At 67.9% G+C, this 109,471-nt stretch carries 92 protein-coding genes, 1 tRNA gene and 4 pseudogenes; 42 read left to right on the forward strand and 55 right to left on the reverse strand.

The genetic code is table 11. The features are described from left to right. The 5 genes and pseudogenes from GD1_RS05870 to dnaK form a co-directional block, all read right to left on the reverse strand. Window positions 1–754, reverse strand: a pseudogene (locus GD1_RS05870) (hypothetical protein); the annotation flags it as partial. Between the two features lie 185 nt (window positions 755–939). Further along, window positions 940–1,341 carry a heat shock protein transcriptional repressor HspR gene (locus tag GD1_RS05875; protein WP_059036304.1) on the reverse strand — a complete coding sequence of 134 codons (402 nt, stop codon included), beginning with the start codon at window positions 1,339–1,341 and terminating at the stop codon, window positions 940–942. Window positions 1,342–1,344: 3 nt separating this feature from the next. Next, complete coding sequence (gene dnaJ / locus GD1_RS05880; protein WP_053776289.1) at window positions 1,345–2,556, reverse strand: molecular chaperone DnaJ; 1,212 nt, start codon at window positions 2,554–2,556, stop codon at window positions 1,345–1,347. A gap of 137 nt (window positions 2,557–2,693) precedes the next feature. Further along, window positions 2,694–3,320, reverse strand: coding sequence for a nucleotide exchange factor GrpE (gene grpE, locus GD1_RS05885; protein WP_059036306.1), 627 nt, complete (start codon window positions 3,318–3,320; stop codon window positions 2,694–2,696). Continuing rightward, window positions 3,317–5,167: a molecular chaperone DnaK gene (gene dnaK / locus GD1_RS05890; protein ID WP_020790090.1), complete on the reverse strand. Its 1,851-nt coding sequence runs from the start codon at window positions 5,165–5,167 to the stop codon at window positions 3,317–3,319. The genes grpE and dnaK overlap by 4 nt, the downstream gene beginning before the upstream one ends. Window positions 5,168–5,466: 299 nt before the next feature. On the opposite strand from dnaK, the gene macS reads away from it, so the two are divergent. The 3 genes from macS (at window position 5,467) to GD1_RS05905 (ending at window position 9,349) form a co-directional block, all read left to right on the forward strand. After that, window positions 5,467–6,678, forward strand: coding sequence for a MacS family sensor histidine kinase (gene macS, locus GD1_RS05895; RefSeq protein ID WP_083533898.1), 1,212 nt, complete (start codon window positions 5,467–5,469; stop codon window positions 6,676–6,678). Between the two features lie 38 nt (window positions 6,679–6,716). Continuing rightward, window positions 6,717–7,337: a response regulator gene (locus GD1_RS05900; protein WP_059036396.1), complete on the forward strand. Its 621-nt coding sequence runs from the start codon at window positions 6,717–6,719 to the stop codon at window positions 7,335–7,337. 119 nt (window positions 7,338–7,456) lie between these two features. Further along, entirely contained in the window at window positions 7,457–9,349 is a 1,893-nt protein-coding gene (locus tag GD1_RS05905; protein WP_083533899.1) for a DUF2339 domain-containing protein, read from the forward strand. Window positions 9,350–9,581: 232 nt separating this feature from the next. Here GD1_RS05905 and GD1_RS25380 read toward each other — a convergent pair whose 3' ends face one another. The 14 genes from GD1_RS25380 to GD1_RS05975 all read right to left on the reverse strand — a co-directional run bounded on the left by GD1_RS25380 (window position 9,582) and on the right by GD1_RS05975 (window position 27,860). Beyond that, entirely contained in the window at window positions 9,582–10,082 is a 501-nt protein-coding gene (locus tag GD1_RS25380) for a hypothetical protein (RefSeq protein WP_202926773.1), read from the reverse strand. Between the two features lie 1,113 nt (window positions 10,083–11,195). Beyond that, on the reverse strand, window positions 11,196–12,194 hold the full coding sequence (locus GD1_RS05915; protein ID WP_059036397.1) for an intradiol ring-cleavage dioxygenase: 999 nt from the start codon (window positions 12,192–12,194) through the stop codon (window positions 11,196–11,198). A 151-nt stretch (window positions 12,195–12,345) separates the two neighbouring features. Next, on the reverse strand, window positions 12,346–14,700 hold the full coding sequence (gene lon / locus GD1_RS05920; protein WP_059036310.1) for an endopeptidase La: 2,355 nt from the start codon (window positions 14,698–14,700) through the stop codon (window positions 12,346–12,348). Between the two features lie 108 nt (window positions 14,701–14,808). Continuing rightward, window positions 14,809–15,711 carry a PPK2 family polyphosphate kinase gene (locus GD1_RS05925; RefSeq protein ID WP_020789503.1) on the reverse strand — a complete coding sequence of 301 codons (903 nt, stop codon included), beginning with the start codon at window positions 15,709–15,711 and terminating at the stop codon, window positions 14,809–14,811. A gap of 124 nt (window positions 15,712–15,835) precedes the next feature. Then, on the reverse strand, window positions 15,836–16,798 hold the full coding sequence (locus tag GD1_RS05930) for a hydroxymethylglutaryl-CoA lyase (RefSeq protein WP_053777411.1): 963 nt from the start codon (window positions 16,796–16,798) through the stop codon (window positions 15,836–15,838). Further along, window positions 16,795–18,069 carry a hydroxymethylglutaryl-CoA reductase, degradative gene (locus GD1_RS05935; RefSeq protein ID WP_020789501.1) on the reverse strand — a complete coding sequence of 425 codons (1,275 nt, stop codon included), beginning with the start codon at window positions 18,067–18,069 and terminating at the stop codon, window positions 16,795–16,797. The genes GD1_RS05930 and GD1_RS05935 overlap by 4 nt, the downstream gene beginning before the upstream one ends. A gap of 151 nt (window positions 18,070–18,220) precedes the next feature. Continuing rightward, the gene (locus GD1_RS05940; RefSeq protein WP_053777412.1) at window positions 18,221–20,158 is read right to left on the reverse strand and encodes a helix-turn-helix domain-containing protein; all 1,938 of its coding nucleotides are present in this window, start codon (window positions 20,156–20,158) and stop codon (window positions 18,221–18,223) included. A 36-nt stretch (window positions 20,159–20,194) separates the two neighbouring features. Then, on the reverse strand, window positions 20,195–21,100 hold the full coding sequence (locus GD1_RS05945; protein WP_059036312.1) for an SMP-30/gluconolactonase/LRE family protein: 906 nt from the start codon (window positions 21,098–21,100) through the stop codon (window positions 20,195–20,197). 44 nt (window positions 21,101–21,144) lie between these two features. After that, window positions 21,145–22,473: an MFS transporter gene (locus tag GD1_RS05950; protein WP_059036314.1), complete on the reverse strand. Its 1,329-nt coding sequence runs from the start codon at window positions 22,471–22,473 to the stop codon at window positions 21,145–21,147. Between the two features lie 167 nt (window positions 22,474–22,640). Then, a complete protein-coding gene (locus GD1_RS05955; protein WP_059036316.1) occupies window positions 22,641–23,480 on the reverse strand; it encodes an HpcH/HpaI aldolase/citrate lyase family protein in 840 nt (279 codons plus the stop codon). Further along, window positions 23,477–24,640, reverse strand: a complete 1,164-nt coding sequence (locus tag GD1_RS05960; RefSeq protein ID WP_059036318.1) for an acyl-CoA dehydrogenase family protein — start codon at window positions 24,638–24,640, stop codon at window positions 23,477–23,479. Before GD1_RS05960 ends, GD1_RS05955 begins: the two co-directional genes overlap by 4 nt. A 66-nt stretch (window positions 24,641–24,706) precedes the next feature. Next, entirely contained in the window at window positions 24,707–26,098 is a 1,392-nt protein-coding gene (locus GD1_RS05965; protein ID WP_059036321.1) for an MmgE/PrpD family protein, read from the reverse strand. Further along, complete coding sequence (locus tag GD1_RS05970; protein WP_059036323.1) at window positions 26,095–27,306, reverse strand: CaiB/BaiF CoA transferase family protein; 1,212 nt, start codon at window positions 27,304–27,306, stop codon at window positions 26,095–26,097. Before GD1_RS05970 ends, GD1_RS05965 begins: the two co-directional genes overlap by 4 nt. Continuing rightward, window positions 27,303–27,860, reverse strand: a complete 558-nt coding sequence (locus GD1_RS05975) for a MaoC family dehydratase (RefSeq protein ID WP_059036325.1) — start codon at window positions 27,858–27,860, stop codon at window positions 27,303–27,305. The genes GD1_RS05970 and GD1_RS05975 overlap by 4 nt, the downstream gene beginning before the upstream one ends. Window positions 27,861–28,131: 271 nt before the next feature. Between GD1_RS05975 and GD1_RS05980 the strand changes: the two genes are divergently transcribed. The 3 genes from GD1_RS05980 (at window position 28,132) to GD1_RS05990 (ending at window position 33,372) form a co-directional block, all read left to right on the forward strand. After that, a complete protein-coding gene (locus GD1_RS05980) occupies window positions 28,132–30,210 on the forward strand; it encodes a hydantoinase/oxoprolinase family protein (protein ID WP_059036327.1) in 2,079 nt (692 codons plus the stop codon). Window position 30,211: 1 nt separating this feature from the next. Next, window positions 30,212–32,032, forward strand: coding sequence for a hydantoinase B/oxoprolinase family protein (locus GD1_RS05985; RefSeq protein WP_059036329.1), 1,821 nt, complete (start codon window positions 30,212–30,214; stop codon window positions 32,030–32,032). Window positions 32,033–32,160: 128 nt separating this feature from the next. Next, a complete protein-coding gene (locus tag GD1_RS05990; protein WP_083533904.1) occupies window positions 32,161–33,372 on the forward strand; it encodes an amidase in 1,212 nt (403 codons plus the stop codon). A gap of 27 nt (window positions 33,373–33,399) precedes the next feature. Here the strand turns inward: GD1_RS05990 and GD1_RS05995 are convergent, their stop codons facing one another. Then, complete coding sequence (locus GD1_RS05995) at window positions 33,400–34,125, reverse strand: FadR/GntR family transcriptional regulator (protein WP_053777420.1); 726 nt, start codon at window positions 34,123–34,125, stop codon at window positions 33,400–33,402. Between the two features lie 100 nt (window positions 34,126–34,225). Between GD1_RS05995 and GD1_RS06000 the strand changes: the two genes are divergently transcribed. From GD1_RS06000 to GD1_RS06050, 11 genes and pseudogenes are all read left to right on the forward strand, one after another. Next, window positions 34,226–35,137 carry an alpha/beta hydrolase gene (locus GD1_RS06000; protein WP_059036331.1) on the forward strand — a complete coding sequence of 304 codons (912 nt, stop codon included), beginning with the start codon at window positions 34,226–34,228 and terminating at the stop codon, window positions 35,135–35,137. A gap of 70 nt (window positions 35,138–35,207) precedes the next feature. After that, a complete protein-coding gene (locus GD1_RS06005) occupies window positions 35,208–36,236 on the forward strand; it encodes a phosphotransferase family protein (protein ID WP_059036333.1) in 1,029 nt (342 codons plus the stop codon). Between the two features lie 138 nt (window positions 36,237–36,374). Next, a pseudogene (locus tag GD1_RS06010) lies at window positions 36,375–36,758 on the forward strand (fumarylacetoacetate hydrolase family protein); the annotation flags it as partial. Window positions 36,759–36,931: 173 nt separating this feature from the next. Beyond that, a pseudogene (locus tag GD1_RS06015) lies at window positions 36,932–38,190 on the forward strand (amidohydrolase). Window positions 38,191–38,339: 149 nt separating this feature from the next. Then, window positions 38,340–38,864 carry a hypothetical protein gene (locus GD1_RS06020; protein ID WP_238403539.1) on the forward strand — a complete coding sequence of 175 codons (525 nt, stop codon included), beginning with the start codon at window positions 38,340–38,342 and terminating at the stop codon, window positions 38,862–38,864. 54 nt (window positions 38,865–38,918) lie between these two features. Then, a complete protein-coding gene (locus GD1_RS06025) occupies window positions 38,919–39,248 on the forward strand; it encodes a cupin domain-containing protein (RefSeq protein WP_020793638.1) in 330 nt (109 codons plus the stop codon). Window positions 39,249–39,483: 235 nt separating this feature from the next. Then, a complete protein-coding gene (locus GD1_RS06030) occupies window positions 39,484–43,197 on the forward strand; it encodes a nitrate reductase subunit alpha (RefSeq protein WP_059036337.1) in 3,714 nt (1,237 codons plus the stop codon). Further along, window positions 43,197–44,861: a nitrate reductase subunit beta gene (gene narH / locus GD1_RS06035; protein ID WP_053777424.1), complete on the forward strand. Its 1,665-nt coding sequence runs from the start codon at window positions 43,197–43,199 to the stop codon at window positions 44,859–44,861. Before GD1_RS06030 ends, narH begins: the two co-directional genes overlap by 1 nt. Further along, complete coding sequence (narJ, locus tag GD1_RS06040) at window positions 44,858–45,469, forward strand: nitrate reductase molybdenum cofactor assembly chaperone (RefSeq protein WP_082365903.1); 612 nt, start codon at window positions 44,858–44,860, stop codon at window positions 45,467–45,469. The genes narH and narJ overlap by 4 nt, the downstream gene beginning before the upstream one ends. Further along, complete coding sequence (narI, locus tag GD1_RS06045; protein ID WP_020789880.1) at window positions 45,466–46,215, forward strand: respiratory nitrate reductase subunit gamma; 750 nt, start codon at window positions 45,466–45,468, stop codon at window positions 46,213–46,215. The genes narJ and narI overlap by 4 nt, the downstream gene beginning before the upstream one ends. After that, entirely contained in the window at window positions 46,212–47,414 is a 1,203-nt protein-coding gene (locus GD1_RS06050; protein WP_020789876.1) for an MFS transporter, read from the forward strand. The genes narI and GD1_RS06050 overlap by 4 nt, the downstream gene beginning before the upstream one ends. Here GD1_RS06050 and GD1_RS06055 read toward each other — a convergent pair. The 4 genes from GD1_RS06055 to GD1_RS06075 form a co-directional block, all read right to left on the reverse strand. Then, window positions 47,386–48,864, reverse strand: a complete 1,479-nt coding sequence (locus GD1_RS06055) for a DHA2 family efflux MFS transporter permease subunit (RefSeq protein WP_059036339.1) — start codon at window positions 48,862–48,864, stop codon at window positions 47,386–47,388. The genes GD1_RS06050 and GD1_RS06055 overlap by 29 nt on opposite strands. A 13-nt stretch (window positions 48,865–48,877) precedes the next feature. Further along, the gene (locus tag GD1_RS06060; protein ID WP_059036341.1) at window positions 48,878–50,401 is read right to left on the reverse strand and encodes a catalase; all 1,524 of its coding nucleotides are present in this window, start codon (window positions 50,399–50,401) and stop codon (window positions 48,878–48,880) included. Window positions 50,402–50,692: 291 nt separating this feature from the next. Next, window positions 50,693–51,355 (reverse strand): nitroreductase family protein, encoded by a 663-nt coding sequence (locus tag GD1_RS06065; RefSeq protein WP_059036343.1) that lies wholly within the window; start codon window positions 51,353–51,355, stop codon window positions 50,693–50,695. Window positions 51,356–51,607: 252 nt separating this feature from the next. Beyond that, entirely contained in the window at window positions 51,608–52,438 is an 831-nt protein-coding gene (locus GD1_RS06075) for a glycosyltransferase family 2 protein (protein ID WP_059036346.1), read from the reverse strand. Between the two features lie 49 nt (window positions 52,439–52,487). Here GD1_RS06075 and ppgS point away from each other — a divergent pair, with 49 nt between their 5' ends. Both ppgS and GD1_RS06085 read left to right on the forward strand, forming a co-directional pair. Then, window positions 52,488–53,192 carry a polyprenyl-phospho-N-acetylgalactosaminyl synthase PpgS gene (gene ppgS, locus GD1_RS06080; RefSeq protein ID WP_020790732.1) on the forward strand — a complete coding sequence of 235 codons (705 nt, stop codon included), beginning with the start codon at window positions 52,488–52,490 and terminating at the stop codon, window positions 53,190–53,192. A gap of 5 nt (window positions 53,193–53,197) precedes the next feature. Further along, window positions 53,198–53,599, forward strand: a complete 402-nt coding sequence (locus GD1_RS06085; RefSeq protein WP_053777492.1) for a DUF2304 domain-containing protein — start codon at window positions 53,198–53,200, stop codon at window positions 53,597–53,599. Between the two features lie 46 nt (window positions 53,600–53,645). Here GD1_RS06085 and GD1_RS06090 read toward each other — a convergent pair whose 3' ends face one another. Further along, complete coding sequence (locus GD1_RS06090; RefSeq protein ID WP_059036348.1) at window positions 53,646–54,260, reverse strand: dTDP-4-dehydrorhamnose 3,5-epimerase family protein; 615 nt, start codon at window positions 54,258–54,260, stop codon at window positions 53,646–53,648. Window positions 54,261–54,289: 29 nt separating this feature from the next. Continuing rightward, on the reverse strand, window positions 54,290–55,165 hold the full coding sequence (gene rfbA, locus GD1_RS06095) for a glucose-1-phosphate thymidylyltransferase RfbA (protein ID WP_059036350.1): 876 nt from the start codon (window positions 55,163–55,165) through the stop codon (window positions 54,290–54,292). An 89-nt stretch (window positions 55,166–55,254) separates the two neighbouring features. Here rfbA and rfbB point away from each other — a divergent pair, with 89 nt between their 5' ends. Beyond that, a complete protein-coding gene (rfbB, locus tag GD1_RS06100; protein ID WP_059036352.1) occupies window positions 55,255–56,259 on the forward strand; it encodes a dTDP-glucose 4,6-dehydratase in 1,005 nt (334 codons plus the stop codon). Between the two features lie 33 nt (window positions 56,260–56,292). Here rfbB and GD1_RS06105 read toward each other — a convergent pair whose 3' ends face one another. Further along, entirely contained in the window at window positions 56,293–57,174 is an 882-nt protein-coding gene (locus GD1_RS06105; RefSeq protein WP_059036355.1) for an alpha/beta hydrolase, read from the reverse strand. Window positions 57,175–57,298: 124 nt separating this feature from the next. On the opposite strand from GD1_RS06105, the gene galE reads away from it, so the two are divergent. Further along, window positions 57,299–58,315 (forward strand): UDP-glucose 4-epimerase GalE, encoded by a 1,017-nt coding sequence (gene galE / locus GD1_RS06110; RefSeq protein ID WP_059036357.1) that lies wholly within the window; start codon window positions 57,299–57,301, stop codon window positions 58,313–58,315. Window positions 58,316–58,354: 39 nt separating this feature from the next. Here the strand turns inward: galE and GD1_RS06115 are convergent, their stop codons facing one another. After that, the gene (locus GD1_RS06115) at window positions 58,355–60,376 is read right to left on the reverse strand and encodes a DUF6541 family protein (RefSeq protein WP_059036359.1); all 2,022 of its coding nucleotides are present in this window, start codon (window positions 60,374–60,376) and stop codon (window positions 58,355–58,357) included. A gap of 67 nt (window positions 60,377–60,443) precedes the next feature. Here GD1_RS06115 and GD1_RS06120 point away from each other — a divergent pair, with 67 nt between their 5' ends. After that, window positions 60,444–61,898, forward strand: a complete 1,455-nt coding sequence (locus GD1_RS06120) for a DHA2 family efflux MFS transporter permease subunit (protein WP_020789450.1) — start codon at window positions 60,444–60,446, stop codon at window positions 61,896–61,898. Window positions 61,899–61,911: 13 nt separating this feature from the next. On the opposite strand, the gene GD1_RS06125 is transcribed toward GD1_RS06120, so the two are convergent. Together GD1_RS06125 and GD1_RS06130 are read right to left on the reverse strand one after the other, a co-directional pair. Then, window positions 61,912–63,162: an MFS transporter gene (locus GD1_RS06125; protein WP_059036361.1), complete on the reverse strand. Its 1,251-nt coding sequence runs from the start codon at window positions 63,160–63,162 to the stop codon at window positions 61,912–61,914. Next, window positions 63,159–63,809, reverse strand: a complete 651-nt coding sequence (locus tag GD1_RS06130) for a GntR family transcriptional regulator (protein WP_059036363.1) — start codon at window positions 63,807–63,809, stop codon at window positions 63,159–63,161. The genes GD1_RS06125 and GD1_RS06130 overlap by 4 nt, the downstream gene beginning before the upstream one ends. Before the next feature lie 285 nt (window positions 63,810–64,094). Here GD1_RS06130 and GD1_RS06135 point away from each other — a divergent pair, with 285 nt between their 5' ends. Then, complete coding sequence (locus GD1_RS06135; protein WP_083533905.1) at window positions 64,095–65,312, forward strand: NAD(P)-dependent malic enzyme; 1,218 nt, start codon at window positions 64,095–64,097, stop codon at window positions 65,310–65,312. Between the two features lie 90 nt (window positions 65,313–65,402). On the opposite strand, the gene GD1_RS06140 is transcribed toward GD1_RS06135, so the two are convergent. Continuing rightward, window positions 65,403–66,086 (reverse strand): 4a-hydroxytetrahydrobiopterin dehydratase, encoded by a 684-nt coding sequence (locus tag GD1_RS06140; RefSeq protein ID WP_059036365.1) that lies wholly within the window; start codon window positions 66,084–66,086, stop codon window positions 65,403–65,405. Window positions 66,087–66,148: 62 nt separating this feature from the next. Here GD1_RS06140 and GD1_RS06145 point away from each other — a divergent pair, with 62 nt between their 5' ends. The 9 genes and pseudogenes from GD1_RS06145 (at window position 66,149) to fabG (ending at window position 74,550) form a co-directional block, all read left to right on the forward strand. Then, complete coding sequence (locus tag GD1_RS06145; RefSeq protein ID WP_059036366.1) at window positions 66,149–66,733, forward strand: ASCH domain-containing protein; 585 nt, start codon at window positions 66,149–66,151, stop codon at window positions 66,731–66,733. Window positions 66,734–66,740: 7 nt separating this feature from the next. Continuing rightward, a pseudogene (locus GD1_RS25385) lies at window positions 66,741–67,157 on the forward strand (helix-turn-helix domain-containing protein). Between the two features lie 57 nt (window positions 67,158–67,214). Next, a complete protein-coding gene (locus GD1_RS06150; protein ID WP_083533907.1) occupies window positions 67,215–67,895 on the forward strand; it encodes a TetR/AcrR family transcriptional regulator in 681 nt (226 codons plus the stop codon). 193 nt (window positions 67,896–68,088) lie between these two features. Beyond that, window positions 68,089–69,303 carry a beta-ketoacyl-[acyl-carrier-protein] synthase family protein gene (locus GD1_RS06155; protein ID WP_059036368.1) on the forward strand — a complete coding sequence of 405 codons (1,215 nt, stop codon included), beginning with the start codon at window positions 68,089–68,091 and terminating at the stop codon, window positions 69,301–69,303. Window positions 69,304–69,336: 33 nt separating this feature from the next. Beyond that, entirely contained in the window at window positions 69,337–70,911 is a 1,575-nt protein-coding gene (locus GD1_RS06160; RefSeq protein WP_059036369.1) for a class I adenylate-forming enzyme family protein, read from the forward strand. Continuing rightward, entirely contained in the window at window positions 70,908–71,723 is an 816-nt protein-coding gene (locus GD1_RS06165) for an enoyl-CoA hydratase/isomerase family protein (RefSeq protein ID WP_059036370.1), read from the forward strand. The genes GD1_RS06160 and GD1_RS06165 overlap by 4 nt, the downstream gene beginning before the upstream one ends. 54 nt (window positions 71,724–71,777) lie before the next feature. After that, the gene (locus GD1_RS06170) at window positions 71,778–72,902 is read left to right on the forward strand and encodes a CaiB/BaiF CoA transferase family protein (RefSeq protein ID WP_157079384.1); all 1,125 of its coding nucleotides are present in this window, start codon (window positions 71,778–71,780) and stop codon (window positions 72,900–72,902) included. A gap of 67 nt (window positions 72,903–72,969) precedes the next feature. Continuing rightward, the gene (locus GD1_RS06175; protein WP_059036372.1) at window positions 72,970–73,746 is read left to right on the forward strand and encodes an enoyl-CoA hydratase-related protein; all 777 of its coding nucleotides are present in this window, start codon (window positions 72,970–72,972) and stop codon (window positions 73,744–73,746) included. Between the two features lie 45 nt (window positions 73,747–73,791). Then, a complete protein-coding gene (fabG, locus tag GD1_RS06180; RefSeq protein WP_059036373.1) occupies window positions 73,792–74,550 on the forward strand; it encodes a 3-oxoacyl-ACP reductase FabG in 759 nt (252 codons plus the stop codon). Window positions 74,551–74,614: 64 nt separating this feature from the next. Here fabG and GD1_RS06185 read toward each other — a convergent pair whose 3' ends face one another. After that, window positions 74,615–75,232 (reverse strand): 4a-hydroxytetrahydrobiopterin dehydratase, encoded by a 618-nt coding sequence (locus GD1_RS06185; RefSeq protein ID WP_307190335.1) that lies wholly within the window; start codon window positions 75,230–75,232, stop codon window positions 74,615–74,617. 99 nt (window positions 75,233–75,331) lie between these two features. On the opposite strand from GD1_RS06185, the gene GD1_RS06190 reads away from it, so the two are divergent. Further along, window positions 75,332–75,407 (forward strand) — tRNA-Thr (locus GD1_RS06190). Window positions 75,408–75,532: 125 nt separating this feature from the next. Here GD1_RS06190 and GD1_RS06195 read toward each other — a convergent pair. Together GD1_RS06195 and GD1_RS06200 are read right to left on the reverse strand one after the other, a co-directional pair. After that, a complete protein-coding gene (locus GD1_RS06195) occupies window positions 75,533–75,772 on the reverse strand; it encodes a DUF1272 domain-containing protein (protein WP_059036374.1) in 240 nt (79 codons plus the stop codon). Window position 75,773: 1 nt separating this feature from the next. Beyond that, on the reverse strand, window positions 75,774–76,226 hold the full coding sequence (locus GD1_RS06200) for a PaaI family thioesterase (protein WP_059036375.1): 453 nt from the start codon (window positions 76,224–76,226) through the stop codon (window positions 75,774–75,776). A 33-nt stretch (window positions 76,227–76,259) separates the two neighbouring features. On the opposite strand from GD1_RS06200, the gene GD1_RS06205 reads away from it, so the two are divergent. From GD1_RS06205 to GD1_RS06215, 3 genes are all read left to right on the forward strand, one after another. Further along, window positions 76,260–76,847 carry a TetR/AcrR family transcriptional regulator gene (locus GD1_RS06205; RefSeq protein ID WP_059036376.1) on the forward strand — a complete coding sequence of 196 codons (588 nt, stop codon included), beginning with the start codon at window positions 76,260–76,262 and terminating at the stop codon, window positions 76,845–76,847. Window positions 76,848–77,091: 244 nt separating this feature from the next. Then, window positions 77,092–77,775 carry a phosphoribosyltransferase gene (locus GD1_RS06210; protein WP_059036377.1) on the forward strand — a complete coding sequence of 228 codons (684 nt, stop codon included), beginning with the start codon at window positions 77,092–77,094 and terminating at the stop codon, window positions 77,773–77,775. Between the two features lie 109 nt (window positions 77,776–77,884). Continuing rightward, the gene (locus GD1_RS06215; protein ID WP_053777439.1) at window positions 77,885–78,763 is read left to right on the forward strand and encodes a sulfurtransferase; all 879 of its coding nucleotides are present in this window, start codon (window positions 77,885–77,887) and stop codon (window positions 78,761–78,763) included. Window positions 78,764–78,798: 35 nt separating this feature from the next. On the opposite strand, the gene GD1_RS24960 is transcribed toward GD1_RS06215, so the two are convergent. The 6 genes from GD1_RS24960 to GD1_RS06240 all read right to left on the reverse strand — a co-directional run bounded on the left by GD1_RS24960 (window position 78,799) and on the right by GD1_RS06240 (window position 84,072). Then, a complete protein-coding gene (locus GD1_RS24960; protein WP_169798180.1) occupies window positions 78,799–78,969 on the reverse strand; it encodes a hypothetical protein in 171 nt (56 codons plus the stop codon). Between the two features lie 69 nt (window positions 78,970–79,038). After that, window positions 79,039–80,136 carry an ABC transporter substrate-binding protein gene (locus GD1_RS06220; RefSeq protein ID WP_238403541.1) on the reverse strand — a complete coding sequence of 366 codons (1,098 nt, stop codon included), beginning with the start codon at window positions 80,134–80,136 and terminating at the stop codon, window positions 79,039–79,041. Window positions 80,137–80,230: 94 nt separating this feature from the next. Beyond that, window positions 80,231–81,034, reverse strand: a complete 804-nt coding sequence (locus GD1_RS06225; RefSeq protein ID WP_059036379.1) for an ABC transporter permease — start codon at window positions 81,032–81,034, stop codon at window positions 80,231–80,233. Further along, complete coding sequence (locus GD1_RS06230) at window positions 81,031–81,873, reverse strand: ABC transporter permease (RefSeq protein ID WP_083533909.1); 843 nt, start codon at window positions 81,871–81,873, stop codon at window positions 81,031–81,033. The genes GD1_RS06225 and GD1_RS06230 overlap by 4 nt, the downstream gene beginning before the upstream one ends. Then, window positions 81,797–82,678, reverse strand: a complete 882-nt coding sequence (locus GD1_RS06235; RefSeq protein WP_059036380.1) for an ABC transporter ATP-binding protein — start codon at window positions 82,676–82,678, stop codon at window positions 81,797–81,799. The genes GD1_RS06230 and GD1_RS06235 overlap by 77 nt, the downstream gene beginning before the upstream one ends. Before the next feature lie 77 nt (window positions 82,679–82,755). Beyond that, window positions 82,756–84,072, reverse strand: a complete 1,317-nt coding sequence (locus GD1_RS06240) for a DNA polymerase III subunit delta' (protein ID WP_059036381.1) — start codon at window positions 84,070–84,072, stop codon at window positions 82,756–82,758. 172 nt (window positions 84,073–84,244) lie between these two features. Between GD1_RS06240 and GD1_RS06245 the strand changes: the two genes are divergently transcribed. Beyond that, a complete protein-coding gene (locus GD1_RS06245) occupies window positions 84,245–85,705 on the forward strand; it encodes an adenylate/guanylate cyclase domain-containing protein (RefSeq protein WP_238403545.1) in 1,461 nt (486 codons plus the stop codon). A gap of 127 nt (window positions 85,706–85,832) precedes the next feature. Here the strand turns inward: GD1_RS06245 and topA are convergent, their stop codons facing one another. The 3 genes from topA to GD1_RS06260 all read right to left on the reverse strand — a co-directional run bounded on the left by topA (window position 85,833) and on the right by GD1_RS06260 (window position 90,086). Beyond that, window positions 85,833–88,949, reverse strand: coding sequence for a type I DNA topoisomerase (gene topA / locus GD1_RS06250; protein WP_059036383.1), 3,117 nt, complete (start codon window positions 88,947–88,949; stop codon window positions 85,833–85,835). Window positions 88,950–89,192: 243 nt separating this feature from the next. Further along, window positions 89,193–89,774 (reverse strand): hypothetical protein, encoded by a 582-nt coding sequence (locus GD1_RS06255; RefSeq protein WP_053777498.1) that lies wholly within the window; start codon window positions 89,772–89,774, stop codon window positions 89,193–89,195. A 108-nt stretch (window positions 89,775–89,882) separates the two neighbouring features. Then, window positions 89,883–90,086 (reverse strand): cold-shock protein, encoded by a 204-nt coding sequence (locus GD1_RS06260; RefSeq protein ID WP_004022110.1) that lies wholly within the window; start codon window positions 90,084–90,086, stop codon window positions 89,883–89,885. 397 nt (window positions 90,087–90,483) lie between these two features. On the opposite strand from GD1_RS06260, the gene sftH reads away from it, so the two are divergent. Next, window positions 90,484–92,841, forward strand: a complete 2,358-nt coding sequence (gene sftH / locus GD1_RS06265; protein WP_059036384.1) for a DEAD/DEAH box helicase — start codon at window positions 90,484–90,486, stop codon at window positions 92,839–92,841. Window positions 92,842–92,938: 97 nt separating this feature from the next. Continuing rightward, a complete protein-coding gene (locus tag GD1_RS06270) occupies window positions 92,939–93,472 on the forward strand; it encodes a hypothetical protein (protein ID WP_053777447.1) in 534 nt (177 codons plus the stop codon). Between the two features lie 88 nt (window positions 93,473–93,560). On the opposite strand, the gene GD1_RS06275 is transcribed toward GD1_RS06270, so the two are convergent. The 6 genes from GD1_RS06275 to GD1_RS06300 are packed head-to-tail and all read right to left on the reverse strand — an operon-like array spanning window position 93,561 to window position 98,998. Next, entirely contained in the window at window positions 93,561–94,376 is an 816-nt protein-coding gene (locus GD1_RS06275; RefSeq protein ID WP_059036385.1) for a metallophosphoesterase, read from the reverse strand. After that, window positions 94,373–95,113 carry an HAD family hydrolase gene (locus GD1_RS06280; protein WP_059036386.1) on the reverse strand — a complete coding sequence of 247 codons (741 nt, stop codon included), beginning with the start codon at window positions 95,111–95,113 and terminating at the stop codon, window positions 94,373–94,375. The genes GD1_RS06275 and GD1_RS06280 overlap by 4 nt, the downstream gene beginning before the upstream one ends. Further along, complete coding sequence (locus tag GD1_RS06285) at window positions 95,110–96,201, reverse strand: ABC transporter ATP-binding protein (protein WP_157079380.1); 1,092 nt, start codon at window positions 96,199–96,201, stop codon at window positions 95,110–95,112. The genes GD1_RS06280 and GD1_RS06285 overlap by 4 nt, the downstream gene beginning before the upstream one ends. After that, window positions 96,198–97,073 (reverse strand): ABC transporter permease, encoded by an 876-nt coding sequence (locus GD1_RS06290; protein ID WP_053777448.1) that lies wholly within the window; start codon window positions 97,071–97,073, stop codon window positions 96,198–96,200. The genes GD1_RS06285 and GD1_RS06290 overlap by 4 nt, the downstream gene beginning before the upstream one ends. Next, entirely contained in the window at window positions 97,070–97,942 is an 873-nt protein-coding gene (locus GD1_RS06295; protein WP_083533912.1) for an ABC transporter permease, read from the reverse strand. Before GD1_RS06295 ends, GD1_RS06290 begins: the two co-directional genes overlap by 4 nt. 3 nt (window positions 97,943–97,945) lie before the next feature. Continuing rightward, the gene (locus tag GD1_RS06300) at window positions 97,946–98,998 is read right to left on the reverse strand and encodes an extracellular solute-binding protein (RefSeq protein WP_157079381.1); all 1,053 of its coding nucleotides are present in this window, start codon (window positions 98,996–98,998) and stop codon (window positions 97,946–97,948) included. Window positions 98,999–99,330: 332 nt separating this feature from the next. On the opposite strand from GD1_RS06300, the gene GD1_RS06305 reads away from it, so the two are divergent. Next, on the forward strand, window positions 99,331–100,122 hold the full coding sequence (locus GD1_RS06305) for a DeoR/GlpR family DNA-binding transcription regulator (RefSeq protein WP_152972758.1): 792 nt from the start codon (window positions 99,331–99,333) through the stop codon (window positions 100,120–100,122). Between the two features lie 42 nt (window positions 100,123–100,164). Here the strand turns inward: GD1_RS06305 and GD1_RS06310 are convergent, their stop codons facing one another. Continuing rightward, window positions 100,165–100,722, reverse strand: coding sequence for a hypothetical protein (locus GD1_RS06310; protein ID WP_059036390.1), 558 nt, complete (start codon window positions 100,720–100,722; stop codon window positions 100,165–100,167). Window positions 100,723–100,923: 201 nt separating this feature from the next. Here GD1_RS06310 and GD1_RS06315 point away from each other — a divergent pair, with 201 nt between their 5' ends. Beyond that, window positions 100,924–103,245, forward strand: a complete 2,322-nt coding sequence (locus tag GD1_RS06315; protein ID WP_059036391.1) for a LuxR C-terminal-related transcriptional regulator — start codon at window positions 100,924–100,926, stop codon at window positions 103,243–103,245. Here GD1_RS06315 and GD1_RS06320 read toward each other — a convergent pair. From GD1_RS06320 to GD1_RS06340, 5 genes are all read right to left on the reverse strand, one after another. Next, complete coding sequence (locus tag GD1_RS06320; RefSeq protein WP_157079382.1) at window positions 103,178–105,958, reverse strand: helix-turn-helix transcriptional regulator; 2,781 nt, start codon at window positions 105,956–105,958, stop codon at window positions 103,178–103,180. The two genes, GD1_RS06315 and GD1_RS06320, sit on opposite strands and share 68 nt — an antisense overlap. A gap of 88 nt (window positions 105,959–106,046) precedes the next feature. Next, window positions 106,047–107,384, reverse strand: coding sequence for a superantigen-like protein SSL4 (locus GD1_RS06325; protein WP_059036393.1), 1,338 nt, complete (start codon window positions 107,382–107,384; stop codon window positions 106,047–106,049). A 176-nt stretch (window positions 107,385–107,560) separates the two neighbouring features. Further along, window positions 107,561–107,932, reverse strand: a complete 372-nt coding sequence (locus GD1_RS06330; protein WP_059036394.1) for an Rv3654c family TadE-like protein — start codon at window positions 107,930–107,932, stop codon at window positions 107,561–107,563. Next, window positions 107,929–108,273, reverse strand: a complete 345-nt coding sequence (locus GD1_RS06335) for a TadE family type IV pilus minor pilin (protein WP_053777499.1) — start codon at window positions 108,271–108,273, stop codon at window positions 107,929–107,931. The genes GD1_RS06330 and GD1_RS06335 overlap by 4 nt, the downstream gene beginning before the upstream one ends. 32 nt (window positions 108,274–108,305) lie before the next feature. Further along, window positions 108,306–108,527, reverse strand: coding sequence for a DUF4244 domain-containing protein (locus GD1_RS06340; RefSeq protein ID WP_020790376.1), 222 nt, complete (start codon window positions 108,525–108,527; stop codon window positions 108,306–108,308). A 471-nt stretch (window positions 108,528–108,998) separates the two neighbouring features. Here GD1_RS06340 and GD1_RS06345 point away from each other — a divergent pair, with 471 nt between their 5' ends. Beyond that, window positions 108,999–109,346, forward strand: a complete 348-nt coding sequence (locus GD1_RS06345) for a hypothetical protein (RefSeq protein WP_059036395.1) — start codon at window positions 108,999–109,001, stop codon at window positions 109,344–109,346. Window positions 109,347–109,471 lie beyond the last annotated feature (125 nt).

The raw sequence follows: 109,471 nt of genomic DNA on the forward strand, positions 1-109,471 counted from the left end.
CACCGGGCGGTACGGCGGCAGCAACCGCGGCGACCGGGACGGGTGCGGCGGCGCCGACAGCGGGCGTGCTCCGGTGGGTCGTGGTGGCCAGGAGCTGGGTGGTTCCCTGCGCCAGGGCGAAGACCGGTGCCGGGACCACGGTGACCCGTACACCGGCGGACTCGATCGCGCCCACCACGCCGGGGGTGTCGGCGCCGGAGCCGACACACACCACACGCGGCACCGACGATGCGGCGAGATAGTCGGCGAGCGGCTGCAGGCCCTCCGGGTATGTCACCGGGACCTGTTGTCCGACAGGAACTTCCAGAGCCTCGACCGCGGTCCCGTGCGAGGCGTCGACCAGGGCGATGGTCCGGCCCGCGGCCACCGCACCGGAGCCGTCGAGGGCCACGGCGACCACCACACCGTCGGCTTCGCGGCGCGCGGCCTGGGCGAGCACCGAGGGCAGGTCGACAAAGCCCACCGACGACGCCCAGGCGGGCGCAGACGGTCCGTGCATCACCGATTCGAGGTGGGCGCGGACGTCGTCGCGGGCGCAGGCGATCACGATGTCGGCGACCCGGAACGGCGCGGACTCGACCAGATCGGCGAAGGCCGCGGCCGCCGAGGCCGGGGCACCATCGGTGAGTTCGACGAGATTGCTGGCCACGATGTCGCCGGTGGCGTCACGCACCACCATCGCGATCTCCTCGCCGAGCACCGACACGCCCAACACGGCCGGTTCGGCGACGGAGAACTCCGTAGGCTGGCTCACCCGTCTTCTCCTCTCCCGGCCGCGCTTGCCCACGACCTCTCGTCAACGCCACAGGTTAACGCGAGATCCTCAGGCGGCGACAGGCCACCTGAGGATCGGATCTGCTGTGAACGTGCTTGGGGCCGGCCGGGTCGGGCCGGCGTGTGGGCCGGCGTGTGGGCCGGCGACCGTGGGGTCGGCCCGCCTCACTCCGTCCCGCGCCGGCGGCGTGGCTGCCACACCACCAGCGCATTGGTCCGCGGCACCGGGACGAGCTCGCCCCCGCGCCGTGACCGATGCGCCTCCACCTCGCCCTGCAGCTCACGGACGCGCTGCTGCAGGGCGTCGACCTGATTGGTCAGGTCGATGATGCGTCTGATGCCGGCGAGGTTGACGCCCTCCTCCTGGGAGAGACGCTGGATCTCGCGCAGCACCTCGACGTCGCGCGAGGAGTACCGTCGCCCGCCGCCGCTGGTGCGTTGTGGGGTGACCAGCCCCAGCCGGTCATACGTGCGCAGGGTCTGCGCATGCATGCCGGCCAGTTCGGCCGCCACCGAGATCATGAAGGTGGCGTTGGGGTCATTCGGGTTCTTGCGTACTGCGGCCATGGTTCATCGCCCCCAGCCCGCCCGTGGATCGAATCCGCCGGCCCGCTCGGCCTCGGCGTAGGCCTTCATGGCCTCCACCGCGGCGTCGTCGAGCTTGCGGGGAACCTCCACCTTGACGGTCACCAGCAGGTCACCGGCACCGCCGGCCCGCTTGGGCACACCGCGCCCGCGGACCCGGAGGGTACGGCCGTCGGTGGTGTTGGGCGGGATCTTGACGCCCACCGAGCCGTCGAGCGTCGGCACCGACACCGTCGCGCCGAGCACCAGCTCGGAGATCGAGACGGGCAGCTGGACGCGCAGATCGTGACCATTGCGGGTGAACACCCGGTCCGGGGTCACATGGACGACGACGTACAGGTCGCCCGACGGTGCGCCGCGGCGTCCGGCCTCGCCCTGACCGGCCAGCCGGATACGCTGGCCGTCCTCGACACCGGCCGGGATACGGACGTTGATGGTGCGGGCGCGGACCTTGACGCCGCTGCCGTCGCAGTCGCTACACGGATCGTCGATCCGCGAGCCGGTGCCCTGGCAGTCCTGGCAGGGTTCGCTGAACCCGAAGGCGCCCTGGTTGCGGCTGACGAATCCCGAACCGTTGCAGTTGGGGCAGACCCGCGGGCTGGTGCCCGGCTTGGCACCGCTGCCGTGGCAGGTGGTGCAGGGGGCCGGACTGGTCACCCGCAGTGGGACGGTCGTACCCAATGCCGCATCGGTGAAGGTCAGCGTGGTCTCGGTCTCGAGATCGTTGCCACGCCGGGGGCGGGTCGCCGTGGAGGTACCCCGGCCACCGCCGGCACCGCCGCGGTTGAACAGGCCCTCGAACAGGTCACCGAAACCGCCTGCGGACTCGCCGCCACCGCCGCCGAAGAGATCGCCGATGTTGAAGTCGGCACCGCTGTCGGTGGAGTACCGGGTTCCGCCGCCCCCGCCGGGGAAGCCACCGGGAAAACCGTTGCCGCCCCCGCGGAATCGGCCGCCGGCGAACATCGCGCGGGTCTCGTCGTACTCCTTGCGCTTGTCGGCATCGGAGAGCACGCTGTGCGCTTCGGACACCCGCTTGAATCGTTCTTCGGCTTTCGTGTCCCCGGGATTGGCGTCCGGGTGCAGCTCGCGGGCGAGCTTGCGGTAAGCCTTCTTGATCTCTTCAGACGAAGCGTCAGAAGCAACGCCCAGATCCTTGTAAAAATCCCGCTCGAGCCATTCTCGTTGCGGAGCCACCAGACGTCACCTCCTTCGATATGAACGTGTCTGGATGAAGTTGTGTCTGTTGTCGTGCCGGTCTTCGGTTGTACCGGTTTCGGTGGTGCGCGCGCCGGGGTCGGCGTCAGCGCACCACCGAAAGGGTGTGCAGGTGATTATGCACCACTGCCTGCGGCGTCACCGACTGCCGGGACCGGATCGGTGACGGTCACCATGGCGGTCCGGATAACCTTGTCCGCCAATCGGTATCCGCTGCGGTAGACCGAACCGATCACCGGCTCGGCGCCGCTGCCGTCGTGCTGGACGGCCTCGTGCAGATCCGGATCGAACTCGTCGCCCGACTCACCGAACTTGACCAGGCCCTCGGAGTCGAGGGTGCCGACCAGTTTGTCGGCGACCGCGCGCAGCGGTCCGGTCTCGAGATCGCCGTGCTCGCGGGCACGGTCGAGATCGTCGAGGATCGGCAGCAGCTTCTCGATCAGCACCTGCTTGCCGTAGGCCACCCGGCCCTGCTTCTCCTCCTCCGAACGCCGCTTGAAGTTGGCGAACTGCGCACGCTCGCGCTGGAGTGCCGCGGTGAGCTCGGCGACCTCGTCGGACGCCGCGGTGGCGGACTCTTCCGGGGCAGGGGCCGCCCCGGCGGCGGGAGCCGAATCGCTCCCGTCCGCCGGGGTGGACTCACCCTGGCCGCGGACCTCACCCGTTTCCGGGTCGACCCGTCGGTTGTCGGTCACGGTGATCGGTTCGTCACCGGCCGGACCGTGCGGGTCCGCCTGCGTCACTTGTTGTCTCCGGTCGGCTCGTCGACGACCTCGGCGTCCACGACGTCGCTGTCGGCGGAACCGGAGGCGTCACCTGCGGCTGCACCGTCGCCACCCTCGGCGGCCGATGCGGCGTAGATGGCCTGACCCATCTCCTGCGACTCGGCCGACAGCTTCTCGATGGCCGACTTGATCGCGGTGATGTCGGTGCCCTTGAGGGCCTCGTTGGCCTCGGCGATCGACGCCTCGACCTTGGTCTTGACCTCGGCCGGGACCTTGTCCTCGTTGTCCTTGAGGAACTTCTCGGTGTGGTTGACCAGCGACTCCGCCTGGTTGCGGGTCTCGGCCTCCTCACGACGCTTGCGGTCTTCCTCGGCGTGCGCCTCGGCGTCCTTGATCATCCGGTCGATCTCGTCCTTGGACAGGCCCGAGCCCTCCTGGATGCGGATCGAGTTCTCCTTGCCGGTGCCCTTGTCCTTGGCGGTGACGTGCACGATGCCGTTGGCGTCGATGTCGAAGGTCACCTCGATCTGCGGGACACCCTGCGGGGCCGGTGCGATACCGCCGAGCTCGAAGCTGCCGAGCAGCTTGTTGTGCGAGGCGATCTCACGCTCACCCTGGTACACCTGGATCTGCACCGACGGCTGGTTGTCCTCGGCCGTGGTGTAGGTCTCCGAGCGCTTGGTGGGGATGGTGGTGTTGCGCTCGATCAGCTTGTGCATCACACCGCCCTTGGTCTCGATACCGAGACTCAGCGGGGTGACGTCGAGCAGCAGCACGTCCTTGACCTCACCGCGCAGCACGCCGGCCTGCAGAGCGGCGCCCACGGCGACGACCTCGTCGGGGTTGACGCCCTTGTTGGGCTCCTGACCGCCGGTCAGTTCCTTCACCAGGTCGGTGACGGCGGGCATACGGGTCGAACCGCCGACGAGCACGACGTGGTCGATGTCGCCGACGGAGATGCCGGCGTCCTTGATCACCGCGGTGAACGGCGCACGGGTGCGCTCGAGCAGGTCCGAGGTGATCTTCTGGAACTCGCTGCGCGACAGCTGCTCGTCGAGGAAGAGCGGGTTCTTGTCGGCGTCGACGGTGATGTAGGGCAGGTTGATCGAGGTCGACTGCGATGCCGACAGTTCGATCTTGGCCTTCTCGGCAGCCTCACGGAGACGCTGCATGGCCATCTTGTCCTTGGTCAGGTCGATGCCGCTGGTGCTCTTGAACTTCTCGACCAGCCAGTCGACGACGCGCTGATCCCAGTCGTCACCACCGAGGTTGTTGTCACCGGAGGTCGCACGGACCTCGACGACACCGTCGCCGATCTCGAGCAGCGAGACGTCGAAGGTACCGCCACCGAGGTCGAAGACCAGGATGGTCTGTTCCTTCTCACCCTTGTCCAGGCCGTACGCCAGTGCCGCGGCGGTGGGCTCGTTGACGATGCGGAGCACGTTGAGGCCGGCGATCTGACCGGCTTCCTTGGTGGCCTGACGCTGCGAGTCGTTGAAGTATGCCGGCACGGTGATGACCGCGTCGGTGACGTCCTCACCCAGGTAGGCCTCGGCGTCGCGCTTCAGCTTCATCAGCGTGCGGGCGCTGATCTCCTGCGGGGTGTACTTCTTGTCGTCGATGGCGACCGTCCAGTCACCCTCACCCATGTGGCGCTTGACCGAACGGATGGTCCGGTCGACGTTGGTGACCGCCTGGTTCTTGGCCGGCTGCCCGACGAGCACCTCGCCGTTGCGCGCGAACGCGACAACCGACGGGGTGGTCCGGGAGCCCTCGGCGTTGGCGATGACGGTGGCCTCGCCACCTTCGAGGACGGCGACCACGGAGTTGGTGGTGCCGAGGTCGATTCCGACAGCACGAGACATCTTTGCGATTCCTCCTATGTATCCGGGTATGCACCCAAGTCATGGCCCCGGGTCGAGCTGGTGCACCACCGCGGGGAGTGGTCTGTGCAAACCTGGGCCAAGGACTCGACTTCAGTGCGTCCGACTCAATGTCCTACCGGGTCGAGTCGGTGCGGTCAACTCAAGTTGAGTCTTGATGACTCAGGTTTCTCGAAGGGTTCAACCGGTGTCCTGCGCGGATCATTCCCGATTCTCGAAAAAAGTTGAGCGAAGTTCACTCATGTCTGAAACACGCTGGTCAGCGGACCGGATGAGAGAGGATGGGAGATGTGAACGACGATCGCGATCCGGTCGCCCCGCTGTGGCGGGCCGCGCAGATCTTCCGGCTGGTGTCGTTCGTCTACGCCCTCGGGTTCCTCATCGCGATCGACGCCGACCTCACCCGTCCGGGCCTGACGTGGGCGCTCTTCGGTCTGCTCACCGCCGCCAACGTGTGGTGGGCGACGGGCTATCTCGTCGGCTTCGGACGACGCTGGTGGTTCGTGGCCATCGAGTTGTCGGTGTTCGTGGTGATGATGCTGTCGACGTCGTACGTCGCCGACGACGCCTGGGTCACCGGCAACCAGACCTGGCCCACCACCCTGTTCTGCGCCAACGGCATGCTGTCGGCGGCGCTGCTCGGCGGCCCGTGGTGGGGTGTGGCCGGCGGCCTGGTGATCGGGCTCACCAACTTCTATGTCAAGGGTGAGCTGATGCTGAACTTCGGCCGCAATGCCACCATCCTGCTGATCGTCGCCGCCGGACTCGCCGTCGGGATGGCCGCCACCCGTGCCCGGGTGTCGGCGGAGAAGCTCACCGCCGCGGTGCGTGTGGCCGCCGCGGCCGCCGAACGCGAACGGCTCGCCCGCGAGGTGCACGACGGCGTGCTGCAGGTGCTGGCGCTGATCACCCGCCGCGGCCGGGAGATCGGCGGACCGAGTGCCGAACTCGCCGATCTCGCCGCCGAGCAGGAACGACGACTCCGGCGACTGATCGCCGACAGCCCGGCCATCCCGGCGACCGACACGGCCCTCCCCGCGCCGACGGCGGACGTCGACCTGACGGCGGCACTGCGCGGACTCGTCACCGAGTCGGTGTCGGTGAGCGCGCCGCCCGACCCGGTGCCGCTCGCCGCATCGTCGGTCGCCCAGATCGTCGCCGCGGTCCGCAACATCCTCGACAACGCCGACCGGCACGCCGGCGCCGGTACCAGGGTGTTCATGCTGCTCGAGGACCTCGACGACGAGATCGTGCTGTCGGTGCGCGACGACGGCGTCGGCATTCCCGACGGCCGCCTCGACGCCGCCGTCGCCGAGGGCCGGATGGGGATCTCGCGATCCATCGTCGGACGGATCGAACAGCTCGGTGGCACCGCACACCTGGAAACGGCACCCGGTGCGGGCACAGAATGGGAGCTGACCATCCCGATCGCGACGCAGACGACCCCGACCCGAACGAACTCTCCCCGAACGAACAAGGACGGTGCACCGTGACCGAACCGGAGACCGCAGCGCCCGCCCCGATCCGGGTGATGGTGGTCGACGACCACCCGATGTGGCGCGACGGCGTCGCCCGGGACCTCGCCGACGAGGGCTTCGAGGTGGTCGCCACCGCCGACAGCGTCGACCGCGCGACCCGCCTGGCCCCCGCCAGCCGACCGGATGTGGTGCTGATGGACATGCACCTACCCGACGGCACGGGCGCGGTGGCCACCGGCGCGGTGATCGCGGGCAGCCCCGGCGCCCGGGTGCTGATCCTGTCGGCGTCGGACGAGCGGGACGACGTCCTCGAGGCGATCAAGGCCGGTGCCACCGGGTATCTGGTCAAGAGCGCCCAGAAGTCGGAGCTGATCGCGGCGGTGCGGGCCACCGCCGACGGACAACCGGTGTTCACCCCGGGGCTGGCCGGGCTGGTGCTCGGTGAGTACCGTCGGATGGCGCGCTCCCCCGAGCCCGACGCCCCGGCCCTGACCGAGCGCGAGACCGAGGTGCTGCGGCATGTGGCCAAGGGCCTCTCGTCGCGGCAGGTGGCCGAACGGCTGTCGATCAGCCCCCGGACCGTGGAGAACCACATCGGCGCCACCCTGCGGAAGCTCCAGCTGGGCAACCGGGTCGAACTGGCCCGCTATGCCATGGAGCACGGCCTGTCCTGACCGCTGTCTGCCCTGGTCGCTGTTTGCCCTGGTCCCCGGGTCCCCGACGGTCAAGTACTCAGGTGATCTGAGTAGTTTCACGCATCCGCGAGGCGGCGGTGGCCGCGAGGCTGGAACGCATGACCACTGCTTCCCCCGGTACTCCTTCCCCCGATCCCGCCACCCCGCACCCGGCCGGGCCTCGCCCCCTCGTCCCGCCGCGCGTCACCGCACCGATGCCGCCGATGGCCCCGCCCTATCCGCCGCCCGGGCCCCGCCCGCCGGTTCCGCCGATCACCCACATCCCGCCGGTCACCCCGTTCGGCCCACAGATGGCCCCGTTCGGCCCGCAGATGGCCCCCTATCCCGGTCCCGGACAGCATCCCGGCGTCCCGCTGCCGCCGCGACAGCCCTCGATCCCGCTGCGCGACCGGATCGCCGCCGCCGCCGAGCGCGGCACCATCGGCAAGGTCCTCGCCTTCGTCGGTGTCGCGATCACCCTGATCGGCGTCATCCTGCTGCTGGTGGCCGCCGCCCAGGCGGGGTGGCTGCGGCCCGAACTCCGGGTGGCCGGCGGCGCCGTCCTCGCCGCGGTCCTGTTCGGGGCCGGCGTCGTCATCGGCCGCACACCGGAGAAACGCACCGGGGCACTCGGTCTGGTGGCCACCGGCACCGCGACCGCCTGGTTCACCATCCTCGCCGCCACCTCGCTCTATCACTGGATTCCGGGCACCGCCGGGCTGATCGCGGCCGGTGCTGTCGCCGCCGCCGGACTCGGCATCGCCCGCTGGTGGGATTCTCAGCCCCTCGGTGTGACACTCGCGGTGGCACTGTTGATCCTGGCGCCGTTCCTCACCGGCGGCGTGGATCTGACGCTCGTGGTCTTCCTGCTCGTCTACGCCACCGCATCGCTGGGTGTGCAACTCGGCCGCGACTGGACCGCGATGTACATACTGAACACGGTCGCCGCGGTGATCCCGCCGGCGCTGCTCCTCGTCGCCCCCGGCGACACCACCGTCGTCCAGTTCGTCCTGGTCGCCTCCGCCGCCTTCCTGTTGACCCTCGGTTCGGCGGTCTGCCTGTTGCGCACCACCTCTCACCCGATGCTGCTCGCCCTGATCGCACCGGTCGGTGTGCTGCCGATCATCGGCGCCACCGATCTGCTCGGCCACCCGATCGCCGCGATCATGCTGGCGAGCGCCGGCATCCTGCTCGTCGTCCTCGCCTTCACCGCACAACTGATCACCACCGCACCGCTGCAGATCCGCACCGTCTGGTTGTCGGCGGGTGCGGCGTCCGGTGCCATCGCGATCGGACTCGCAGCAGGAGCGCAGGGCGCCACCCTCGGATTGTTCGGCGTCGCACTGGCCATGGGACTCAGCGTCCGCTACGCCGGTGAGCTCGCCACCGCCCTCCGTGTGATCGGCACCGTCCTCGGCAGTTTCGGCCTGCTCGTGATGCTCGGCCAGGGTGCGCTCGACCAGGTCCTCACCGCCGACGCCGTCGCCGAACCGCTCCGGATCACCCTCGCCGTCGGTGCCGCACTCGCCGTCGCCGCCGTCACCGTGCTGGCCTACTGCTGGATGCGTGTGTCGGACAAGAACACCCAGGGTTCGATCGTCATGCTCGCCGGATTGATCAGCCTGGGCCTGCTGACCATCCTGTGTGTGTCGCTGGGCGCATGGGTCAGCGACGGCACCGACGGCGGCTTCCGCGCCGGACACATGGCGGCCACCATCGTCTGGGCGTCGACCGCGGTGATCGCGCTGCTGTGGGCGCGCCGCCTGCACGGAACCCCGAAGACCCTCGCGATGACCGGTGGCCTCGGCGTCATCGGCGCCGCGGTGGCCAAGCTGTTCCTGTTCGATCTGACCGCACTCGACGGCCTGTTCCGGGCCATCGCCTTCATCGTCGTCGGACTGCTGCTGCTCTCCCTCGGTGTGGCCTACGCACAGTCGTTGACCGGCCGATCCGACGACACCGACCGCCTCACCCCCAACGGCCCACCCACCATGCCGATGCATATCGGCTGAGCCACTGCGGTTTTCGGATCTTCACCCGGTTGAGGTCCCGAAACCCGGGGAAGGTCCGAAACCCGGGGAAGCACCGAAACCAGGGCGGCGTGCCGAAACTAGGGGAAGCACCAAAACCAGGGCGGCGTGCCGAAACTAGGGGAAGGTCACCTTCCCCTAGTTTCTCCATCTTCCCCTGGTTGCAACACGGGGAAGGTTGCGAAAGTAGGGGAAGGATCTCCTTCCCCTACTTTCAGTCGAGCTCGGTGAGCAGCCCGGCACGACGAAGCGCGGTCAGAATCTTCTCCCGGAATCGCCGCGGATTGCGTAGGTCGTCCCACGTCCATCGGACGACGATGATCCCGCAGTCGCGAATGGCGTCTTCGCGCAGCTTCTCGTCGTAGATGACGTCCTCGGCCAGACGCCCACCACTCGCCGCGGATTCTCGGTGGTATTTGAATCGGCCGTCGAACTCGCCGACGACGCACAGCCGACCCTCCGCGTCACGCCAGCCGAAGTCGCCGAATTTGGTACTGCCGTCCGCAAGCTCCACCAAAACTTGTAATTCGGGCACCGGAACCCCCTCCTCGAGCATGATGGCCCGGCTCAGTGATTCGCCGACACTCCCCGATACCTCCACCGAGTGCTCGATCGCCAAACGTACGGTGGGCATTCCGTGGAGGCCGGTCATGCGGCCGACGACACCGTCGAGATCGAGGTCTTCCTCCTGCTGCAGCCATCGCCCGGCCGGCATCGACGACGCAGATCGCCTGGCGCAGTGTGCCAGAACGGGCGACGTCGCACACGGTACGACCGAGCGATGTCAGCGTTGTGCCCGTGATGGTGATGAGGTCGGATTCGGTGATCCGTGCTTGGTGAACGATCAGACCGGGCGATGTACGACCGGACTTCACCGCGGTGAAGTTCACCGTCGTCAGGTCGGGGTTCAGCATCGGCAGTCCGTGCACGACCGCCGCGGACTGATGACTGAGAAACCTTCGGTCCGTTCCGGTCTCGACAGCAGCCCGGATCATCTCGCGGTATCGATACATCTGGATCTCATGAGAGTCGACGCCCGTTCGCGTCTCGACCGGCAGATACGCTCCCCAGCGAATCCGGCCGATCGCGTTGTCGTTCACGGCACGTCGGAGATCTTGATCGGTCGCACCGGTCCGGATCACGTTCCGGCGAAGGATCGCCGGTCGTCAGAACTCTCTCGAGTACGAAAGTCGAAGCCGTCGATGTCGGTCATCCGCCGATGCTCGCAGCCGAATCGAGACCATTCGGACAACAATTCACAGGTTGTGGATAAACCTGGGGATATCGCAGACTGTGGATAGCGCGTCGTCGGTCCGGCTACCGCCGCTACGTCACCCACCCGCCCGAAAGTGGGGGAAAGTGACGCTCCCCCACTTTCGCCACCTTCCCCGTGTTGCAGTTAGGGGAACATTGGATAACCAAGGGAAGACGAGCTTCCCCTGGTTTCGGTGTGTGGGGTATGGGCCCGGGGCAGGAAACCTGGCGAGCAGTGGTTCCACACACCGGGACATGCCTTCGACGAAGCGGGCCCATTCTGGTTTCGGAGCCCAGCCGAACCGTTGTTACCCGAAAGTAGGGAAAGCGCACCTTCCCCTGGTTTCGACTCCTTCCCCGGGTTGCAACACGGGGAAGGCAGCGAAAGTAGGGGAAGGCGACCTTCCCCTGGTTTCGGGAAGCGGGCTGGTCAGAAGGCGACCTTCCCCTGGTTTCGGGAAGCGGGCTGGTCAGAAGGCGATCTTCCCCTGGTTTCAGGGAGAGGTGGGCTGGTCAGGACACGGAGCGAGGCAGGGTGCGACGCACCGAGCCGCCGACGCCCCGTCAGTCGTGACTACGTATCCACACCCAGGTTGATTGCCGCATAGACTTTTCCGCCGGCCTGCGACGCCTGCAGCAGCCCTGTGGCGTCGAAGATGTGGTCGGTGGCGTTGGTCGTGTCGCGGTTGGTGTGGGTGTTGTACGGCGCGGTGGTGCTGTAGATCTTGTTGCTCAGCTCGTCGTCGAAGTACAGCTGGGTGGTGAGTACTTCCTTGCGGTTGATGTGTACTCGCACATGGATGTGGACGGTCCGGCTGAAGTACCAGCCGGGGAAGATCGAGGTGAAGTACACCATCCCGTTCTGGTCGGTCGGCTGGGCGCCACGGAGGTGCTTCTCGGAATCGGTTGTCTTGCTCTGCGGCTCGCCCTCGCTGTAGGAGCCGTCGGAGTCGGCGACACCGGAGTCGGGCATCTGCGGGGCGCCGCCGTCGCGGGGCTGCGGACCACCGGGCGCACCGCTCGGCGGGGCGGGCGGTGCACCGTCGCCACCGGGAGCACCCAGGCCGCCGTTCGGCTGACTCGACGTCGCCTCGAAGCCGGAGTAGATGCCGAGGGCATCGCAGTGCCAGATCTCGACGACGGCGTCGCGGATCGGGGTCCCGTCGCCGTCGGCGGTGCAGTTCTCCAGGTCCACCACGCGCAGCGCCAGTTCGAGCGGGACGCCCTGGCGATCCTCGCGGATGTCGGAGCGGATGCGGTCGACGTCGAACCAGTAGGGGCCCTCGGTGACGTCCTTGGAGAGCGGGCATGCCGGCGACTTGGCGAGCAGCCCGTCGAGGATCTCGCGGTCGGCAGCGGTCACCGAGGCCGACGCCGCGACCGACCCACTCGACGCCGACGACGACGCACTCGATGCGGAGTCGTCGTCGGATGACCCGACGCCGCACGCGGCGAGCAACCCGGCGATGCTCAGCGAACCGGTGCCGGCCAGCACGGAACGCCGGCTGGGGAATCGTCTCGTGGAGCGGGGACTGTCGGGGTTCGCGGTCACATCGCCGTGCTGGGCTGTCATGGAACCGAACATTACGGACCCGGCCTGTGAATCTGCTTCGGATTCACGACGAGTCCGCGTACAACCGGCGTGACGTGGTAGCGGTGCGGACACCGCAGAGCGGCCGGCCACCCGCGCACCCCTGTGCAGGTGGCCGGTCACTGTGCGGCCGTCAGGCCGCGGCGCTCGCCCCGTTCTGGACGGGTTCGAGTGCCTGGGCGACGATCTCGGCGACGTCGACCATCGGCTTGACCTCGAGCGCATCGAGCACCTCGGCCGGGACATCGTCGAGGTCGGGCTCGTTGCGCTGCGGGATGAAGACGGTCTTCAACCCGTTGCGTTGTGCGGCAAGCAGTTTCTGCTTGACGCCACCGATCGGCAGGACCCGGCCGTTGAGCGTGACCTCACCGGTCATGCCGACATCGGCACGGACCTTGCGGCCGGTCGCCATCGACACCAATGCGGTGACCATGGTGACACCGGCGCTCGGGCCGTCCTTGGGGACCGCCCCGGCGGGGACGTGCACGTGCACCGTGCCCTCGAGTGCGTGCGGATCGATGCCGAGTTCGCTTGCGTGCGAACGCACATAGGACAGTGCGATCTGCGCGGACTCCTTCATCACGTCACCGAGCTGACCGGTCAGCTGCAGCCTGGTGCCGCCGGCCGATTCGCCGTCGGCGCCGGTGCCACCGACCCTACCGACCTCGATGAACAGCACGTCGCCACCCATCCCGGTGACGGCGAGTCCCGTCGCGACACCCGGAACCGCGGTGCGCTCCTCGGATTCGGGGGTGAACCGAGGACGTCCCAAATAATCCTTGAGGTCGGATTCGTCGATGGTGACCGGTATCTGCGCCTTGCCGCTCTCGATGTTGGTGGCGGCCTTGCGCAGTGCCTTCGCGAGTAGCCGTTCGAACTGTCGCACACCGGGTTCGCGGGTGTAGTTCGCGGCCACCTCACGCAGCGCGTCATCGGTGACGGCGACCTCGGTGTCGGTGAGCGCCGCCCGTTCCCGCTGCCGCGGCAGCAGGTGGTCGCGGGCGATGACCACCTTGTCGTCCTCGGTGTAGCCGTCGATGGTCACCAGTTCCATCCGGTCCAGCAACGCCGACGGGATGTTCTCGACGACATTGGCGGTCGCGAGGAACAGGACGTCGGAAAGGTCCAGATCCAGATCGAGGTAGTGATCACGGAAGGTGTGGTTCTGCGCCGGGTCGAGTACCTCGAGCAGCGCAGCCGCCGGATCGCCCCGGTAGTCCGAGCCAACCTTGTCGATCTCATCCAGCAGCACAACGGGATTCATCGATCCCGCCTCGCCGATGGCACGGACGATGCGGCCGGGCAGGGCGCCGACGTAGGTTCGACGGTGACCGCGGATCTCGGCCTCGTCGCGCACACCGCCCAGGGCGACACGCACGAACTTGCGGCCGAGCGCACGGGCGACGGACTCCCCGAGCGAGGTCTTGCCGACCCCGGGCGGACCGGCGAGCACCATCACGGCACCGGAGCCGCGACCGCCCACCACCTGCAGTCCCCGATCGGCACGGCGGGCACGGACCGCGAGGTATTCGACGATACGGTCCTTCACGTCGTCGAGTCCGTGATGGTCGGCGTCGAGAATCTGACGGGCACCGGCGATGTCGGTGGAATCGGTGGTGCTGACCTGCCACGGCAGGTCGAGCACGGTGTCGAGCCAGGTGCGGATCCAGCCGGTCTCCGGGGACTGGTCGCTGGCGCGTTCAAGCTTGCCCACCTCCCGCAGCGCCGCCTCGCGGACGTTGTCGGGCAGATCGGCGGTCTCGACCCGGCCACGGTAGTCGTCGGCGCCGTCCGGCTCGTCCTCGCCGAGTTCCTTGCGGATGGCGGCGAGTTGCTGGCGCAGCAGGAACTCCTTCTGCTGCTTCTCCATTCCGTTGCGGACGTCGTCGGCGATCTTGTCGTTGACCTCGGTCTCGGCGAGATGTTCACCGGTCCAGTCGATCAGCAGGCGCAGCCGTGCGGTGACGTCGGCGGTCTCGAGCAGCTCACGCTTCTGGACGTCGGTGAGCCACGCGGTGTAGCCGGAGGTGTCGGCGAGGGCCGACGGGTCGGTCATCTTGTTGACCGCATCGATGATCTGCCAGGCCTCACGGCGTTGCAGCATCGCGAGCACGAGTTGCTTGTACTCGGCGGCGAGGGCCTTGGTCTCGTCGGTGATCGGCGCGTCGTCGACCTCGGTGATCTCCACCCACAGCGCAGTGCCGTGGCCGGGGGCACCGGTGCCGATCTGGGCACGCTTCTCGCCCTTGACGACGGCGGCCTGCTGGCCCCCGGGCATCCGCCCGACCTGGACGATCGAGGCGATCACGCCATGCGTCGGGTAGCGGTCGTCCAGCCGGGGAGCAACCAGCAGTTTTCCGGACTCACTGGCCCGGGCCGCGTCGACCGTCGCCTGCGCCGCATCGTCGAGGGGAACCGGCACCACCATGCCGGGCAGGACGACCAGGTCGGGAACGAACAGGACGGGCACTGAATATGTCTGAGACATCCAAACCTCCAAAGTTCAGTCTGACCGACTCAACTCAGGTGGCAGGATGTTTGTTCCCGGGGATATTTCGCCAGGGGTGAACACGCCGGGCCGTGTCCGAACCGACGGCTACCCCTTCTCTGCGACGAGCTGCTTGCGGATGTCCCCGAGGTGGGAGCGCGTGGCGTCGTCGAGCTCCGGATAGTGCAGGCCGAGGCCGTCGAGGGTGGTGAGCAGCACCGACAGCACGGTCAGGCGCGAGAACCACTTGTGGTCGGCGGGGATCACATGCCACGGCGCCCACTCGGTGCTGGTGTGGCTGAGCATCTGCGAGAATGCGTCCTGGTAGTCGTCCCAGTAGGCGCGCTCGGCCATGTCCGACGGGGAGACCTTCCAGTTCTTCGACGGGGTGTCGATCCGGGCCAGGAAACGCTTGCGCTGTTCTTCCTTCGACAGGTGCAGGAAGAGTTTGACGATGGTGGTGCCGTTCTCGGTGAGGCGCCGTTCCCAGTCGTTGATCTCGCGGTAGCGCTCGTCCCACATCGCGTCGGGGTCGTGTCCGTGCCGGACCACCGACGTCCTCGGCCAGAGCATCTCGGGGTGCACGCGTGTGACGATCACGTTCTCGTAATGGGAGCGGTTGAACACGGCGATGCGGCCCAGCGCGGGCACCACGAGCTGGTGGCGCCACATGAAGTCGTGTTCGCGTTCGGTCGCCGACGGCGCCTTGAAGGAGTACACGTCCACGCCGACCGGATTGAGACCGGACATGACGTGCTTGATGGTGGAGTCCTTGCCGGCGGCATCCATCGCCTGCAACACCACCAGGACGGCCCGACCCGACTGCGCGTACAGCTTCTCCTGGAGTTCGAACAGGCGCGTCTTGGCCTCCTCCAACGCCTCTGCACCCTGCGCCTTGGTCATCCCGCTCGGCTTGCGCCCCGGATCGAAGTGGGCGGTCAGGTCCACGTGCCGGCCGGGCTTCACGACACTCTTGTGTGCCAGCTTCGCGTAGTCGATTCCGGATCCCATGCGCACGCCCCTTCGTGTCCGGGCGACGCCGAGCGGTGCGCCCTCGGATACACCGGACCTTAGCGTCGGGATGTGACGAGCACACGTGCCCGACGAACCCGTGTCGCAAACTGGTCGGTACGCGTCACGCACCCGAGGTCAGCGCTGCCACCACCGGCGACACAGGTGGATGCCCCACATGCGTGCTCATCCACATCGAAGTCCGGACCAGTTCCTCCAGATCGATCCCGGTGTCGATGCCGAGCCCGTGCAGCATCCACACCAGGTCCTCGGTGGCCAGGTTCCCGGTCGCGCCCTCGGCGTACGGGCATCGTCCGAGACCGCCTGCCGAACTGTCGAACTCGGTGATCCCGTACTCGAGGGCGGACAGAACGTTGGCGAGTGCCTGACCGTAGGTGTCGTGGAAGTGCACCGCGAGCCGGTCGGCCGCTATCCCGGCCCGACCGAGTTCGTCGAGCAACGCCAGAACGTGGCCGGGTGTGGCCACGCCGATGGTGTCGCCGAGTGAGATCCCTGCACACCCCATCTCCAGGAGTTGCCGGGCAATCGCGACCACCTCACGCGGGGACACACGCCCCTCCCAAGGGTCCCCGAAGCACATCGAGATGTATCCGCGCACAGCGATTCCCGCCGCGCGGGCCCCGGCGATCACCCGACTCGCATCCGCGAGGGCTTCTGCGACGGTTGAGTTCAGATTCCGACGGGCGAATGTCTCGGTGGCAGAGACGAAGACCGCGATCTCACGCGCACCTGCGGCGATCGCCCGGGCGAGGCCGCGGGCGTTGGGCGTCAACACCACCGACCGCAGCCCGTCGGTGTCGAGCACACCCTCGGTGCGTAACCGATCGAGGAGCACCTCGGCGTCGGCGAGCTGCGGCACCCAGCGCGGGGAGACGAAGCTGGTGATCTCGAGGGTGCTGATCCCGGCCCCGATGAGCCGGCGACAGTACTCCGCCTTGATCTCGACCGGGACGGTCGTCGCCTCGGCCTGCAGACCGTCGCGCGGCCCGACCTCGTACACCGTCACACGCCGGGGCAGACCGGCACGCGGATGGACGTCGGGGAACGCGGATCCCACTGCGGTCATCGCCCCGACCGGAGCTCGGCAAGGATCTCCTGGGCGTGCTCGGCGCGGATGTTGCTGTCGTCGACAAGCCGTCGGACGACGAGATCCAGCTCGCTCGACGTCGCACCCGCAGTCGCGGCGATCGTCCGGGCGTGCAGGCTCATGTGTCCCCGCTGGATTCCCTCGGCCGCCAGGGCCCGGCAGGCACCGAGGTTCTGGGCGAGTCCGACCGCGGTGATGATCTCGGCCAGTTCGGTCGCCGTCTCGACACCGAGGATCTTGATCGTGGTGCGCGCCACGGGATGCACCTTGGTCGCCCCGCCGACGAGTCCCACCGCCATCGGGGTCTCCAACACACCCGACAGGTTGCCGTCCGGTGTCTTCTCGAAGTGTGACAGTGCGGTGTAGCGTCCATCGGAACCGACTGCATGCGAATGACATCCGGCTTCGACGGCCCGGGTGTCGTTGCCCGTGGCGAGGACCACCGCGGTGATGCCGTTCATGATGCCCTTGTTGTGGGTCGCGGCACGGTACGGGTCCGCCTCGGCGAATGCCGATGCGGCGACGATGTTGTCGACCACCTCCGCACCGCCGAGGAGATCCTTGTCGAAGACCGCTCGCGCACGGACCACACGCAGATCGGCCTTGTTGGTGAGAATCCGCAGCAGCGGCCGTCCGCCCGCGATCTCCGCCAGCCGGGGTGCCACGGACTCCGCCATGGTGTTGACCGCGTTGGCGCCCATGGCATCACGCACGTCGACGACGAGGTGCACCACGACGTGGGTTCCGGCACGGGTCGGCAGGATACGCACGGTCAGATCCCGCACTCCCCCACCGAATTCCACGAGCATCGGATCGAGGGAATCGGCGGCCGCGATGATCTCGGGTGCCGCCTCGAGGATGCGTAGCCGGGCCGCCTCCGGGTCCGCCACGTCCAACAGCTGCACCTGCGCCTGCATCACCGGACCGGTGTGGGAGGTGTGGAAACCACCGTGCACCCGCGCCATCCGTGCGGCGTTGCTGGCCGCGGCGATCACCGACGGCTCCTCGGTGGCCATCGGCACCAGGCGATCGATCCCGTTGACGGTGAAGTTGGTGGCCACTCCCACCGGTACCGCCAGCGTACCGATGACGTTCTCCACCATGTGGTTCGCGGACTCGACACCGAGACCGCCGGCCGGGTCGAACACTCCCATCTCGGCGGGGTCCACACCACTGTTGGCGGCGACGGTCTCGCGGCGTTGCGCGATGGTGCTGTCCTTGAATCCAGAGAGTCGGCTCGTGGTGCTCACTACGTTTCCTCCACAACATGTTTCATCGAGTGGCGCAGATACACCAGATCATGATCCGCGCGGGTCACCCCCCAACGCTAAGTCCCACCGCGACGACGATTCCATGTGACGATGACACATCAAACCGCCCGATCCATGTGGTGTCGACCCACTATCCGCGGCTGTCGCCGAGTCGGTGCCCACGGAGTTCCTCCAGCCGGACCGCCGCCGAGATCCGGAACAGACGTTCGTCATCACGCCAGTTGTCCCCCAGCAGTTTTCGTATCCGTTCGAGTCGCTGCAGGATGGTGTTCGGGTGATAGTTCAGCACGCGGGCGGTCTTGGTCGGCGAGCCCTCGTTGCGCACGAAGGCACGCAGCGTGGTGACCAGGTCGGTGTTGTGGGCCGCGTCGTAGTCCAGCACGGCACCGATGGCGGCGTGGACGAATCGATCCACACCATCGGGATCGTGGGCGAACAGGACCGAGAACAACTCGTAGTCCCGGGTGTCGACGGCACCGTCGACGATGCCGAGCACATCGACCAGTGCGGCGGTACGCAGCGCGGCGTCGAAGGCGCGCGGAAGACCGTCGGGCGACGCGGCCACGGGAGGTGCGATGACCAGGACCGGAGCGCCCGTCGCCGCCGACATCGACCGGTGTACGGTCTGCGCGGCCGTCACCGGATTCTCGGAGACCATCACGGCGACAACGGTTCCGTCGACCTCGGCGACCAGGAGGGGATCGGCGTCGATACCAGCGAGGTGCCGCGCCAGCAACGTACGCCGCTCGGACTCGATCCCGAACACCAGCACGGTGTTCAGCCTCGACGGATCGACACCGCGATGACGCAGTCGACGGTCGAGATCTCGCCTGCGGGCCGGCGCCGGGTCCAGCAGATCGGCCACCAGCTCGGCTCGAGTGCGTCCCTCGGCATCGTCTGCCGCATTCTGCTGCAATGTCATCAGCGAACACACCTGCGCGGCCCGCTCGATGGTGCGTCGGTCCACCGCCCCGAGCTCGAGTTCACCGTGGCTCAGCAGTACGGCTCCGTAGTGGTCGGCTCCCACCGTGATCGCCGCCAGCGCCTCGATGGACGATCCCGACGATGACTCGACCTCGCAACAATGTCCGGAGCGCCGGCTGGCCACCAGCGCAGCGCGGGCCCCGGGGCCGGTGACGTCGTCGGCGCGAAGCCGCGTCGCATCACCGGCCGATGCGATGACACGATCACCGGCGTCGACGATGGCCACTCCACGCCCCAGCGATGCGGCCAGGGTCTCGGCGACCGCGGGGAACCCCTGCCCCGACAGCACCGCCTGGATGAGTTGCTGGTGAACCACATTGGACCGGTCACGCTCCTCCACATGCTCGGTCAGCCGCGCGAAGGCCGTTCGCGCCTCGTCCTCGGATTCCCTCAGCTGCTTGAGGATTCCCGCCGTCTGCATGACCACCGACGCATGGTCCGCCAACGCCGACAGCAGGGCGATCTCCTCGGCGGTGAACACGTGCTCGTGGCGTGTCGCCGCGAACAACACGCCCAGCACCTCGTCGTCGGCGAGGAGCGGCACCCCCAGAATGGACACGATCCCCTCCGCGGTCACCGCATCGTCTATGCCCGAATCGTGTGGGTCCCCGCTGTATTCGGCATACCGTTGCGTCCATTGCGCGGTCCGTGACGCGGCGATCCCGGAGGCCAGACCCATCCCCGGTGGCACCCGCAGGCTCTGGAACTGCGGGGTCACCGCCCCGATCGTCTTGCGGACGTTCAGTTCGTCCGACGACGGGTCGAACTCGGACAGATAGGTGACATCGGTTCCCATGATCTGGTGGGCACGCGACACCAGCCGCACCAGCAACGTGTCGAGGTCTCGGGACTCGGCCAGTTCGCGGGCGCTGGAGAACAACGCCGACAGCTCGTGTTCGCGACGTCGCAGACGTGTGAGTTCGGCGCGGAGACGATCGACGGCCCGGATGACCTCGGCGCGCTCGGCGGCGGGCACGTCGAGGTGGTCCAGACCGGTGCCATGATCGGCGGTTCCGGCCTCACCGTCGACGATGTCGGTGAGCAACGCGGCGATCACGGCCGACGATGACGGGGAGTCGTGCATCCCTTCACCCTGCCCCATCGACCGCCGCGCAGGCGATCACCGTCCGCCGACGCCGACCGTGACGGTCTCCAGACGGCCGCCCCGGCGGGTGCCCGCGACGTTCGGGTTGGACGACTCGGCGGTGCAGCACACCAGCGTGCGCAGGTCGTCGCCGCAGAAGCCCACGGCGAAACACGGCTGCGAGGTCGTGACCACCTCGGTCAGCGTGCCGGTGGCGGCGTCGAACCGCAGCGCCCGGCCCGAGACCGGATCACTGACCCAGATCCCGTCCGCTGCATCCACGCAGATCCCGTCGGGGAGCACCGCGGCGCCGTCGACCCCGGCGGTCGACAGGTCCACGACGGTGCGTCGTTCCCCCAACGCGCCGTCCGCACCGACGGTGAATCCGGTCAGAGCGGCGCCCACCGTCTCGGCGATCACCAGCGTGCCGTCGGCCAGGGTCACCGTCCCGTTGGGGAAACGGAGACCGGTTGCAGCCACCTCCGCCGATCCATCCGGATCGACTCGGATGAGATCTGCCGTCGGAGGATTTGCGCCGGGACCGAAGAGCGGATCTGCCGCGGGATCGGCCTCCAGCTCGGCGTAGAAGTCGAATCCGAAGGTCCCGACCCAGGCCCGACCCGCCGTGTCGACGAGCATGTCGTTGGTCGCCCCGCGGGCGAGACCGCTCAGATCGGCGTGGCACGAGGTGGTTCCGTCGGCGGCTACGGCGAGTACCCGTTTGTCGCGCATCGACACCACCAGCTGGGTGCCATCCGGAAGCCAGCCCATGCCCGACGGCTGGCCGGGGACCTCGGCCACCACTTCGGTGGTGAAGGTGCTCGGGTCCACGGCCAGGAGCTGGTGTGCGTAGAAGTCCGAGACGTACAGGCGGCCATCGGGGCCGGTGGTCGGCGATTCGGCGAAATGCAGTCCGGTCACGGCAATCTCGGTCGAGACCATGATGTTCTCCAATCCTCGGGTACAGGGTGGGGCGGTGCGGTCGGTCAGCGGGCGATCTCTTCCAACGTGGCGCCCGGGGCCACCCGCTTCATGCCCAGAGCACAGGCGGCGGCGATCAACGGGCAGATCACCAGCCAGATGGTCAGTGTCCATGCGAACCCGATCCCGTTGAACATCCGGGGTCCGGCGAGACCCGCGGCGACGAATCCGACCCATTCCATACCGGCGACGAGGTTCGCGCCGGTGGCACGCACCCGCGTCGGGAAGACCTCGGCGGCAAAGCCTGCCGCGGCGGTGATGTGGCCGAGAGTGAAAAAGTACACCATCGAGTAGAAGATCGTCAGCGCGATCACGTCGCGGCCGGCGAATGCGAGGAGGGCACCGGACCCCGCGCCGAGGATCAGCCACAGCGCGGCGGCCTCACGTCGGCCGATACGGTCACCGACAACCGAACTAAGGTAGTAGCCGACCGCGGCGATGCCGGTGGCGATGGCCGACGACACGTACAGGTTCTCCATCGAGACGCCGTAGTGGGTGTAGACCAACGGCAGGTAGCTGAGGATGCCTGCGACGCCGAAGGCATAGACGAGATGCCAGGTCGAGGCCAGAATCGACGAGCGACGAAGGTCCGCGGCGAACAGCTGGCGGAATCGGCCCGGGGCGGGCGAGGACGTGGTGGTCACCGCCTCGGAGTGGAGCCGGAACCGCTCGGTCTCGTCGACCCCGCGACGTGCCCACAGCAACAGGAAGATTGGGATCACGCCGACGACGAACAGCCAGCGCCAGCCGAAGTTGGGAACGATCAGCCAGGACAGCAGCGAGCCGGCGAAGAACCCCAGCGGGTAACCGATCTGGGCGAATCCGATCAGTCGTCCACGGGAGCGGGCCGGCGACTCCTCGGCGACCATCACCTGGCCGGCCATCCACTCGGTGGTGGCCCCGGCCTGGGTGATCGCCCGGCCCAGCAGCAGGATCATGAAGCCACCGGCGCCCGCGGTGACGAGACTGCCCAGTGCCGCGGCGAACATGCACAGCTGGAACACCGGCTTACGCCCGAACCGGTCCATGAACGGCCCGGAGATGATGGTGGAGATTGCACCGACGGCGTAGATGATCGCGTACAGGTTGCCGATGTCGTTGTCGGAGAGACCCAGATCCTCTTGCAGCAGTGGGTAGTTGAGATTGAACAGACTGCCGTCCATGTTGACCAGCAGCCAGCCGCCGAGCGAGAGCAGGGTGATCTGCCATGCCCTTCGGTTGACGCCTCTGATCAGAAGGCCCGGTCGTCGCCGAGCGGTGGAGTCCACCGGACCCGACGGGGCCTGCCGGTCACCGGATGTCGCGGGCACGGCCGCAGGAACCTCATTCGACATGAGCTGCCCTTCTTGCTGTTCACCGCCCCAGATCAGGGGGTGCGTACTCGTCGCTCGCCAAGTGGCGGCCATCACAGGCTAAGCGGACGAACACGAACGCAATATGGGTCGAGGCCCCATCGAAGACCGATTGTTGTGGGCCCAGAACACATGCCGATCGGCGACGATCAGCCGCGGCCCCGGGCGAGCGTGCGGCGGGCGATACGGGCCACCGCCTCGTCCACGAGCCGGCCGCTGCGGTCGGTGACCGCGGCCCCGCCCGCGGCACCGAACGCGGCCAGCACCTCCCGCGCACCGGCGATCTCGTCGTCGGACGGGGCCATCCCGGCGCGGGCGGGCGGGATCTGCCGTGGATGGATGCAGGCCCGGCCGAAGAAGCCCAGACCGGTCAGGCGTCTGGTCTCGGCGGCGAACGTCTCCGGGTCGTCGATCACCGGCGACGCCGCACCCAGCGGCGGGCGGATCCGGGCGGCAGCAGAGGCTGCCACCACTTGCGAACGAGCCCAGAGTAATTCGTTCCCGACGACGGGAGACACCCCGAGATCGGCAGCGAGGTCGACCTCACCGATCTGGACGAATGTCACGCGCGCGGCCGCCGCGATCTGCACGGCGTTGCACAGCCCGGCACCGGTCTCGATCAACGGCGAGACCGGTGTTCGCGGCCGGCCCCAACGATTCTCGAGCTCGGTGAGCACCTGGTCCACGCGGTGCAGGGTCGCGGCGTCGTCACATTTCGGGAGCCAGATCCCGTCGGCACCGGACCGGACGGCCATGGCCAGGTCGTCGAGGAGTTCCGTCCCGGGGTTGACCCGCACCCACGCGCCCGCCGCCGACCGCTCACGCGACCCGAGCCACCGCCCCGCGGCTGCGCGAGCGGTGTCCTTGGCCGCCAACGGGACCGCGTCCTCGAGGTCGAGGACCACCGCGTCGCAGCCCGACACCGCTGCCTTGTCGAACCGTTCGGGACGATCGGCGGGAACGTAGAGGAAGATCAGCTCCGTGGTCATCCGACCGTCACGGTGCCGTTGACCAACGACTTGGCGATCACCGTACGCATGATGTCGTTGGTGCCCTCGCCGATCGACATCAGCGGTGCGTCACGGTAATAGCGCTCGACGTCGAACTCGGTGGAGTAGCCGTAACCGCCGTGGATGCGCATCGCCTCGAGGCTGGCGGTGATCGCGGTCTCGGAGGCGAAGTACTTCGCCATCCCGGCCTCGCCGTCCACTCGCGCCCCTGTATCGGCCTTGGCCGCAGCCCAATACGTCATCAGTCGGGCGGCCTGCAGCTGGGTGGCGATGTCGGCGAGTTTCAGCTGGATGGCCTGGAAGTCGGCGATGGGCTTGCCGAAGGCATGACGGTCGCGGGCATAGGTCAGCGCGGCGTCGTAGGACGCCTGGGCGATCCCGACGCTACGGCCGGCGATGTTGAGCCGGCCGATCTCCAGACCGGACAGGGCCTGCTGCATTCCGCGGCCCTCGACCCCGCCGAGGAGGGTGGAGGCCGGGACGCGGACCTCGTCGAGCAGGATCTCGCACGACTCGGTGCCCTTGTAGCCGAGCTTGCCGAGGTCGCGCTGCACCTCGAACCCGGGCGTGGTGGTGTCGACCAGCAGGATGGCCATCCCCTTGTGTGCCGGCGAGGCCGACGGGTCGGTCTTGACCAGCACCGGCAGCACGTTCGCATGGCGGGCGTTGGTGATCCACGTCTTGGTGCCGCGGATGACGTACTCGTCACCGTCACGGGTGGCGGTGGTGGCGATACCCTGCAGATCGGTACCCGCACCGGGCTCGGTGAGACCGATACCGGTGCGGCATTCACCGCTCGCCAGTCGCGGCAGCCACTGCTGCTTCTGCTCTTCGGTACCGTGCCGGGCGATCATCCAGCACGCCAGATTGTGACTACCGAGGATGCCGGCGACACCCATCCAGCCGCGGGCGATCTCCTCGTAGACGAGCGTGAACGACACCATGTCGAGTTCGAGACCGCCGTAGGCCTCGGGCGTGGTGATGCCGAACAACCCCATCTCCCGCATCCGGGCGACGATCTCGGTGGGATAGCGTCCGGTGCGCTCCCACTCGTTGGCGACCGGGATGATCTCCTTGTCGACGAGTTGGCGAAGCGCCGACCGGAAGTCGCGCTGCTCCTCTGTGAAGCTGAAATCCATTGCATCATCCTTGATCTGGAGACATGTCCGAAGAGCCCGCCGGCATGACCGGCAGGCGGGGGGAGGCTACGGTCGGTGACCGGCGACGACGGCGGCCGCGAGGGTGAGGATCGGATGCACCGACGGCGCATCGGCCAGGCCGGTGACCACCTCGACGAGGTTCCGTGCGGGCTCGCCGTCACCGGTGTTGGCCAGGAACTTCTCCGCAACCGCGGCATGGTCCATCGGATTGCCGGAAGTGCCACGGCTACAGTCGACCTCGCCGACGATCTCGACGCCGTCGAGCAAGGTGATCACCGCGCGGCCCTTGGCGTCGGCGGCCGGGCGGGCGTCGGGCACGGTGGAGATCTCCACCTTTCCGGCGGTGGCGGCCACCTCCGGGCGCGCGATGGAGTTCTCGTCGTAGGTGTCCACGGTGACCGCCCCGTCGTGCACGAGTGCGGCGACACTCCACGGCAGGTCGAACTTCGCGTCGTAGACGCTGCGCGGACCCCGTGTGCCGGTCCCCGGTCCGCACACGATGGCCACGCTGTCGGGATGGACGTCGACGGCGATGGACGCGATCTGTGCGGCCGAGACCGCGATCCCCGAGGTACGTGCATCGGCCAGCGCGCGGCCGACGGCGTCGAGAGTGGCATGCATCAGCTGGCAGCTGGGATACGGTTTGATACCGATACTCGCACTCTCCCAACGGGTTCCGAGTTCGCCTACCACCACGTCGGGATCCACGTCACGATCGGCGAGGGCCCGGTACAGACCGCGCCGACCCTCGAGCACGGACTCCGGGCCACTGGCACCGGCGAGCGCGAGCCGCGCGGCGAGGACACCGGCGAACCCGGCGTTGCCCGGATGCAGGGTCTTGGTGTTGGCGCCGGTGTCGAGGAACTCGAGCAGGCCGCCCGACGACGACGCGGCGATCCCGAGCGCATCGGTGAGGGCGTCGGCGTCGGCTCCGTAGAGCAGACCCGCCGCGAGGGCACCGGCCAACGGGCCGACCACCGCGGTGGCGTGCAGTCCGCGGGCATGGAATCCGTGCGGTACCGCCGCGCCGAGACGGCAGGCCACCTCGAGCCCGGCGATCAGTGCGGTGACCGCCTGCGCGCCGGTGGCGTCGACCTCCTCGGCCACCGCCAGCACGGCCGGGGCGACGACGGTCGTCGGGTGCACCAGCGCACCGGCGTGGGTGTCGTCGAAGTCGAGGGTGTGCATCAGGACGCCGTTGGCGTACGCGGCGGCCGGCGCCGAGATCGCGGTGACGTCCCCGAGCGGATGCGCTTGGGCGGGGCCACCCAGCCCCTGTGCGACGGCCAGCCCGGGACCTCCCTGGTCACGGCGTCGTGCGCCAATCCCGTTGCCCACGCCGTCGAGCAGGTGCCGCAGCGCGGCCCGACGGGTGGTCTCCGGCACGGCACCCACGTCGAGTCCGGCGGCCCACTCGGCGAGGCGGCGCGCGGTCATGCCGTCTCCTGCACGATCTTCCCGAAGGCACCCGCGTCGACCAGGCCGCGAATCTCGTCGGCACTGTAGCCCAGCATGGTCATCACCTCGTCGAAGTTCTCGTTGCGGTGCGGTGCGCGACGGTAGCGGACCGGATCGTCACCGAACCGTACCGGGGAGGTCACCTGCCGCACCTCACCCCACACCTCGTGGTCGGTGGTCGCGATGAGCCCCCGGGCCACGGTGTGTTCCTCGGTGAGCGCCTGCTCGACGTCGTTGATCGGCCCGGTCGGCACACCCGCCGCGGTCAGCAGCGACACCCAGTGATCCACCGAGTTCTCGGCAAACCGGTTCTCCAGCAACGGAAGCAGATCGTCCTTGTGCTCACCACGCGCGGTGAAGTCGACGAACCGCGGGTCGTCGAGCAGATCGGCCAGACCGATCGCCTCGACCAGGCGCACCCAGAACTTCTCTTTGGCGCATCCGACGACGAACCATCCGTCGACGGCCTCGAAGGCCTGGAACGGCACCAGCGACGGATGAGCGGAGTTCTTGGTCCGGACCGGCCGGAAGCCGGCGTTGAGATGCCAGGCCGCCGGGTAGGTGAGCATCGAGATCGCCGTGTCGTACAGCGACACATCGCAATCACCCCCGACACCGTCACGCCGCGCGGCGTGCAGGCCGGCCATCAGACTCAGTGCCGCCACGTACCCACCGCAGAAGTCCACCAGGGACAGACCGGATTTGGTCGGCGGACCGTCCGGGTCACCGGTCAGGTCCATCCAGCCGGCCAGCCCCTGCAGGATGTAGTCGTAGCCGGGCTGTCGTGACCGCGGTCCGGTCATGCCGAAACCGGTGAGACTGCAGCAGACGATGGCCGGGTTGAGGTGTTTGAGGTCGTCGTAGGTGATCCGCATCTTCGCGGGCACGTCCCCGCGGAGATTGGAGTACACCGCGTCACTCGTGGCCACCAGATCCTCGAAGACCTTGCGGCCCTCCGGGGTTCCCAGATCCAGCGACAGGCTGCGCTTGTTCCGGTTGAACGTCTCGAAGAACAGCGAGTCCTCACCGGAGTTGTACGGCGGTACATAACGCCCCACGTCGCCGCCGGACGACGGCTCCTCGATCTTGAGGACGTCGGCACCGAGATCGGCGAGGTGTACGCTGCCGAACGGGCCCGCACCGTACTGTTCGATCGCGATGATGCGGACGTCCTCGAGTGGCCTCATCGGTGCCCCTCGGCCGCGGCGGGTGCGGCGAGTTCGGTCAACGACGGCGCCTTGACCTCCGGGAAGTAGTTCTGACCGATACCGCTCTCGCGCGTGGCCACCATCACCGACCGCTTCCAGGAGACGACCACCTCGCCGTCCTGGTTGATCCCGCGGGTCACCATCGAGACGATGCCTGCATACGGCCGCGACTGCGACAGGCGCAGATCGGTGCAGATGCTCTCGGCGTAGATCGTGTCCCCCACATAGACCGGGTGGGCCAGCGTGACATCGGTGAACTGCAGGTTGGCCACCGCGTTCTGGCTCATGTCGATCACCGAGAGTCCCAGGACCAGTGCGATGGTCAGGCCCGAGTTGACGATGACCTTGCCGTCGGTGATGGGGTTCTGCCGGGCCAGGTGCTCGTTGAAGTGGTTCTGGTTGGTGTTCATCGACAGGCAGGTGATCCACGCGTTGTCGGTGTCGGTGATCGTGCGGCCCATCGGGTGCTGGTAGACGTCGCCCACGACGTAGTCCTCGAAGAAGCGCCCGAGTGTGGCGGGGTGGGTGGTCAATGGTCCTCCTGAAGGTGCGGCGTCGGAGAGCGACGCATCGCCGTGACGCGGCCCACCGTAAACCTCTGATCTTTTACGAGTCAAGGCGTGGGCGATGCAGGCAATTCTTGAAATATTCGGCTAGGGGTTGCCGTAAACCTCCGATGTATTGCAAGATTTTCGGCGAGCACATGTATGGCTCAGATCACTCCCGTCAGTGAGCACCACCCCGACCCGGGCACCACCCCGGTCCGGGTCGGGGTGTCGGCGTTGGAAGAGGAAGCGAGTTTCGATGAAGCGAATCGGCGTGGATGTGGGCGGCACGTTCACCGACCTGGTCCTGTGGGACGACGACGGGACGGTGACGGTACACAAGACGCCGTCGACCAACCACGACCCCTCGATCGGCACGATGGACGGCATCGAGGTGCTCGCCGAGCGCGCGGGAATCGACGTCGCCGACATCGAGATGTTCTTCCACGGGACCACCGTGGCCACCAACATCGTGCTCGAGCACAACGGCAGTGACGTCGGCATGATCACCACCGACGGCTTCCGCGACCTCCTCCACATCGCCCGCAAGAAGCGGCCCCTGAACTACTCCAACTACCAGGATCTGCCCTGGCAGAAGTGGCAGCTGGTCCCCCGCCGCAACCGGCGCACCGTCCCCGAGCGGATGGACGCCGCCGGCACCGTACTGACCCCGCTCGACGAGGACGCCGTCCGCCGCGAGGTGGCCCTGCTCCGCGAACGGGGGGTCGAGGCGATCGCCGTGGCCTTCCTGCACGCCTACCGCAACCCGAGCCACGAGCAGCGGGTCCGCGAGATCATCGCCGAGGAGTACCCCGGGGTGTTCGTCTCGCTCTCCAGCGACGTCGCCTCCCAGTACCGCGAATACGAACGCTTCTCCACCACCGCACTCAACGCCTTCGTCGGCCCCAAGACCTCCCGCTACATCGAGAACCTGGCCGGCAAGGCCAAGGCCGGCCGGGTCGGCGAGGACGTCCACCTGATGACCTCCGCCGGTGGCCTGGTCACCTCGCGCAGCGCGAGCGAGGTGCCGGTGTCGCTGCTGACCAGCGGCGTCGTCGCAGGTCTGCTCGGCGGCTGTTTCATCGGCAAGGCGTCGGGCTACCCCAGCGTCATCACCCTCGACGTGGGCGGCACCTCCGCCGACATCGGCGTGGCCCCCGACGGCAAGCTGCGGATGAAGCACCTGCTCGACACGCGGATCGGCGACTACCACGCCATGGTCCCGATGGCCGAGGTCGACACCATCGGTGCCGGCGGCGGCTCCATCGCGAGCATCGACGAGGGCGGGATGTTCCGCGTCGGCCCCCGCAGCGCCGGGGCCACCCCCGGACCCGCCTGCTACAACCGCGGCGGCACCGAACCGACATCGACCGACGCGATGGTCGTGATGGGCTGGCTGCGCGAGGACAGCTTCCTGTCGGGAACCATGGAGGTCAAGACCGAACTCGCCACCGAGGCGGTCCGCACCCACATCGCCGACAAGCTCGGCGCCGACCTCGAGCATGCCGCGATGGGCATCTTCCAGATCCTGGCCCACTCGATGACCGAGGCCATCTCGCTGCATTCGGTGCGCAAAGGCTATGACCCCCGCGACTTCTCGCTGGTGGCCGAGGGCGGGGCCGGCCCCCTCTACGCATGGCAGATCGCCGAGCACCTGGGTATCCCCCGGGTCATCGTCCCCGGTCATCCCGGTATCACCTCGGCAGTCGGTCTGCTGACCACCGACGTGCGTTACGAAGTGCCCACCACCGTGTGGACCTCTTCTGCCGAACCCGATCTCGACCTCCTGCGCCGGGAGATGGACCGGCTCTCCGCACAGGCCGTCGACCAACTGCGTGCCGACGGCATCGCCGACGACGACATCACCCTCGAGTACAGCGTCGACTGTCGTTATGTCGGACAGGGTTACGAGTTGCGCGTACCCGCTCCCGGCGGCGAGGTCACCGCCGACTGGGTCGAGCAGACCGCGGCCACCTTCCACGAGGTACACGGGCGCACCTACTCCCAGCGTTTCGACGACAAGCCGGTGCAGCTGGTCAACCTCCGCGTCACCGGAGTCGGTGCCGTCGAACACATCCGGATCGCCGAGATCGAGAAGGGCGGGGCCGACGCCTCCGCCGCCGTCAAGGCCACCACCCGGGCCCTGTTCTGGAAGAACGACTCCGCCGATCCCGAGTGGGTCGAGACCCCGATCTACGACCGCGCACTGTTCAAGGCGGGCAACACCTTCGAGGGTCCCGCGATCGTCCAGCAGCTCGACTCGACGACGATCGTCGGCATCGGACAGAAGGCCACGGTCGACGCCGTGGGTCACATCATCATCGAGAGGAGCGCCTGACATGGCGAAGGCCCTGATGCCCAAGGACGGCGTTTCCCTTGCCGCCGAGGCGAATCGGACGTGGAACACCGTCGAGGTCGACCCCATCACCCTGCGCGTCATCGGCGGTGCGCTCAACTCCATGGCCAAGGAGATGGCCCAGGTCTTGTACCGGATGGCCTATTCGAGCCTCATCCGCGAGTCCGAGGACCTCGGTGCGGGCATCTTCGATGTCAACGGACGTGAGCTGTGCGAGTCGGATTCGACTCCCATGCACTGCGGTTCGATCCCGGCCTACATCCGCGGCGTCAACCGGCGCCTGGCCGGCACGTACCGACCCGGCGACGTGATCCTGCACAACCATCCGTATCACGGTGCCGCACACTCCCCCGACTACGGCGTGATCATCCCCATCTTCTGGGAGGGCGAGCACATCGGATTCGCCGGGTGCACCGGACACGTCTCCGACATCGGCGGCAACTTCCCCGGTCTGTGCATGGACGTCGTCGACGTCTGGGCCGAGGGCAAGCTGATGGACTCGATGAAGATCTACGACGGCGGCGTGCGCAACGACATGCTGATCCAGCACATCCTGGACAATGTGCGTACCCCCGAGCAGAACCGCGGTGACCTCGAGGCGCTGATCGCCTGCTCGCGGATCGGCGAGAAGCGGTTCATCGAACTGCTCGAGAAGTACGGTCTCGACGTGGTGATGAGCGCCGCCGACCGCTGGATGGACTACTCCGAGGAGATGCTGCGCAGCCGGATCCGGGCGATCCCCAACGGCAGCTACGAGGCGCCGCTCGGCTATCTCGACGACGACGGCAAGAACCGCGGTGTGCCGCTGAAGGTCGCGGTGCGCGTGCAGGTGGAGGACGAGGACGTCCTGATCGACCTGACCGGTTCCAACGACCAGGTGCCGACGGCGTTCAACGTGCCCTTCGAGGGGTCGGTGTTGCCGGTCGCGGTGAGCGCGATCCGCACGATCCTGCTCGACGAGTACCTCACCGAGGAGTTCGTCCCGCAGAACGACGGCTGTTTCCGTCCCGTGCGGGCCTACGCACCCGAGGGAACGATCTTCAACCCGGACTTCCCGGCGTCGTGTTTTGCACGGTTCTCGCAGGTCAACCGGATCTTCGACTCGATCAACCTGGCGTTGGCGCCGGTGTTGCCGGAGCGGGCGATCGCCGGCTCGTCGGCGGCACTGTGCGCGATCGCCTATTCGGGTCTGGCCGAGGACGGCGAGTCGTACTGGGTCTACATCGAGATCAACGAGGGCTCCTACGGTGCGCGCAACGGCAAGGACGGGATGGATGCGGTGGACGCCCTGATGGCCAACACCCGCAACAACCCGATCGAAGAACTCGAGCTCAACCACGCCATGCGCGCCGAACGCTACGAGCTGCGTGACGAGTCGCCCGCGCCCGGCCGGTGGCGCGGCGGTATCGGCAGCGTGCGCACCTGGTACATGCAGACCGACACCTTCCTGGGCTCGGAGGCCGACAACCGGACCGACCCGCCGGCGGGCGCGCTCGGCGGCGGTGACGGAGCGTCCGGATCGTTCATACGCAATCCCGGCACGCCCGACGAGGAGGTGCTGTTCTCGAAGGTCACCCAGGAGGTCGTCCACGCCGGAGATCGCCTGGAGATCCGGATGCCGTCGGGCGGCGGATTCGGCGATCCCTTCCTGCGCGATCCGTTCGCGGTGCTCTCCGACGTGTGGGACGAGTACCTCACCGCCGAGGAGGCCCGCCGCGACTACGGTGTCGTCGTGAACACCGACGACTGGACGATCGACGCCGCTGCCACCGAGCAGGCGCGCTCGTCCCGGGTGGCGTCCTGACCCCAGGGTTCGGCGGGGCCGGCGACGGTGCCGGCCCCGCCGATCTCCCCGGTTCGGATCTCCCCGGTTCCGCCGCACCCGACGCCGGTGTCCCGCCGACCGGCGGGATCGTCGACGTCGCCGAACGGTTGAACACCGTCATCTCGTGGGTTCCGGCGTCCTCGGGTACCGACCCGGATGTGACGTCGGGACCGCTGAGCGGTGTGCGGATCGGGGTGAAGGACAACATCGCAGTGGGCGGCGTGCGCTCGACCTGCGGTTCGGCGTACTTCGCCGATCGGATCGCCGAATCCGACGCCGAGTGCGTGGGCGCGCTCAAACGGGCCGGTGCGATCATCACCTCCACCCTCAATCTCGCCGAGTTCGCCGTCGGTGTCACCAGTCAGAACTCCGCATCCGGTGGACCGGTGAACCCGTGGGACCCGGCCCGGGTCCCGGGCGGCTCCAGCGGCGGGTCCGGGGTCGCGGTGGCCGCCGGGATCGTCGACGTCGCGCTCGGCACCGACACCGGCGGGTCGATCCGCCTGCCCGCGGCCTGCTGCGGTGTGACCGGGCTACGCCCCTCGATCGGCACCCTCGACATGACCGGGATCTTTCCGGTGAGCGCCGGTTTCGACACCGTGGGACCGATCGCCCGTACCGCATCGCTGGTACACCGCACACTGTCGGCCCTGGTCGACTTCGATGTGGCACCCCGGCACGACGGGCCGTTGCGGATCGCGGTGCCGTGGCCGTTCGTGACCGCCGACGTCGACCCGGCGATCGGCGAGGCGGTCCGTACCACCACCGAGCTGCTCCGACGGCTCGGCCACACGGTGGTCGACATCCCGATCCCACACAGCGAATCGGCCCAGGACGTGGTCTACACGCTGATCTACTCCGACCTCGCACGGACACATGCACAACGGCTCGGCGACGAGCCCAGCCGGTTCCAGCCTGCGACCCGCGAGCGGATCAGCTTGGGGCTGAGCATCTCCGACGATCGCCGCGATGCCGCGCTCCGAGGGCGGGATGTGTTCCGGGCGGCGATGGTTCGGGTGTTCGCCGAGGCCGACGTGGTGCTGACGCCGGCCATGCCGGTCGATGTCCCGCCCCTCGGCGGCGATGACGCGGTGATCGCCCAGGCCCGTCGGATGGGGCAACTCACCTATCCGTGGTCGTTGCACACCGGCCCCACCCTGGCCCTGCCGATCGGGATACATCCGTCCGGCATGCCGATCGGTGGCCAGCTGACCGCCGCCGAGACCGATGAAGGACTCCTGCTCGCACTGGCCGAACAGATCCAGGACCACACCGACTGGCACCTGCGGACTCCGCCGATCCACGTCGACCGACGGTGAGGCCGCCCAGCGGGCCGACCGGCTGGTTCAGCCCTGACGTCTGAGCAGATCCATCTGCTTGTAGACGTCACCGAGGTGGTCGAGGTGGCGGCGCATGAGTGTCATCGCCGTCATCGAGTCCCGACGTTCGACCGCCTCGAGAATGGCCCGGTGGTCGGCGTCGACGCACCGCCAGAACCCCTCGGGCGCGGCATCGCGACTGAACCTGCTGCCGATCACCCGGAACACCGGGACGGTCACCAGGTCGAGCAGGGGGTTGTCGGCGGCGCGCAGCAGGATGCGGTGGAACTCCTGGTTGTTCGCATAGACCTCGGGGCCGATCTCGGCCGACGGGTCGAAGATGGTGGCGCGCAACTCTTCCAGATGCAGATCGGTGTGCCGGAAGGCGGCCGCACCGGCGGCCGGGACCTCGGTGAGCTGACGGACCTCCATCAGCTGGTCGACGGTGACCGCCTCGGCGGCGGCGAGGAGTGTCACCCCGGCCTCGAGGTGGGCGCTGAGCTGCCCGATGTCGGGCGTGGCGACGAATGTCCCGCCGGTGACACCGCGGGTGGTGTGGACCAGGTTCTCGCTGGCGAGTGAACGGATCGCCTCGCGGACGGTGCTCTGCCCGACACCGAACTCGGCGCGCAGCTCGGCGTCGGGTGGCAGTCGCGTTCCCGGGGTCAGCTCACCGGCCAGAATCCGTGTGCGAAGCGCATCGGCGACGACCTCGTACGCCGGCCGTCTACCGGACTTATTCGCCTCTGTCACAACATGTTCCGATCGTCTACGAGTTTCACCCAACCTATCAGATCCGGCGGCAGGCAACCGGGACACCTGAGGCATCTCGCACACGGACTACCCTGACCGGATGAAGCTGGGACTGACACGGACGATCGACCCCCGCCTGTACTCACTGGTCTATCCGACGCGCGAGTACTACCTGCAGCGTGGCTTCGGGCGAGGTCCGGCCGACCAGGCCGAGCTCATGTCGTTCCGGGCGGCGGCGCCCCCGCCCGAACCGGCCGATCCCCCGGCCGAGGTCGACGTCGTCGAGTACGGCGGCCGCCGGGTCCCGGTGCGGATTCATCGCCCCACGTCGGGCGATCCGGCCGGCGTACTCCTGGACATCCACGGCGGCGGCTTCATGATGGGGTCGGCGGCACGGCGCGACGTGGCCGGCCGCGCGATCGCGGATCGACTCGGCATCGCGGTGGTCGGCGTCGACTACCGCCTCGCACCGGAGAACCCGTGGCCCGCCGCACCGGATGACTGTGAGACCGTGGCACTCTGGCTCACCGGGCACACCGGCGAGTGCTTCGGCACCGACCACCTGGCCATCGGCGGGTTCTCCGCGGGCGCAACCCTCGCGATGACCACACTGCTCCGCCTTCGCGATCGCGGTGTCGGCGGATTCCGTGCGGCCGCATTACAATTCGGCACCTACGACCTCAGCGGGCAGACGCCGAGCGGACGGTCGATCGCCGACGAGTACTTCATCGAGGCCTATGCCGGATCGGCTGCCGACCGCACCCACCCCGACATCTCACCGGTCTATGCCGATCTGGCAGGTCTGCCGCCGACGCTGATCGTCGTGGGGCAGGACGACATCCTGATGTCCGACAACATCGTCATGGCCGCCCATCTCTCCGCCGCCCGGGTCGAGGTGGACCTGCGCGTCTACCCCGGCGCACCACACGGTTTCACCGCACACCCGACACCCATGGGACGAGCCGCGCTCGACGACGTCGACACGTGGCTCGGAGATCGGCTGCGCGCGTGAATCGGAATCCGCCCGGAACGCGGTACCGCCGTGATAGACCTGCGGTCGAGCGCCGGCGGGAAGGGCAACGATGACCGAACATGACGCGACGACAGAACCCGCAGGTATCGACCGCGCCTCGGTGACGGCCTGGTTCACCGGCACCGTCGCCGACGTGACCCCGCCCCTGCACTTCGACCTCATCACCGGCGGCCGGTCCAACCTGACCTATCGGGTCGTCGACGAGGCCGGCCATCGCTGGGTGCTGCGCAGGCCACCCACCGGCCACATCCTCGCCTCGGCCCATGACGTGGTCCGCGAATGGCACATCCTCGACATCCTCGCCGACACCCCGGTACCCGTGCCGCCGACCGTGGGATGCTGCACCGACCCGGCCGTCACCGGCGCCGACTTCTACGTGATGGACCACGTCGACGGTGTGGTGCTCGACGATGCGTCAACCGTCGCCGCCCTTCCCCGTCCGAACCGCACGACGGCGGCGTCGAACATGGTGGAGACGCTCGCCGCCATCCATGCGGTCGACACCGAGACCGGCGCCCTGACCGAGTTCCGCCGTCCCGGCGGATACATCGAACGGCAGTTGCGGCGGTGGGGCAGACAACTCACCGCGGGCGGCGTCGGACCCGGCCCGATCTGGGAGATCCACGAGCTTCTCGGCCGACGCATCCCGGCGCAACGGTGGACCGGTGTGGTGCACGGCGACTTCCGTCCCGGCAACCTGCTGATCACACCCGACGGCGAGGTGGCCGCCGTCCTCGACTGGGAGCTGTGGACCGTCGGTGATGTCCTCGCCGACCTCGGCTGGCTGGTCGCGAGCTGGTCCTCCGCGGACGTCTTCGGCTGGGCCCCCGACCCCGACGACGGATTCCCCGACACCGCAACCGTCGTCGACGAGTACGCCCGGCTGACCGGACGCGACGTCGGTGATCTGGACTTCTACCACGCGTTCGCGATCTGGCGTCTCGCGGCGATCGCCGAGGGGGTCGCCGCCCGTTTCCGGGCCGGCGCGATGGGCCAGCAGGACCTCGACATCGACGAGTTCGAACGACGATCGGCGCTGCTGGCGGGTATGGCGCGCGAGCTGCTGCGCCGGGCCTGAACGAGAGGATCAGAATGTGTGGGGCCCCAGGCGATCCCACGCGACGGTGAAGACCACCGCCGCGGACCGTCCGAGGTGACACCGGCGGTCGCGGTGAGCCCGTAGGATCATCGTCCGGATGCGACGAGGTCCAAGGACACCGCCACCAGCCTCGGCCCGATGCTGGTCACCCCGGACGAACTCGAGGACGTCCGCTCGGGACGTGGCCACCGCCTGTCGATGGTGGCGAGCGTCAACGGCGTCGAGATCTCGTCCGGGAACTGGTCGGACCTCCATTGGTCGTTCGGCGACATGATCGCCTACGCCTCACGCGGAACCCGTGTGGCACCCGGTGATCTCATCGGGAGCGGGACCGTCGCCACGGGATGTCTGCTCGAGCACATCGGGGTGGACCCGACCTCCGACCGGTGGCTGTCACCGGGAGACGTCGTCACCCTGGAGATCGAGCGGCTCGGCCGGATCCGATCGACGGTCCGTGCCGCGCGTCCGGTCCCCGAGATCCCGGCACCGGCCACGGTCTGAGCTGTCACACGTCATCGTGAGGGACAAACCCTCCACACTTACGCAGACCCACGGGGGTTTCACCCGGAGTGTCTGCGCAAGTGTGGAGGGTTTGGTGGGGCTCGGGGGTTCGGGCGAGTATCGTCGCCACCGACGCCCCGACACCTCGTTTCCCACCTGTCGCGGAGGTTCCCATGGCCGATCAGCCACGTGCCCAATCGATCCTGGACGCACTGAGCAGCACCCGTGAATGGCAGGCCGATCTCTATCGCGACCTGCATCAACACCCCGAACTCTCCCACCAGGAACACCGGACCGCGAAGCTGGTCGCCGACCGGCTGCGCGGACTGGGTCTCGACGTCCACGACGGAATCGGCGGGACCGGGGTGGTGGGCATCCTCCGCAACGGCGACGGCCCCACCGTCCTCGCCCGCGCCGACATGGACGCATTACCGGTCGCCGAGGCCACCGGGCTGCCCTACGCCAGCACCGAACAAGCCCAGGACCGCTCGGGCACAACGGTTCCGGTGATGCACGCGTGCGGTCACGACGTCCACGTGACCTGCCTGCTGGGTGCGGTCGAACTCCTCTCCCGCGGCACCGGCCACTGGTCGGGAACCTTCGTGGCCCTGTTCCAGCCCGCCGAGGAGTTCGGCGACGGCGCCGCCCGCATGGTCGACGACGGGCTCGCCGGCGTCCTCCCCCCGATCGACGTCGCCCTGTCCCAGCACGTCCTACCGGCACCGTCCGGGAGCGTCGGCACCCGCTCCGGGCCGGTGCTCTCCGCCGCCGACAGCATGCGCATCACCCTCTACGGCCGCGGCGCGCACGGGTCGATGCCGCAGGCCGCCGTCGACGCCGTCGTGCTCGCGGCGTCGGTGGTGATGCGGCTGCAGACCGTCGTCGCCCGCGAGGTGGCGCCCACCGACATCGCCGTGCTGACCATCGGTGCCCTCCACGCCGGAACCAAGAGCAACGTCATCGCCGACTCCGCGACCCTCGAACTCAACATCCGGACCTACTCCGACCAGGTGCGCGACAAGGTACTCGGCGCGATCCGCCGCATCGTCGAGGCCGAATGTCAGGCGGCCGGATCGCCGCGGCCGCCGGAGTTCGAGCCTGTACGACCACTTCCCGCCGACGATCAACGACGACGCCGTCACCGCGCGGGTGACCGACGCACTCACCGGGTTCTTCGGCGATCGGTTTGGTGCAGTTGCCGCTCCAGCCGGCCAGCGAGGACTTCAGCGACATCCCCCGCGCGCTCGGGGTTCCGAACACGTACTGGGGATTCGGTGGCATCGACCCCGAGCGCTACCAGCGGGCCGAAGCCGAGGGCCGGATCGACCAGGACATCCCGGTCAACCACTCCCCGACCTTCGCCCCGGTCATGCGGCCGACCCTCGACACCGGCACCGAGGCGCTGGTCGTCGCCGCGCTCGCGTGGCTGTGAGTGCTCGGCACACCCCGTCCCGGAAGGTGGCCAGGAAGATCACCTCGATCTCGGTAGGGTCCTCGTCCGCGCGATGCAGATCAGGACCACCGGGCTCCCGACGCCGCGCAACGTAGGCTGGGCGCACGCTCGACCCGAACGGAGACGGTATGCGCTCGACACACACCCTCGCCCGGCGATCCCTGGTGGCCCTGGTCGCCGCGGTGGGCACGCTCGTGCCGGTGTCCGGGGCCGCTGCAGCCCCGGTGGCGTCACCGGTACCCGTCGCAGCCGGTGTCCTGAGCATCTCGATCCCGGCACTCGATCCGTCGTGGACGCCGGTCACCGTCACGGCCCGGCCCGCGCCGCGCACGCTGCAGTACCCGCCGCCACCCGCCGCGGTGGACTTCTCCGTGAGCCCGCTGCAGCGCTACGACCCGCGCGCCGCCGACGATCACCTGCTGGTCTCGTGGCGCAACCTGCGATCGGGCAAGACCGGGACCCTGGTGCTGCGGCCGCGGCAGCTGCCGGAGTTCCCGACTCCCAGGAACACCTCGCACCGGTTGCCGACGTCGGCGGTCGCACCCACCGGTTCCGGGCCGGTGGTCGCGACGGTGACCGTGATCCGGGGCAGCGGCAAGGCCACCCGGACGGTGTCGGTGACGCCGGGTGCCACCGCGATCGACGTGCCCTGACCGCCGATATCCGGTTTCCCGCCACCACGCCGGAGTCGGTGTCACAGTGAAGACATGGAATCCTCCAACCTGCCCACCGTCGTCGACGAACTCATCACCACCGCCCACCGCGGGCACAACGGACGCGCCGCCCAGACCCTGCACGGCGGTTCGCAGCAGCGTCTGCGCCAGACCGTCATCGCCTTGACCGCGGGAACCGAACTCGCCGAACACGAGGCCCCCGCCGAGGCCACCCTGCAGGTGTTGCGCGGACACGTGACCCTCACCGCCGGCGTCCGCACCTGGCAGGGCACCGACGGCGACCTCGTCACCATCCCGGATGAGCGCCACGGGCTGTCGGCCCAGCAGGATTCGGCGGTCCTGCTGACCGTCATCACCGGCTGACCATCTGTGTCATCGTTTCGACACAGACCTCACAATGAGGAATATCCCATGTGAAATTCGCGTATTCCATACCGTCGATCGCGGATTTCGGCGAATCGGTAATTCGGTGATCAATTCCGCACCGGCACACGTTCACCCGCCATTCATGGAATTCATTGGATAGGCAAACCTGAGCTATTGTGCATTTCGTCCGATTACCCGCCACCGAATCGGCATGCGCCGTAGGGTGAGGCCCATGGCCGGATCACCGGACGTACAGGGCCCTGCGGCCTCCTCGCTGCTGAACGTCGGCAGATTCTTCACCCGCTGGGATGAAACCGCCGACGAGCGAGTGGTTTTCCGCAACGGGGGGCGTGCCGGCGATGTGTTCTACCGCGACCGCTGGAGTCACGACAAGATCGTGCGATCGACCCACGGGGTCAATTGCACCGGTTCATGTTCGTGGAAGGTCTACGTCAAAGACGGCATCATCACGTGGGAGACCCAGGAGACCGATTACCCGTCGGTCGGCCCCGACCGCCCCGAATACGAACCGCGCGGATGCCCGCGCGGCGCGGCATTCTCCTGGTACACCTACTCCCCCACCCGCGTGCGTCACCCGTACGCGCGCGGGGTCCTCGTCGAGATGTACCGGGCGGCCAAAGAAAAACTCGGCGACCCGGTTCTGGCGTGGGGCGACGTGGTCGGCGACCCGGTGCGTCGTCGCGCCTATCAGCAGGCCCGCGGCAAGGGCGGCCTGATCCGGGTCAGCTGGGACGAGGCCGTCGAGATCGCCGCCGCGGCCCACGTCCACACGATCAAGACCCACGGCCCCGACCGCTGCGCCGGATTCTCCCCGATCCCGGCCATGTCGATGGTGAGCCATTGCGTCGGAACGCGATTCATCCAGCTCATCGGCGGAGTGATGACGTCGTTCTACGACTGGTACGCCGACCTGCCGGTCGCGAGTCCCCAGGTGTTCGGCGACCAGACCGACGTCCCCGAATCCGGTGACTGGTGGGATGCGAGTTATCTGATGATGTGGGGATCGAATGTCCCGGTCACCCGCACCCCCGACGCCCACTGGATGGCCGAGGTCCGCTATCGCGGCACCAAGATCGTGACCGTCAGCCCCGATTACGCCGACAACACCAAGTTCGCCGACGAATGGCTGCCCGCGCAGGCCGGTACCGACGCCGCCCTCGCCATGGCGATGGGCCATGTCATCCTCTCTGAGTTCTTCGTCGCCCGCGACACCCCGTTCTTCACCGACTACGTCCGCACCTACACCGACCTGCCGTTCCTGATCCATCTCGACCAGACCGACGCCGGTTGGGTGCCGGGCAAGTTCGTCACCGCCGACGAGACCGGACTCCCGGGCGCCGATGCGACCGGCGACGACGCCCTGTGGAAGACGGTGCTGCTCGACGAGCAGACCGGGATGCCGGTGATCCCCAACGGTTCCATGGGTTTTCGCTACTCCGAATCAGGTGAGGGGCGCTGGAATCTCGATCTCGAGGGGGTCACACCGGCGCTGTCGCTGTACGGCCGCGCCGACGCGGAGTCGGTGCCGATCTCGCTCCCGGCGTTCGACGCCCCCGACGGCAGCGGATCGGTGCTGCACCGCGGGGTCCCCGCCGTCCGCGTCAACGGACATCTGGTGACCACGGTCTTCGACCTGATGCTCGCCCAGTACGGCGTCGGCCGCGACGGCCTACACGGCGACTGGGCGTCGGGCTACGACGACGCCGACACCCCCTACACCCCGGCCTGGCAGTCCGAGATCACCGGCGTCCCGGCGACGGCGGCGATCCGGATCGCCCGCGAATTCGCCGACAACGCAGCCGAATCCGGCGGCCGTTCGATGATCATCATGGGTGCCGGGATCTGCCAGTGGTTCCACGGCGACGCCACCTACCGGGCCATCCTGTCGCTGCTGATCCTCACCGGCAGCATGGGCCGCAACGGCGGCGGCTGGGCCCACTACGTCGGACAGGAGAAGTGCCGCCCGATCACCGGCTGGATCTCGCTGGCCAACGCCCTGGACTGGTCCCGCCCGCCACGCACCATGACCGGGACGTCGTACTGGTACATGCACACCGACCAGTGGCGCAACGACGGCTACTCCGCGGCATCGCTGGCCTCGCCGCTGGCCCGCGGCACCCTCACCCACGAACACACCGCCGACGCGATCGCCCAGTCCGCACGCCTGGGCTGGATGCCGTTCTATCCGCAGTTCGACCGCAACCCGCTCGACATCGCCGACGAGGTGACCGCCGCCGTGGGTTCCGGTGCGGCCACCGACGTCCCGAGCGAGGTGGCCGCGCGACTCGTCGACGGACGGCTGACCCCGGCGATCACCGACATCGACGCCCCGGAGAACTGGCCGCGGACCCTGGTGCTGTGGCGGTCGAACCTGCTCGGATCGTCGGCGAAGGGCAACGAGTACTTCCTGCGGCACCTGCTGGGTACCCACCACAACGTGCTGGGGACCGAGAACCCCGAGACGCCACGGCCATCCGAGGTGATCTGGCGCGACCAGGCCCCGGAGGGCAAACTCGACCTGTTGCTGTCGGCGGACTTCCGGATGACCTCCACCACGCTGCTCTCGGATGTGGTCCTGCCGGCCGCCACCTGGTACGAGAAGCACGACCTCTCCTCCACCGACATGCATCCCTTCGTTCATGCCTTCTCCCCGGCCATCACCCCACCGTGGGAGGCGAAGTCGGATTTCGACCTGTTCCATCTGCTCGCCCGCAAGCTCTCCGAGCTCGCCCGCACCCATCTCGGAGTCCGCAAGGACCTGGTGAGTGTGCCGCTCCAGCACGACACACCCGGCGAGACCGCACAACCGCATGGGCGGGTGCGCGATTGGCGCGACCCCGACATCCCGGCGGTAGCCGGCAAGAACATGGGGGTGTTCAGCGTCGTCGAGCGCGACTACACCGCGATCGCCGACAAACTTGCCGCGATCGGGCCACTCGCCGACACACTCGGCTTCACGGTCAAGAACGTCACCTTCGACCTGACCGAGGCCACAACGCAGCTGGCCGGGACCAACGGGGTGATGCTCGGCGGTGCCGGCGACGGCCGGCCGGCGATCGACACCGATGCCAAACTCGCCGAGGCCATCCTGACGTTGTCGGGAACCACCAACGGCGCGTTGGCCGTCGACGGATTCGAGAAACTCGGACGCCGCGTCGGCAAGCAGCTCACCGACCTCGCGATCGGCGCCGAGGACAAACGCATCACCTTCGCCGACACCCAGCGCGCACCGGTCCCGGTGATCACCTCACCGGAGTGGTCGGGATCGGAGACCGGTGGTCGCCGCTACGCCCCGTTCACCACCAACATCGAGCGGCTCAAACCCTTCCACACCCTCAGCGGCCGAATGCACTTCTACCTCGATCACGACTGGATGATCGACCTCGGCGAGGCCTTGCCGATCTATCGTCCGCCGCTGGACATGCACCGGCTGTTCGGGGAACCCAAGTTGGGACCCGACGGCGCACAGCAGGTCACAGTGCGTTACCTGACACCCCATTCCAAATGGTCCATCCACTCCGAGTACCAGGACAACCTGTTCATGCTGTCGCTCTCGCGGGGCGGGCCCACCGCCTGGCTCAGTCCCGCCGATGCCGCCGCGATCGGGGTGTCCGACAACGAGTGGATCGAATGCGTCAACGCCAACGGGGTCCTGGTGTGCCGGGCGATCGTGAGTCACCGTATGCCCGAGGGCGTCTGCTACGTCTACCACGCGCAGGAACGCACCATCGACGTACCGAAGTCGGAGGCCACCGGACGCCGCGGCGGCATCCACAACTCCGTCACCCGGCTGCTGGTGAAGCCGACCCACCTGATCGGCGGGTATGCCCAGTTGTCTTATGCCTTCAACTATCTCGGTCCGGCCGGCAACCAGCGTGACATGGTGTCGACCATTCGCAGGCGCAGCCAGGAGGTGACCTACTGATGCGAGTGATGGCGCAGGTCGGGATGGTGATGAACCTCGACAAGTGCATCGGCTGCCACACCTGCTCGGTGACGTGCAAACAGGCGTGGACCAACCGTTCCGGTACCGAGTACGTCTGGTTCAACAACGTCGAAACCCGCCCTGGACAAGGATATCCACGACGATACGAGGACCAGGAACGCTGGCGCGGCGGATGGCGGCTCAACCGCCGCGGCAAGCTGCGGCTGCGTACCGGCGGGCGGCTGCAGAAGCTGCTCACCATCTTCGCCAGCCCGGTGCAGCCCACCATCTCCGACTACTACGAGCCCTGGACCTACGACTATCAGACGCTGGTCGAGGCGCCACTCGGCGACGACTTCCCCGTCGCCCGACCCAAGTCGCTGCTGACCGGCGAGGACACCAAGGTCACCTGGTCGGCCAACTGGGACGACAACCTCGGCGGTGCAACCGAATACGGCGATCTCGACCCCGTCGTCGCCAAGCTTCGGCAGGAGTCGTCCGACGCGGTGACGTTCAGCTTCGAGCAGACCTTCATGTTCTATCTGCCGCGGATCTGCGAGCACTGCCTCAATCCGTCGTGTATGGCGTCGTGCCCGTCCGGGGCGATCTACAAACGCGCCGAGGACGGGATCGTGCTGGTGGATCAGGACCGCTGCCGCGGCTGGCGGCAGTGCATCACCGGATGTCCTTACAAGAAAATCTATTTCAACCACAAGTCGGGCAAGGCCGAGAAGTGCACGCTGTGCTATCCGCGGATCGAGGTGGGGCAACCGACGGTGTGCTCGGAGACCTGCGTCGGCCGCCTCCGCTACCTCGGTCTGTTCCTCTACGACGTCGACGCGGTGACCGCCGCGGCGTCGACCCCGGATCCGCAGGACCTGTATCAGGCACAACTGGACCTGCTGCTCGACCCGAACGACCCACAGGTCATCGCCGCGGCGCGCCGGGACGGCATCCCCGAGGACTGGCTCGATGCCGCACGCCGGTCGCCGATCTATGCGCTGGCCAAGGAGTTCCGGGTGGCGTTGCCGTTGCACCCGGAGTACCGCACCATGCCGATGGTCTGGTACGTCCCGCCGCTGTCGCCGATCGTGGACCTGCTCGCCGGCCAGGGCCACGACGCCGAGGACCACCGAAATCTGTTCGGCGCCATCGACACCCTCCGCATCCCGGTGGAGTACCTGGCCGAGCTGTTCACCGCCGGGGACACCGGCGTGATCGACACCGTGCTGCGGCGCCTCGCCGCGATGCGCTCCTACATGCGCGATGTGACCCTCGGGCGCGAGACCGACGCGACCATCCCGGCGTCGGTCGGGCTGTCGGAGGAGCAGATCTACCGGATGTACCGACTGATGGCACTCGCCAAATACGAAGAGCGCTATGTGATCCCCCCGGCACACCTGGAGCAGGCGGAGAACCTCGACGAGATGGCCTGCTCCCTGGACTACGACGACGGGCCCGGGATGTTCGAGTCGGGGGCCTTCGGCGAGGCCAGTGGCCGGCCCGCCCCGGTGTCGGTGGAGACCTTCCACGCGCTGCGCCAACGCCAGACCAGCGATTCGGCGACCAGCGAGTCGGTGCTGGCCGGCCGCACCAACCTGCTGAACTGGGACGGCAACGGCGCGCCGGCCGGCCTGTTCCCGCGTCGTGAGGACCGATCATGAGGCTGCGGATGCGACGCCCCCTCACCACCACCGATCACCGCGTCGTCCACCAGGTGGCGTCATGGTGTCTGGGCTACCCGGATGACGCGCTGCTGGCGCGCCTTCCGCTACTCGACGCCGCACTGGCCGAACAGGATGACACCGAGGCCACCGATCTGCTGCGCGGCATGGTGCGACATCTCGCCCAGACACCGCCGGAGGTGTTGCGCCACGACTACATCGACCTGTTCGACCTGAATCGCAAACACACGCTGTACCTGACCTATTGGACCGACGGTGACACCCGACGCCGCGGTGAATCACTGGCCGCGATCAAACAGCTCTACCGCGATTCGGGTTTCGTCGTCGACCTCCACGGCGAACTGCCGGATCATCTCCCGATCATCCTGGAGTTCTGCGCCATCGCCGATCCCGAGCGCGGCACCGAACTGCTCCGGACACACCGACGGGCCCTCGAGTCGATCCGGCAGGCATTGACTGAGCGTGGCAGCCGCCATGCCGACGTCCTCACCGCGATCTGCTCCACCCTGCCTGCCGGGGAGGGCACGGGATTCGGGGTGCGTACCGAGATCCCCATCGAGGCAGTCGGTCTGGAGACGTTCCGATGAGCATCTTCCTGTGGGGAGTCCTGCCGTACATCACGCTGCTGACCGTCATCGGCGGCACCATCTGGCGCTACCGCTACGACAAGTTCGGCTGGACCACCCGCTCGTCGGAGCTGTACGAGTCGCGGCTGTTGCGATTCGCCTCCCCCCTGTTCCACTACGGCATCCTCGTGGTGATCGCCGGCCACGCCATCGGCCTGGTCATCCCCCAGTCGTGGACCGACGCCATCGGGATCTCGGAGACGATGTACCACTGGGGTGCAGCCGGTTTCGGGCTGATCGCCGCCGTCGCCACCCTGGTCGGCGTAGGTCTGCTGATCTATCGACGCCGCACCACCGGACCGGTGTTCATGGCGACCACCCGCAACGACAAACTCATGTACCTGGTGCTCGTCTGCGCCCTGGTGGCCGGCACCGTGATCACCGTGGTCGGCGCGGTCGACCCCCACGGTGAGGGGGTGAACTACCGGGAGACCGTCTCACCGTGGTTCCGGTCGGTCTTCTTCCTCCACCCCGACATCGACGCGATGTCGGCGGCGCCGTTACGGTTCCACATCCACGTGGTGATCGGCATGCTGCTGTTCTGCCTGGTGCCGTTCACCCGGCTGGTCCACATCTTCACCGCCCCACTGCACTACTTCTTCCGGCCCTACATCGTCTACCGCAGCCGTGACGTGGCGGCGGCGCCCGGAAACCGTCCGAGCCGACCGGGCTGGGCCCCGGTCGGAGTGAGGGATCGCGACCGATGACCACCGTGCCCACCACCCCCGTCGCCGTCTCCGCACGTGCGCAGTCGGTCAACCTGACCCTGGCGACCCTCGCCTTCACCGTCAGCTTCTGGGCATGGAACCTGATCGGGCCGTTGGGTATCCGGTACGCAGAGGACCTCGGGTTGTCGGCATCGCAGAAGTCGGTGCTGGTGGCCATCCCGATCCTGGTGGGTTCGGTGGGCCGAATCCTCACCGGCGCCCTCACCGACCGCTTCGGTGGCCGCACCATGTTCCCGATCCTGCTGATCGCGACAGTCCCGTTCGTCCTGCTGGTGGCGCTCGGCGGGTACCTCGACAGCTACTGGTTGCTGATCGCCGCCGGATTCTTCCTCGGGATCGGCGGCACCACCTTCGCCGTCGGCATCCCGTTCGTGAACTCCTGGTACGACCCGTCCCGACGCGGATTCGCCACCGGTGTCTTCGGCGCAGGTATGGGCGGGACCGCCCTCTCGGCGTACTTCACCCCACGATTCGTGTCGTGGTTCGGCTATGTCACCACGCATGTGATCATCGCGGTGGTGCTGGTGGTGGTCGCGCTGATCTGCCGCACCTGGATGCGGGATTCGCCACGCTGGGCGCCCAACCACGATCCGGTGGTACCGAAACTGGTTGCCGCGGCGAAACTCCCGGTGACGTGGCAGATGAGTTTCCTCTATGCCGCGGCATTCGGCGGATTCGTCGCGTTCTCCACCTACCTTCCGACCTATCTCAACGATGTGTACTCGCTGGACATCAAGGCCGCGGGCACACGCACCGCCGGATTCGCGATCGCCGCGGTCATCGCACGCCCCGTCGGCGGGGTACTCGCCGACCGGTTCGGACCGCGGCCGATCACACTGATCTCGTGTGGCGGTGCCGCGGTCCTGGCGATCTGGATGATGACCAAACCACCACTGGAACTGCCCGCCGGCGTCGACTTCGTCCTGATGGCGCTGTGCATGGGCCTCGGCTCCGGATCGGTGTTCACCTGGGTCGCGCAGGCAGCACCGGCCGAACGGGTCGGGTCGGTCACCGGGATCGTCGGTGCGGCAGGCGGTCTGGGCGGGTTCTTCCCACCGCTGGTGATGGGTGCGACCTATGACGCCGTCGACCACAGCTACACGATCGGGTTGGGCCTGCTCGTCGGATTCGCCGCGCTGGCAACACTGTTCACGGCATTCGGGATTCCCCGCCGCTGACCGGTCCGGTGCGGGTGACCGCATCCTGGCAGGCACTGTTCACCGCAGGCAGCACCTGCGGCCGGAAGCCCGCGCCCCGCCGGATGGTCGACGCCGCGACCACCCCACCGGCCGCACAGCACCCTGCCGCGATCCACATCGCGACACCGAAACCGGTGCCGAGCGGCTGCCCCGGTCCGACGTCGAGACCGGCAACGGCGGGCAGCACCGCAACCGCCACCAGTCCGGCCACGCGGGCGACGGCGTTGTTGACCCCCGACGCGGTACCGGCCCGGGCGTCGTCGACGGCACCGAGCGCCGCCGCGGTCAACGGGGCCACGGTGACCGCCATCCCCAGCCCGAACACCACCACCGCCGGGAACACCGCGCCGAGATAGCTCGCGCCCGGAGTCACGCGCGCCATCAGCGCCAGCCCGATGCCCGCGATCACCGGGCCCACCGTCATCGGGATGCGGGGACCGGTGCGCTGGGCCAGACGCCCCGAGACCGGCGACCCGAACAGCATGATCAGCGTGCTGGGGAACATCGCGGCACCGGCCTCGAATGCCGAATAGCCCAGACTCTGCTGCAACTGCAGGGCCAGCAGGAACAGGGCACCGCCCAGCGCCGCATACACCAGCAGGGTGGTCAGGTTGGCCCCGCTGAACTGCCTCGACCGGAACAGTTGCCAGGGCAACAGCGGGGCGGACACACGCGTCTCGACGACGCCGAAGCCGATCAGGGCCACGATGCCGACGACTCCGGCCACGATCGTCGGGGACGACCAGCCGCGGCCCGGGCCCTCGATCAGCGCATAGACCACCCCGGCGAGTCCGAGTGTCATCATGGCCGCCCCGGCCACGTCGAGGCGCCCGTCGGCGCGATCTCTGGACTCGGGCACATGCCGCACCGCGATCGCGATGGCGGCAACCGCGAGCGGGACGCTCAGGAAGAACACCCACCGCCAGGACACCGCGTCGACCAGCCAGCCGCCGACGAAGGGCCCCAGAGCGCTGGTCGCACCCGACATCCCCGCCCACACGCCCACCGCACCGCCCCGGTCGTCCGGGCTGATCTCGGCGTTGATCAGGGCCAGGCTGCCGGGCACCACCGCGGCGGCCGCGACCCCCTGGACGAGTCGGGCCACGACGAGCCATTCGACGCCGGGTGCCAGCCCGCAACCGGCCGAGGCGACCGCGAACACCGCCAGGCCGCCGACGAAGATCGCACGCCGACCGTAACGATCACCGGCGACCCCGCCGACGAGCAGCAGCGCACCGAGGGTCAGCATGTAGCCGTCGAGGACCCACTGCTGGCCGCGGAGGTCGGTCTCGAGGTCACGGGCGATCGCCGGGAGTGCGACCGTCACCACGGTGCTGTCGAGGAACGCCACCCCGGAACCGAGTACGGCGGCGGCGATCAGCCACCGGCCCTGCGCGGACGCCGCCCGGATACCGGCGTCCGCGGTCATGGGCCGTCTGCGCTCACGCCTTCTCCTGCATCGACGACCGCGCCGGATTGCCCTGCGCGTCCTTCTTGGGATCGGGCTCGTCGGCCTTCGCCCGCACCCCCTGCTCGATCCGTGCCCCCACCCCCTCGTCGATCCGGCGCCAGTACTCGAACGCGCGACCGAGGACCGGCTCGCTCACACCATTGAGCAGATGGCCGACGACGTTGTCCACCAACCGGTCCCGGGCGGCGTCGTCGAGGACGTCGCGCACCATGGTGCCGGCCTGTCCCCAGTCGTCGTCCTCCGGATGGTCGACGTAGGCGCTCCGCACGATCTGACCGTCGGCAGCCCACTGCGGCTCGGGTTGACCGGTGAATCCCGACGCCGACGGCCCGCCCTTCGAGTTGGGTGCGTAGACCGGGTCGGTGACCGGCGTGATCCGCATGGCACCGTCCTTGGAATAGCTGTGCACCGGGCATCGCGGTGCGTTCACCGGGATCTGTTTGTAGTTGCCGCCCAGCCGTGCCCGATGGGCGTCGGCGTAGCTGAACACCCGGGCGAGGAGCATCCGGTCCGGGCTGAATCCGATGCCGGGTACCACATTGTTCGGTTCGAAGGCCGCCTGCTCGATCTGGGCGTGATTGTCGGTGGGGTTGGTGTGCAACGTCATCCGCCCCACCTCGTGCAGGGGATAGTCGCCGTGCGGCCACACCTTGGTCAGGTCGAACGGGTTGAACCGATAGGCGACCGCGTCGTCGTAGGGCATCAGCTGGACCTTCAGTGTCCAACTCGGATGGTCTCCCGCAGCGATCGTCTCGAACAGGTCACGCGTGTGGAAATCGGTGTCGGCAGAGACCATCTGGTCGGCCTCGTCCTGGGTGAAGAACTCCACCCCCTGATCGGTGATGAAGTGGTACTTCACCCAGTGCTTCACCCCAGAGGCGTTGACCCACAGATAAGTATGCGAGCTGTAGCCGTTCATATGACGCCACGTCTTGGGGATTCCGCGGTCACCCATCAGCCAGGTGACCTGGTGTGCCGACTCCGGCGAGAGCGTCCAGAAGTCCCATTGCATGTCGTGATCGCGAAGATTGTTGTCGGCGCGGCGTTTCTGCGACCGGATGAAGTGCTGGAACTTCATCGGGTCCTTCATGAAGAACACCGGCGTGTTGTTCCCCACCATGTCGTAGATGCCCTCGTCGGTGTAGAACTTGAGCGCGAATCCTCGCGGGTCACGCCAGGTGTCGGGGCTCCCCCGCTCGCCGGCCACCGTGGAGAAGCGCGCCATCATGTCGGTCTTCACACCGGATCGGAACACCGACGCGCACGTGTAGGCCGACACGTCCTGTGTCACCTCGAACGTCCCGAACGCCCCGCTGCCCTTTGCATGCGGCTGCCGTTCCGGAATGCGTTCGCGGTTGAACTGGGCCATCTGCTCGATCAGGTAGTGATCGTGCAGGACGATCGGCCCGGCCGGGCCCACCGTCAACGAGTGCTCGTCACTCCCTGCCGGAGCACCGGAATCGGTTGTGGTGTAGTAATTGTCGGGCTGTGTCATTCGTATCGTCTCCAACGCAGATTGATTCACGGGACCAGCGATCCCGCCGTCACCGCGTGACGCCTGAGGGTGCAGGCGGCGGTGCACCTGATTTTCAGCTCCGCCCCCGACTGTAGCCGTCCGAGCCGATTTCCGCCGCCGGCGCCCGGTGATACAGTGAATATTCTTCCACCAGAACGCATTCTCTTTCTTGCGAGTCCGATTCAGCCCGCTGCGAGCGGTGGTCGGGTGCGGGCCGACCACCGGAGGCGGTACGGACACGGGCGACGACTCGATATCGAGCCGGGCCGATCAGGTCAACGGCTCACCGTCGAAGCGTTCACGGGTGACGAAGTCGCGCACCTCGACCCGGCGCAGGCGGGTGAGTTGGCGGACCGGCCTGCCGAGCGGGATCACCGCGGCCAGTGCGTGAGAATCCGGTATTCCCAACAGTTCTCGCACGGCCGGCTCCTCGGCGACGGCCATACTGGTGATGGTCCCGCCGTATCCGCGGGAGCGGGCGATGGTGAGGATGTTCCAGACGAGCGGATAGATCGATGCGCCACCGACGATCCCGATGCGATCGAGTCCCGAATCGGTGGTGGCGACCTTGCCGAGGTCCACCGCCGCCACCAGCACCACCGGAGCCGTCACGATCGAACTTACAAAACCGTCGACACCGGGAACCGCGGCGATCTCCTCGGGAGTCGCGGTGGTGGGCTGCAACGGATTCCACGGGTTCTCGCCCCTTCTGCGCTGTGCGAGGTAGCGTCGGGCGGCGGGTTTGCTCAGCTCCGCGAGACGCGCCTTGGTGTCGGCGTCACGAACGACGACGATGTGCGCACCCTGCCGATTTCCGCCGCTCGGGGCGAATCGTGCGGTGTCGAGGATCTCGACGAGAACGTCGTCGGGCAGTGGTGCGTCGGTGAACTCACGCGCCGCGAACGTGGTGCGGATGACGTCGTCGAATTCCATCGTGGCCTCTCATCGTCGGGTGGCGTCAGTCCCATCGTGCCCCTCGAACCCGATCGACCGCACGGTGGGCATGCAGAAGTGCCCGGTCAACGGGTTGGAGCGCCCGGTCAACGCGGTCGGGTGCCCGGTCAACGCGATTGGGCGCCCGGTCAACGCGGTGGGGCGCCCGGTCAACGCGATCAGGCGCCCGGTCAACGGGGTGGAGCGCCCGATCAACGCGGTCGGGTGCCCGATCGGCGTGGTGCGGGTGGGTCAGGGAAGCAGTCGTGCGATGCGGGCGATGCCGTGGTGCAGACGTGACGTCGCATGCCAGCGGGCTGCCCGCGCGGCCCGGTCCCAGCCCAATGCGGCGCATCGGGCCGCCTCACCGTCGAAGAACGCGTTCTCCTCGGCGAAGCGGCGGCCGTCGACGGCCTGGACCGAGCTCACCGACTCGACGTGGCGGCGGTACCGGAACACCACCGTCGGGTCGTGGACCAGGCTGCCACCGGCGGCGGTGAGGTCGACGAGCAGGGCGAGGTCGAGCACGATCTCCAGTCCGGGCCGGAACCCGACCTGCCGCACCGCGTCGGTGTTCCACAGCAGCGACGGGAAGTAGGTCCAGTTGCCGTGGTAGAGCCCGGCGGCCAGCCGCTCCCCCGACAGCACGCCGGCACGGCGCGGTGCGAGGACGGATTTGATGCGGTCGCCGAGCGGGCGGACCACGGCGTCGTCGGCGTCGATCACCTCCACACCCGGGGCGATCACCGCCGCACCCGGATTCTGCTCGACGAGTCGTCGCACCGTGGCCAGATAGTCCGGGAGCATCACGTCGTCGCAGCCCATCACCACGAACCACCCGGCGGTGACGAGCTCCACACAGCGCCGGAAGTTGCCGTTGACCCCGAGATTGGTCTCGTTGCGCACGTACTCGACGCGCCCGTCACCCAACCCCGACAGCCATTCCCGCGGTTGCGGATCCGGATAGCAGTCGTCCACGACGACCAGCCGGAGGTCCGGATCGGACTGCGCGAGCACACTGCGCACAGATCGTCGGAACTGTCCGGGATCTCCGTAGTACGGCATCATCACGTCGATCGGCACCCGACCAGCCTAGAAGGTTGCTGTGGATCTCTGGGCTAGGGTTACGCCCATGACCGGCCCCGCGACGACCAACGAGGACGTCTGGCTGGTGATCCCCGTCTACAACGAGGCGCAGGTCATCGCCGACGTCGTCACCGAGGCTGCCGCGACGTTCCCGAACATCGTGTGCGTCGACGACGGCAGCCGCGACGACTCCGCCGCCCGCATCGCCGGCACCTCCGCACACCTCGTCCGCCATCCGGTGAACCTCGGGCAGGGTGCGGCGATCCAGACCGGTGTCGAGTATGCGCGGGCGCAGCCCGGCGCCCGGTTCTTCGTCACCTTCGACGCCGACGGCCAGCACCGCGTCGACGATGTGGTGGCCATGATCGGGCGGCTGCGTACCGAACCCGTCGACATCATCGTGGGCACCCGGTTCGCCGAGGGGCGCAGCGAATCGGTGCCACTGGTCCGCCGAATGGCCTTGCGTACCATCGTGTTCCTCAGTCCACGCACCCGCAGGCTGGGACTGACCGATGCGCACAACGGGTTACGCGCGTTCAACCGGACCGTCGCCGATCAGCTCGACCTGCTGATGAGCGGGATGAGCCACGCCTCGGAATTCGTGACCCTGATCGACCGCAACGGATGGCGGGTCGCCGAGCAGCCGGTCACCATCCTCTACACCGACTATTCGCGCGCCAAGGGGCAATCGTTGATCAACGGGGTGAACATCCTCGCCGACGGCATCTTCCACAGCACGGCGCGGAGGTGAGCGAGATGATCTGGTTCCAGATCCTGGCGATCGTCGGCATCCTCGCACTGGTCATGTTCTTCATCGTCAACCGCGGCACCGCCCGCGCCTCGGCCGGCGTGAAACTGCTGTTCGTCGCATTCGTCGCCTTCGGCCTGTACGCGATGTTCCGGCAGGACGACATCACCTGGCTGGCCAACCGGCTGGGTATCCAACGCGGGCTGGACCTGGTGCTGTTCCTGCTGGTGATCGCCTTCGCGTTCACCACCGTGTCGACCTATCTGCGGTTCCGCGACCTCGAGGTGCGCTACGCCCGACTCGCCCGGGCCATCGCACTGCAGAACGCACAACCGACGATCAGAGGTACGGCGGCATCCGAGGATGCCGCGGCACCGGACGAGCACACCCCCGACGACCCGACCCGCTGAGACGGACCGGACGGCGGGACCGGACGGCGGGACCGGACCGGCCACATCAGGACAGGGTCTGCAAGAACTGCTTCACGTCGTCGAACTGCGGGAGCAGACCGAGGTCGCGGGCCGCGAACAGTCCGGGGGCCTCGGTGTCCTTGGGTGAGAGCTCATAGGTCAGCGGCGATCCGTCACGCGCGGTGGTCGGCCACTCGATACCCAGCTGCGGGTCGAGTGGGTCGATGCCGTGCTCGCGGCCCGGGTTGTAGCCGGTGGAGCACAGGTATGTGACCGTGGAACCGTCCTCGAGTGCACAGAACGCGTGACCGAGCCCCTCCGACAGGTACACCGCACGACGGTCGGCGTCGTCGAGCAGGACGGTGTCGTAGGTGCCGAAGGTGGGCGAACCGACGCGGATGTCGACGATCACGTCGAGGACCGCCCCCTTGGGGCAGGTGACGTATTTGGCCTGGCCGGGCGGGACGTCGGCGAAATGCACGCCACGCAGCACACCGGCCGCCGACACCGACAGGTTGACCTGCGCGAGATCGAATCGGTGGCCGATGGTCTCGGCGATCACGTCCGCCTTGAACGCCTCGGTGAACAGGCCCCGGGCGTCACCGTGCAGCACCGGGGTGAACTCCCAGGCCCCGTCGATCGTCAGCGGTCGCACCTTCATCGTCCAACGTCTCCTTCGATCGTGAGTTTCTAGAAACCCTTGCCGCGGGCCAACAGTTCGAGCAGGTAGTCGCCGTAGCCGGACTTGCGCAGCGGCTCGGCACGCGCGGCGAGCTCGTCGTCGTCGATGAACCCGTGCCGCCAGGCGATCTCCTCGGGGACCGCGATCTTGAGGCCCTGCCGCTGTTCGACGGTGCGCACGAAGTTCCCGGCGTCCAGCAACGAGTCGAACGTACCGGTATCCAGCCATGCCGTGCCACGCGGAAGGACGGTGACCTTCAGCCGGCCCTGCGCCAGATAGTGGGCGTTGATGTCGGTGATCTCGTATTCGCCACGCGCACTTGGCTTCAGGCCACGGGCGATCTCGATCACCTCGTTGTCGTAGAAATACAGTCCGGGTACCGCATAGTGAGACCTCGGATTCTCCGGCTTCTCCTCCAACGACACCGCGGTGCCGTGCTCGTCGAAGTCGACGACGCCGTATGCACTCGGATCGGCCACCCGGTAGGCGAAGATCGCGCCGCCGTCGATCCCGCCGAAACCCTGCAACTGGGTACCCAGTCCGGGACCGTAGAAGATGTTGTCGCCCAGCACCAGAGCCACCGAGTCGGTACCGATGTGGTCGGCGCCGAGGGTGAACGCCTGCGCCAGACCGTCCGGCGAATCCTGCGTGCGGTAGGTCAGGGAGATACCGAATCGCGTTCCGTCGCCGAGCAACCCACGAAAGGCGGCGGCGTCGTTCGGCGTGGTGATGATCAGGATGTCGCGGATGCCGGCGAGCATCAACGTCGACAACGGGTAATAGATCATCGGCTTGTCGTAGACCGGGACGAGCTGTTTGCTCACACCCTGTGTGATCGGGTGCAGGCGGCTGCCGGTGCCCCCGGCCAGGATGATCCCGCGCATGGCTCACCAGCGTAGCGGCTGCCGCACCCGACGCGGTGAGTCCGACGTCGGTAGACTTCCCGCCGTCGACGACAGGAGGAGATCCGACAATGCGCGTCCTGGTCACCGGCGGTGCCGGCTTCATCGGTGCGAACTTCGTGTTGCGTACCGCGGCCCGCCGCTCCGAGGTGCGTATACGCGTCCTCGACAAACTCACCTATGCCGCCAATCCGGCGACCCTGGCCTCGGTGGCCGACACCGTCGAACTGGTCCAGGGCGACATCGCCGACGCCGAACTCGTCGACTCCCTGGTCGCCGACTCGGACCTGGTGGTGCATTTCGCCGCCGAGTCGCACAACGACAACTCGCTGTCGGACCCGTCGGCGTTCGTCCAGACCAACCTGGTCGGCACCTACACGCTCCTCGAGGCGGTCCGCCGCCATCAGGTGCGGTTCCACCACATCAGCACCGACGAGGTGTACGGCGACCTCGAGCTCGACGACCCGGCACGATTCACCGAGCACACCCCGTACAACCCGTCGAGCCCGTACAGCTCCACCAAGGCCGGCAGCGACCTGCTGGTACGCGCCTGGGTGCGGTCGTTCCAGGTGCCCGCGACGATCTCCAACTGCTCCAACAACTATGGGCCGTACCAGCATGTGGAGAAGTTCATCCCGCGGCAGATCACCAACGTGCTGTCGGGGGTGCGGCCGCGGCTGTACGGCGACGGGCGCAATGTGCGCGACTGGATTCACGTCGACGACCACAACGACGCGGTGTGGACGATCATCGAGAAGGGCACCATCGGCGAGACGTACCTGATCGGCGCCGACGGCGAGGTGGACAACCGCACCGTCGTCGAGACGATCCTGGAACTGCTCGGCCGGCCCCGCGATGCCTTCGACTTCGTCACCGACCGCCCGGGCCACGACCGCCGCTACGCCATCGACTCGACCCGTCTGCGGACCGAACTCGGCTGGCAGCCGCAGTATGTGGACTTCCGGTCCGGGCTGTCGGCGACCATCGACTGGTACCGCGAGCACGAGTCGTGGTGGCAGACCGCCAAGGACGCCGCCGAGCAGAAGTATGCGGTCACCGAGAAGGTGCTGGGCTGAACCCCGTGTCCGGTCGCGGTTCGAGGTGACGGCTCACACCGGGACCGTGCGCTGCAGGAACGCGATCTGATCGGCGACCACCCGCTCGAACCCGTCGTCGACGTAGATGTCGAAGTGCCCGTCGGGATAGCGGTTGAGCGTCACCATCGGTGACGCCTCCGCCGCGGTGATCGTCGGGCCGGCGGGGGCCACGGTGTCGCGGTCGCACACGCAGATCAGGGTGGGGACCCGGAGCCGGCGGATCGACCGGACCGGGTGATACAGCGGCAGGGTCAGTGCCACGCGCGCGGTCACCGCGTTGGTGAACTCTGCGTCGTCGGGGACCAGCCGCAGATAGCCGGACTCGGCGTCGGCGGCGGTCATCAGCGCGGCATCGTGCGCACGTCCGACCAGCCCCACCCGCACCGGTGGACGACGCAGGAGTGTGGCGCCGGCGTCGGCGAGCCCGAGCGCGGTGACCTTGACCGCCCCGGCCCGATCCAGGGCCCGCAGCGATGCGAGTCCGCTGGTGAACGGGCATTGGGCGATCACCGCGGCCAGATCCGGGTGCCGGGCGCCGATGACCAGCGCGTGACCGGCACCGAATGAGGTTCCCCAGATGACGATGCGAGCGGTGTCGACGTCGGGCAGGGTGCGGGTGAAGGTGATCGCTGCGTCCCAGTCGGCGAGCTGCCGGCGGATGGACAGCAGCTCCCGCGGCCGGCCGCCGCTGTCGCCGAAGTGGCGGTAGTCGAACACCAGGCATGCATATCCGGCGGCGGTGAACCGTTCGGCGAAGGCGTCCAGCCGCATCCGGCGGGTCGCACCGAGCCCGTGCGCCATCACGATGACCGGCGGGTTCGGCGAGTCGGGCCGGTACAGCCAGGCCCGACAGGTCACTCCCGACGATGCGAACTCGACATCGGACCTCTTCATGGTTGACTCCCTGCACACAGATGGTGCCACCGGCCATTGTCACGGTATCGGACACCGATCGGTGCGGTCCAGCCCACAGGACCCGAACAGGAACAATTCAGACAGGGCGAATACCGTGGTCGGCATGCGCGTACTCGTGAGTGGTGGAGCCGGATACATCGGATCACACACCGTGATCAGGCTGGTGCAGGCCGGACACGACGTGGTGGTGGTCGACGATTTCAGCAATTCCAAGCCGACGGTGATCGCGCGGCTCGAGGGTCTGACCGGCATCCGCATCCCGGTACACGTCGTCGACCTGACCGACGTCGACAAGACCGAGCAGGTCTTCGCACACGAGCAGATCGACGCGGTGATCCACTTCGCCGGGTTCAAGGCGGTCGGCGAGTCGGTGGCCAAGCCGCTCGAGTACTACCAGAACAACCTCGACAGCACCTTCTCGCTGCTGCGCGCGATGCGCCGCCACGGCGTGCACACGCTGGTGTTCTCGTCGTCGGCGACGGTGTACGGCGCCGAACCGGTACTGCCGATGACCGAGGACTCACCGACGTCGGCGACCAACCCGTACGGCTGGACCAAGGTGATGATCGAGCAGGTCCTGCGCGACGTCGCCGCCAGCGACGATGCCCTGCGGATCGCCGCGCTGCGCTACTTCAACCCGGTGGGTGCGCACCCGAGCGGACAGATCGGCGAGGACCCCAGCGGCATCCCGAACAACCTCATGCCCTTCGTCGCGCAGGTCGCGGTGGGGCGTCGGGAGTCGTTGTCGGTGTTCGGTGACAACTACCCCACCCCCGACGGAACCGGTGTGCGTGACTACATCCACGTCGACGACCTCGCCGCCGGGCATGTCGCGGCACTGGAACGGCTCGTCGCCGTCGATCCCGGGTTGTCGGTGTGGAATCTCGGCACCGGCAAGGGGGTCTCGGTGCTCGAGGTGATCAAGGCCTTCGAGCGTGCCAGCGGCCGGGACATCCCGTATCAGATCGCACCGCGGCGGGCCGGCGACATCGCCGCGTCGTATGCCGACCCCACTCGGGCGAACACCGAATTGGGTTGGTATGCAACCAAGACCATCGACGACATGTGCGCCGACACCTGGCGCTGGCAGTCGAGTAACCCGAACGGCTACCCGGACTGAGTTGTCGGGGTCGAGCGGCAACGGGCGCGGCTGCCGAGGTCAGCCGGCGGGCTGCGTCTCCTGCGGCAAAGTGACCCGATAGACCGTCGCCGAGCCCTGCCGGAACACCTCGGTGAGGCCGGGGGCACCGTTGCGACGCAACGCGAGGAACGGATCACCCTGGTGACCGTGCGCGGGATCGGGGGCACCGCGCTGGAATCCCCAGTAGCTCGGCGGTGAATCGATCACGTACTGCACGTTCATGTCCCGCACGATCGCGTCGATGTGCGGGTCGGCACCGATCCGGTCCACACCCCAGAACAGGTCGCGCTGCCGCTCGGAGAAGTCGTTGGCCCGATAGAACGGGAACATCGGGGTCAGTCCGGTGACCGGATAGATCCACCCCGTGCCCTGATCGAGGTTGTTCATGATCAGCCCGTCGTGGGCCCCCGGCTGAGCGTCGAGCCAGGCGTAGGCGGCGAGATCGTCGGGTCCGATCCGGACCTCGTGCCGGTTCTTGCTGGCGATCAGCGCATTCGACGGATACCGCCACACCCCGGCACCGGCGACCAATGCCAGCAGGACGACGAACACCACCGGCCGCGTCCACGACCGGGCACCCCCGAACCGGTCGGCCACCCACACCCCGGCGACACCGACCGCCAGACCGGCGGCGGCCGCGGAGAACATCGCGGTGACGAACGTCAGACGATGCCCCGAGTTGTAGAAGTAGCCGCCGAGCGTGCCCAACGGCCCCGACAACGGCCCCAGCGCGACCACCGAGTTGGCGGTGAGCAGCACGAACACCGCCCACGCGGCGATCGCCGCCCAGCAGCGGGCCCAGATCATCACCACCAGACCGAGCACGGCGAGCCCCACCAGCCACCAGATGCGGTGCTCGCTGATCGGGACGGTGGCGTTGAACAGGGCCTGCGACACCGCCGTCCCCACCCCGGCGGTCTCGTCGCGGAACTCGAACCCCGACAGCTCGTTGTTGTCGGCGATGCGCATCGTCCCGTAGATCACCGGGAGGATCGCCACCAGGGCGAGGACACCGGTGAGCGCCAGGGCCCCGGCGTCGACGACACGCCCGTGCACCGGTCGCCACAGGGCCTGCACGAGCCACCACAGCCCGACGATGACGGCGATCAGGATCAGCCCCGACGGATGGGTCGCGGTGACGCCGGCGATGGCCAGGGCGGCGGGCAGGATCCGGCGACGGTCACCGACCGCGGAGATCGTCAGCACCGCGGCCACCGGCGCGAGGGACACACCCACCGCGTTGGGCACCGACGTCACCGACACCTCGACATAGGGCAGCGACGGGAACAGTGCTGCGATGGCCGCGGCGAGACCTGCGGCGTAGGCCGAGGTGGTGGTCGAGAATCGGTGCCGGGCACACCAATACGCCAGGGCCGCCACCCCGAGCGGAACGGTCACCGCCAGTGTCGCAGGCGAATACGTGTTGTAGAGCTCGACGGTGTTCGCACTCGTCAGATCGAATTCCAGGGCGCCCAGGGCATGCCAGGTGTTCGGGTAGTAGTTGAAGCCGTGGGTGTCGTAGTTCATCAGCTCGCCCATACGCAGCGACGACCCGACACCGGTCTCGTGGATCCAGCGCAGAGAACTGGCGTGCCACAAAGCATCCCAGATCTGCGGGATGTTGTTCAGCCCGCCGGGTGCGGTCTGCACGAGCGGCCGGATACACGTGACGGCGATGATCACCCCGCCGAGCACCGGCCCCAGCGCGGCAATCCCGGCCGCACGCACACCGAGGGGCGGATCGTCGGATGTGTCCGGTTCGGTGTCAACGGATTTCGGAACCGCCCAGCGCCGGATCCCGGCATGGTAGATCCCGGCGACCGCGAACGCCCCCACCCACGCCAGCAGTGCGGTCACCGGGTTCCACTCGAAACCGATCGCACCGTAGACCACCGTGGCGATACCGACCATCGCCAATGTCAGCGGCGGACCGGCGACCAGCGCCACCGGCCACGACAGCGACATCCGGCGGCCGATCGCGGCCCCGGGGATCACCAGTAGCAGCGCGGTCACCACGCAAACCCATGCACCGAGAAGCATCGGGGCCCCCTTCTGCTTTCGATGGTGGACGTTACCGAAGCGGTGGCACCGACCGTAGGATTGGGCGGTGCCGACCGCCGATCCGAGTGTGCCGACCCCTCGCCGCAAGGCGATCATCCTGGCGACATGCTGTCTGAGTCTGCTCATCGTCTCGATGGATGCCACCATCGTGAACGTCGCACTCCCGGCGATCCGGACGGATCTCAGCGGTTCGGTGTCGGATCTGCAATGGGTGATCGACGTCTACACGCTGGTGCTGGCGAGTCTGCTGATGCTGTCCGGGGCCACCGCCGACCGGTACGGCCGCAAACGACTGTTCCAGATCGGGTTGTCGGTGTTCGCGCTCGGCTCGCTGCTGTGTTCACTCGCCCCCACCATCGGTTTCCTGATCGCCGCCCGCGCCGTGCAGGCGATCGGCGGGTCGATGCTCAACCCGGTGGCCATGTCGATCATCACGCAGGTGTTCGTCGAACCCCGCGAACGCGCCCGGGCGATCGGCATGTGGGGCGCGGTCGTGGGCATCTCCATGGCGGTGGGACCCATCGTCGGCGGCCTCCTGATCGACCTCATCTCCTGGCAGGCGGTGTTCTGGATCAACCTGCCGGTGTGTGCGATCGCGATCGCGCTGACCGCGATCTTCGTGCCGGAATCACGCTCGCCGGTGGTCCGCACCCTCGATCCGGTCGGCCAGATCCTCGCGATCATCGCCCTGGCCACCCTGGTCTACGGGCTGATCGAGGGCCCCGAGCACGGCTGGTCGTCGCCGACCACGCTGATCGTGTTCACCGTCGCGGCGGTGTCGGTGGCCGGGTTCCTGATCTGGGAGCGCCGCCATCCCGATCCGTTCATCGACCTGCGGTTCTTCGGCAGCGTGCCGTTCTCGTCGGCGACGCTGATCGCGGTCAGCGCCTTCGCCGCCTATGGCGCATTCCTGTTCCTGATGTCGATCTACCTGCAGTCGGTGCGCGGCCTGAGCGCCATCGAGACCGGCGCCTTGTTCCTCCCGCTGGCCGTCGCCACCATGATCAGTTCCCCGTTGTCGGGGGCGGCGGTCGGCCGGTACGGTCCGCGGCTGTCGCTGACGGTGTCGGGGGTGATGCTGATCGCCAGCGGTGTGCTCATGCTCGGCGTCGACGCCGACACCTCGCTGGTGCTGCTCGGTGTGGCGTTCGCCCTGTTCGGAATCGGATTCGGTGTGGTCAACGCCCCGATCACCAATTCCGCGGTGAGCGGTATGCCCCGTGAACGGGCCGGCGCGGCGTCGGCGATCGCCTCCACCAGCCGGCAGGTCGGCGTGAGCATCGGCGTCGCGCTGGCGGGCAGTGTCACCGGCGCGTCGGCGGAGGCCACGCTGGGCGCGGACTTCGCCGACGCCATGCACCCGATGTGGGTGATGGTGGTGATCCTGGCGGCGGTGATCCTGGCGCTGGGCATCATCTCGACCACCCGCTGGGGTACCCGGACCGCCGACGACATCGCCGCCCGGCTGATCGACCCGGTGCAGGAACGGGCAGTGCGCTAGACCCGTCGTACCGTCAGACCCGCATCCGGTTGCGGTGATGGCCGGCCACGGTGATCAGCAGACACACCAGCGCGGCGACGATGCCGAAGCCGAACATCTCGGTGTAGGTGACGGCGGTGAACTGCGCGGCGATCCACGCGAGGACCGCCGGGACCGCGAAGCCCAGGTAGGTGACGCCGTAGAAGACCGCGGTCAGGCCGGCGAGGTCGTCGTTGCCGCTGGAGACGGCGATGCGCTGGACCTCCAGCAGTCCGGAGATCATCGCCACGCCGTACCCGCAGCCGAGCACGGCCGCGGCGACCAGGGACATCCACACGGTCAGCAGGTGGGCGGCGACCGCGGCCAGCGCCATCCCGAACGCCAGGGTGATCAGGGCGACGACGACACCACGGTTGCCGTCCGGACGGTCGATGCGACGACCCACCGACTGGATGCCGAACCCGGCGGTCAGCCCCACCACGCAGCACAGCCCGGCGAAGGCGATGGGTGCGCCCGCGGTGCGCGCCGACATCAGCGCCGGGATGATCGCGTAGGCGGAGGCGCAGGCGCCGAACACCCAGGGTGCGACCGGCAGGACGACGGTGAGGAAGCGGCGGTGCCGTGCCGACGGGATCTTGAGGTCGTCGATCAGAGGGCCCGGGTCGGTGGCGCGCGCCCGCGTCTCGGGCACCCGCATGATCAGGACCACCGCCACACCCGCGATGACGATGTTCACCAGGTAGGACAACACCGTCGGCCACGGCGCCCACTGGGCCAGGACCGCGGCGACACCGGCACCGACACCGAATCCGGCGGTCAGGCTCATCGCGCCACGTTTGGCGCCGGCCGCGGCCTTGTCGCCGTCACGGATGCTCAGTTCGGTGATCCAGCTGCCGCCGACCGCCATCGACAGGCCCAGGGCGATACCGGACAGGATGCGTCCGACGACGAGCAGCGCGACGGTGTCGGAGCCGAGGGCCAGCAGCACCGACCCGGCGGCGGCGATGATCGGCGCCGGCAGCATCAGGGGTCGCCGGCCGATCCGGTCCGACAGCGGGCCGCCGATCAGCAGCGCCGGGACGATGCCGAGCACGTAGAGGAACAGCAGGGTGTCGACGAGGACCGCCGAGAAGTTGCCGGTGTGCCGGTACATCACCAGCAACGGGGTGAACTCGTTGCCGCCCCACGCCGACGCGAAGACCGCCAGTGCCACCGCAGGCCAGGTGGCACGCGACGGCGCCGACGGCGTGGGCGTGTGATCGACCTCGGCGGTGGTGGTGCTCATCGGGTGGCTCCGGGGATGTCGTGGACCGTGGTCAGATGACGTTCGAGCGCGGCGTCGAATCCGACGGCGTCTCGCTGTTCGATCCGGTTCAGCAGTTCGGCGTGATCGGCGAGGATGCGATCGGTGATCGCCGGGTCGCGGTGCACGCTGGCCGTGGTCATGCGTCGATGGCGTTCGCCGAGGCCGGTGTAGAAACCCGAGAGCACCTCGTTGTCGCCGGCGGTGACGATGAGCTGATGGAACTCGGCATCGACCCGGGAGAAGCGGGCGATGTCGTCGGCGTGGACGTCACGGTGGTCGTCGAGGTTGCGGCGCAGCCCGGCGGTCAGCGTCGTCAGGCCTGCGGGTGCGGCGACCACGGTGCGGACCGCATGCCCCTCCAGGAGGCGCCGGGCCTCGACGACGTCGCGTGCCTCGCGGTCGGTCACCGGTACCACCAGCGCCCCGCGTTTGGGATAGAGCCGCATCCAGCCCTCGGCCTGCAACCGGAGGAAGGCCTCACGTACCGGCGTCCGGCTGACCTCGCAGCGCTGGGCGATCTCGCCCTCGCTGATCAGCTCGCCACCAGGGATCTCGTTGGTCAGGATGAGCTCTTTGACCTCGCCGTAGACGCGCTCCGCAGCCGAGATACCACTTGCGTTCAACATAGACACAAGTTGAATACTAGACCTCTCGACAGGGTTGGAAGCACCCGGGTCAAGCCCCCGGGTCCATTCAATGGACCACTGTGATGGAGTCGGCACCCGAGGGTGAGAGACTGTCAGGCAATCCTCGCCCCGGCGACACCCGCCCAAGGGCGTGGGCACTCGCACACAGGCGTCGGCCACCACCCCGGCCGACGACGTACGACCCCCACACCAACGGATCATCAAGGGCGCTGATCCGGATCACGAGCGGCCGCCGGGAGGCGCCGCCACTTGAGGAGGAAGACCGTGACGAGCACGGAGAACAACGTGACCCAGGACGAGGGACTCGTGGAGCCGGCGATCGCCGATCAGCCGATCACCGACGAAGAGATCTTCATGGCACATGCCGGCGGCAAACTCTCGGTGGAGTTGCGCTCCCCGATCGAGACCCAGCGTGACCTGTCGATCGCCTACACCCCCGGTGTCGCACAGGTGTCGCGCGCCATCCACGGCGAGTCGGCACTGGTCGACAAGTACACCTGGACCGACCGCCTGGTCGCGGTGGTCAGCGACGGTTCGGCGGTGCTGGGCCTCGGCGACATCGGCCCGCGCGCATCGCTCCCGGTGATGGAGGGCAAGTCCGCACTGTTCCGGACCTTCGCCGGACTCAACTCGATCCCGATCGTGCTGGACACCAAGGACCCCGACGAGATCGTCGAGACCCTGATCCGCCTGCGTCCGAGCTTCGGTGCGGTCAACCTCGAGGACATCTCCGCTCCGCGTTGCTTCGAGATCGAGCGCCGCGTCATCGAGGCCCTCGACTGCCCGGTGATGCACGACGACCAGCACGGCACCGCCATCGTGGTGCTCGCCGCGCTCAAGGGTGCGGTGCGTCTGCTCGAGCGTAATCTCGCGAGCCTGCGTGTGGTGATCTCCGGCGCCGGTGCCGCCGGTGTGGCGTGCGCCAACATCCTGCTCGCCGCAGGTGTCTCCGACGTCGTGGTGCTCGACTCCAAGGGCATCGTGTCGACCGGCCGCGAGGGACTCAACGAGTTCAAGGACGATCTCGCCGCACGCACCAACCCGCGCGGGCTGGTCGGCGGGGCGGCCGAGGCGTTGGCCGGTGCCGACGTGTTCATCGGCGTCTCGGCGGGGCAGATCGACGAGGCGTTCATCGCCTCGATGAACGACGACGCGATCGTCTTCGCCCTGTCCAACCCGGACCCGGAGATCCACCCGGATGTCGCGGCCAAGCACGCCGCCGTCGTCGCCACCGGACGCAGCGACTTCCCGAATCAGATCAACAACGTCCTCGCCTTCCCCGGCGTGTTCAAGGGTGCCCTCGACGCCGGTGCGCGCCGTATCACCGAAAGCATGAAGATCGCTGCGGCAGAAGCGATCCTGTCGGTGGTCGCCGACGATCTCGCCGTCGACAAGATAGTCCCGAGCCCCCTGGATCACCGGGTGGCGCCGGCCGTATCCGCCGCTGTGGCCGCAGCGGCGCATGCCGAAGGGATCTGCTGAACGGCGCCCTGCCCCGATGACCACAAACGTCCCCGTGAGGCCCTCTCACCGCAATAATCGCGAGCCGGCCGCCCACGGGGACGTTTCTCGTCATTCGGTCTGGGCACCCTCCCGCTCCTGCCAGGTGCACAGACAGATCTCGTTGCCCTCGGCGTCGGCGAGCACCCAGAACTCGGGGGCGTGCTCGTCGGTGACCAGTCGACCGCCGGCGTCGAGGGCCGCGGCCATCCGGTCGGCGACCACGTCGTGCGGCAACCAGAGGTCGACGTGCATCCGGCTGCGTTGTGACCGTGGGGAATCCATCTGCTGAAACCACACCGGTGGGAGCAGTCCGTCGGGGTCTGTGAGGTCGGCGAGGGTGTGCTCGGGGTCGTCGCGGTAGCCGAGCACCGCACGCCAGAATGGACGGATCGCCTCGAGGTCGAGGGCGTCGATCGCGAGGTCGAACCGGGCGGGCGGCGCGGCGAGTGGCGACAAGTCCATCTCGGCGGCGATGTCGGCGATGGCACCGGCCAACGCGACGTCGGCCGCGGTGATCCGATGTGAACTGTGCGTACTCAACGTGAGATGCACTGAGCCGTAATGCAGATCAATGTCGGGGTGATGATTCGCCGCCTCGGCCGCGTCGATGATGCGGGCGACGAATCGACCACCGGTCACCATGTTCGACGTGGCGTAGGCCGCCTGCAGGGCGTCCCCGATGACGCGCCACGGATCGGCGACGGCGGCGGTGACCTCGGCGGCGGTGAGGGGTGTGCGTGGGGTTTCGGTCATGACCCGACGATACGACCCGCAATCGCGTGTGACGCGCGGATATCGCTACTATCCTGGGCGCCATGCTGATACCGGCACGGCTGACGGGACGCATCGTCGACGGCGAGGTGGATCTGGCCTTTCGACGATGGACGTCGCCGCGCGTCGCAGCGGGTTCGCGGTTCATCAGCAACGAGATCGTCGTCGAGGTGACCTCGGTCGAGGAGATCACCCTCGCCGACATCACCGACGACGACGCCCGCCGTGCCGGTTTCGATTCCGTGGCCGATGCCGGTAAGGCGTTGCGTCGCAACGAAGCTCCCGTCTTCCGGATCGGACTGAGATATGCCGGACCGGACCTCCGCATCGCACTGCGTAACGACGCCACGCTCTCCGACGACGACCTCACCGACCTGCAACGACGACTCGATCGCCTCGACGCCCACTCCACGCACGGCCCGTGGACGCGAGAAGTGTTGTCCCTCATCGGCCGTCGTCCCGCGGTGGTCTCCACCGAGTTGGCCGCCGAGATCGGACGACCACGGCCCGAGTTCAAGCTCGACGTCCGGAAACTCAAGAAGCTCGGGCTGACCCACAGCCTCGACGTCGGATACGAATTGTCGCCGCGGGGCGCGGAGTTCCTCCGCCGCGACGCGCAGGACTCATAATCGATCCATGCCCTCGCGTCCGCCTGCGCGTCACCTGCTCCGTGCGAAGGAACTGGTCGACACCCGATTCGCCGAACCACGCGGCGGATGGAACGAGCCGCGGCGATGCTGCGCGGCACCGACCGCAGCGTCGCCGACATCTGCGCGGCGGTCGGATTGACCAGCGTCGGGTCGTTCACCACCGGTATTCGGTCGGGCCTTCGGCACATCTCCCACCGAACACCGAGAGTCGTTCCCACCCGCAGCCACCTACGCTCGCCTCCCGGCGTGCGTACCGCGCGTCTACGGCCGGCCGGCGGCGACCTCGCGAACCGAGGGCATTGCGCAGACCAACACGGCACACGAGAAGCAGACCCACGCCGTCGGTGCTGCGGCCCGCGCCGAGGGTTTGGCCGCAACATGCGGAGTGATCGACTCGGTGTGACGGCAAGCGCGAGCGCTCACCGAGTCGACCACCGCAGTCCGGTATCGTGAGCCGACGATGTCCAGCGATGTGACCAGCCCCGATGATCGACCTGCAAAGAGTGTCGATCAACTCAGCGAGAAGGGGCGCCGCACACGCGATCGACTGCTCGATGCAGCTCGCGTCGTCTTCGAGCGCGACGGATTCATCGATTCCCGGGTTGCCGACATCGTCAAAGAAGCCGGCGCCGCATACGGCACCTTTTACACCTATTTCCCCTCCAAAGAGGCAGCCTTTCTGGCAGTGATCGAGACCCAGCAGGATGCGATCAAAGAAGCTGCCCGTCAACACGAGGCCGGAGTCGAGCGCCTCAACGCCCGCGATGTGGTCGAGGCCTCCAACCGCGCCTACCTCGAGGGCTACGGCAAACATTGGCGCCTGATGGAAGCGTGGTCGGTGGCCGCCGCTGTTGATCCCGAGATCGGCGGGCTACTCGAGGAGCTGATTCACTTCAACATCGAGCGAACCGAACGCTCACTGTTGCGGCTCCAGCAGCGCGGCGACATCTCGACAGACATCGATCCCCACTACGCCGCGCGCGCTCTCAACGCCATGGTGATGCAGTTCTCCATCCGTATCTTCCGCGACAACCCAGAGGGTGTCGACATCGACACCGCAGTACGCACCATCACCAACATCTGGTGTCAGGGCATTGGGCTCGGCGAGGATGCCCCGGCGTTCGACGCCACACACCCCTGACCGAGATTCACCCCGCGCTCCCCCACCGATAACCACCGCCGCGCCCTGGTGCTCCAGCCGACCGCCCGGGGCTTGTCTGCGCCCGCATCCGCGTCCACATCCGCAGACTTGATATTGACATCAATGTCATATTCTCGCTAGATTTCATGTGCCCGCCGTCACATAGCGGTGGCACTGGCGAGAGGACTCCGACATGACAACCGTCGCGATCACCGGACAGGGCGTGATCTCCAGCCTCGGCCTGACCATCCCCGACTTCTGCGCCGGTCTGGACAAAGCCACCGTGGCAGTCGAAGCCACGCCATGGTCGGCAGAGACCGGAGGTCATCTCTACTACTCCCCGGTCACCGGATTCGACCCGACTCACTGGCTCGATGAACGCACCGAACGCGGCAGCGACAGATTCGCCCAGTACGCCGTGGCCGCCGCCGCCGAGGCCGTCGCAGATTGCGGGATCGGCCAGCTCGACCCACTTCGCACCGCCGTGGTCATGGGTACCTCGATGGCGGGAGCAGCAACTCTCGCCGGAGCCCAAGAGGCTTATGACGCAGGCGGTTACGGCTCGGTACCCAAAAAGCTACAGATGATGGCGTGGCCCAACATGGCGGCCGGACACATCGCGCTGCGCTGGAATCTTCATGGCCCGTTGCTGACGATCTCAACCGCATGCGCATCGTCGCTGGACGCGATCGGTATTGCCGCACGCATGATCGCCAGCGGCCAGGCCGATGTGGCGATCGCCGGCGGAACCGACAACGGTGGCGTCAAGATCAGCAGCCTCGGCGCCGCCCGGTACGGCATGTCACCCACCGACATCGACAACCCGCACGAGATCTGCCGCCCATTCGACCGTAATCGCAAGGGGGTCATGGGAGGCGACGGTGCGGGCGTAGTGATCCTCGAGCGCGCCGAACACGCCCGCGCTCGCGGTGCCCGCATCGACGGAATCGTCCGCGGTTATGGTTCGCTGTCCGACGGCTATCACCCCTCCTCCCCCGATCCGTCTGCGCGCTGGGAAATAGCGGCAATGCAGGCGGCCCAAACCGATGCCGGGCTCCACCCCGGCGAGATCGGCGCGGTCGTGGCACACGGCACTGGAACGCCCGTCGGCGACGCCGCCGAGATCTTGGCCATCAACACCGTTTTCGGCGAGTCAGTGTGTGCCACATCCATCAAAGGTCATGTCGGGCATACGGCCGGGGCAGCCGGAGTGATGGGCGTCATCACCGGTCTGCACACCCTCGCGACCCGAGCCCTCCCGCCGACCGCCTCGACCACCGATCTCGAACCCGACATCCAGTTTCGTGTTCCGCTCGGCTCCCCGGGCTCAGTCGATCTCGACGCCTTTCAGGTGAATGCCTTCGGCTTCGCCGGCCAAAACGCCTCGCTGGTCATCAGCCGAGACTGAAGAACTCGGCGACACCCACCGAAAGGACCACTCATGCCCGGATTTGCGTTCACCGACAACCTCGGCGCGATCACCGACTTCGGACTCCACTTCCGCCCCGACGAGCCGGCACTGATCCAACACGACCGTACCTTCACCTATCGTGAACTCGACGAGCGAATCAATCGGGTGGCGTGCGGGCTTCTCGCCGCCGGGATTCACGCCGGCGACCGAGTACTCATCTTGTGGGAGAACGATATCCGGTTTGTCGAGGCCACCTTGGGAACAATCCGTGCCGGTGCCGTTGCCGTCCCGGTGAATCCCAACCTCACCGAAGCGATGCACCGAATGCATCTCAACGACAGCGGCGCCGTCGCCGTCCTTGCCGGCACCACCGCCGCAGCCCACGCCGCATGTTTTGCCGACGATGAACGCGTAATACTGGCGGTCACGGCGGATGGATCTCAATCACACATGGTCGAACACGAGGCATGGCTGGCGTCGTCGCCGGCCCAGCGACCCGAGATGAGTTCACACCCTGAGGAACTGGCCTGGGCGCCCTACACCTCCGGGACCACCGGCACCCCCAAAGGTGTCAAACTTGCCCACCAGATGCTGTTGCGCGATGCCCAACTACTCAGTCAGAACTGCTATCTCAATCCCTCGGATCGAGTCGTCCTGGCAGCCCCGCTGTTCCATATGAACGCCGCAGCATGTGGGATTCTGCCGATGCTCTTTGTCGGCGGTTCTGTGTATATCCTGCCCTCCTTCGAGCCCGCTACCGTGCTGCGCACCTTTGCCGAACAGCGAGCCACTTACTCGTTGGGGGTTCCGGCGATGTTCAAACTCATGTTGTCCCAGCCTGATTCGGAACTCGCACGCGACTACAGCGCCTTGCGATTGATCTGCTGCGGCTCGGCTCCGATGCCACCGAGCCTGATCGACCGGCTCACCGAGGTCTTCCCCAATGCGCGTTTCGTGGAGGGCTATGGGCTCACCGAATGTGGCCCTGCCGCGACGATGAACCCCCTCATCGGTCCTCGCCGAAACGGAAGCATCGGCCGGCCACTGCCTGGATTCGAGGCCCGGATCGTCGACTACGACGGGGAAGAGGTAGCCCCCGGCAACACCGGCGAACTGTGGTTGCGCAGCCCGCTGTGTACCACGCTGGGTTACCTGGGACGGCCCGATGAGGATGCCCGTAAACGCAAGGCCGACGGCTGGTTCGCCACCGGCGACCTGGCCGTGAGTGATGAAGACGGCTGGCTCTACTTTCGGGGGCGCGCCGATGATCGCATGAATGTCGGTGGCGAGAACGTGTATCCGGCCGAGGTCGAGGCGATCCTGACCCGGCATCCACAGGTACGCGATGTCGCGGTTGTCGCCCTGCCTCATGACACCAAAGGGCAGGTGCCAGTTGCCTTCATCGTTCGTGAGACCGGGTCCGACCTGGATGAGGCGAGCCTCCGCGAGTTCTTCTTTACCGAAGGTCCTGCATACGCGCACCCGCGGCGGATTCACTTTCTCGACTCACTACCGTTGTCGCCCACCGGCAAGACGGACCGCCGCTCACTGACACGACAAGCCAGGGACACCACACCGGCCGAGATCTCCGGAGGACCACGATGACCCAACCCCTCGTATCCAACCCGTCGACCGATATCGTCGTCGACGATTGGGAACCGGGCATTCGCCGGATCACCATCAACCGAGCTCCTCTGCGCAATGCCTACCGAACCCAGACTGCTATCGAAATAACTTCGGCAATAGCGCAATTCACCACCGATGACACCGCACGGGTACTCATCATCACCGGTGCGGGCGGGGCCTTCTGTGCCGGCGGGGATCTCACAAGCACGTATGAGACCGAGCACGCCGCGGCCGTCGAGTTCGGGCATGGGGTGGTGATTCGAGAAGGTATGCACTCGGTGATCCGAGCCCTGGCGATCTGCGAGAAGCCGGTCATCGCCATGATCAGCGGCCCTGCAGTTGCCGGCGGTCTGGCCCTGGCGCTGGCGTGCGATATCCGCATCGCCGATGCCACCGCCCGACTCGGCGACACCTCCGGCCGCGTGGGCCTGCTCCCCGATGAGGGGGGAGCATGGTTGTTCAGTCACGCCATGGGCACCGACCAGGCACTAAAGATGCTGTGGGGCAACGAGATCTACGATGCACAACAGGCACTCGAGCTGGGGTTGCTCACCGAGGTCGTCGACGACGCCGCGAGCGCCACCCTCGCACTCGCCCGCAAGTTCGCGGCAACCGCACCACTGACTACCCGAATCGTCAAGCGGTTGGTGCGCAACGCCGGCGTGCAGACTCTTGATCAATCGCTGCGCGAAGCCGAGTATGCCGTGGAGATCATCAATCACACCGCCGACGTGGCCGAGGGCATCAGTGCCTTTGTCGGCAAACGTACTCCCAAGTTCAGTGGGCGCTGAGAGATGAGCACCGACGTACCGCCGACAATTGATGAGACTCGATACGCCGCCCCCATGACAGGACCACTATCCGGGGTATCGATCCTCGACATGTCTCGACTGGCACCCGGCCCCTATGCGACGATGCTGCTCGCCGATCTCGGCGCCGAGGTGACCGTCGTGGGCGGCGGTCGGGCAGGGCTACCACTGGATGCGGTGTCCCGGGGCAAGCGGTTTATCTCGTTGGATCTCAAATCTACTGCTGGCCAACAGGCATTGCATCGGCTGGCCGCCGAATCCGATGTCTTTGTCGAGAGCTTTCGCCCCGGTGTCGCCGCAAGACTCGGGGCAGGCTATGACGATCTGCGCGGTATCAGACCCGACCTGATCTACTGTTCCCTGACCGGATACGGCCAGGACGGACCAATGCGGAACGCGGCCGGCCACGACATCAATTACCTTGCGATGAGCGGAATGTTGGCAATGTTGGGGCCCACCGATGGTCCGCCGAGCATCCCACTGAACCTGGTGGCAGACTTCGCCGGAGGCTCTCTCGTGGCGGCAATGGCCATCGTTGCCGCGCTCTTCGAGCGCACCCGCTCCGGGGCCGGCCAATACCTCGATGTGGCGATGGTGGACGGGGCAGTGTCGCTGATGTCCATGCACCGCCAGATGTGGGGAACCTCGGCCGCCCCCAGCCGCGGGGAGAGCGTATTAGCCGGAGCCGCACCGTTTTACCGGTGTTATGAAACCTCCGACGGCCGATACATGGCCGTCGGCGCGCTGGAACCGCAATTCTTTGCAGCACTGTGGTCAACGCTCGGGCTCGGTGCGGTGCCACCCCAGTATCCACGCACCGCCTGGCCGCGGATCGCGGCCGACCTCACCGCGGTATTCGCCTCGCGCACCCGTGCGGAATGGACCGAGGTCTTCGCCGGAGTGGATGCTTGTGTCTCCCCGGTCCTCGACCCCGACGAGGTGTCCGCCGATTCTCATATCCGGTACCGGCACAGCTTCACCTATGACTCTGCTGCTCCGGCGATCCCCCGGCTCTCGCGTACTCCCGTGCGAGCCGGTGCCACTGATCGCACCGACCAGACTGAGGCTGTGTTGTCGGGAGCAGGCATGACAGCAGAACAGATCTCGGCCGCGCACGACACCACCGAACCGACCGGGCTGACCGGCTGGCCGGATATGTGAAGCCCCGCCATGTCTACGCCACCGATCACGCGCCGTCTGCGGCGCCCCAACTCATCAGGAGACAGTAATGAACGAAGTGACGCTCGCCAGGAGCGGCGCAATCGCCACGGTGACCCTCAACCGTCCCGAGGCGATGAACGCGATGAACGACGCCCTCCTCGACCAGCTCGTGGAAACCCTTGAGTCGCTGGACGGCGACGAGTCAACCCGGGTCGTCGTCATCCGCGGGGCAGGCCGCGCCTTCTGCGCGGGTGGTGATCTCACCGTTGATCACACCGGGCTCACCCCTGCGGTGGCCGAAAGCCGTCTGCGCGCGCACGTCCGGGCGGCAGAGATCCTGCGCGCAGGTCACATGGTGAGTATCGCTGCGGTCGACGGCGCGGCCGCAGGTGCGGGCTTTGCACTCGCCGCCGCGTGCGATCTCCGGGTGATCTCCGAATCGGCGGTCTTTCGCGCCGCATTTCTCACCGCGGCCATGAGCGGTGACTTCGGGTTGTCATGGTCGTTGACCCGACTCATCGGGTCGGCCCGCGCCCATGAAGTCTTGTTGCTCAACGAGAGAATCACCGCCGCTCGGGCCGTCGAGATCGGCCTGGCATCGCAGAGCGTCGTCGCCGCAGAGTTCGAGTCGCACCTCGACGCCATGGCCCAGCGATTGGCCGCCGGCCCGCCTCTTGCCCTCGCCGCGATCAAAGCCAACCTCAATGACGCCACAGAACTCTCCTTCACCGAATGCCTTCGCACAGAATGCCGTCGACATGTGGCGACCGGCCTCAGCGCCGATGCCACCGAGGCCGGCCACGCATTCTTGGAGAAGCGTCAACCCCGGTTCGTCGGCCGCTGACGAGCCCGCAACTACACCTCCACCACTCAATGATCAGGAGAATCCATGTCTGAAAACACTTCTCAGGTGGCCATGGTCACCGGAGCCGCCCGCGGCATCGGAGCAGCAGTAGCCGCCCGCCTACTCGCCGACGGCATGGCTGTGGCACTGCTCGACAACGATGCCTCCGAACTCGAGCCAACCGCCAAAAGGCTGTCGAATAAGGGCACGGTGCACCACGTGGTGACCGACGTCCGCGATCCCGATGCCGTTGCCGCAGCAGTGGAATCGACGAAGCAGACCCTTGGGGACCCCACCGTCCTGGTCAACGATGCCGGATACATCCGCGATAACCTCTTTCACAAGATGACACTGCAGGATTGGGATGAGGTGATGAACGTGCATTTGCGCGCGGCCTTCATCACGACTCAGGCGGTTCAGCCGTTCATGGCGGCCGCCGGCACCGGCCGCATCGTCAACATCTCCTCGGTCGCCGCGCTGGGCAATCGTGGACAGAGCAACTACAGCGCAGCCAAGGCCGGTATCCAAGGGTTCACCAGGACGCTGGCCGTCGAGTTGGGTCGATTCGGGATCACCGCGAATGCCATCGCTCCCGGCTTTGTCGACACGGCGATGACCCGAGCGACTGCCGCACGCATGCGGATGGAGTTCGATGATCTCGTGGCCACGGCGTCCAAGCAGATCCCGCTCGGTCGGGTCGGCCAGCCCGAGGATATTGCTGGAGTCGCCTCCTTCTTGGCCGGGCCGGATTCGGCCTATGTCACTGGCCAGGTCATCTACGCCACCGGCGGGCCCACGGTCTGACCTGAACACATCGGTTTCGAGGGCGATCCGGTCTTGCCAGATTCATAGGCGTATCTCGTTACCCTCAACGTCGGCCAGCACCCACGCATTCGGGCGCAAACTCGTCGCTCACGAGGTGCCCACCGGCCGCGATCACAGCAGCCATCAAAGGCGACCGCATCATGGGAAACCCCATGGGCCGACGTGGGTGCGGCTGCGTTGCGGTTGCTCGGTGTCCATCTGTTGAAACCACACCGTCGGCAGGATGCCGTCGGGGTCCTCGAGATCGGCCATGGTGTTCGGGCTCGTCACGTAGGCCGGCGCCGCCCGCCAGAAGGGTGCGAGCGGCGATGTCGAGTGCGGCGATGTCGATGTCGACGCGCCCGAACGGGGCAGGGGTGCCGGCAAGCGTGAGCTCGGCGGCGATCGCCGCGATCGTAGTGGCTGGGGCGACGTCGGCCCTGGTGATGCTGCGATTGCTGTGCGTGCTCAGACGGATGTGCACCGCGCCGTATCGCAGGTCGATGTCGGGATGGCGATCGGCCCGCTCGGAGGCATCGATGATGCGGACGACAAAGGTGCCACCGGTGACCATGTTCCCGGTGCGGAATGACGCATGAGCGGCGTCGGCCATCACGCGCCAGGGGTCGCCGAGCTGCTCAGTGGCTTCGGCAGCGGTTACCGGGCTACGTGGAGCGGTCACGATCCGACGATACGACCTTGCATCGCCGACCGAGGCCCGGCCTGTTTTGGCTCCCCGAAGCCCACTCGCTATACTCGTGGGCGCTGCCTCGCGCAGCACGCCGCCCTAGCTCAGTCGGTAGAGCAATTCACTCGTAATGAATAGGTCAGGGGTTCGATTCCCCTGGGCGGCTCCACAGGGCAGACCCTATTTCTGGGTCCGGCCAACCCTCTCCGAACCCGCCCCGCGACGGCGTGCATCGTCCGCCGTGTTCCACGCGCCCCCGAGCCTTTCGGCCACCCGGGCAACGGTCAGATGCTCTTATCGGTCACGTCGACGACCGAACCGTCGCGCGATGCGCGCCGGCATCCTCGCGGCGATCGCGGCCGCTCCGGTGGTGCGCCGTGGGCGAGACACCAACTCGCCCCCGCAATTGGGGCAGGCATCGAGGGTGCCTCGGCAGTCGGTGCAGTAGGTGCATTCGTAGGAGCAGATCCATGCCTGGTCGTCGCCCGCCAGGGCGCCGGCGCAGAGTTCGCACTCGGTCTTCATCTTGAGCATGTCAGCCCACCTTGTAGTTGGCGATGGCCTTCGCCACGTTGACCCCACCGGCGGTGGTGATGTCGATGTCGCACGCCGTCAGGGTCGAGCCTCGGCGCAGAATGCGTCCCCGGCCGAGAAGATCCCCGGCCCGGGCAGGTTCGAGAAACTCCAGCGCGAGTGACGTCGTCACCCCGCGAAGTCGATCAGGAAGGTCGCGACCGCACCAGGCTGCGGCCATGGCGGCGATGTCGGCGAGGGCCGCGATCGCGCCGCCGTGAACCATGTCTTCGGTCGTGGCGAGCTCTTCTCGCCAGGGAAGACGAAGGAGCGCTTCGTCGTCGGAGAGGCTCTCGACCTTCACACCGAGAAGTCCGACGAATGGCGAGATGGGCAGGAAGAGGGACATCAGGTCGGTCCCGTTGCGGGCGATACTGCGGATCTGTTCTGGATTCACATACAGAGTGAATGTCACATGCAGTCTGTATGTCAAGGGTAGGATTGCGCCATGGTCACCTTGCGGACGTCCCGAGCTCTCGCGACTCGACAGCGGCTGGTCGACGTCGCGACAGATCTGTTCACCACACAAGGATTCGCTGCGGTCACGACGACCTCACTCAGCGAGGAAGCCGGAGTGACCCGCGGGGCGCTCTATCACCACTTCGCGAACATGACGGAGGTCATGGAGGCGGTCTTCACGCAGGCCGAGAGCTCCCTCGTGGAATCGGTGAGCCTTGCACTCGAGAGTGTCGACGGACCGCGGGAGCGCTTCCTCGCACTGGGCAAAGCCACCCTGGACGCACTCGCGCGTGACCCCCTGCTGTTGAAAGTCGTCTTCCGGGAAGCCCCGACGGCGCTGGGCTGGACGCGCTGGCGAGCCCTCGACAACGGCCGGTCGTTGGGCTTGATCCGGGGGCTCCTCGAGGACCTGGCGGAGTCGGATGCGCTTGTCCCCGGGGTCGATCCGGGGGTGGCCGCGCAGTTGATCCTCGGCGCCATCAACGAGGCCGGGATGCACGCCGCTTCTGGCGTGGCTGCCCCGTCCTCGGCTGCCGACCAACTCGAACTACTCTGCCGGGGCCTGCTACGCAGATAGTGGGCGGCAGCCGAGGGGCACACGGTGGGAAACGTGCCGCCACACCGTCAATTGCGAAGAGCCGGTGGGTAAGTCGGGTACACAGGGACCGATGGCGCCCTGTGATGGTGCTGGACCTCGGACCGGCCACGGCGCCATCGGAGGGCTCCGACGAGACAGTCCTGCCGATGACAGTCGATTCGCACGCTCCCCGGGCCGCAGTCCGGTGCTACCGTGAAAACTGATCCACCGAAGCGAGCCCGTCATGCATCGTCACGCCTTTTCCGAGCACCCGATCAGATTCCGGGATCGCGCGCATGCCGGTCGCATTCTCGCCCAGAATCTCGACCGCTTCACCGTCCACGACCGCGATCTGCTGGTGCTGGCCCTCCCCCGTGGCGGTGTCCCCGTCGGCGTCCAGGTGGCCGAATACCTCAGTGCGTCACTCGATGTGATCACCGTGCGCAAGGTCGGGGTGCCGTGGCGGCCGGAGCTGGCAGCGGCCGCGATCGCCGACGACGTCCTGGTCCGCAACGAGGACGTGATCCGCAAGGCCCGGATCGACCCGGTCGCGCTGCGGGATGCGATCGCCCGGGAACGGATCGAGCTACGACGCCGCAACCTGGCGTATCGCGCCGATCGTCCACCGGCCCCGGTGCGCGACAAGACCGTGATCGTGGTCGACGACGGCATCGCCACCGCTGCGACGATGCGGGCGGCACTCGCGGCGCTGCGCACGCTCGGTGCCGCGGAACTCGTGGCCGCCGTACCGGTCGGCCCCGCCGACACCCTCGCGGACCTGCGTACCGAGGTCGAGGTGGTGTGTCCGTCGTCGGTCACCCACTTCTACGGCGTCGGCGCATCCTACGACCACTTCGATCAGCTCTCCGACGACGACGTCCGGCTCTCGCTGGCCGGCGCCCGCCGTCATCGATATCCCGGATCGTGAGCGGTCACAAGGGTTGCCCGCAGTGAGATCGGTATCTGTGCGTGGGCGATTTGCCCGCTCCTACCATCGGCACTGCCGCTTGGCCCCCGTTTCCCGAAAGGCGACCCGAATGAGTTCCACCGTGCCCGCACTGGTCGACGTCGACTGGCTGCGTGACCATCTCGACGACGATGCGCTGGTGATCGTCGATTCCACGACCCACCTGCCCGTCCCCACCGACGGCCCGTACGTCCCCGAATCGGGAGCCGAGAGCTACCGCGCCGAACACATCCCGGGCGCACTGTTCGCCGACCTGCTGACCGACTTCGCCGACGCCGACGCCACGCAGCCGTGGACCGCGCCGGGCCACGACCGATTCGCCGCGGCCGCCGGGGCACTCGGGATCGGCGAGGGTGCCACCGTCGTCGTCTACGACCAGCACGACGGATTCTGGGCCACCCGCCTGTGGTGGCAGCTGCGGCTGGAGGGCTTCGACGACGTCGCCGTGCTCGACGGCGGCCTGCGTGCCTGGAAGGCTGCCGGCCTCGAGGTGACCGATGCCGAATCGACCCCGGTGGCAAGGACTTTCACCGGAGAGCACCGGCCGGGCCTGATCCGCTCGACCGCCGAGATCGCCGCCGCGCTCGACGACCCGGACACCCTGCTGGTGAACGTGCTCGACGAGGCCACCTACCGCGGCGAGGTCGACACCTATGCCCGTCGCGGCCATATCCCGGGCAGCATCAACTTCCCGGTCTTCACGCTGCGTGATGCCGAGACCGGCGCGCTGCGGGCGATCGACGACCTGCGGGCCGAATTCGAGAAGGCCGGTCTGCTCGACACCGACCGGACCGTGGTGACCTACTGCGGCGGCGGGATCGCGGCGACCGGCGTCGCCCATGCCCTGGCCCTCGCGGGTCGCGACGACGTCGCGGTCTACGACGGATCGATGACGGCCTGGGCCGGCGATCCGGAGCTCCCGCTGGTGACCGGGGACTCTCCGCGATGAGGTGACGGGACGCCGTCCCGCCGGCAAAGCCCAGCTCAGTCGGCGTCGGCGACCTCGGCCGCGTCGCCCTCGGTCTCCTCGCCGGCCGAGTCGTCCTTGGCCAGCGGGTCGTAGCCGGGAACGCCTTCGAGCACGGTGAGCTCGTTGTCGATGGCGGCCTCGACCGCCTTCGCGTCTTCCTTGAGCTTCTTGATGAAGTCCGACATGCTCACTCCTGCCTGCGGGGCCAGTCCTTTCGACAACTATAGGGTGGCCCCGCCGGCAGGATGGCACCGCTACTTCTTGAGGTCGGGATTCTCCTCGTAGACCTCCTTGACCAGGGACATGTCGAAGAGCTGCTCGGGCTTGATGGTGTACCCGGCCTTGGCGAGGGCCTCGATGTTCGACGCGATCAGCTCGTCGGTCATCGTGAGCAGACCGTTGGCCTTGGTGTCGTCGGAGACGACGAGGGTGTTCTGGGCGATGGCCTGCTCGGTCTGGTTGGCCTCGTTCAGGCCGAGATCCTTGCCGTAGGTCGTGACGGCCAGGCGTGCCGACCCGGCGGGATCGGCGACGGCGTCATACCAGCCCTGGATGTCGGCCTTGAGGAAAGCCTTGAGCTTGTCACGCTCGTTGTCGATGGTCTCCTGTCGCACCACCAGGGTCTCGGCGACCAGCGGCAGGTCGAAATCGGCGAACAGGAAGTTGGTGTTGTCGATCCCCTTGTCCTTCAACTCGATCGGCTCGTTGGTCACATACGCCACCCAGCCGTCGACCTGACCGGTGGTCAGCGGGGTGGGGTCGTACTGGACGGTGATCTTCTCGACGTCGGACTCGGTCATACCGTTGGCGGTGAGCAACGCCTTGAAGACGTTCTCGTTGGATGCCTGCACACCGATCTTCTTGCCCTTCATGTCCTCCGGCGAATCGATCGGGTTGGAGGCCAGCGACATGATGCAGAACGGATTCTTCTGGAACGTCGCGGCCACGGTCTTGAGCCCGGCGCCCTGCAGCACGACAGGTGCGGTGAGCTGCGGGGCGGTCATACCGATCCACACCTTGTTGGCGGTCAGACCGGTCTCCACACCGGTACCGGCACCGCCGCCGGTGATCAGTTCCGGTGTGCCCACCCCGGCGGCCTCGTAGTAGCCCTTGTCCAGAGCCCAGTATTCACCGGCGAACTCGATGTTCTTCTGCCACGACAACTGCACCTTGGGGTTGGTCGACGACGCGCCGCTGCTCCCGGAATCGCCACTGCTGCACGCCGACAAGGTGCCGGCCACGCCGAGCGCCCCGGCCGCACCACCGGCCATCAGGGTGTAGCGCAGGAACGAGCGGCGGTCGAATCTGCGGCTGCGTCCGCCGATCGGCGCAGACATGGGCGACTGTGACATGGTGAGGTCCTTCCTCGATCGGGCCGTACGGCCCTGGGTTCAACACACGAGGGCCACGCTGCCCGGACTGTTCTCTTCTGCCCCCCCGACAGCTTCACTCCTGCTGCATCCCCATCTGGGCGAGTACCACCGTCTCGAGCACACCGACGACGGCGTACAGGATGATCGAGGCCACCGTGATCACCAGCACCGACGCCCACAGCTGGTCGTAGGCTGCGGCCGGAAGTGCCTGCTGCAGAGTGGCTCCCAGACCTTTGTTGGTGCCCAGCCACTCGGCGACGGTCGCACCGATGATCGCGCCGGGCACCGACACCTTGGCCGCACCGAACAGCGACGGTACCGCCGACGGGATCGCCGCACGCCGCAACGCCGTCCAGCGGCCACCGCCGTAGACGCTGATCACGTCGTCGAGTTGCCTGGGCGCGTTGGCGAGTCCGGTCATGATCAGCACCAGCGCCGGGAAGAACACCACGATGCCGCCCATCACCGCGACCACCGCCACCCCACGTCCGACGACCAGGGTGATCAGCGGGGTCATCGCGACCAGCGGCACCGATCGCAGCAGCATCGCGATGGGCATGAAGGTCTGCGCCGCAGGTCGTGACACCACGAACACCGCGGCCACCGCCACCGCTGCGACCATACCGGTGACGAATCCGATCGCGGTGTCGGTCAACGTGATCCACAGATCAGCGAAGGTCTCCGACCGCGCCTGTGCCGCGTCGGGATCGGTGAACAGATAGGCGAACACATCGCCCGGGGTGCGACCGATGATCGGCCCGATGTCGGGGAAGGCCAGCAGGAACAGCCACCAGATCACCAGGATCAGGACGAACGACATCAGCAGCGAGCCGAGGAACCGGGCCACCGACCACATACTCGCGAGTCCGGCAGTCATCCGAGAACCGCCACGCCGGTGGACCAGCGGGTCGCGAACCGGGCGACCACCGCCACGATCGCATAGCCGATACCCGCGATCACCCCGCACAGCAACGCGATCGCCCACACCTGCGGAATGTCACCGGCCTGCTGCGCGATGATCATCGTCGGACCGGCCCCCTTCTCCGGCATCGCCAGGAACTCGCCGAGTACCGCGCCGAGCACCGCGGCGGGCGCGGCGATCTTGATGGCGGCCAACGTGTTCGGCAGTGCGGCCACCGACCGCACCCGCCACAGCTGGGTGAACCGTCCGCCGCCGTAGACCGTCACCAGGTCGATACCGGCCTTCTGCGGCGACCGCAACCCCGACAGCGTCCCGATCATCGTCGTGAAGAACACCGAGATCGCCGCGAGGAACACGATCATCGTCTGCACCTGCGCGAAGGCCACCTGGATGATCGGGGCCACCGCGATGATCGGCGTGCAGTAGGAGATGATCGCCAGCTGCGTCGCCAGTCCCTCGACCGGCGGGAACAGGATCACCGCCACCGCCAGCACGATCGCGAGACCGTTGCCCCACAGGAACCCCGCGAACGCCAACTGGATTGTCGCCGAGAAGTTGTCGATGTAGAACTGGATGCCACGGTCGCCGATCGCCGCCAGCACCGCCCACGGCGTGGGGATGGTGCCGGAGAACCATTCGAGGGCACCGGCGATCCACCACAGGCCGATCAGCCCGACGATGCCCACCGCACCCGTGGCCCAGCGTCCACCGGCGAACCTACCCACCCACGACCTCCGCCGCACCGGCGACAGCCGCACGATCCGACGACCCCGAACTGTCCGGCGCCACAGCATGTTCCGACGACGCGGTGCCGAACAGCAGCCCGGACAGATGATCGTGGATGGCATGGAACTCCGGGGTACGCATCATCTCCGGGGTCCGCGGACGGGGCAGGTCGATCGGCACCACCTCCACCACCCGGCCGGGCCGCGGACTCATCACCGCGACGACGTCGGAGAGGAACACCGCCTCGGCGATCCCGTGCGTGACCATCAGCGTGGTGGCCGGCTTCTCGGTCCAGATCCGCAGCAGCTCGATGTTCAGGCGCTGCCGCGTCATGTCGTCGAGCGCGCCGAAGGGCTCGTCGAGCAGCAGCGCCGTGGGCCGCACGACCAGTGCGCGGGCGATCGAAACACGCTGGCGCATACCGCCGGAGAGCATCGCGGGCTTGGCCTTCTCGAACCCGGTGAGCCCGACCAGCTCGATCAGGTCGGCCACCAGGTCGTCGTCGGCGGGCATCCGCCCCACCTGCAACGGCAGTTTGATGTTGGACTCCACCGACCGCCACGGCAGCAGCGCCGAATCCTGGAAGGCGATGCCCAGCTCATGGTTGCGTTGCAGATCGGCCGGCGACTGACCGTTCATCAGCGCGGTACCGGATGTGGGTTCCTCGAGTCCGGCCAGGATGCGCAGCACCGTCGACTTGCCGCACCCCGACGGCCCGAGCAGCGAGAGAAAGGCCCCCTCCGACGTCTGCAGGTCCACGTCGGACAACGCGGTCACGGCGGAACCACCACGCAGCGTGCGTGTTCGGAAAGTCTTGGTCAGACCGGAGATGTCGAGCCCGGTGCCCGGAGGGCGCGGGTGCACTGGTGCCATGGGTCGCCACGTTAGGAGTCCGGTGTTGCTGTCGGATTACCGATTCGTAACCCTGTGTGGAGCGGCCCGAAAGGGGTCTAGACGCGCTCCCCCGACCGCATCGCCTGACCGATCCGGGCCACCATCGCGTCGACGGCGAACTTCGGTTTCACGTTGACGTCCAAGGCCTCTCGGCAGTCGAGTACGGCCTCCACACACTGCAGCAGCTGTTCGGGGCCCGCATAGGAGGCCATCGGCCCGACGAGGTCGTCGGCCTTGTCCGGGTGCATGGCGGTGACCTGCGCACCCATCGACACCACCAGCGCGTCGCGGAACAGGGCGGCGAGATCGACCAGGGCGCGGTCGAGGACGTCGCGACCGACGCGGGTGGCCCGCGACTTCTGCCGCTTCTCCAGATCCTTGAGCACCCCGGCGGTGCCGCGGGGCGCACGGGCGGTGCCCTTGCCGGTTCCGCCGGCGCCGAGCGCGGTCTTGAGTTCCTCGGTCTCGGCCTCGTCGAGCGCGGCGCTGATCGCCTTGGCCGCGGCATCGGCCGACCGCACCAGTTCCTCGGCCGCCTTGTACGCGGTGGAGTCCCGGGTGGCCGCCCGCGCGATCCCCAGGGCCGACTCGCGCTGCGCGCGGGCATCGGCGTCGGTGGCCAGTCGCTTGGCCCGGCCGACATGTCCGCCGCACACCGAGGCCGCCCACCGCGCGGCGTCGGGGGCGATACCGTCCCGCTCCACCAGCACCCGCTCGATGTCGGCGACCGACGGACTGGTGAGGGCGACGTGGCGGCAGCGCGAGCGCAGGGTCACCGCGATGTCCTCCGGATCGACCGACGGCGCACACAACAGGAACACCGTGCGCGACGGCGGCTCCTCGACCACCTTCAGCAAGGCGTTGGCGGCCTGCTCGGTGAGCCGGTCGGCGTCCTCGACGACGACGATCTGCCACCGTCCGGTACCCGGCCGGCGGGAGGCGAGCTGGACGATCTCACGCATCGAGTCCACCGACAGGCTCAGCCCGGCGGGCACGATGTGCCGGACGTCGGCGTGGGTGCGGGCGAGCACCGTGGTGCAGGCGCGGCACTCACCGCAGCCGACGATCTCCGGATGCCGGCACTGCAGGGCCGCGGCGAAACACGTCGCGGCGATCGACCGGCCGCTGCCGGGCGGGCCGGTGAACAGCCAGGCGTGGGTCATCGACGCGCGGGTACGGGCCTCGATCTCCTGTTCCAGGTCTCCGCCTGCCGCCTCGCCGGGAGCATCGTCGTCGGCGGGCGCGAACATCGAGACCGCACCGGCCGCGGACTCGTCGAGCCGGTCGGCCAGCGCGCGGGCGGCACGGGCGGCGTCGGCGAGCTCGGCGATGATGGCCTGCTGACCGATCATCCGATCGAAGACATTTGTCACAGCCACCACCCTAATCCGCAGTTCGGACACTTCCGCCTGCACATATCGCGTTTAACAATTGCAAGCAGCCAGCTACCGTGGTTGGGTGGTTGAACGCCGGTCACGCCTGTCGAAGGCCCAGCACACTGCTCGCTGGCTGGCGCACACCCCGTGGCCGATCCTCGCCCTCGACATGCTGCGGTCCAACCTCGTCGGCGCATTGTTCACCTTCGCGTTCCTCCGGTTCGGCATGCCCGAGTCCGATTCGTTCCGATTCAACGAGATCACCGCACTCAACCAGGCCATCTTCGCGACCTATCTGGTGGTGGCGATGGTGGTGGGTGCGGTCCTCAGCATCCAGCTGTCGCTGCCGGTGCTGATCTGGCACCGCCGCAGATCCCGCCTGGACAACCAGGGCGCCCGCAAGCGGGCCCTGCAACTACCGATGTTGCTGTCGGCGGTCAACGCCGGCATGTGGGTGGTCGGTGGCGTGCTGTTCACCTGCGTCAACCTCACCGTGTCCGGGCGCGATGCCTTCATCGTCGCGATGGCCAGCTGTATCGGCGCCCTCGTCACCTGCGTGCTGAGCTTCCTGCAGTTCGAGAAGGTGCTGCGGCCGATCACCGTCGCCGCGATGGCCAACAACCCCAACAATGCGATCGCCCCCGGTGTGACCACCCGGATCACCGTGTTCTGGGTGATCAGCGTGGTGGCGCCGATGCTGGTGATCGTCGGCCTGATCACCATGCAGCGCCTGCACTACATCCAGACCGACGCCGACGGCCTGATGCGACCGATCCTGTGGATGGCGCTGTCGGCGCTGGCGTTCAGCCTGCTGGCGATCGTCCGCGTGGTGACCGCGATCAACGACCCGATCAAACAGCTCCGTCGCGCCCAGGCCAAGGTCTCCGAGGGCGACCTCAACGCATCGGTGAAGATCTACGACGCCACCGACATCGGCGAGCTGCAGGCCGGCTTCAACGACATGGTCGCCGACCTGCGTGAACGGCAGCAGCTGCGCAACCTGTTCGGCCGATACGTCGGCGAGGACGTGGCCCGCCGGGCCATCGAGATCGGCACCGAACTCGGCGGCGAGGAACGCTACGTCGGGGTGCTGTTCGTCGACATCGTGGGGTCGACGCGGCTGGCCGTCAACCGCCCGCCCCGCGAGGTGGTGGACCTGCTCAACGAGTTCTTCCGGGTGGTGGTGGCCGTCGTCGGCCGGCACGGCGGGTTCGTCAACAAGTTCCAGGGTGATGCCGCTCTGGCGATCTTCGGTGCGCCCCTGGACCTCGACGACTTCGCCGGACGGGCCCTCGCCTCGGCGCGGGAACTGCGCCAGGAACTGTACGAGACGCTCGGCGACACCGACATCGGGATCGGGGTGTCGGCGGGCAAGGCGATCGCCGGGCACATCGGCGCCGAGGCCCGCCTGGAGTACACGGTGATCGGTGACCCGGTGAACGAGGCAGCCCGCCTGACCGAACTGGCCAAGGACGAGCCCACCCGTGTGCTCGGGTCGGCGCGCGCGGTGTTCCTCGCCTCCCAGGAGGAGGCCACCCACTGGTCGATCGGGGAAGGCGTGGAACTACGCGGCCGCGGTATCGAGACGCTGCTCGCCCGTCCGCTCGGGCTCGAGACCCAGATCCCGTAACCCCGGAGCCCGTAACCCCCGCAGACCCCGTCATCCCCCGGGCGTCATCCACCGGGCATCGGGTCCGGACGGCCGGGATCGGCCCGGAGACCCGGGCCGATCGCCGTCTACTCGGTCCGGCGTCTGCTCAGTCCGTCGTCTTCTTTGCCGGCGCCTTCTTGGCCGCGGCGGTCTTCTTGGCCGCAGTCGTCTTGGTCGCTGCGGTCTTCTTGGCAGTCGTCTTCTTGGCGGTCGTCTTCTTGGCGGCGGTCTTCTTCGCCGCGGTCTTCTTCGCCGCGGTCTTGGTGGCCGTCTTCTTCGCCGGGGTCTTCTTGGCGGCCTTCTTGGTCGCCTTCTTGGTGGCCGGACCGCGCGAACGGCGGTCGGCCAGCAATTCCATCGCCCGCTCGACGGTGATGGTGCCGACCTCGTCGCCCTTGCGCAGCGACGCATTGGTCTCACCGTCGGTGACATACGGCCCGAACCGGCCGTCCTTGATCACCATCGGCTTGCCCCTGACCTCGTCGTTCCCGAGTTCACGCAGCGGCGGCGCGGCGGCCTGCCGGCCACGACGCTTGGGCTCGGAGTAGATCTTGAGCGCCTCGTCGAGGGTGATCTCGAAGATCTGGTTCTCGGTGGCCAGCGAACGGGAGTCGGTGCCCTTCTTCAAGTACGGACCGTAACGGCCGTTCTGGGCGGTGATCTCCTCGTTCGACGCCGGGTCGACGCCGACGATACGCGGCAACGACAGCAGCTTGAGCGCCTCGTCGAGGGTGACCGTGGAGATGTCCATCGACTTGAACAGCGATCCGGTGCGCGGCTTGGGACCGGCGGCCTTCTTCGCGGTCTTCTTTGCCGCCGTCTTCTTGGCGGCGGTCTTGGTCGCGGTCTTGGTGGCCGTCGTCGTGGCACCGGTGCCGGCCGGGGTGTCGTCGAGCGGGACGATGTCGGCGTCGGCACCGCCGTCGCGCGGGGTGGGACCGGCCGGGATGGTCGCCGGTGCCGGGGCGGCTCCACCGTCGTCGGTGTCGTCGTCCTCCGACGGCAGCACCTCGGTGACGTACGGCCCGAAGCGGCCCTCCTTGGCGACGATCTCGTTGCCGCTGACCGGGTCGACACCCAGCGAGCGCCCCTCCTGCGGGGTGGCGAACAGCTTCTCGGCCACGGCGAGGGTCAGCTCGTCGGGGGTCATGTCGGCGGGCAGGTTGGCACGCTGCAGGTCGGGCTCGGCGTCGGGTCCCTCGGCGACGTTGCGCTCCAGGTACGGTCCGAACCGGCCGACGCGGACGTACACCGGACGGCCCTGCTCGTCGTCGAACAGGCGGATCGAGTTGACCTCGCGGGCGTCGATCTCCTCGAGGTTCACCCCGACGAGCTTCTTGAGGCCGCCGTGCTTGGCGATCTCGGAGCCGGCGATCTCCGCGTCGTGCTGGGCGTCGGGGGCGGTATCGCCGAAATAGAACTCGGTGAGCCAGCGGGTGCGGTTCTCCTGGCCGTTGGCGATCTGGTCCAGATCGTCCTCGAGGGAGGCGGTGAAGTCGTAGTCCACCAGGCTCTGGAAGTAGGCCTCGAGCAGGCCGACCACCGCGAACGCGATCCACGACGGGACCAGCGCGTTGCCCTTCTTGATGACGTAGCCGCGGTCCTGGATGGTGCCGATGATCGAGGCGTAGGTCGAGGGACGGCCGATGCCGAGTTCCTCGAGCACCTTGACCAGCGAGGCCTCGGTGTAGCGGGCGGGCGGGTTGGTGGTGTGACCGTCGGCGGCGAGCTCGGTGGCGGTCAGCGCCTGCCCCTGGGTGAGCACCGGCAGCCGGTTCTCGGCGTCGTCGGCCTGGCCACCGGCCTGGTCGTCGACGGTCTCGACATAGGCCGACAGGAAGCCCGGGAAGGTGATGGTCCGGCCCGACGCGGCGAAGGTACAGGTCTCGCCGGAGGTGGCGGTGCCGCCGATCCGCAGGCTGAGCGTGGTGCCCTTGGCGTCGGCCATCTGGCTGGCCACCGTGCGCTGCCAGATCAGCTCGTACAGCCGGAACTCGTCGGTCTCGAGCTGCCCGGCCACCTGACCGGGGGTACGGAAGGTCTCGCCCGCCGGCCGGATCGCCTCGTGGGCTTCCTGGGCGTTCTTGACCTTTCGCGTGTACTGCCGCGGGGTGGGGTGAACGAAGCTGTCGCCGTACAGTTCTCGCGCCTGCGCCCGCGCGGCGTTGATCGCCGACTCGCTCAGCGTGGTGGAGTCGGTACGCATGTAGGTGATGAAGCCGTTCTCGTACAGCCGCTGCGCGATCCGCATGGTGCGGTCCGACGAGAAGCGCAGCTTGCGGCCGGCCTCCTGCTGCAGGGTCGAGGTCATGAACGGCGCATAGGGGCGTCGGGTGTAGGGCTTCTCCTCCACCGAGGTGACGGTCATCGCCGCACCGTCGAGGGCCGAGGCCAGGGCGGTGGCGCGGGCCCGGTCGAGCACGATCACACCGTCGGTCTTCTTCAGCGCACCCTGCGGGGTGAAGTCGCGGCCGGTCGCCACGCGGGCGTCGTCGACCGACACCAGCCGTGAGGTGAACGTGCGGGGGGTGGTGGAGGCGTCGGCACCGACGTCCATCACCGCGTCGATGTCCCAGTAGTCGGCGGAGACGAACGCCATCCGCTCACGTTCGCGCTGGACGATGATGCGGGTGGCCACCGACTGCACACGGCCCGCCGACAGCTTCGGCATGACCTTCTTCCACAGCACCGGCGACACCTCGTAGCCGTAGAGGCGGTCGAGGATGCGGCGGGTCTCCTGGGCGTCGACGAGGTCGATGTCGAGGTCGCGGGGATTCTCCGCGGCGGCACGGATGGCCGGTTCGGTGATCTCGTGGAAGACCATCCGCTTGACCGGGATCTTGGGCTTGAGCGTCTCGAGGAGGTGCCAGGCGATGGCCTCCCCCTCGCGGTCACCGTCGGTGGCGAGGTAGAGCTCGTCGACGTCGCGCATCAGCGACTTGAGTTCGGTGACGGTGCTCTTCTTGTCCGGCGACACCACGTAGAGCGGTTCGAAGTTGTCGTCGACGTTGACACCCAGGCGTGCCCAGGGCTGGCCCTTGTACTTGACCGGGACGTCGGCCGCACCGCGGGGAAGGTCCCGGATGTGCCCACGGGAGGACTCCACCACGTAGTTCGACCCGAGGTAGCCCGCGATCTTGCGCGCCTTGGTGGGCGACTCGACGATCACGAGCCGGCGGATCGCCTTGCCACTGGAGGTGGTCGTGGTGCTGGTCTCGGCCAACGCGGGTCCTTCGCTTCTGAACCGGGCCGCGCGGGCTCGGTTCGGGTGTAGTCAGTTCGGTTTGTACCTCATTATTAGTGCCGATTGCACATCGCAATTCCCGGTCCCCGCCGATCATCGCCTATGGCGGCGCCGGAAACCACCGAAGATCCCCTGGTCAGGGGACACTCGACGGGGTCATGTCGCGACCGGAAAACCGATGGGACTCTCTTCGGAAATGCTCGGATGTGCGCGCGGCGCGGCTCACCACTGTTCGCGCGGCCACTGGTCGACGGCCGACGGCGACGGTGGTGCACCGACGTACTCGGCGAGTCGTTCGAGCCGGCGGCGGCCGGCCACGCGCAGGGCCGGCGTCTGGCCACGGGTGCCCACCAGGGTCGGCGCGATCCCGGCGCGCATCAGCGCGGTGGACAGCAGGGCATGGGAATCCGGGCAGTGCGGGTCGAGGCCCAGCAGATAGTGATCGACATCACCCCGACCGGAGGCGAGGGCCCAGAACCGTAGGGCCCGCGGGGTGGGCACCCAGCCGGTCGGCATGGTCTTCACCGCCCCGGTCGACCAGGCACGATGCAGGTCGTCGAGTCGGTGGTCGACGGTGGTGCGGGCGAGCGGACTACCCTCCTCCGACACCGCGACGTCGGCGTCGAGGCCGGTCGTGCGGATCTCGGCGACGATCGCCTCGGCCCGCCACCGGGCGTCGACGACGACCGAGACGCGCGTGCCGGACTTCGAGAGCATCGACTGTCCGGTGCCGGCCAGGAGACCGGCGAGGTCGTCGATGACCGGATCATCGGTCTCCGCCGAGAAGAACGCCAACTGGCCCACGGCCATGACCCTACTGCCCCACCACACAAAAAACCGCCCCCGGCCTGGAACCCCAGGTCAGGAGCGGTTTTCGATCGAGTAGCCGGGTGGCTACATCGTCGGCGAGTCTCAGACGGCGCGAACGCCGGTCGCCTGCGGGCCCTTGGTGCCCTGACCGACCTCGAACTCCACGCGCTGGTTTTCTTCGAGGGTGCGGAAACCGGATCCCTGGATCTCGGAATAGTGGACGAACACGTCGTCGGACCCCTCGTCAGGCGCGATGAAGCCGAAGCCCTTCTCCGCGTTGAACCACTTCACAGTCCCCTGTGCCATTACTGCATTCCTTTACATACATTCCATCTGACGCGATGCGAGGTGACCCCGCACCGCGGCCGGTCTGACCGCCATACCTCGAAGAAGCTCCGCCCGGTCGAAGACGACCCGGCGGAGGTAAAACGCAGTACCACGGCTGCAACCCGATTCCCCCAACACACCGCAGTGACGATGCACCGGAAGAAGCTGCGGCCGAGGACAGTCAATCACGTTCGGCGCGCCAGCGATAGTCAAGAGTCCCACCGTGCGCGAAAAGGCTGTGATTTCTTCCGCAGATGCCCCTGCCTGTAACATTCTCGAAGATGACGCGCCAGATACGGCCCATACCGATCAGGTCTCGAATCCCCGCCCGGCGAGCAAATTCCGGGCTCCGACGCCCCTGATATCCCTCGATCAGATGACTCCCCACACTTTCGGCACCGACCTTCTCCGTCGATCTCTCGCCGGAACCGGAACGGACTCCGGTCCCATCACGCATCTGTCCGTCATCCCCACCCGCACAGCACGTTTCGCCGAGTGGCCGGAGTGGGTCGACGACGCGGTCCGGGAGGCGTTCATCGATTCCGGTATCGACCGGCCGTGGATCCATCAGGCGCAGGCGGCCCAACATGCCGCTGCCGGACGTCATGTCGCGATCTCCACCGGCACCGCATCCGGAAAGTCACTGGCGTACCAGTTGCCGATTCTCGATGCGATGGTGCGTGATCAACGATCGACCGCGCTCTACCTCGCTCCGACAAAGGCTTTGGGCGCCGATCAGATCCGTGCGGTGACATCGCTGATCGCCGGGCGACCGGCGTTCTCCCATCTGGCCCCGTGCGCATACGACGGCGACACCGATCCCGAGATCCGCCACTGGGCGCGCATGCACTCCCGGTGGATCTTCACCAACCCCGACATGCTGCACATCGGCATCCTCACCGGGGTCTTCGCCGGCGGCGGCGCGGCCGGTCCCACCCGCGGCCAGTGGCGTGGCTTCCTGCGCAACCTCCGATACATCGTCGTCGACGAATGCCACCACTACCGCGGGGTGTTCGGCGCACACACCGCGCTGGTACTGCGGCGGCTGCTGCGTCTGGCACGCGCGTGCGGGTCCGACCCCACCGTGATCGCCGCGAGCGCCACCGTCGCCGACCCGGCCGCCGCGCTGACCCGGCTGATCGGCGAACCGGCGGTCGGCGTCACCGACGACGGCTCCCCGCGCGGCGAGCGCACCATCGCCCTGTGGGAACCCGACTTCGTCCCCGGGGTGACCGGCGAGAACGACGCCCCGGTCCGCCGGTCGGCCGGTGCCGAATCCGCCCGGCTGCTGGCCGATTTCGTGATCGAAGGTGCTCGCACCCTCTGCTTCGGCCGGAGCCGGCGCGGCGTGGAGATCACCGCGCTCGGCGCACGAGAGGCCTTGTCGCACAGCGCACCCGACCTGGTCGACAAGGTGGCCGCCTATCGCGCCGGATATCTGGCCGATGATCGCCGGCGACTCGAGCAGCAGATCTCCGAGGGCGAACTGGTCGGCGTGGCCACCACCAACGCCCTCGAACTCGGCGTGGACATCAGCGGACTCGACGCGGTGATCATCGCCGGTTACCCCGGAACGGTGGCGTCGTTCTGGCAGCAGGCGGGGCGCGCCGGACGTCAACGCACCTCCGGCGACGCCCTGGTGGTGCTGGTGGCGCGCGACGACCCGCTCGACACCTACCTGGTGCATCATCCGTCGGCCCTGCTCGACACCCCGGTCGAGGCACCGGTGTTCGACCCGCGCAACCCCTACATCCTCGGCCCGCACCTGCTGTGTGCGGCCACCGAGTTCCCGCTGCAGGACACCGAGATCGACGCGTGGGGTGCCCGGGACACCGTCGACGAGCTCACCGCCCAGGGCCTGCTGCGCAGACGCAAGGCCGGCTGGTATCCCGCGGCCGGAGTGGATCCGCACGGCGACATCGACATTCGCGGCGGGATCGGTGGGCAGATCCTGATCATCGACCAGACCACCTCCGAACTGCTCGGCACCGTCGACTCCGGCCGCGCGCCGTCGAGCGTGCATCCCGGTGCCGTCCACATCCACCAGGGCCGCAGCTACGTCGTCGACGAGCTCGACCTCGACGACGGCCTGGCCCTGGCGCACCCCGAGGAACCCGACTGGACGACGTCGGCGCGGGAGACCACCGAGGTGGTGATCACCGAGATCATCGACCAGGCCACCCACGGTCCGCTGACCGTCGCCCTGGCCGACGTGGACGTGACCCACCAGGTGGTCGGCTACCTGCGCACATTGTTGTCGGGGGAGGTGCTCGACGCCGTCGCACTCGACATGCCGCGCCACACCCTGCACACCCGCGCGGTGCTCTACACCCTGCCCGACGACGAACTCGCCGCCCTCGGCATCGACGCCACCCGGCTGCCCGGTGCGCTGCACGCCGCCGAACACGCCGCGATCGGACTGTTGCCGCTGATCGCCACCTGCGACCGCTGGGACATCGGCGGTCTGTCGACCAGCAGCCACCCCGACACCGGCCTGCCCACGGTGTTCGTCTACGACGGCCACCTCGGCGGGGCGGGCTTCGCCGAACGCGGCTACACCGAGTTCGCCACCTGGATCGCCGCCACCCGCGACGCCGTCCGGGCCTGCGGCTGCGACAACGGCTGCCCGTCGTGTGTGCAGTCCCCCAAGTGCGGCAACGGCAACGACCCGCTCGACAAGGCCGGGGCCGTACAGACGCTGTCGGCGATCACGGGGTGGCTGTCGGGGACCTGATCCCGGGGCCGATCGCGGACCCGGTCACCGGCGACGCCCCGCACGCCCACGGGACACCCTCTACGCGAACGGGATGACTTTCGGCAATACTGGTCCGATGCATGACCGGTTCTCCGGCGGCGCGGGCCCGTCACCGATGATTCTGCGCGCCCGCCCGGTGTATTTCCTGCTCGCCCGGCCGACCCAGGACGTCGACCGGATGCCGTCGACGATCGGCGAGTGGGACGTCTTCGACTCCGAGGCGCAGGCCCTCGACGCCCTCGACATCCACTACGCCTGGTGCGCCGTACGTCACGGCGGTCACGCCCTCGCCGACACCGCGCAGTGGTACCTGCAGAGTGCGATGGTGGGGCCACGGATCAATCCCGGTCTCGGCGAGGTGTACCTGGCCACCGCCGACCACGACACCGACGAGGTGTGGGCCGCGGCCGGCGGCTTCCTCACCGAGGGCGAGGTGGTGCACTGGGCCCCGTTCGTGCAGGCCGTCCGTCCCCGCGTGCGCACCGCCACCGGCGGCGGACTCGAACTGGCCTATCGCGGCGACACCGACGTGCACTTCGGGCAGGTGTGGTTCGCCCCGATGCACTCCACCCGCGTGTACCCGAAGCGGATCGTCGTCGACACCGTGTGACCGCACCACGCAGTGAACCGAACCACGCGGTGATCCGAACCACGCAGTGAACGACCCACGCAGTGAACGACCCACCCTGGGGACCGATCTACTCCGTGGCCATCGTGTAGACCGGCGGCTCCGCCAGCAACGGATGTGCCACGCCGATGGCCGTATCGGGGTACAGCTGCACCTTGGAGATCATCGGCAGCCGCAGACCCTGATGCAACCCGGCCGGCGCGAACGCACTCCCGGTGTAGGACACCGCACCACTCGCCCACACCGGGATCCCGGCCAGGACGCCGCCGATCGGCTGGTGGTAGTGACCGGCGACGATCATCCGGACATCGGTGCCGCGCACCACATCTGCCAGGCGGTCCCGATCTGCCGGGGCCAGCACATAGTCGTCGAGGTAGGGCGAGCTCGCCGGGATCGGCGGATGATGCACGACCAGCAGCGTCCCGTTCTCCGCCGGCTCGCCCAGAACCTCGGTGAGCCAGTCGAATTGGTGATCACGCAGCTCACCGTGGCCCGCTCCGCGCACATTGCTGTCGAGCACCACCACACGCAGGCCACCCACCGACGTCTGGTGGTCGAGGGTCCCCCCGGCGCCGACCGGCACTCCCAGGAACCGCGCGAACAGCTCCGGATCGTCGTGGTTGCCCGGCGCGTAGATCGCGGGAACGCCCACCTCGGAAGACAATTCGTCGACCATCGCCGACAGCCGGCGGTACGCCTCCTCGCCGCCACCGTCGACGAGGTCACCGGTCAGCACGATGGCGTCGAAGGTGCGATCGGCGGCACGCACCGCCGCACATGCGCGCTCGAGATGTTCCTGACTGTCGATGCCCTCGAACAACGTTCCGGCGGCGACGAGATGGGTGTCGGAGATCTGGATGAGCTCACAACGGGTATGGGCGGTCACAGGAAGCCTTTCAGAACAGGATGAGAACTCATGGCGGGGATCAGGTCGACAAGGTCGTCGATCACCAGATCGGCTCCGGCCGCGCGCAATTCGTCCGCAGGTGTGACACCTGTGGCCACGGCGACGACCCGCGCCCCGTTGCTCCGCGCGGCCTCGACGTCGAAGACGGCGTCACCGATCATCAGGAGATCACCCGGCCGCAGTGGTGCACCGCGTCGCGCGCGGGCCAGCTCCAGGGCATCGACCACCAGATCCCGACGATGCACTGTGTGCGTACCGAACGCCCCCTGCTCGAGATCGAGCCCGGACGACAGACCGTAGGCATCGAGTTTGATCCGCGCGGTACCGACCTGGTTACCGGTCAGAACCGACTGGGTGATGTGCCCCGAGCGGGCGAAGTGATCGATCGCGGCATGCGCCCCGGGCAGGGCACGGCCCCGGCGCATCAACCGGTCACGACGCTCGCCGAGCAGTTCGTGCTCCCGCTCGATCGCCCGCGAACATGCGGCGGCGATCGCGGGTTCGGCCATACCGGCCTGCCGCAACAGCGAACTGAACAACAAGCGCACCGTGCTGCCCGGGATCACCTCGGGCGGGTCGGGAACCGTGCCGGTCAGCTCGGCACACACGTCGAGCCACACCTCACGGTCCACCCCGCCGGAGTCGAGCAATGTCTGATCCAGATCCCACAGGACCATCATCTCGTCGGCAGCGTCGACGTCGACAACCGAGCTCATGCCAAGACCTTCTCTCGCGCAACAGGAGTGATCGAAATGGAGTCGGGGCGGGGTATCAGGGCGACCCAGTCGGTGACCCCGGCACCGGCGGGCAGCTCGACGACGAGTTCGGTGTCCGAGTGACCCATCAGGCCATGCAGCCGAACCGTGTCGCCGAGGTACTCCGAGCGCAGCACCCGCAGCGGCAGGCCGCCGGTGACGGCCCGATCGAATGACTTGGGGCGCAACACCACATCGCAGGCCTGGCCGGGTTCGGGCCGAGGGCCGTCCAGGACGTCCAGCGGGATCTCCCAGTCGCCGGCGAGACGGACCGAGGACGTCGGGGTGGCCGTGCCGCGAATCATCGTCGCGCGGCCCAGGAATGCCGCGACGAACGGATTGGCCGGCCGGTGCCACAGTTCCTCGGTGGAACCGCACTGTTCGAGGCGGCCGTCGCGCAGCACCGCGATGTGGTCGGCCAACGACAACGCCTCGTGCTGGTCGTGGGTGACCAGGATGGTGGCGCGTCCGGAAGCATGCAGGATGGTGGCCAGTTCACTGCGCAGTTCGTCACGCAACTGCGGGTCCAGTGCCGCCAGCGGTTCGTCGAGCAACAGCACCCGCGGATCGGTGGCGAACGCGCGCGCCAGCGCGACGCGCTGGCGCTGGCCGCCGGAGAGCTGCCGCGGCGATCGATCGGCGAGATCGGACACCCGCGCCAGCCGCAGGGCCTCCCGCACCGCATCGATCCGCTCCGACTTCGGAACCCGCCGTGCCGCAAGGCCGTAGCCGACATTCGCCGCGACACTCAGATGGGGAAACAGGCCATAGCTCTGCGGCACCCAGCCGACACGGCGCTTCTCCGGACGGGTCGAGGTCGCGTCGACACCGTCGAGCGCCAACGACCCGCCGTCGAGCGGCTCGAGTCCGGCGATCATCTTCAGCGTCGTCGACTTGCCACAGCCCGACGGCCCGACGAGCGCGAGCACCTCGCCCGACGCCACGGTGAAACCGACGTCCTGGACCGCGGCACGCCCGGCCTTCGGGTATCGCCGGGTCAATCCGACGGCCTCGACGGCCATCGGCGTCGATCCCGATCTGTATGTCACTTGTGCCTCCTCACGGTGAAGGTCCCGAACAGGTGCAGCCCGATCGCGAGGGGGATCACGGTGATGCAGTACCACAACGCGAGGGCGGCGCCCTCCGACGTCTGTCCGTAGACGAACGCGCTGTACAACACCACCGGCAGCGTCTGCTGTGCGGGATTGACGATGAAATAGGTCAGATTGAACTCGCCGAAGCTGATGGCCAGGACCATCAGGATCGCCGCGAGCAGAGCGGGACGGACATGCGGGAGGGTCACCGTCCACAGGCGCCGGAAGGCCCCCGAACCCAACGTGGCCGCAGTCTGTTCCAGCTCACGCAGATCGGGATCCCGCAGCACCGGGGTCAGCGTGCCGACCAGAAACGGCATGGTCACCACGACGTGGCCGAGGATCAGCAACCACCCCGACCGCTGCAGTTGCGGGTACATCGCACCCAACGCCAGTCCCACGGCGATACCCGGTACCGCCAACGGCAGACTCGCCATCCACTGCAGGAGCCCGACGCCCGGCACGCCGCCGCGGGCCAGCAACAGCGCCAGCGGGATTCCCAACGGCAGACCGATCAGCAGGGTGAGTGCGGCGACCTGGGCGCTCATCGAGAGCGCGGGCAGGAACGTGGGCAGCGCGTCGTTCATCCAGGCGGTCGTCACACCTCCATGCAACGGACCGCCGTTCCAGTTCGCCGTGAACGCCACCAGCACGGTGACCACGATCGGGAGGACCGAGATGAACAGGCAGAACCGGGCCGCCGATGCCGTGACCCATCGTCGCCGCCCCTGCGGCTTCCGCCGCGCTGGATCCTTGTGTGCGGGTGAGCTCCCCGGCGACCGGTCGGCGGTGGGCCGCGTGGACACGGCGGCCGGCGCGGCGGTCATGCGCGCACCGCCGAGCGTTCGATCATCCGCTCACCGAGATGGTTGATCACGGTGAACACCGCACTGAGCACGGCGAGGACGATGGCCATCGCCCCGGCCAGAGCGGTGTTCTGCAACACGGTCCCCTGTTCGGCGATCTCCAACGGCAGCACGCGAAATCCCTCCGACAGTGCGGCGACGGTGCCGTAGGCGCCCAGTGAACTGGCGATCGCGATCCCGGCCGCCGACAGGATCGCCGGCCACAACGCGGGCAACACCACCGTCGCGGTGATCCGCGCCGGCGATGCCCCGAGGGTACGGGCCACCGATTCGGCATCGGGGTCGAGAGCCGCGGCCGCACCACGCAGGATTCCGAGGGTGCGGGGCAACTGGAAGTACAGGTAGGCCAACAACAATCCCGGCATCGAGTACGCCAGGACGAACGACGGATGCCCGGTGAGTGCGGTGCTCGCCGACTGCGCGAGGCCCGCCCTGCCGAACAGGATGATGACGAAGAAGCCGATCACCAGGCCGGGCAACGACAACGGGAAGGTCAGTACGGCGTCGTAGCCGATCGCCCGCTTCCCGTCGATCCTGGCCAGGTGCAGCGCCGCGGGCACCGTGATGACGATCGTGATGAGGGTCGAGCCGATGGCCAGAAGAAGCGAATTGATCAGGGCCGAACGATAATTCGCGGTTGTGAAGATCTCCGCGTAGTACTGCCAGGTGAATCCGCCGTCGTCCCCGGTCACGCTGCGGACCAAGAACGACACCAGCGGCACCACCATGAACAAGACGAGGAAGGCCACCGCCGGGACGACCATCAGCCCCGTTCCCAGGCTGCGCGGAATACGCAGCCCGGGAGCGGTTCCGGTAGCAAGGACCGCCATCACTCAGCCCGAGATCGCGGCGGTGTACGCCGTGACGAAGCCGTCCTGCGCGGCGGCCAGTGCGCCGATGTCGACCGTGCGGGCCTTGTCGTAGTCGGACTGCGGTGCCATGCGTGCGGCGATGTCGGCGGGCATGGTGCCCCGAACCGGGTGGACGTAGAACTTCGCGAAGAGTTGCTGACCGGTGTCGGACAGGAGGAAGTCCATCCACTTCTTCGCCCCGGCCGGGTTGGGTCCGTCCTTGACCAGACTGACCGCATAGGACACCTTCACGGTGCCGTCGGACGGGATCACCACGTCGAGATCGGCTCCGTTGTCGTACTTCTGGGCGTAGCCGTTGAAATCGGCGTCGATCAGGATCGGGTACTCACCGGACGCGGCCTTCGCCGGCGTGGTGTTCACCGGGGCCTGCGCGCCATTGGCCTTGAGCTTGCCGAAGTAGTCGATCGCGGGCTGCCAGTCGGAGGTGGTTCCGCCCTTGGCCAGGTTGATCGCCGCTGCGGTGTAGTAGCCGATCGCGGCCTTGCCCGGGTCGGCGTAGAAGACCTTGTCCTCGTACTCGGGCTTGAGCAGGTCGTCCCAGGTCTGCGGCACCGGCAGCCCGCCGAGGGCCTTCTTGTTGACGAGCATCGCCACCACCCCGTAGTGCACGGCCGTCCAGGAACCGTCCTTCGACTTCAGATCGGCGGGTATCTCGGCCGAACCGGCCGGCGAGTACGGCGTCGTCAGTCCCTGGTCATAGGCGGTGATGCCGAAGTTCGAACCCCAGTAGGCGACGTCGGCCTGCGGGTGATCCCGTTGCGCGGCAAGGGCACTGAGCGACTGGCCGCTGTTCTTGACGTCCGATGGGACGGTGATCCCGGACTCGTCGGCGAACGCCGCCCGGACAGCCGGGAAGTTCGCCCACTGATCGGGGCAGTTGTACTGGATCACGGTCGCGGAGGCGGCCTCGTCGGATTGGCCTCCGACCGCACTCGAGCATCCGGTGAACGCCAATGCGGCGAGCACACTCGCCCCCAATGCGCCGATCATGCGGACACGTCTGGCAACACGCATGGTCTATGCAGCTCCTTCTGATGTGAATGGCGAAAGTCATGAGTTCGCACCCGTCCTCCGACGACGAGGCAGTGGTCTCGTCGCGGCGGTTCCCCGAGCGCGCCGACGACAACTATGTCGTATGAAGTGATGAATTTTCACGATCAGACGACAACTTCAGGAAGAGTTAAGCCAGAATTTCCGTATCCTGTCGCGAGATGACGGGACGACATCGGAATGGGAAACAGGATGCGACTGTCACGCAACGTGATCCGCGTACTCGGGCGACGAGATCCGCCGGTGTTAATCTCGTGCTGCACGACACCGAACCGACCCGACCCCGGGAGCCGATCATGACGTCAGGACGGGGGGAATCAGCCGCCCAGCGGCGGCGCGACATCGCCGACTTCCTGCTCACGCACAGCACGTCCACCGCGCAGGAACTCGCCGACCGCTTCAACGTGAGCCTGGTGACCGCACACCGTGACCTCGACGCGCTGGCACGCAAGGGTGTCGTCCGCAAGTTCCACGGCGGCGTCACCGCGCAACCGTCGAGCGTCTTCGAGAGCAGCATCGAGTACCGCTTCGGCGCAGCGCTCACCGAGAAGGCGGCGATCGCAGCCCATGCGGCGGCACTCATCGAGCCCGGGATGTCGGTGATATTGGACAGTTCCACCACCAACCTGCATCTGCTCGATCCTCTCGAGGCCGTGCGCCCACTGACCCTGATCACCAATTTCGTCCCGGTGATCTCTCGGGCGGCGGAGTGGGAGGACGTGCGACTGGTGGTCCTCGGAGGCGAGTACGACGTGCGCCACGCCAGTACGCACGGCATCAGTTGCCAGGAAGCGGCTCGCCAGATCCGCGCCGACATCGGGTTCTTCTCGTTCGCCGGCGTCGACCGGCGCGGTGTCTACCACCCCGAACAGCACGTCGCCGCCTCCAAGGCGGCGATGCTGGAGTCCGCGTCGCGACGAGTGATCCTCGCCGACGGCAGCAAGATCGGGCGCACCGCCCTGCACCGGATCGCGCCGCTCGACGATTTCGAGCGCCTGATCACCGATGACACGGCCCCCGCCGACGTCGTCACGGCCCTTCGTACCGGTGGCACCGAGGTGTCGGTCGTGGAACTCGGCGAGAGCTGACGATCGGGCGGCCGCCGATGAGGGCGGGCAGGAAGTGTCGGCTCACGCGCCACATTCCGGCGAAGATCCGTAGCGTTCCCGGTTACACCAGGTGACCGGATAGCCGCCGTTGCCGAAGCCCGTCATGGTCATGTAGGTGACACCGGCGCTGTCCGAGGTGAGGGTGCCACGATAGGTGGCCCCGGCGTTCATCGCGCCGGCGAGACCGTCCCCGACCACCGAGGTCCGGCTCACCAGCGTCACGTCCACACCGCCGCCGGAGGCGCCCCAGGTGAGCGTCCAGTCCTCGCCGTCGGCGGCGCCGCTGAACACCGACATCGTCCCGGTCCCGTCCGACGACAACGCCATGCCGCGGGTGTGACCGGTCCAGTCCCCCACGTAGGCGGCGGTGTCGGCCTGCGTGGCCGTCGGCGACGGTGTCGTCGTCGCCGTCGTTGCCGTCGTTGCCGGACCGACTGTCTCCGTGTGTGTTTCGGTGACCACGACAACCGGAGCCGAGGACTTCGTGGAGGTGTCGTCCGGACCGCATCCGACCACGGCACCCGCGAGTCCCACGGCGACGAGGAGCGCGACCGGAAGCCGACGACAGGAGATGTCCATCCACCGATGGTGACACCGGGATCGGCGTGTGCACAGGCTCGTCGTACACCCGGACGACACAGCGGTGAACCGGACGACACAACGGTGAACCGGGCACCACCGCGGTGAACCGATTCCGGACGAAGTGGACGGTTCCGCTCCGCCGCGATATTACCGGGGAGTAGCCTGAGCGGGTTCGGTCCACAGAGCAGTGAGTCGAGGATGTCTGCGACGACGAATGAAGCCATCACCCCGCCACCGGGACTGACGCTGATCGTCGGCGCCTCGACGCGGGAGTCACGCCACACCGTCGACACCATCCTCACGCAGGCGCGCAGGTCCGGAGCACTCGTCCTGCGACATCGCTTCGACGCCGATCACATACACCCGCTCAGTGCGCTCCGATCGCTGCTCCATCACGTCACGCTGCCCGCCGGCACCGCCGCGGACCACCCTGCCCGGCACCGGATCAGCCGCCTGCAACGACTCGTCGCCGCCGACGAACCCGATGTGCTGGCCCTGATCGGCGGCCTGGTGGGACTACAGCAGGCGGCGCGGCCGCTGGGCCCGGTGGTGATCGCGCTCAACGATCTCGATCTGATCGACCGGGCCGGCGCCGATGTACTCGCCGGTGTCGCCCGCCGGCTCCGCGACCAACCGATCGCCATCCTCGCCACCGCGACCCCCGATGCCGTCGTCGACGACCGGATCGTCACCCGCCGTTGGTATCCGACCACCGCCGATCCCGTGGCCGGTGCGTCCCCGGCCGGGGCCCCAGGACTGCCGACCGATCCCACCGAGGCCACCCGACGTGCGCTTGCCGAGCTCCGGTCGGGCGACATCGACCGAGCGGCAACCGAACTCGCCGGTGCGGTGGAGTCCAGCACCGACCCGGAGACGCGCGGCCGGCTGCTGGCGGCCGCGGCCGGGGTGGCCGCCGACGTGACCGCCAACCTCGACCAGGTGTCGCTGTTGTTGCGTCAGGCCCTGTCTGCCGACCGGACCACCGCCGCGTCGCTGGAAGCCCAGGTCGCACACCTGCATCTGGGACTCGGCAGCGGCGCGCGGCTGAGCGCACTGGCGCACTCGATGGCGACCGGACTGCGCGACCAGGACCGCATCGCCGGCCGATGGGTCCTCGACGAAGCGCTCTGGGCGATGTATCTGGTCGCCTCCGCCGCCGAACGGCGCGACATCTGGGATCTGTTCGGCAACACCGTCATCGGACTGGGTGATCGCGTCTCGACGTGGGCGACGATCGCCGCCACCGCCACCACGCCCGGTGCCGCCGTGCTCCGGCCACCGGATGACTCCCCGGTCGTGCGGGCGCTCACCCACACCGACGATCCGGCCCAGACGATCCGGGTCGCCTTTGCCACCGGCACCCGCCGGCGTCACTACTGGTGGCGAGATGCCCTGGAACGACTATGGACTCGGCGGTATCCGACGGCATCGGCGATCTATGCGGGAGTGCTGCTGACCGCCGACGGCATCGACGACGGCAACTGGGACCACGCCGCGACGATCGCCGCCGACGCACTGGCCCTGCGGGCAGATCGCGATCACCATTCGGTCTCCGAGGCATGGCTGCACCACAACCTCGGCATCCTCGAGGCCCATCGCGGAAATGATTCCGCCGCATTGGAACACGCCGCGTTCCTCGGCGAATGGTCGACGCCCCGTGGCGCACAACGTCTCCGGGACAGATCGGTCCACATCCGTGCGGCGAGTGCCCTCGCCGCCGACCGCCCGCGGCGTGCTCACCGGCTACTCGGCGGCCTCACCGACGACGCCGGCTACGGCGAGCTGATCGCCGTCGACGACCGCACCGCACTCGAATTCGCCGAGTCGGCCCAGCGCAGCGGCGCAGGTGACCACCTCTCGGCACTGCGTCGACGCCTGACCGGGATGCTCGACGCCTCCGGGCCGACCACCGCCGATCCGGACGTCGACCCGGACACCGACTACCGCCGGGCCCGCTCGACGATGATCTTCCTCGGCGCCCTGGCGATCACCACCTCCGACGTCGAGATGTTCACCCGGGCGCTGGCCCCGACCGACCGCGATCGGTGGCCCTTCGTGACCGCGCGGATCCGGCTGGCCTTCGCCCGCGTCCTGCGCCGCGACGCCGATCCCGCCGTCGCCGCACAGGCCACCGACCACCTGCGCCGGGCTGCGATGACCTTCCAGCTCCTGGGCGCGACGCCGTGGCTCGAGCAGGCTCGCCGCGAACTGCACAGCCTGGGTGTCCACACGGGTGCGGCGTCGATCATCGGATTCGAACGGCTCAGCGCCATCGAGCAGCGGATCGCCGAGATGGCCGCATCGGGCCGGACCAACCGTGAGATCGCGACCCACCTCATGATGTCGCCGAGTACGGTGGGTACGCACCTGCATCACGTCTACGGGGTGCTCGGCGTGCGATCCCGGGCAGGACTCCGAGATCTTTTGCACCCGAAGCCATCCGACGGTCCGGTCACTCCCCGCTCGACGCCGGGGCCGATGTCTGCGCAAGCGCATCACGGAGTGCCAGCCGCGAGGTGACCGACAGTTTCGCATAGACGTGATGCAGATGGTTGCCGACGGTGCGCGGCGACATCACCAGCCGAGCGGCGATGTCCTTGTTGCTCAATCCTTCTGCGGCGAGCTCTGCGATGTGGCGTTCCCGCGGGGTGAGCCCCCCGGCCGGGACGTCGGCGACGGCGCCCGACGGCGGAGTCCGACGCCGGGTGGAGGCGGTGGCCTCCCATTCCCGGCGCGCCCAATCGGCCCACGGCCCCGCGTCGATCCGGGTGAGGGCGGTGGCCGCGTCGGCGAGCAGCGGACGCGACCGTGTGACCGAATGTCGGCGTCGCAGTGCGGAACCGGCGAGCAGCTGCACTCGTGCACGATCGAACGACCAGCGTTCGGTACCGGGGACCGCGAGGGCCGCGGCGAACAGTCGATGCGCATCCGCATCGGCCGACACGAGGGCGCACGAGGTCAGGTACAGCATCCGTGCCAGCGCGGAACGCTCGGGATATCCGCTGCGCCGCATGGCCTCCACATGGGTTCCTGCGACCTCCCTACGCCCGGTCCGCACCGCGGCGAGGACGATCTCGAAGTCGACGGAGGTCGCCCACCAACTCGGTTCCAGGCAGGTTCCGGGCGAGGTGATCGCGGTGAGGTGCGTGTACGCGGATTCGTGGTCGTCGCGTGCGCTCGCACAGATCGCGAGAACGTGCTCGGCACAACCCGCCACCGTGCGGGCTCGGCGCGGAAGCGCCCAGGCGGCAACCGATTCGGCGATCATGATCGCGACATCCACGTCGCCCCGCCGCGCATGGGCGATACCCAGGTGATAGTCGGCAGCCCATCCCAGAATGTTGGGCGTGGCCGTGGGGTCGTGTGCATCACGGCGGGCACCCCCGTGTGCGGCGATCACCGCACCGTACTCGCCACGGTTCAGGTCGTCCAGTGAGAGCTGCAGGTCGATCCACATCTTGATCATGGGCAGGCCGAGCCGGGTGGCGAGCTCCGACGTCGCCTCGATCGCGGGGCGACATTCGGCGAGATGATCGACAGCCGAGGCGGTTTCACCGATCAGGACCACATCGATCGCCGAGGTCGACGGGTCGGCGAGGCGGGTGATCAGGGTGTCGATCCGCGACAGATCGATGCGGCCGTCGACGGTCGCCTCGTCGAGGGGATGGCGGGAATCGGGTGACAGCCGCTCGACTGCAGCATGGTAGTGCTCCCACTGCTCCGGACGGCCGCCGAGCCATGTTGCCCAGCGCAGGGCGCGCAGGGCGTCGACGACCACCGGCCCGGCCTGCTGCGGACCGGCATGATGGGCGACCGGCCGGCGGTCCAGCGCGGTTCGCAGGATGCGATGTGCGGCATCGATATCGCCGCGGGGCCCATGCGCCAGGACCGCGCCGGCGCCGGTCGCGGCGACGAGGGACCGGCCGAAGTACGGGTCGTCGACGCGCAGTTGTTCCATCAGTTCGGCGGCGAAACCGACGTCGGTGACCGCGGCGATTCCCACCGCCCGGCCGATGAGCCGTGCCCGGCGGGCCGCGGTGGGTTCGTGGGTCGCCGCCTCGCGGAGCAGGGCGACCCCCTCGTCCAATTGTCCGGCCACGACCGCGGTCTCGGCGAGGAGCGCCAGCCCCAGGATGAGTTCGGTGGGGTCGGCGTCGAGATCGGCGCGGAGTCCGTCGAGATGGTCCCCGAGTTCGTGGGCCGCCTCGGGTGGTACGCCGGTCGATGCGATCCGGATCAGGGTGTCCTGCTCGTCACCGGTACATCGTGCCCAGGTCAGCGAGTCGGCGAGGACCCGGGACCGTCGGGCCGCATCCGTGCCGGCATGCGACGGTGAGGCGAGTGATCGCAGGAACTCCACGAGGAGCACGTCGCGATCGGCGACGGTGCCGGGTACACCCTGCGCGTGAGCGCCCGGCCCCGGCGGGGTGGTGTGGACGATCCGGCGCAGCCGACGGCTGATCGGGAGGATGCGCGGTAGGTCACGGGCACCGGCACGTTGCCTCGGCGAGAGGGATGCGGCGATCTCGTCGAGCGCCGTCGGGTTTCCGGCGGCCCAGGCGATCACCTGGGAGGCGACGCTGCCGGCGATGTCGGGGTGGCGCTGCCGCAGCAGCTCGGCGGCCGATTCGTCGTCGAGCGGGGCGAGCCGGATCGTCGTGATCGGTGCCGGGGAGTCGAGGGCGGGGTGGTGCGTGCCGAGCAGGATGCCGGTCGCGGGGATATCGGCGCATGCCGCGATGACGGTGCGCGACAACGGATCGGCGAGATGGTGGTCGTCGACGACGACGAGCAGCCCCGTCGTCGCGGCCAGACCGGCGAGCAGCGCTCGCGCGTCGGCGATGACAGTGTCCTCGGTCGGACGGGGTCCGTCGGCGAGGCCCAGCGCGATCTGCAGGGTCGGGGGCGCCACCGGAGCCGAGATCACCGGGAGGAGCAGTTCTTGGAGGGTGGCGAGGGGGATGTCGGTCTCCGACTCCACCCCCGAGGCGCGCAGCACGGTGATCCCGGTGCCGTGGGCGCGGGCGACACACTCGGCGACGAGCGTCGTCACCCCGATCAGGGGATCACCCACCACCCGGGCGACGGGTGCGGCACCGGCCCTGATGGCCCGGACGAACCCGTCGAACAGCGCGAGCTCGGGACGACGACCGACCATCGGGCCCGCGCGGCGCACGCCCGGGCCCGCATCGTCGTCGATGATCGTCGGCACGTCACTCCCGCTCGTGTTCACGGCTCTCACCGTGGGGTCGCCCGCCGGCAGGGGCCGGAGGACCGAAGACTAGTCGGCTCCACCGGCCCCTGCGGCGGGGTTGGTGGGATCAGTCCGAGGTGGAGGGGCCACCGTCGGACGAACCGTCGTCACCCGACGAACCACCATCGGTGGATCCCGGCGACGATCCTGCGTCGTCGTCGGACGCGGAGTCTGCGGCCGACGTCCCCGGATCGGCCGGGGCCCCGGAGTCAGCCGAGTCCGAACCTGTCGTCTCCGGTGCGGTGGCCTCCGGTGCGGTGGTCTCGGGGGCGGTGATCTCGGGCGCCGGGGTCTCCGCAGCACCCGTCTCGGGCGCACTCGTCTCGGGCGCACTCGACTCGGGAGTGGTGGTCTCGGGCGTGGCTGCTTCCGGCGCACTCACCTCGGCGGTCTCCGGCGTGGAGGCCGGCGTCGACACGGTGGTGGCGGCATCGGTCGATGTGGCACCCAGCGTCACCGTGATCGATCGGGTGGCGGTGTTCGGATGCGGACTGAGCGACGACGTGCCGTCGAGGATCCCGGCGATACTCTGCTGCAACGACTGGAGCGCCGGGATGCTGCCGAACAGCGACGTCCCGTTCGCCCCGCCACCGGCACCGCCGAGCAGACCACCCGAGGTGATGACGATGCCCGGGATGTCGATACCCAGGAGCGAACCGAGGTTGGGTCCGGAACCGCCGTTGAGGAATCCACCCACGACCTTGCCCGGGAAGTTGAGGAGCGCGTTCATCACGGAAACGGCGTCGCCGTTCTCGACCGCGGTCACCATGTCCTGAATGCCGTCGCCGAGGCCACCGTAGGCGCCGGCGATGGGGCTGATCAGCGCGATCCCACCGATCAGGATCGAGTTCGCCAACTGCCACTTGACCACGGCATTGAGATTCTCCAAGGGCTCGGAGAGCGCCGCGATGATCGGGGTCAGGGTGCCGCCGAACAGGTCGAGTCCCTTGAGAACGGGGACCAGCACCGCGACGAACAGCTGGTTCAGTGCGGCGTCGATGTTGCCGGCCTCCAACTCCGTCTGCGCCGCCGTGAGGTAGCGCGGCAGATCGGTCTGCAGCGAGGCGATGAGATTCGGCCCGATCTCGCCCAGTGCGGCCCCGACGGCCTGCGCATGCTCGGCCTGGTTGTTCAGGATCGCCGTCAGGATGGGGGTGGCGCCCTGGGTGCCGATGGTCGTGCCGATATCCTGCAGATTCGCCAGCGTCTCGGCGATGACCTGCTGGTAGTACACGATCGGCGAGGGTTCGGCCGTCGTGGTGAGGGCTGCGGTGGTGACCGCATCGGCGGCCACGACAGGTGCCGCTCCCGAGGCGAACGGGGCGGCCACTGCCGCGGTGACACCCGCGGCTGCGAGGCCCATCATCAGTCCGGTCTGGCGGCGCGGATTACGTGCGACGTGCACTTCGGTTGCTCCTTGTTTCGCGGTGATCAGGCAAGCCCCGCCCCCCGTACGGATGCTCGTCTGTGACGCCTCTCAGGACGGTCACAGGAACGAAGTCTGCGATCGTCACAACGCGGGTCGGCAGAAAATCGGAATCATCTGGACAAATGACTCATCTTGTTCGACTGGGTAACGATCTACGCCGGGCCGGCGCGCGCGACCGCCTCGCCGTGCCGCACACCGAACGGCCCCAGGTCCACCGCGACCTCGGCACGCACCACCACATCGGCATCGGCCATCCGGCAGTCGACGATCCGCGCCGGTGGTGTCTGCAGGCCCGCCACACGCACCGCCACCGCACACGGGTCCGCCCCGGCGGCGACGTGATCGGCTGCGGCGGCCAGCGCGGCGAGATCGGCCGCCGACTGTGCACGATGACGTGCGAGCGCCGCCGCACCGAACACCATCACCAGGAGGATCACCGCGAGCACCGCGACGATCACCCCCGCCGCGGCAGCCGTGGCGAAGCCGCCCTCATCGTCGGCGAGCCGCCTCGGCCCGGACCTCACGGCTGCACCCCCGGCGCGAACACCACCTGATCGGAGCCGTCCGGTTCGGGGACCGCCACCGCCCGGGCCGACATGGTCAGCCCGGGCAGCATCAGCACGCCGTCGGTCACCTCGACGACGATCCGTTCATCGTTCTCGCTCACGGTGATCCGTGCGTCGGCCCCGACCAGCCGTTGTCCGGCGGCACGGGCATCGGGGTCGTCGGCGGCGGTCAGCCGGGCCACCTCACGGGCAGCATCGGTGCACCGGATCGAGGTGATGGCCGCCCCGATCCCGCCGAGCGCGAGGATCAGGACGACGACGATCGCCGCGATCGCATACGCCCCCTCGACGGTCGCCATCCCGTCCTCGTCACGCCAGAGCCCATCCACGATCAGCCCACCGACGTGTTCAGGGCCTTGTCGATGATCCCGGTCAGTGCACTGACGATGTCGCCACCGGTGACCACTGTGTAGAGGATCGCACCGAAGGCCGCGGCAGCGATCGTCCCGATGGCATATTCCGCGGTCGACATGCCGCTCTCGTCGGTCAGCAGGCGCAGGGCCTGCTCGTCGAGCCAGGTACGGGCAGAGCGGTAGGTTCGTCTGGGCGACATGATGTTTCCTGTTCTCTCGGATGACCGGCGATCTGCGGCCGTACTACTTGGACGCAGCGGGACGCCGTTTGGCTCCCCTGGATTCCGCCGGAATTCCGTCTCCCGCCGAGATCTGCCGGGATTCGACTTCGGCCCCCCGTCCGCCTCAGGTGCGCCCGATGGCGTATTCACCTCGGAGACAGGGCAAACCGACGTGTGCGGATCTCCCACGACAGCATCGGGGCAGATCGCCGGGGCAACGAGTCCGTGCTACGGTCCGAGTTAGGGTTACCTAAGAGAACTGGTACCCCCTACCCCCGAGGAGCGAGCGACGATAGTACAAGGAAGCCAATGAATCTGGCTATGAATGGAAGAATCCGAACAGTGGCGTAGTTGGCAGGGTCCCGCTGAAATGGAATCAGCAAGATGCCGTGTGGGAAGTTGCGTCAACGTACGCTGGCGACGACTCGAAGGATTGGGGAGGTTGCGCTCGTGGCTACGCCTGATCTAGACGCGCTGCGCCGATTGGTTCACACGATATTCAATCCGGACGGCGGCACAACCCCTGAGTCCGTTCTGACCGGCGCCGCGCTCAGGGAGTTCTCGAGCCTCGACACCCTCTTCGGGCTGTTGGTGTCGGGGGTCGCGGCACAGGGCGAGCGCACCTCGTACAACGACTACATGTGGGTCGTTGCGGAAAACGTTGCAAGCGCGCGGGTATCGGTCGTGAGGATCGCACCTCCACCAGCGTCGGCTTCATTCGCATTGAACTTCGTCATGACCGAGACCGGGTGGATGATCGCCGCGCTCGACCGCGTGCGTCCGCTGGTCGTCGATTAGAACCCGGTAGCGACTTCGTTAAAGTGGCCGTGACGGTACGCGTATAGGTATATGCGCCGGGGCCCCGGGACGCTTCCCACGTTCACCACACACCGATCGGCGGGGTCGGTGCCCAACTTTGCCGG

It is taken from the genome of Gordonia desulfuricans NBRC 100010, from assembly GCF_001485495.1.
Classification (GTDB): Bacteria; Actinomycetota; Actinomycetes; order Mycobacteriales; family Mycobacteriaceae; genus Gordonia; species Gordonia desulfuricans.

Coding starts and splice junctions, on each gene's coding strand:
- GD1_RS05875 (WP_059036304.1), bottom strand. CDS start 1,341: ATGGCCGCAGTACGCAAGAACCCGAATGACCCCAACGCCACCTTCATG.
- dnaK (WP_020790090.1), bottom strand. CDS start 5,167: ATGTCTCGTGCTGTCGGAATCGACCTCGGCACCACCAACTCCGTGGTC.
- macS (WP_083533898.1), top strand. CDS start 5,467: ATGGGAGATGTGAACGACGATCGCGATCCGGTCGCCCCGCTGTGGCGG.
- GD1_RS05900 (WP_059036396.1), top strand. CDS start 6,717: ATGGTGGTCGACGACCACCCGATGTGGCGCGACGGCGTCGCCCGGGAC.
- GD1_RS05905 (WP_083533899.1), top strand. CDS start 7,457: ATGACCACTGCTTCCCCCGGTACTCCTTCCCCCGATCCCGCCACCCCG.
- GD1_RS25380 (WP_202926773.1), bottom strand. CDS start 10,082: ATGCCGGCCGGGCGATGGCTGCAGCAGGAGGAAGACCTCGATCTCGAC.
- GD1_RS05915 (WP_059036397.1), bottom strand. CDS start 12,194: ATGACAGCCCAGCACGGCGATGTGACCGCGAACCCCGACAGTCCCCGC.
- lon (WP_059036310.1), bottom strand. CDS start 14,700: ATGTCTCAGACATATTCAGTGCCCGTCCTGTTCGTTCCCGACCTGGTC.
- GD1_RS05925 (WP_020789503.1), bottom strand. CDS start 15,711: ATGGGATCCGGAATCGACTACGCGAAGCTGGCACACAAGAGTGTCGTG.
- GD1_RS05930 (WP_053777411.1), bottom strand. CDS start 16,798: ATGACCGCAGTGGGATCCGCGTTCCCCGACGTCCATCCGCGTGCCGGT.
- GD1_RS05940 (WP_053777412.1), bottom strand. CDS start 20,158: ATGCACGACTCCCCGTCATCGTCGGCCGTGATCGCCGCGTTGCTCACC.
- GD1_RS05945 (WP_059036312.1), bottom strand. CDS start 21,100: ATGGTCTCGACCGAGATTGCCGTGACCGGACTGCATTTCGCCGAATCG.
- GD1_RS05950 (WP_059036314.1), bottom strand. CDS start 22,473: ATGTCGAATGAGGTTCCTGCGGCCGTGCCCGCGACATCCGGTGACCGG.
- GD1_RS05955 (WP_059036316.1), bottom strand. CDS start 23,480: ATGACCACGGAGCTGATCTTCCTCTACGTTCCCGCCGATCGTCCCGAA.
- GD1_RS05960 (WP_059036318.1), bottom strand. CDS start 24,640: ATGGATTTCAGCTTCACAGAGGAGCAGCGCGACTTCCGGTCGGCGCTT.
- GD1_RS05965 (WP_059036321.1), bottom strand. CDS start 26,098: ATGACCGCGCGCCGCCTCGCCGAGTGGGCCGCCGGACTCGACGTGGGT.
- GD1_RS05970 (WP_059036323.1), bottom strand. CDS start 27,306: ATGAGGCCACTCGAGGACGTCCGCATCATCGCGATCGAACAGTACGGT.
- GD1_RS05980 (WP_059036327.1), top strand. CDS start 28,132: ATGAAGCGAATCGGCGTGGATGTGGGCGGCACGTTCACCGACCTGGTC.
- GD1_RS05985 (WP_059036329.1), top strand. CDS start 30,212: ATGGCGAAGGCCCTGATGCCCAAGGACGGCGTTTCCCTTGCCGCCGAG.
- GD1_RS06000 (WP_059036331.1), top strand. CDS start 34,226: ATGAAGCTGGGACTGACACGGACGATCGACCCCCGCCTGTACTCACTG.
- GD1_RS06005 (WP_059036333.1), top strand. CDS start 35,208: ATGACCGAACATGACGCGACGACAGAACCCGCAGGTATCGACCGCGCC.
- GD1_RS06020 (WP_238403539.1), top strand. CDS start 38,340: ATGCGCTCGACACACACCCTCGCCCGGCGATCCCTGGTGGCCCTGGTC.
- GD1_RS06025 (WP_020793638.1), top strand. CDS start 38,919: ATGGAATCCTCCAACCTGCCCACCGTCGTCGACGAACTCATCACCACC.
- GD1_RS06030 (WP_059036337.1), top strand. CDS start 39,484: ATGGCCGGATCACCGGACGTACAGGGCCCTGCGGCCTCCTCGCTGCTG.
- narH (WP_053777424.1), top strand. CDS start 43,197: ATGCGAGTGATGGCGCAGGTCGGGATGGTGATGAACCTCGACAAGTGC.
- narJ (WP_082365903.1), top strand. CDS start 44,858: ATGAGGCTGCGGATGCGACGCCCCCTCACCACCACCGATCACCGCGTC.
- narI (WP_020789880.1), top strand. CDS start 45,466: ATGAGCATCTTCCTGTGGGGAGTCCTGCCGTACATCACGCTGCTGACC.
- GD1_RS06050 (WP_020789876.1), top strand. CDS start 46,212: ATGACCACCGTGCCCACCACCCCCGTCGCCGTCTCCGCACGTGCGCAG.
- GD1_RS06055 (WP_059036339.1), bottom strand. CDS start 48,864: ATGACCGCGGACGCCGGTATCCGGGCGGCGTCCGCGCAGGGCCGGTGG.
- GD1_RS06060 (WP_059036341.1), bottom strand. CDS start 50,401: ATGACACAGCCCGACAATTACTACACCACAACCGATTCCGGTGCTCCG.
- GD1_RS06065 (WP_059036343.1), bottom strand. CDS start 51,355: ATGGAATTCGACGACGTCATCCGCACCACGTTCGCGGCGCGTGAGTTC.
- ppgS (WP_020790732.1), top strand. CDS start 52,488: ATGACCGGCCCCGCGACGACCAACGAGGACGTCTGGCTGGTGATCCCC.
- GD1_RS06085 (WP_053777492.1), top strand. CDS start 53,198: ATGATCTGGTTCCAGATCCTGGCGATCGTCGGCATCCTCGCACTGGTC.
- GD1_RS06090 (WP_059036348.1), bottom strand. CDS start 54,260: ATGAAGGTGCGACCGCTGACGATCGACGGGGCCTGGGAGTTCACCCCG.
- rfbA (WP_059036350.1), bottom strand. CDS start 55,165: ATGCGCGGGATCATCCTGGCCGGGGGCACCGGCAGCCGCCTGCACCCG.
- rfbB (WP_059036352.1), top strand. CDS start 55,255: ATGCGCGTCCTGGTCACCGGCGGTGCCGGCTTCATCGGTGCGAACTTC.
- GD1_RS06105 (WP_059036355.1), bottom strand. CDS start 57,174: ATGAAGAGGTCCGATGTCGAGTTCGCATCGTCGGGAGTGACCTGTCGG.
- galE (WP_059036357.1), top strand. CDS start 57,299: ATGCGCGTACTCGTGAGTGGTGGAGCCGGATACATCGGATCACACACC.
- GD1_RS06115 (WP_059036359.1), bottom strand. CDS start 60,376: ATGCTTCTCGGTGCATGGGTTTGCGTGGTGACCGCGCTGCTACTGGTG.
- GD1_RS06125 (WP_059036361.1), bottom strand. CDS start 63,162: ATGAGCACCACCACCGCCGAGGTCGATCACACGCCCACGCCGTCGGCG.
- GD1_RS06130 (WP_059036363.1), bottom strand. CDS start 63,809: ATGTTGAACGCAAGTGGTATCTCGGCTGCGGAGCGCGTCTACGGCGAG.
- GD1_RS06140 (WP_059036365.1), bottom strand. CDS start 66,086: ATGACCGAAACCCCACGCACACCCCTCACCGCCGCCGAGGTCACCGCC.
- GD1_RS06145 (WP_059036366.1), top strand. CDS start 66,149: ATGCTGATACCGGCACGGCTGACGGGACGCATCGTCGACGGCGAGGTG.
- GD1_RS06150 (WP_083533907.1), top strand. CDS start 67,215: ATGTCCAGCGATGTGACCAGCCCCGATGATCGACCTGCAAAGAGTGTC.
- GD1_RS06155 (WP_059036368.1), top strand. CDS start 68,089: ATGACAACCGTCGCGATCACCGGACAGGGCGTGATCTCCAGCCTCGGC.
- GD1_RS06160 (WP_059036369.1), top strand. CDS start 69,337: ATGCCCGGATTTGCGTTCACCGACAACCTCGGCGCGATCACCGACTTC.
- GD1_RS06165 (WP_059036370.1), top strand. CDS start 70,908: ATGACCCAACCCCTCGTATCCAACCCGTCGACCGATATCGTCGTCGAC.
- GD1_RS06170 (WP_157079384.1), top strand. CDS start 71,778: ATGACAGGACCACTATCCGGGGTATCGATCCTCGACATGTCTCGACTG.
- GD1_RS06175 (WP_059036372.1), top strand. CDS start 72,970: ATGAACGAAGTGACGCTCGCCAGGAGCGGCGCAATCGCCACGGTGACC.
- fabG (WP_059036373.1), top strand. CDS start 73,792: ATGTCTGAAAACACTTCTCAGGTGGCCATGGTCACCGGAGCCGCCCGC.
- GD1_RS06195 (WP_059036374.1), bottom strand. CDS start 75,772: ATGCTCAAGATGAAGACCGAGTGCGAACTCTGCGCCGGCGCCCTGGCG.
- GD1_RS06205 (WP_059036376.1), top strand. CDS start 76,260: ATGGTCACCTTGCGGACGTCCCGAGCTCTCGCGACTCGACAGCGGCTG.
- GD1_RS06210 (WP_059036377.1), top strand. CDS start 77,092: ATGCATCGTCACGCCTTTTCCGAGCACCCGATCAGATTCCGGGATCGC.
- GD1_RS06215 (WP_053777439.1), top strand. CDS start 77,885: ATGAGTTCCACCGTGCCCGCACTGGTCGACGTCGACTGGCTGCGTGAC.
- GD1_RS24960 (WP_169798180.1), bottom strand. CDS start 78,969: ATGTCGGACTTCATCAAGAAGCTCAAGGAAGACGCGAAGGCGGTCGAG.
- GD1_RS06220 (WP_238403541.1), bottom strand. CDS start 80,136: ATGTCACAGTCGCCCATGTCTGCGCCGATCGGCGGACGCAGCCGCAGA.
- GD1_RS06225 (WP_059036379.1), bottom strand. CDS start 81,034: ATGACTGCCGGACTCGCGAGTATGTGGTCGGTGGCCCGGTTCCTCGGC.
- GD1_RS06230 (WP_083533909.1), bottom strand. CDS start 81,873: ATGCTGTGGCGCCGGACAGTTCGGGGTCGTCGGATCGTGCGGCTGTCG.
- GD1_RS06235 (WP_059036380.1), bottom strand. CDS start 82,678: ATGGCACCAGTGCACCCGCGCCCTCCGGGCACCGGGCTCGACATCTCC.
- GD1_RS06245 (WP_238403545.1), top strand. CDS start 84,245: ATGCTGCGGTCCAACCTCGTCGGCGCATTGTTCACCTTCGCGTTCCTC.
- GD1_RS06260 (WP_004022110.1), bottom strand. CDS start 90,086: ATGGCACAGGGGACTGTGAAGTGGTTCAACGCGGAGAAGGGCTTCGGC.
- sftH (WP_059036384.1), top strand. CDS start 90,484: ATGACTCCCCACACTTTCGGCACCGACCTTCTCCGTCGATCTCTCGCC.
- GD1_RS06270 (WP_053777447.1), top strand. CDS start 92,939: ATGCATGACCGGTTCTCCGGCGGCGCGGGCCCGTCACCGATGATTCTG.
- GD1_RS06280 (WP_059036386.1), bottom strand. CDS start 95,113: ATGAGCTCGGTTGTCGACGTCGACGCTGCCGACGAGATGATGGTCCTG.
- GD1_RS06290 (WP_053777448.1), bottom strand. CDS start 97,073: ATGACCGCCGCGCCGGCCGCCGTGTCCACGCGGCCCACCGCCGACCGG.
- GD1_RS06295 (WP_083533912.1), bottom strand. CDS start 97,942: ATGGCGGTCCTTGCTACCGGAACCGCTCCCGGGCTGCGTATTCCGCGC.
- GD1_RS06300 (WP_157079381.1), bottom strand. CDS start 98,998: ATGCGTGTTGCCAGACGTGTCCGCATGATCGGCGCATTGGGGGCGAGT.
- GD1_RS06305 (WP_152972758.1), top strand. CDS start 99,331: ATGACGTCAGGACGGGGGGAATCAGCCGCCCAGCGGCGGCGCGACATC.
- GD1_RS06310 (WP_059036390.1), bottom strand. CDS start 100,722: ATGGACATCTCCTGTCGTCGGCTTCCGGTCGCGCTCCTCGTCGCCGTG.
- GD1_RS06315 (WP_059036391.1), top strand. CDS start 100,924: ATGTCTGCGACGACGAATGAAGCCATCACCCCGCCACCGGGACTGACG.
- GD1_RS06335 (WP_053777499.1), bottom strand. CDS start 108,273: ATGGCGACCGTCGAGGGGGCGTATGCGATCGCGGCGATCGTCGTCGTC.
- GD1_RS06340 (WP_020790376.1), bottom strand. CDS start 108,527: ATGTCGCCCAGACGAACCTACCGCTCTGCCCGTACCTGGCTCGACGAG.